Here is a 92,513-nt window from a genome sequence, read left to right on the forward strand (position 1 = left end):
TCGACGCCTCGACCGGGCCGAGGCCCATGATCTCGGGGGAGAGGCCGGTGACGCCGGTCGAGACGATGCGGGCCAGCGGGGTCAGGCCGAGCTCGCGGGCCTTGGTGTCGCTCATGATCACGAGGGCGGCGGCGCCGTCGTTGAGCGGGCAGCAGTTGGCGGCGGTGACGCGGCCGTCGGGGCGGAAGACGGGCTTGAGGCCCTGGACGCCTTCGAGGGTGACGCCGGCGCGGGGGCCGTCGTCCTTGCTGACGACGGTGCCGTCAGGGGTGGTGACGGGGGTGATCTCGCGCTCCCAGAAGCCGTTCTTCAGGGCTTCCTCGGCGAGGTTCTGGGACCGGACGCCGAACTCGTCCATGTCCTGACGGGTGACGCCCTTGGCGCGGGCCAGGTTCTCGGCGGTCTGCCCCATCGCGATGTACGCGTCCGGGATCAGGCCGTCCTGGCGGGGGTCGTGCCAGTCCGAGCCCTCGCTCTTGGACACGGCCTCGGTGCGGGCCTCGGCGTCGGCGAAGAGGGGGTTGTGGGTGTCGGGGAGCCCGTCGCTGGAGCCCTTGATGCTGCGGGACACCATCTCGACGCCCGCGGAGATGAAGACGTCGCCCTCGCCCGCCTTGATGGCGTGCAGGGCCATGCGGCTCGTCTGCAGGGAGGAGGAGCAGTAGCGGGTGATGGTGCAGCCCGGCAGGTGGTCCATGCCCATCTGTACGGCGACGATGCGGCCGAGGTTGTGCCCCTGCTCGCCGCCCGGCAGACCACAGCCGAGCATCAGGTCGTCGATGAGCTTCGGGTCGAGCTCGGGGACCTTGGCGAGGGCGGCCTCGATGATCGTGGCGGTCAGGTCGTCGGGGCGCAGATCCTTCAGGGAGCCCTTGAAGGCGCGACCGATCGGGGTGCGGGCGGCGGAGACGATCACGGCTTCGGGCATCACGGGCTCCTGTGACGAGGGGGCAGGACTCCTTGGGAAGTTACCTGCACGTATCGCGATCAGTCATCGGGCGGGGACTGTGATGCGGGCCGCATTTTTCTAAGCGCTTGCTCAGGCTGGCGGGGGCGCCTTGGGGGTGCCTGTGGCGCCGCCGGGGGTCCCACCTGCCGCGGCGGCTCCCATCCCGGGGGCTGTCCCGCCGCTGCGCGGCGAATGCCTCCCGCCCACCCGCCCGATTACCCGGCGGGTCTCACCCGCTCCCGCCTGCCTCGGGGGCTGTCTCTGTCCCGCCGCTTCGCGTCGGATGTCTCCCGCCCGCCCACCCGATTACCCGGCGGTCCTTCTGCCTCGGGGGCTCTCCCTGTCCCGCCGCTTCGCGCCGGATCTTCCCCGCCCACCCGCCCGATTACCCGGCGGGCCTTGCCCGCTCCCGCCTGCCTCGGGGGCTGTCTCTGTCCCGCCGCTTCGCGCTGGATGTCTCCCGGCCACCCGCCCGATTACTCGGCGGGCCTTACCCGCTCCCGCCTGCCTCGGGGGCTCTCCCTGTCCCGCCGCTTCGCGCCGGATCTTCCCCACCCACCCACCCGATTACCCGGCAGGTCTCACCCGCTCCCGCCGCTGCGCGGCGGATCCTCCCCGCCCACCCACCCCCCGCGCGCAGCTGCTCTTGGCGACGATCTCGCTCCGGGGTAAACGGGTGGGTGGGAGGGAGACATCCGCCGCGCAGCGGCGGGCCAGTGTGGGCGACCCGCAGAGACCCACCGGCATGGCAGGCCCCGGGGGGCTGGGGCTGGGCGACCCGCGGCTGTTCAGCCCCGGCGCTGCGCCACGACCCGCAGGCGCGGGCCCGCTGCCCAGCCCCAGCCCCGCGCCACGACCCGCAGGCGCGGGCCCGCTGCCCAGCCCCGGCGTCGCGCCACGACCCGCAGGCGCGCATCGCTACGGCCTGGCCCGCCCCGGCGGCATCGCCGGGCCAGCAATCCCCCCCCCAGCCCCCCGCAGGGCTACTGCGGCAGCGGGGACGGGTCCGGAGCGTGGTGGATGCGCCGCCGGCGGCGGCGTTTGAGCAGGGCCCAGGGGCCCCGGGGCCCCGTGGGCATCGCCGCGGCCACCTCCGTGCCACCCTCCGACGCGGCCTGCGCGGCCGCACGGGCCACCGGCAGGAACCCTTCACGCCGCGACACGTCGGGGCGCTCCTCCTCCGGCCACAGCCCCAGCGCAGCGCACAGCGTCGGCAGCACCGCCATCGCCGCGGTCGCGTACCCCTCCGCGGAGGGGTGGTAGTTGTCGGGACCGAACAGCTCCCGCGGATTCGCCAGGAACTCGGGGCCCAGCAGGTCCCCGAGCGACACCGTCCGCCCGCCCTGCTCGACCACGCCGATCGTCTGCGCGGCGGCCAGCTGCCGCGAAACCCGCCGCGCCATCCACCGCAACGGCTGATAGACGTTCTCGACCGTCCCCAGGTCGGGACAGGTCCCGACCACCACCTCGGCCCCGGCCGTACGCAGCCTGCGCACCGCCGCCGCCAGATGGCGCACGGAACGCGTCGGCGGCATCCGATGTGTCACGTCGTTCGCACCGATCATCACGACGCACACATCAGGAACCCAGGACGAGGAGTCGGACAGGATCAGCCCCACCTGGCGGTCCAAGTCGTCCGACTGGGCACCCGGCAGCGCCACGTTCCGCAGCTCCACCGGCCGCTCGGCCACCGCGGCAAGCCCCGCCGCGAGCAGCGCGGCGGGAGTCTGCCGGGCCCGGTGCACCCCCTGACCCGCGGCGGTCGAATCGCCGAGCATCGCGAACCGCAAGGGCTCCGCGCCCTCGGGTCCATCCGCGAACCCCCAGCCGTAGCGTCCGTCCGCCCGCGGCGGAGCCGGATGCTCCCCGCTGTTGCCGACGGACCGCTTCGCCAGCTGCACCTCGGCGAGGACCACTCCCACGGTCGCCGCCCCGAGCAGCCCGATACCTCCGCCGCCGTAAGCCGCGCCCGCAGCAATCCGCCGCGCCACCCTCGCCCTCGACATGCCCTGCAGCCACCTCCTCGTAGCCATACCGCCCTACATCAACTCATTGCCCCGTAAGGACGGTCGGCCAATCGCGGGTGAAGGTGAACGACTGAACGGGAACTGAACGGGAGCCTTAGGCTGACGGCACCCATTCGTCGCACTACATCGCAGCCCGGAGACAACGGTGCAATTCCACGACTCGATGATCAGTCTCGTCGGCAACACCCCGCTGGTGAGGCTCAACAACGTGACCACGGGCATTCAGGCAACCGTCCTGGCCAAGGTCGAGTACTTCAACCCCGGTGGTTCCGTGAAGGACCGCATCGCGCTGCGCATGATCGAGGCGGCCGAGCAGAGCGGGGAGCTCAAGCCCGGCGGCACGATCGTCGAGCCGACGTCCGGCAACACCGGGGTCGGGCTCGCCATCGTGGCCCAGCAGAAGGGCTACAAGTGCATCTTCGTCTGCCCGGACAAGGTTTCCCTGGACAAGATCAATGTGCTGCGGGCCTACGGCGCCGACGTCGTCGTCTGCCCCACGGCCGTTGATCCCGAGCACCCGGACTCGTACTACAACGTCTCCGACCGCCTCGTGCGCGAGACCCCCGGTGCCTGGAAGCCCGACCAGTACAGCAACCCGAACAACCCCCTCTCCCACTACCACTCCACCGGCCCTGAGCTGTGGGAGCAGACGGAAGGGAAGATCACCCATTTTGTGACCGGTATCGGGACCGGCGGCACCATCTCCGGGACCGGTGGGTATCTCAAGGAGATCTCGAAGGGTGCGGTCACCGTGGTCGGCGCCGACCCCGAGGGGTCCGTGTACTCCGGCGGCTCCGGGCGGCCCTACCTCGTCGAGGGCGTCGGTGAGGACTTCTGGCCGACGGCGTACGACCGGAACGTGACCGACGAGATCATCGCGGTGTCCGACAAGGACTCCTTCCAGATGACGCGGCGGCTCGCGAAGGAGGAAGGGCTGCTCGTCGGCGGGTCCTGCGGGATGGCCGTCGTGGCCGCGCTGCGGGTCGCCGAGCGGCTCGGTCCCGATGATGTTGTCGTCGTGCTCCTGCCCGATTCCGGGCGCGGCTACATGAGCAAGATCTTCAGCGATGAGTGGATGAACGACTACGGGTTCCTGGAGCAGGCAGGCGACGCGCCTCGCGTCGGTGACGTACTGCGCCGCAAGGAGGGTGGCGAGCTGCCCTCACTCGTCCACATGCACCCGGAGGAGACGGTCGGCGAGGCCATCGACGTACTGCGTGAGTACGGTGTCTCGCAGATGCCCATCGTGAAGCCGGGCGCGGGCCACCCGGACGTGATGGCGGCCGAGGTCATCGGCTCCGTCGTCGAACGCGAGCTCCTGGACGCCCTGTTCACGCAGCGCGCCTCGCTCTCCGACCCGCTGGAGAAGCACATGTCGGACCCGCTGCCGCAGGTCGGCTCCGGTGAGCCGGTGGCCGACCTGATGTCGGTGCTCGGCCGGGCCGACGCGGCGATCGTCCTGGTCGAGGGCAAGCCGACCGGTGTGGTGAGCCGTCAGGACCTGCTGGCCTTCCTCGCGGAGCAGCAGGGGCAGTAGCCGCCGGGTTCGCCGGGAGCCGTGTGCCGGGAGCCGTGGGGCGAACTTCGCGGAAGTGGTACGAGCGCGTCACGTCCGCGCAGCACCCGCTTAACACGGCTCCGGCACATTGGTTGTTGTCGGCGTACAGGAACTCCGGAGCGGCTCCCGGACCTCTGAACGCCTGGACGCGAGGCCCGGTCCTGACCCGGCACGCGTCCCTCGCGGGGACCGCCGTCGTCCCGCCCCCTGGGAAACCGGGGGTGCGGCGGTCCCCGCGCATGAACTTCGTATACGTCTGCCGGAATACGTCTGTCGGAATACGTCTGCCGGAACACCTGCGTACGTCCGAGCGCGTGATGCCCCGTCAGTTCAGCTCGGCGCGGGCACTCCGGGTTCCACCACCAGACCCTGCCCCGTCCCCTCGATCAGTTCGACGTACGCGCGGACCACCTCGGCCACCGGCGTCCCCTGCGCCCCGTCGCGCCCCATCTTCTCCAGGGTCTCCGCGACCCATCCCGGGCTGACGGAGTTCAGCCGGATCCCGCGCGGCATCTCGGCCGCCGCGGTCGGCACGAAGTGGCCGAGGCCTCCGTTGACCAGGGCGGCGAAGGAGAGGCCGGGCTCGGAGAACGTCGAGATGCCGTTGGTGAGGGTGAGCGAGCCGCCGTCGGCGAGGCGGTGCGCCGCGCGGCGTGTGAGGTGGATCTGGCCCAGCATCTTGCCTTCGAGGCCCGTGAAGTAGTCGTCGTCGGGCGAGGCGTCGATCCGCGCGATCTGCCCGCTCCCGGCGACCGCGACCACCGCGTCGACGGTCCCGACCGCGTCGAACATCTCGTCGATCGAATCCGGCCGCGCCAGATCCACCACGACCGGACCGCGCCGCGACGCCCGGACGACCTCGTGGCTGCCGCTTGCCTCAAGGGTGTCGGCGAGCGCGGATCCGATGGTGCCGCTTGCACCGATGACGACGATCTTCATGGGGTCCCGTCTCCTGAGCGTTGAGCAGTACTGAGGTGCTGAACTGGCCTTCGTTCAGGTTCGGGGGAGTGCGCGACCGCGTCCAATACCTGTCGTCATAACCACGGGGGATGACCTTCGGTGCGGGCTTCGGCGCGGGCTTTCAGTACCCCTGGATCTTCGCCGCCGCATGGCTCACCGCCACCGTGTGCGTGACCCAGCCGCCCGTGGTCGCCTGGAGGTGGAGCTGGAAGGCCGTCGGCTCGGGTGCGTAGCCCATGGTGTCGTCCGTGCTCAGCGCGAGGGCGCTCTGGAGGTACGTCGACGGGGCGGTCGACAGGGTGGTGCCCGCGTAGCCGCCGGTGATCGGGCGGTGGACGTGGCCCGCGAGGACCCGGACCACGTGGGGGTGGCGGGCCACCACCTCCGCCAGGGCGTCGCCGTCCGTCAGGCGCATGCCGTCCAGGTACGGGATGCCGATGGCCGTCGGCGGGTGGTGCACGCAGACCAGGGCGGGGATCTCGGGGCGGGCCGTCAACTGCTCGTCCAGCCAGGCGAGTTGGGCCTCACCCAGGCGGCCGTGTCCGGCGCCGGGCACGTTCGAGTCCAGGGCGATCAGCGTCAGGTCGTCGTACTCGACCGCGTAGTGAGTGGCGTGTGTTCCGCCGAGGTGTGCCGTGCCGCCGAAGGTCTTGGCCAGGGCCGCCGGGTCGTCGTGGTTGCCGGTCGTCAGGTGCAGGGGCAGCGGGAAGCCCGCGATGAGTTCGCGCAGCTGCTCGTACTCGTCGGGGTGGCCGTGTTCCGTCAGGTCGCCGGTGAGCACCACGCAGGTGGGCCGGGGTTCCAGGGCCAGGACGCGGGCGAGCGCGCGGCGCAGACCGGCCGCCGGTTCGGCGGCCAGCGGGCCGGTGGTGAGGTGCAGGTCACTGAGGTGTGCCACGGAGGTGGTCATGAGGGCACGGTCCGCCTTGGGCGGGTGCTCGCGCCACCGGTCCTGCTGACAGCAGAACCCCGGCCGTCAGGAACTCAGGGGGCAGAACCTCGGTCGTCCCACTCGGATCAGTCGTCCCACTCCGACTTCCGCTCGCGCTCCCTGCGGCCGCGCCCGAAGTTCATGCCCCGCATCGAATGCACCGCGTTCACGCCGACGATGCCGCCCCAGGTGACGAAGAGGCCGGGCAGGTCGGCGTTGACCACGCCGATCGCCGAGAGCGGGATCGCGAGGATCAGCGAGACGATGCCGAAGCCGAAGCGCTCGCCCCAGGAGTCCACGGCGCCGTTCGGTGCGCGGGAGCCGCGGGCGACGACCATCTGCTGCTCGGCCATGTGCCGGCGCATCCGCCGGTCGATGGTGCCGTCCAGGCGCTGCTCGACCTTTCCGAGGAAAGAGTCGACCAGCGCGGACTCATACTCTTCGCCTAGCTCTCTGCGGGCGTGCAGAGTGGCGTCGAGTTCTTTTTTGAGTTCGGCGTCACGGGCTTCCATAGTCTTTTACGTTACGCAGCCGACGTGGGCGTGACAGTGGGGCTATCCCCCCATTTTCGCCGGGGCCAGGCCCCCTGCCGTGCCCGTCCCCGTGTCCGTCCCCGCCCCCGTCACCGTCTCCGCCGGGATGTGCGACGTGTCGCGGCGGGCGAGGAGCCAGTACAGGGCCGCGGGGACCACCAGACCCACGATCCACGAGATGTCGGCGCCGCCGAGCGGCTCCACCAGCGGGCCGGTGTAGAAGTGCGTCACCAGGAAGGGGAGCTGGGCGAGCAGCCCCACTCCGTAGACCGTCAGCGCGTCCCAGCGCCAGGCTCCGTAGCGGCCGTGAGGGTCGGAGAGCGCCGGGATGTCGTAGCGCTCCTTGGAGATCAGGTAGTAGTCGACCAAGTTGATCGCCGACCACGGCGTGAAGAACGTCAGCAGGAACAGCAGGAAGTCCTTGAAGGACGTCAGGAAGCTGTCCTTGCCGAGCAGTGCCACCACCGTGCCCGCCACCATGATCAGCGCGATGTACGCCGCCCTGCCGCGCGGCGAGAGCGTCTTCTGGCCGCGGAATCCGCTGATGCTGGTCACCATCGACATGAAGCCGCCGTAGGTGTTGAGCACGTTGATCGTCAGCTTGCCCAGCGCGATCACGAAGTAGAGGAAGGACGCGATGAGGCCCGCGCCGCCCAGGCCGACCACGTATCCGACCTGGTTGGCGAGGAACGCGTCGCCCGCGCTCGCCGCCACGAGTACGCCGAACGTCATCGACCACTGCGAGCCGAGCGCCGAACCCGACAGGGTCCACCAGAACGTGGCCCGCCCCGATGTCGTACGCGGCAGATAGCGCGAGTAGTCCGCGACGTACGGCCCGAAGGCGAGCTGCCAGGACGCCGAGAGGGAGACCGCGAGCAGGAACATCGGCAGGTCGAAGTGCGCGTCGCCGAGCAGTGCCGACAGGTCCACGCGGTCCAGGAGGCGGATGCCCAGGTAGATGAAGGCGAGCGCGCAGATCACGCTCGCCACCCGGCCAAGGACGTGGATCACGCGGTAGCCGACCGCCGCCACCACCGCGGTGATCACCGCGAAGATGATGATGCCGGTGGTGTCGTTCGTGTGCGTGAGCTGGGCCGTGGCCTGTCCGGCGAGGACGCTGCCGCTGGCGAAGAAGCCGACGTACATGAGGATGACGAGCAGGAGCGGTACGACCGCGCCGCGCACCCCGAACTGGGCGCGGGACTGGATCATCTGGGGCAGCCCCAGCTTCGGTCCCTGGGCCGAGTGCAGGGCCATGACCGCGCCGCCGAGCAGATTGCCGAGCAGCAGGCCGATCACCGACCACACCACGTCGCCCCCGAAGACGACGGCGAGCGCGCCGGTGACGACCGCGGTGATCTGGAGGTTGGCGCCGAGCCAGAGGGTGAACTGGCTGAACGCCGTGCCGTGCCGTTCGTCGTCGGGGACGACGTCGATGGAGCGCCGCTCCACGAGAGTGTCTGCCATGATCCGGTGAACTCCCTGCTGCTGTACGAACTGCCTTTGGTCGGCTGCTTGTTGCTGTCGGCTACTTCTTGGTGATCCCGTGCCGCGCCGCCCAGTCGTTCGCGACGTCCTCCGGGTCCTTCTTGTCCTTGTCCACCAGGCGGTTGAGCTCGGTGAGGTCCTTGGTCGTCAGCGCGTTGCCGAGGCGGCCGAGCGCCGCACGGACCGTCGAGTCGGCCTTGCGGTCGGCGATGAGCGGGACGACGTGCTGGCCGGGGATCAGGTTCTTGGGGTCGGTGAGCACGACCCACTTCTCGGCGATGATGTCGGTGTCGGTGGTGAAGAGGTTCGCGACGTCGACGTCGCCCTTCTTCAGGGCGCCCTTCACCAGCGGGCCCGAGGAGTCGAGTGACTTGAACTCCTTGAACTCGACCCCGTAGACGTCCTTGAGGCCCACGGAGCCGACCGTGCGCTTCTTGACCTCGGGCGCGGCGCCGATGACGAGCTTGCCGTTGTGCTTGGCCAGGTCCGCGAGGGACTTGAGGCCGTACTCCTCGGCGGTCTCGCGGGTGACGACGAAGGCGTCGGAGTCCTCGGCCTTGCCGTAGGGGAGGATCTGCAGGCCGCGCGGCAGGGCCATGGCGAGGGCGTTCTGCATCTCGCCCTCCTCGGTGGCCTTCGCCTTGGCGTCGAGGTAGTGCAGGAGGGCGCCCTGGTACTCGGGCAGGAGGTCGATGTCGCCGCCCTTGAGGGCGGGGATGAGGATCTCGCGGGTGCCGAGGTTGGGGCGGACCGTGGTCTTCACGCCCTCCGCCTCGAGCGCGGCGGCGTAGAGGTAGCCGAGTACCTGGTTCTCGGTGAAGTTGGCGGTGCCGATGGTGACGCCGTTCTTGCTGGAGCCACCGCCTGTGCCGCCGGAGCCCCCTCCGTCGAGGGAGGTGATGCCGCCGCTGCAGGCGGCGAGTGCGGGGACGGACGCGGCGGCGAAGAGTCCGCCGAGGAGTGTCCTGCGGTTCATGGGGGCCATCTGGTGTGCTCCTAGGCCGACTTGGCGGGGCGGTGGCGGAAGAGGGCGCGCTGCAGTCCGGAGAGCGCGAGATCGAGTACGACGGCGACGAGCGCCACGAGGACCGCGCCGCCGAGCACCTGCACGAGGTCGCGCTGGGCGAGCCCGTCGAAGACGTACCTGCCGAGCCCGCCGAAGGAGACGTACGCGGCGATGGTGGCGGTCGCGACGACCTGGATGAGCGCGAGCCTCAGGCCGGTCATGATCAGGGGGAGCGCGAGGGGCAGTTCGACCTGGAAGAGGACCTGGTGCCAGCGCATGCCCTGGCCGCGCGCGGCGTCCCGCACCTCCGGGTCGACAGCGGTCATCCCGGCGTACGTGTTGGTCACGATGGACGGCACGGCGAGGGCGACGAGCGCGATGTAGACGGGCCACATCGAGAGCCCGCTCGCGAGGAAGACCAGCACGACGAGGCCGACCGTGGGCAGCGCGCGCCCGAAGCTGGAGAGGTTGATGGCGAGGAAGGCGCCGCGCCCGGTGTGCCCGATGAGCAGGCCGACCGGAAGGGCGATGGCGGCGGCGATGAGGGTCGCGAGCAGCGAGTACTGGAGGTGCTCGGCGAGGCGGTGCCCGATGCCGTCGGACCCGGCCCACTGCTCGCCGCTGACCAGCCAGGCGCCGAGGTCCTTGAAGAGTTCGTACATGTCACGCGCTCCTCTTGCGGCGGGTCCAGGGCGTCAGGACGTACTGGAGGGTGACGAGCAGCGCGTCCGCGACGAGCGCGAGGAGCAGGGTCAGGACGACGCCGACGATGACGGGGGTGGGGAAGTTGCGCTGGAACCCGTCCGTGAAGAGCTGGCCGAGGCCGCCGTCGCCGATGTAGGTCGCGACGGAGACGAGGGAGATCGCCATGACCGTCGCGATGCGCACGCCCGCCATGATCACGGGGAGTGCGAGCGGCAGCTCGACGGTGAGGAGGGTGCGCAGGGGCCGGGTGCCCATGGCCTTCGCGGCTTCCTTGGTCTTGGCGGGGACGGAGTCCAGGCCCTCGACGGTGTTCCGCAGGAGCACGACGAGCGTGTAGATCGTCAGGCCGATGACGGTGGTGGTGCGGGTGAGCCCGCTGACCGGCAGGAGCAGCACGAAGACGGCGATGGACGGGATGGTGAAGAGGATGTTCGACAGGCCGAGGAGCAGTCCGCGCAGGGGGCGCACGCGGTGGGCGACGACGGCCAGGGGGAGCGAGATGAGCAGGCCGAGGAGTACGGCGGTGAGGGCGGCCTGGAGGTGGGAGAGGGTGAGGGTGGTGAGATCGCCGGTGTGGTCGGATATCCACGACCAGTCGACGGTCACGCGTCCACCGTGCTTTCGTCCGCCGTGCCCGGGTTCACGGAGTTCTCCGCGCTCGCCGCGGTGTGCACGTGCCCCGCGTGGTCGTGGATGTCGTCGCGGGACGTGACGCCGGTCAGGGTGCCCTCGGCGTCGACCCGGGCGATCAGGCCGCTGGGGGCGGCTATGGACTCGTTCAGGGCCGAGAGCAGCGAGTCCGTGTCGCGCAGGGGGCGTACGGGGACGTCCGCCGCGGTGCCGTCCTTGTGCCGCCACGAGACCGGAGCCCCCGCCGTGTCCAGGCGCAGCGTCCAGGCGCCGCCCTCGGGGGCCGGGGCCTTGGGGACGTCGGCGAGCGTCGTCAGGGAGAGCAGCTTGAGGCCGCGCTCGGCGCCCAGGAAGTCGGCGACGAAGTCGTCGGCCGGGCGGGCGAGGAGCTCGGCGGGGCTCGCGCACTGGACGAGGTGGCCGCCGGTGCGGAAGACGGCTATGCGGTCGCCGAGCCTGACCGCCTCGTCGATGTCGTGCGTGACGAAGACGATGGTCTTGTTCAACTCCCGCTGAAGGCGCAGGAGTTCGTCCTGGAGCTGGGTGCGGACCACGGGGTCGACCGCGCCGAACGGCTCGTCCATCAGGAGCACCGGCGGGTCGGCGGCCAGCGCGCGGGCCACGCCGACGCGCTGCTGCTGGCCGCCGGAGAGCTGGTGCGGGTAGCGCTTCCCGGCGTCGGCGGCGAGGCCGACCGTGTCCAGGAGCTCCGCCGCCCGCGCCCGCGCCTTCTTGCGGCCCCAGCCGAGCAGCAGCGGCACGGTGGCGATGTTGTCCAGGACCGTGCGGTGCGGGAAGAGCCCGGACTGCTGGATCACGTACCCGATGGAGCGGCGCAGCTCGGCGGCGTCCTGCTCCAGGACGTCCTTGCCGCCCACCCTGATCGTCCCGGAGGTCGGATCGACCATCCGGTTGATCATGCGGAGCGTCGTCGTCTTGCCGCAACCGGAAGATCCGACGAGGACGGTCACGCCCCCTTCCGGCATCTCAAGTGTGAGGTCGTCGACCGCGGTTGTGCCGTTCGGGAAGCGCTTGTGGACCGTATCGAATTGGATCATGAGGAGTCCCTTGCCCGGCTGTATATCGTCATGCAGAGTTCTCGTTGACTGAATAGATTGTCAATAGCTTGTCCACGCCCCGGCGTAAATCACTGGTTACGAGTGGTCGCAGGGCAAGACGGAGCGTCCGGGTTGAGGAGGAATTACGAGTGATGTCGTCTCGTATCGCGGACAGGGCGACCGGCAGGGCACCTGACGACAGCGGCTCGGTCGTCGTCCTGGACGGCCGCGGACTGATGGTCGCAGATGTCGTACGCATGGCCGAATCCACCGCAAAGCCCGTTCCTGGGACGGACGGCATGAAGCGTGTGGAGGCTTCCTGGGACGCGGCGCGGGAGATCGCTTCCTGGGGTCGCGTCTACGGCCGCTCCACCGGCGTGGGCGCCAACCGGAATGAGTCCGTGCCGACCGAGGCGGCCTCCGACCACGGCCTGCGCCTGCTGCGCAGCCACGCCGGAGCCATCGGCGAGGAGCTGCCCGCGCGCCAGGTGCGCGCGATGCTCGCGGTCCGCGCCAACCAGCTCCTCGCGGGCGGCGCGGGCCTGCGCCCGACCGTCGTCACGGCGCTCTGCGAGGCCCTGGAGACGGGCGCTTACCCGAAGGTCAACGAATTCGGCTCGGTCGGCACGGGCGACATCGCCGCGCTCGCGCAGATGGGCCTCGCCCTCGCGGGCGAGCACCCCTGGCAGGGCGCGGGCGCGGCCCCCGCCCCGCAGCCCCTCGACAACAACGACGCCCTCGCCCTGATCAGCAGCAACGCCCTCACGCTTGGCCAGTCCGCGCTCGCCCTGCACGAGCTGCGCGGGCTCGTCGCGGCCACGCAGGTGGTGGCGGCGCTGACCCTGATGGCGGTCGACGGTTCCTACGAGGCGTACGCGCTGCCCGTGCACGAGGCGCGGCGCCACGCGGGCTCGTACGCGGTCGCCGAACGGATGCGGCAGATCCTGGGCGCCCCCGATCGCCCCACGCCACCGCTCGGCCGGATCCAGGACCCGTACGGCCTGCGCTGCGTGCCGCAGATCCACGGCCCCGCGCACGACGCGGCGGACGCGCTCGAGGACGTCCTGACGGTCGAGATCAACGCGGCCGCCGAGAACCCGCTGATCTCGGCGGAGGATATGGCGGCGTACCACCACGGCGGCTTCTACATGGCTCAACTCGCCCTGTCGCTCGACCACTTCAGGCTCGCGGTGACGCAGGCGGCGCGCCTGTCGACCTCACGCCTCTCGACCCTGAACGAACCGGGCTTCACCCGCCTGCGCCCGTTCCTCGCGGACGGCGAACCGGCGTCGTCCGGCGTGATGATCCTGGAGTACGCGGCCGGCGCGGCCCTCGGCGACCTGCGGGCCTTCTCCGCCCCCGCGTCCCTCGGCCACGCGGTGCTCTCCCGCGGCGTGGAGGAACAGGCCAGCTTCGCCTCGCTCGCGGCGCGGCAGACGCTGCGGGCGTGCGAGGCGTACCGCCTGGTGGTCGGCTGTGAACTGGTCGCGGCAGTAAGGGCGTTGAGGCAGCGGGACATGCGGCTCGACCCGGAGCTGCCCGTCGGGCGGGCCTTCGCGCTCGCGGACTCGGTGCTCGACGCGGAGCTGGCCGACCGGCCGTTGACGGATGATGTGACGGCGGCGGCCGGGCTGCTCGACCGGTTCACCGAGCTGTGGCTGGACCTCGGGTCCGTGGGCGGAACGGCCTTTGAGAGTCAGGGTGTTGTGAGGGGAACGGTATGAGTGACAGTCCTGCGGCACGGCTGCAAGTGCTCTTCGAGGGGCACCGCCTCACGCCCACGCAGCGGCGCATCGCGCACTGCATGGTGCGGCGGGCGGCGGACGTCCCCTTCCTCTCCAGCGTCGAACTGGCGGAGCTCGCCGGGGTGAGCCAGCCATCGGTGACCCGTTTCGCGGTGGCGCTCGGCTTCGACGGCTATCCGGCGCTGCGGCGCCACCTGCGGGAGCTCGCGCCCGCGGAGGCGGCGGGCGAGGCCTCCCTCAACGAGTACCAGCAGGCGGTCGAGGCGGAGATCGCGAACCTCCGGCACCTGGCGGAGGTGCTCGCCGACCCGGCGCCGGTGGAGCGCGCGGGGCGGATCCTCGCCTCCTCGCGCCCGCTGCCCGTCCTCGGCCTGCGGGCCGCCGCGTCCCAGGCGTACGGCTTCTCGTACTTCGCGGCGAAGGTCCACCCCGACGTACGCCTCCTCGACGCGGGCGGCACGATGCTGGCCGACCGGATCGACGCGGCGGTACGGGCCGGGGCCTCGGCCCTCCTCTGCTTCGCGCTGCCCCGCCACCCGCGGGAGGTGGTGGACGCGCTGGCCTACGCGCAGGGGGCGGGCCTCTCGGTGGTGACGGTGGCCGACTCGGCGTTCGCCCCCGTGGCCGCGCACTCCGACCTCCTGCTCCCGGCAGCGGTCGGAACGGGCCTCGCCTTCGACACGGCGTGCGCGCCGATGCTCCTTGGCCGGGTGCTCCTGGAAGCCATGTGCGACGGGCTTCCGGACGCGCAGGCACGCCTTGAGGAGTTCGACGCGGGGGCGGCGGCACGGGGGTTGTTCGTGGAGTGAGGCGGCGGCCCCGGCCACCCTAGGAGTTCCGAGGTACCCCCGGGCCGAGCCGGGCGGCATGGTCGTGTCATGCCGCCAACGAGGCGGCGGACAACGGGGGAGAGAACATGCGAACGATGAAGATGGTGCTGGTCGGCGTCGGTTCGGCGGCGCTGCTCGCCACAGGCGGGACGATGACGGCGGGCGCCGCGTCCGGGGACGTGGAGGCCAAGGCGGCGTGGAGCTGCACCAAGGGGGCCGTCTGCTTCTACACGGGATCGAACGGCAACGGCACGAAGTACGAGCGCCACGCGGACAGCAACAGCACCTTCAAGAACCTCAACTCGGCCCGGAACAACGGCTACACCAGCGAGACCTACGACCACGCCAGGGTCAAGTGGAACTACCCGGGCAGCGCGTCCAAGTGGGGCTGCCTCTCCCCGGGCGAGCGGTGGGAGAACAAGAAGACCTTCACCGTCACCGCCGTCCGCTGGGTGAAGAGCTGCTGAGCCCCGCGTCCAGGTCGTAGCACCAAGTCTCCGGGGCTCGGCGGAACCTGCCGCCGGGCCCCGGAGCCATGCCTCTCACCGTCCCCTCAGATTCCCCCGCTAACCTCCTGCGCCACAGCAGCGGCAGACGGCCAGGGAGAGTGACGTGGGGCGCGGAGGGCAAGGGCTTGGCAGGGTTTCCGTGGTGGTGCGGGCGGGGGCCCTGCCGCTGTGGTGGGCCGGGGTTGTCGCCGCGGGTGTGGGGGTGCTGCCGGGCGGGCTCACCGGGCGGCGTATCGGTGTACTGACCGGGGCCGCCCTGTTCATCCTGGTGGCCGCCGCCGTCACGTACAGCCGCAGGAAGCGCTTGACCGCCCTCACCGGCGAGGCCACCCGCGCCGCCAAGCAGGACATCCTCCAGGACCGCGCCGTCACCGTACGCAACTGGCGCCGCGCCCACCGGTGGTGGCTCGTCGCCGGGTTCCTCGCCGCCCTGGGGAGCTCCTTCGTGATTCCCGCCGCCGGCGGAATGGCCATGGCCGGAGCGGGAGCCGGGCTCTGGGGCAAGGCCGCCTGGCTCGGGCGGCGCGAGCGGGAGCTCGACGCGCTCCTGTGGGTGCGCGTCGACTGGCTCAGCCGTCGTGCCGGAGCTCCCGCGGGCAAGGGCGTGAAGGGGTATCGGTCCACCGGCCTCTTGGCGGGGGACGCCGCCCCGGGCGGCGCCCGTCGCCGCCCGCAGCGCGTGAGCGCCTGATCGGCCCTCCCGAGGCCAGCAGCCCTCCCGTCAGGCCTCGCCCTGCGTCTTCATCACCACCTTGTTGACCACCCACAGGACGATGCCGATGGCCACGAGCACCCCTGCCCGGATGTAGACCTCCGCGGGCCGGTCCGCCAGGGGGCTCGCCAGGACCAGGGCGGTGATCGCGCCGAGCACGGGCAGCACCGTCGGCGTACGGAAGTGCTCGTGGTCCACGCGGTCCTTGCGCAGGACCAGGACCGAGATGTTGACCACCGCGAACACGCACAGGAGCAGGAACGCCGTCGTGTCGCCGAGGCCCTCGATCTCGCCCGTCGACACCAGGCCGATGGCCAGGACCGAGACGAAGACGATGCCCACCACCGGTGTGCGGCGGCTGGGCAGGACCCGGCCCATCGCGCGCGGCAGGATGCGCTCGTTGGCCATGCCGTAGCAGAGCCGCGAGGCCATCATGATGTTGATCAGCGCCGAGTTGGTGACCGCGAACAGGGCGATCAGCGCGAAGAGTTTGTGCGGGAAGTCGATGCCGCCCGCCTTCACGACCTCGAGGAGCGGGCCGCTCGATCCCTCAAGCACCTTGTAGTCCACGAGCAGGGACGACACCAGTGCCACCAGGACGTAGATCGTGCCCGTCACCGCGACCCCGATGAAGATCGCCCGCGGGAACGTGCGCGCCGGGTCCTTCGTCTCCTCGGCCATGTTCACCGAGTCCTCGAAGCCGACGAACGCGAAGAAGCCGAGCGCGGTCGCGCCGAGCACGCCCGTCATCAGGGCGTAGGCCGTGCCGCCGCCCCCGGCCTCGAAGTCCGTCAGGCGGGACGGTTCACCGTCCCCGCTCAGGACCGCGTACGCGCCGATGGCGAGGATGATGGCCAGGCCCGTCAGCTCGACGAGCGTGAGGACCACGTTCGTCTTCACCGACTCGGCCACGCCCCGCAGGTTCAGCGCCGCGAGCGCGAGGATGAACAGGATCGCGACGAGCGTCGGCGGGAGCGCGTTGCTCGTCAGCTCCCCGAGGTAGTCGCCGCTGAAGGCGCGGGCCGCGGCGCTCGCCGACGACAGGCCCGAGCACATCACCATGAAGGCGATGATGAAGGTGAGGAACGGGACCTTGAAGGCCTTCTGCGTGTAGAGGGCGGCGCCCGCCGCCTTCGGATACTTCCCGACCAGCTCGACGTACGACGCCGCCGTCAGGATCGCCACGACGAAGCCGATCGCGAACGGCAGCCACAGCGCGCCGCCGACCTTGCCCGCGACCTTGCCGGTGGTGGCGTAGATGCCGGTGCCGAGGATGTCGCCGATGACGAAGAGGATCAGGAGCTTGGGGCCGATCGCTCGCTTCAGACCGGGTTCTTCCGCGGGTGGTGGGGTGGTGGTGGGCGTGTCGGACGTCGTCACAGGATCATCTCCCCCGAGGGTGTGCCTGGAGGGATCATCTGCCCCGGAAGGGCAGTGGCAATGCGGGAGTTGAGGAACCTCAGAGGAACTTCAGGGCCAGGCCCGGAGCGCACTCAGAGCTCGCGCAGTGCGTCCCGCCGCTCGCCCCCCGACTCGGCGACGATCTCCTCCAGGGTCTGCGGCTCCCGCACGGTGGCGAAGGTGACCGGCTCGGACGTGCCCGCCGCGAAGCCGTAGATCCCCGGCCTGGCAAGGCTGTTGTACGAGTAGTGGTGCGCGAAGTAGTACGCGCCCGTGTCGAGGACCGCCGCGTAGTCGCCCTGTTCGAGCAGCGGCAGCGGGCGGTTCTCGGCGAGCAGGTCGCCCGCGAAACAGGCCGGGCCCGCGATGTCCTGGCCGACGGGCGGTCCGCTCTTGGGGCGGCCCTTCGCGTCGAAGGCGGCGATCCGCAGCGGCCAGGACGCGGGCGCGTACACCGTGCGCGCCGCCACCTGGACGCCCGCGTGGGTCACCGCGATGGGCCGGGTGCCCGCCGACTTGGCGTACTCGACGCGGGCCAGGATCGTGCCGTGCTTGGCGAGCAGCGAGCGGCCGAACTCGGTGACCAGGCCGTACCGCCCGTCGAGCAGGCCGGGGACGCGGGACTTCAGGCGGCGCGCGTACTGCGCGTGCGTCGGGCTCTCCTCGTCCGAGCCGAAGTTGACGGGCAGGCCGCCGCCGATGTCGATGGTGTCGATCTGCTGCCGGCCGGCCCGTTCGTTGATCTCCTCGGCCAGTTCGTACGTCGCCGACACACCCCGCACCATCAGCTCCAGCGGCATGCCCTGCGACCCGGAGTGGGCGTGCAGGCGCGTCAGCCAGGGGCGGTCCAGGTAAGCCTGGACGATCCACTCGCGGGCGCCCTCGTCGCGCAGCGCGACGCCGAACTTGGAGGTCGCCGTCGCGGTGGACAGGGCGCCGATGGAGCCGCCGCCGATCTGCGGGTTCACGCGCAGGCCGATGGGGGAGCGGGTGGGCGCCGAGCGGGTCATCGCGTCGATGCGGGCGAGCTCCTGCGGGTTGTCCGCGTTCACGGCGATGCCGAGCGCGAGGGCCTCGCGCAGCTCGGCCGGGGTCTTCGCGGGCGAGTCGAGGACGGTGTGCGTGGGCGGCACACCGGCGGCCCGCGCGAGGGCGAGCTCTCCGGGGCTCGCCACCTCGGCGCCGATGCCCGCGTCGCGCAGCAGCCGCAGGACCGGGACCAGGGGCGAGGCCTTCACCGCGAAGGCGTGCAGGACGGGCGTGCCGGGGGGTGTGACCGCCTCGAAGGCGGCGCGCAGGGCCGCGGCGGACGCGCGGATGCCGGTGACGTCCAGGAGGCCGACGATGGGGGACGCGGGGTCCAGGAGGCCCTGCTCGACGGCGGCGCGGACGGCCTGGTCGCGCCGGGCCGCGGGTTCCGCCGCCGACGCGGCGGCTGCGTCTGCCGGGGGAGCCTCCGGTGGATCCACCGCCGTAAGGCGTCGTGTGGCGGCTTCCGGGTCCGTGCCCGCCTGGGATGCCGCCTCGGATGCGTGTGCGGTCTCCGCGCCCTGATCGCTCATACGTTCCAGCCAATCATCCGTGACGCGCTCCCGCTGCCCCGTCAACGTATTGACTAGCTCTATTCAACGTCGCAGGATGTGAATAACAAGGTCACAGCAGAGCAGCGCAACTGATCTTCACCAGCAGAGCGTCACGCTAGGAGGCATCGCCATGTCAGGACCCCGCCCCGTACGGGCACCGCGCGGTACGGAACTGAGCGCCCTGGGATGGCAGCAGGAAGCCGCCCTGCGCATGCTCCAGAACAACCTCGACCCCGAGGTCGCCGAGCACCCCGACAAGCTCGTCGTCTACGGCGGCACGGGCAAGGCGGCCCGCGACTGGCGCTCCTTCGACGCGATGGTGCGCACGCTCAAGACCCTCAAGCAGGACGAGACGATGCTCGTCCAGTCCGGCCGTCCCGTCGGCGTGATGCAGACCCACGAGTGGGCCCCGCGCGTCCTGATCGCCAACTCGAACCTCGTGGGCGACTGGGCGAACTGGGAGGAGTTCCGGCGCCTGGAGCAGCTCGGCCTCACCATGTACGGCCAGATGACCGCCGGTTCGTGGATCTACATCGGCACGCAGGGCATCCTCCAGGGCACGTACGAGACGTTCGCCGCCGTCGCCGCGAAGAAGTTCAACGGGACCCTGGCGGGCACGATCACCCTCACCGCCGGGCTCGGCGGCATGGGCGGCGCCCAGCCGCTGGCCGTCACGATGAACGACGGCGTCGCCATCTGTATCGACGTCGACCCGCGCGCCATCGAGCGCCGCATCGAGCACAAGTACCTGGACGTGAAGGCCGATTCCCTGGAGCACGCGCTCCAGCTGGCCGTCGAGGCGCGCGACGCCCGCCGTCCGCTCTCCATCGGCCTGCTCGGCAACGCGGCGGAGCTGCTTCCGCGGATGCTGGCCGAGGGCGCTCCGATCGACATCGTCACGGACCAGACCTCGGCCCACGACCCGCTGGCGTACCTCCCCGTCGGCGTCGACTTCGACGACATGGCGGCGTCCGCGGCGAAGGACCCGGCGGGCTTCACCACCCGCGCGCGCGAGTCGATGGCCCAGCACGTCGAGGCCATGGTCGGCTTCATGGACGCGGGCGCCGAGGTCTTCGACTACGGCAACTCGATCCGCGGCGAGGCTCAACTCGCGGGCTACGACCGTGCGTTCGCCTTCCCCGGCTTCGTCCCCGCCTACATTCGCCCCCTGTTCTGCGAGGGCAAGGGCCCGTTCCGCTGGGCCGCGCTCTCCGGCGAGGCGTCGGACATCCACAAGACGGACAAGGCGCTCCTGGACCTCTTCCCGGAGGCTGAGTCCATTCAAAACGCGTCCCTGCACCGCTGGATCAAGATGGCGGGGGAGCGGGTCCACTTCCAGGGCCTCCCGGCGCGCATCTGCTGGCTCGGCCAGGGCGAGCGCGACAAGGCGGGCGACATGTTCAACGACATGGTCGGCAACGGCACCCTCGCCGCCCCGCTCGCGATCGGCCGCGACCACCTCGACTGCGGCTCGGTGGCCTCCCCGTACCGCGAGACCGAGGCCATGCTCGACGGCTCCGACGCGATCGCCGACTGGCCGCTCCTGAACGCCATGGTGAACGTGGCGTCCGGCGCCTCCTGGGTCTCCATCCACCACGGCGGCGGCGTCGGCATGGGCCGCTCCATCCACGCGGGCCAGGTCTCGGTCGCCGACGGCACGAAGCTCGCGGGCGAGAAGATCCGCCGCGTGCTCACCAACGACCCCGGGATGGGCGTCATCCGGCACGTGGACGCGGGCTACGACATCGCGGAGTCGGTGGCGGACGAGAAGGGCGTACGGATCCCGATGCGCGAGGACGGCACCGCGTGAGCGACACGTTCCACGCCATGTGGCGCTCGCTGCGGCCCATCGGCCGCAGCGACGCCTCCGGCGGCTACCGCCGCTCCGCATGGACCGGCGCCGACGCCGAATGCCGCCTGTGGTTCCAGGCGCAGGCCGAGGCGCGCGGCCTCGACCACGAGGTCGACCGCAACGGCAACCAGTGGGCCTGGCTCGGCGACCCGTCCCGGGGCGACGCGGTCGTCACCGGCTCCCACCTGGACTCCGTCCCGGACGGCGGCGCCTTCGACGGTCCGCTCGGGGTGGTCTCCGCCTTCGCGGCGCTCGACGAACTCCGCGCACGGAAGGTGGCATTCCGCCGTCCCCTCGCCATCACCAACTTCGGCGACGAGGAGGGTGCCCGCTTCGGTCTTGCCTGCGTGGGCTCGCGCCTGACCGCGGGCAAGCTCACGCGCGAGAAGGCGTACGAGCTGACCGACGCGGACGGGATCACGCTGCCGCAGGCGATGGAGGCGGCGGGGTACGACCCCGCGGCCATCGGCCCCGACCCCGAACGCCTCGCCCGCATCGGCGCGTTCGTCGAGCTCCACGTGGAACAGGGCCGGGCCCTGGACCTCTCCGGCGACCCCGTGGGCATCGCGTCCGCGATCTGGCCGCACGGCCGCTGGCGCTTCGACTTCAGGGGCGAGGCCAACCACGCGGGCACCACCCGCCTGGTGGACCGCCGCGACCCGATGCTGACGTACGCGGAGACGGTCCTCGCGGCCCGCAGGGAGGCCGAACTGGCGGGCGCGGTGGCGACCTTCGGCAAGATCTCCGTCGAGCCGAACGGCGTCAACGCCATCCCGTCCCTGGTCAGGGGCTGGCTGGATTCGCGGGCTGCCGACCAGTCCACCCTCGACACGGTCGTGACGGGGATCGAGAAGGCGGCCCGCGAGTACGCGGACCGGCACGGCATCGACCTGGATGTCGTACGCGAGTCCTTCACGCCGGTGGTCGAGTTCGAGCACGCCCTGCGCGACGAGCTCGGCGCGATCCTGGGAGGGGAGCGGGCGATCCCCGTCCTCGGCACGGGCGCCGGACACGACGCGGGCATTTTGTCCGAATCGATCCCCACCGCCATGCTGTTCGTACGGAACCCCACGGGCATCTCGCACTCCCCGGCCGAGTTCGCCGCCGAGGACGACTGCCTGACCGGGGTGACCGCACTGGCCGACGTACTGGAAGGGCTGGCGTGCAGGTGACGACTCAGACGTACTGGCTGGAGCAGGCCTGGCTCGACCCGACGGTGGAGCCGGGCGTGGCGGTGGAGGTCACGGGCGACCGGATCACGGCGGTCCGCAGGGGCGTCGACGCGCCGCCGCCCGGCGCGACGGTCTTGCGCGGCCTGACGCTCCCTGGCCTCGCGAACGCCCATTCGCACGCCTTCCACCGGGCGCTGCGCGGCACGGTCCAGGTGGGCTCCGGCACGTTCTGGACGTGGCGCGAGGTCATGTACTCGGTGGCGGACCGCCTGACGCCGGAGACATACCACGCGCTGGCCAGGGCGGTGTACGCGGAGATGGCCCTGGCGGGCATCACCACGGTCGGCGAGTTCCACTACCTGCACCACGGGCCGGGCGGCGTCGCCTACTCCGACCCGAACGCGATGGGCGAGGCGCTGATCCAGGCGGCGGCGGACGCGGGCATCCGCATCACGCTCCTGGACACCGCGTACGTGGCGTCCGGGCTCCTGACGGAATCACGGGGCGAACCCCCGAACCGCCACCAGCTGCGCTTCTCCGACGGCACGACGGAGGCGTGGGCGCAGCGCGCGTCGGCGCTCAAGGACCGTGCCCACGCACGCATCGGTGCGGCGATCCACTCCGTACGGGCAGTACCGGCACGGCAGTTGGGAGTGGTGGCGGAATGGGCCTCGGCCCGCCTGGCCCCCCTCCACGTGCACCTCTCCGAACAGACGGCGGAGAACGAGGCGTGCCAGGCGGTCCACGGCCGCACCCCCACCCGCCTCCTGGCGGACCACGGGGTGCTCGGCCCCCGCACGACGGGCGTGCACAACACGCACCTCACGGACGAGGACATCGCGCTCCTCGGCCGCACGACGACGGGCACGTGCATGTGCCCCACGACGGAGCGCGACCTGGCGGACGGCATCGGCCCCGCGGTACGCCTGCAACGCGCGGGCAGCCCGCTCTCCCTGGGCAGTGACAGCCACGCGGTGATCGACATCCTCGAAGAGGCGCGGGCCATGGAGCTGAACGAGCGCCTGCGCTCGCACACGCGGGGCCACTGGACGGCGGCGGCGCTCCTGCGGGCGGCGACGGCCGAGGGGCATGCGGCGCTCGGCTGGTCGGATGCGGGCGTGATCGAGACGGGCGCGCTCGCCGACTTCGCCACGATCGCGCTCGACTCGGTCCGCACGGCGGGCCCGCTGCCGCGCCTGGCGGCGGAGACGGCGGTGTTCGCCGCGTCCGCCGCGGATGTGCGCCATACCGTGGCCGGGGGCCGTCATGTCGTACGGGACGGTGTCCACACCCTGGTCGACGACGTGCCGGGGGCGCTGGCGGAGGCGGTGTCGGCGCTGCGAGATTGATCCTTTCCCCAACCCCGCCCCTTCCCGAAAACTCGCTGGGCGCGAGGGCCTTGCTTGCCGCCATCACCGGCTTCGCCGAGTTCGTCCTCAAACGCCGGACGGGCTGGAAATCCAGCCCGTCCGGCGTTTGAGGACATCTTGTACGGGGTCTGGGGCGGAGCCCCAGGTAGGCCCGGGGCGCAGGCACGGTTTTCGGGAAGGGGCGGGGTTGGGGAAAAAACCCGTCCAAACCTCACCCCCCCCGGGAGCCAGCCATGCCCACCACCCTCATCACCAACATCGCCAGCCTCGTGACGAACGACCCCTCGCAGGGGGACGGCACCCCCCTCGGCCTCCTCACGGACGCAGCCGTCGTCCTGGACGGCGAAACTATCGCCTGGGTAGGCCCCGCCGCCAAGGCCCCCGCGGCGGACACCACCCACGACGCCCAGAACCGCGCCGCCATCCCCGGCTTCGTCGACTCCCACTCCCACCTCGTCTTCGCGGGCGACCGCACCCAGGAGTTCAACGCCCGCATGTCGGGCCGCGCGTACTCCGCCGGAGGCATCCGCACGACGGTGGCGGCGACCCGAGCAGCCACGGACGCCGAGCTGGAGGCGAACCTCACGCACTACCTGGCGGAGGCCCTACGCCAGGGCACGACGACGTTCGAGACGAAGTCGGGCTACGGCCTCAACACGCAGGACGAGGCCCGCGCACTGAAGATCGCGGCCCGCCACACGGACGAAGTCACGTTCATGGGCGCCCACATCGTCTCCCCGGACTACGCGGAGGACCCGGCCGCGTACGTCGAACTCGTCACCGGCGAGATGCTGGAGGCCTGCGCCCCGCACGCCCGCTGGATCGACGTCTTCTGCGAGAAGGGCGCCTTCGACGGCGACCAGGCCCGCGCGATCCTGACCGCCGGCAAGGCGAAGGGCCTGCACCCCCGCATCCACGCCAACCAGCTCTCCTACGGCCCCGGCGTCCAGCTCGCCGTGGAACTGGACGCGGCAAGCGCAGACCACTGCACGCACCTCACGGACGCGGACGTGGACGCCCTGGCGAACAGCGACACGGTGGCGACGCTCCTCCCGGGCGCCGAGTTCTCCACCCGGGCCGAGTGGCCGGACGCCCGCCGCATCCTGGACGCGGGCGCGACGGTGGCCCTGTCCACGGACTGCAACCCGGGCTCGTCCTTCACGTCCTCGGTCCCCTTCTGCATCGCCCTCGCGGTACGGGACATGGGCATGACCCCGGACGAGGCGATCTGGTCCGCCACGGCGGGCGGCGCGGCGGCCCTGCGCCGCACGGACATCGGAGTCGTACGCGAAGGCGCCCGCGCCGACCTCGCACTCCTCGACGCCCCGAGCCATGTCCACCTGGCCTACCGGCCGGGCGTTCCGCTGGTCGGCGAGGTGTGGCAGCGGGGCACCCGCACCAGCTGACGTGCAGGGCTCACAGGCCGGTGGGCCCTTCGAGGGCCTGCAACGTCCCCGCGGGCAGCCGGTCGTTGCCCCAGCTGCGCTCGATGTAGCCGATGATCCGCGCGACGTCCTCGGCGGGCACCCGCTCCGGTTCGCCGTGCTCAAGAGGGTCGGCGTGGAAGATGTAGAGCCGCGAGGCGAACTGGTCGAACGGCAGGGAGGCCTCGCCGAACCGCTCGCCGTTGCCCGCGGTGGAGACGACGACGCCGTCGCCCCAGTCCTGGCCGCTGTCGTTGTTCGGGTTGAAGAAATACACCCGCATGACGTCCTGCGGATCCGGCGCGGTCCGCAGGATCGTGATCGCGTGCCAGCCGACGTAGCGGGCCGCGCTGTCGGTGACGGCGACGCCGGCCGGCTGCGGATGGATCAGCGGCTGCTCGCCGTTGTAGAACGGGTGGTAGCTGGTGTGGAACTGCCGCAGGAACTCGTCGAGGCCGACCAGGTTGCCGGTCGCGACATCGACGTTGATGTGGAACCCACGGGCCGCCCACCAGCCGTGGAACTCGGGGTTGATCCACCGGTGCGGGTCCCCCGGCCGCGCGGCGCAGCGCCGCCCCATCTCGGCGTAGATCCGGTCCAGGTGGGGCACCACGAGCAGCGACACGGGGTCCAGGTCCATCGGCAGCGTGCTCGCGACTCCGGTCGCGCTGTCCTTCGACGAGATCGGCTGACCCTCGAAGTGCATGAGGATCTCGTCGTCGCGGGCCGCCCAGACCACCATTTGCAGCAGGTAGTCCGGGTCGTTGTACGACCACATCGAAAGGGCGCGGGCCGACTGGCAGGTGGGGTTGTCGCCCTGGCCGACGCCAAGCGGCTGGCCCAGCACCGAGAGCACCCCCGCGACCAGCCGCGCCCGTGGCCCCGGCACTTCGCCGAAGACCGCCGTCAGCCGCTCCCGCGCGACCGGGGAGAGCTCGAGCGACAGCTGGCGCCACAGAGCGGGCACCACCGGCGGCTCGTAGAGGATGCCGCGGTCGAGCAGCAGCGCGAGGCCGTAGATGCTCTGCGCGGTCTGCGGGTGCACGGCCACCTCGATCAGCCGGTGCACCAGTTGGCTGTAGCGCAGCAGGCAGTTCCGGCCGGTGTCGGAGAGACCGAGCGCCTCACCGACGAGGTAGTCGCTCTCGCGCAGCAGGAACCGGAGCAGTTCCGCGTGGTACGGCGACACCAGGCCGGTGTCGTGCATCGCCCGCGCGAACCCCGTCGCCTCGTACTGCAGGCCGCCGGTGTCCATCGCCTCGAGCCGGGAGCGGAAGACGTCGATGCCCGGGTCGTCCCGGCACGCCTCGGTGGTCCCGAACAGGCTCGTGATGAGCCGGTCTATGCCCTGTCCCGACGACACGCCGAGAGCGACGTCCGGGTCGTCGCGGTAGACCGCGATCCGGGTGATCAGGGACTGCACCGTCTCGACCTGGATCGGACGCTGGCGCAGGATCCGCCAGATCTCGTCGACCAGGTTGTCCAGGACGCTGTCGTAACCGATCTCGTCGGCGAGGTGGCGGAACAGGTCCCGGACGAGCTGTGCGGTGCGGCCCTGCTGGATGCGTTCGGCCTCGCTGGGCGCGCCGAACAGCAGCTCCAGGTTGGTTGCCAGTACCTGGGAGAGGAACTGGCGGGCGTCCTCAGAGGTCAGTGTCGGGTGCGCGAAGTCGCCGCGGGCGACAGCGAGCATCCGCAGCTCGCTGGCCGCCTCCATGACGACGGTGTCCGCGTTCGTGCTGTGCAGGCTCGGGCCGACCAGCGCCGGGACGAGGATCTCCGGTGACGCCCAGTCCGTCTCGTGGAAGAGCCCGGCTTCCTCAAGGGCCTGTGCCCTGGCCTGGACCGCTGCGGCGCCGCCCGGCTGCATGAGCACCCGCCGCAGTGCTTCCAGGACCCGCCGCAGCTTCGTGTGCTTGCCGAACTCGCGGGTTTCGGCCATGGCCTGGATGGCGTCGTCGAGCGAGGCCACGCGCTTGTCCAGCGTCGTGGCCCCACTGTTGACGTCGACGGTCGGTTTCAAAGCGTTTCCCTCGGGTTGGCCTCCTGCGTCCACAAGGCCGTCAGACGTAGAAGTCGAGCTCTTCCTGCTTCTTCAACAGGTCGCGCATCCGGTAAGGGTCATCACCGAAGAAGTACACCAGACCCCAGTGGGTGCCGAACGCGGTCCTCTTGGTGACAGTCTCCTCGAGTGGGGTCGAAAGGTCGTGCGACTCGTAGTAGTCGTCGTCCTCGGTCTCCTCCGGGATCTCCAGGTCGCTGACGACGCGGCGGCGCGGATACACACCGAAGCAGCCTGCGATCCCGGACGCGTCGACGACCTCGCGCGGGAAGAAGGCGTCTATCTCCTCCTCGGTCGTCTTCGGGTCGAAGGCCAGCACAAGACCCTGGTACGCATTGAACCCGTATGCCCGTTCCAGCAGCTCGAACACCTTGAAGCCCGGCGGCCGGTAGGCGACCTCGCCGAAGTACATCTCGCCGTCACTGGTGACGAAATACTCCGGGTGCACGAAGCCGAATTCGATGTCGAACGTCTTGATGAGCTTCTCGATCTGCGCAGTGATCTGCGGGCGGTACCGCTCCAGTTCGGGGGTCGCCGGCACGAACACCGAATATCCCAGCGTGACGTATTCGGAGATGTTGAGGAACTTGATCTTCCCGTTGTGCACCCACGCCTCGACCGCGAACTCCCAGCCGTCGAGATGGGATTCCATGAGAAACGGGAACTCCTCGTCCGGAATCGTGTCGACCTCGTCCGGGGTGCGGATGACGCGGTGCCCGAGACATCCCGCCTTGTCGAACGCCTTGAGATGGATCGGGTCGTTCGGGTCGCCGTCCAGCTTGAGCAGGGTCTGATTGACGCGCTTGAGGAAGCGGGTCACGTCGTCCCGGTCGTGGGCCTCCTCGAAGATTCCGACCCGGATGCCGCCGAGTTGCGCGCGGCGCTTCATCAGCGCCTTGTCCCGCAGCAGCATGGCCTGACCGTACAGACGCGGGTTGTCGAGCAGAACGGAGTTGATCGCCCCGGCCCATTCGACGGTTTCCTCGTACAGCGGGATCGCGACGTCGACACCCTCGCTCTGAAGGGTTTCGGCGATCTCCATGGAGCGGTCGTTGAGCCGTTCGAAATTCCACGGCACGAAGGGGATGTCGTGCTCGACGCAGTACTCCTCTGCCCACTCCGGCGCCACGACGACGTATCTCCGGTCGAACCGGTCGAGGGCTTCCACCGCGTTGAGACTCCAGCCGAGAAGCGCTACATAGCCTTTGTCAGGGTTCTTGGTGGCCGGTTCGCCCTTTGTCATAGACCGTTTCTCCTTCGGCGCTCGCGCGCATCGACGGCGTGGCTGGTACGACCACCGCTGCCCGGCGAACTGCCGCGCAAACAAAGCCCGGTGCGATCCTGGCCCCATGAAGACCATCGGCCTCATCGGCGGCATGAGCTGGGAGTCCAGCGCCGAGTACTACCGGCTGCTCAACGAACTCGTACGCGAGCGCCTGGGCGGCCTGCACTCCGCCCGCTGCGTGCTGTACTCCGTCGACTTCGCCGAGATCGAGCAGCTCCAGGTCGCGGGGGAGTGGGAGCAGGCGGGCGAGGTGCTCGCGCGGGCGGCCAAGGGGGTGGAGGCTGCGGGCGCCGATCTCGTGCTCATCTGCACCAACACCATGCACAAGGTCGCTGAACAGGTCCAGGAGGCTCTCTCCGTGCCTCTCCTGCACCTCGCGGACGCGACAGCCGACGCGGTGCTGCGCGGCGGCCTGCGGCGCGTGGGGCTGCTCGGCACCGCGTTCACCATGGAGCAGGACTTCTACCGGGAGCGGCTCGCCGCGCGGGGCCTCGAGGTGCTGGTGCCGGACGCGGAAGGGCGCGCGCTCGTGCACCGCGTGATCTACGAGGAGTTGTGCCTCGGGGAGGTGCATGCGCGGTCCCGTGTCGGGTACCAGAACGTCATCGCCGATCTCGTACGTGAAGGAGCCGAGGGCGTGATCCTCGGGTGCACCGAGATCGAGCTCCTGATCGGGCAGGAGCACAGCCCGGTGCCGGTCTTCCCGACGACAAGGCTGCACGCGGAGGCGGCGGTGGCGGCGGCGCTGTAGAGGACCTTGAGAACAGAACCAGAACCAGAACGAGAGCCCCCGGGGCCACCAACAAAACAACCCACCCGTCTACCCCAGGACGCGGGGCAAACGGGTGGGTGGGTGGGAGTGATCCGTCGCGAAGCGGCGGTCCAGGAACCCGTAAAAACGCCGAGCGGCGAGAACCCTCACTCGTCGACAGTCAATCCCTTGCGCAACTTGACCAGAGTCCGCGACAGCAGTCGCGACACATGCATCTGCGAGATGCCGAGCTCATCGCCTATCTCCGACTGCGTCATGTTGGCGACGAAGCGGAGCGAGAGGATCTTCCGGTCACGCGACGGGAGTTCGGCGATCAGCGGCTTCAACGACTCGACGTACTCGATGCCTTCGAGTCCGTGGTCCTCGTAGCCGATCCGGTCCGCGAGCGCACCCTCGGAGTCGTCCTCCTCGGGCTGGGCGTCCAGCGAGCTCGCCGTGTAGGCGTTGGACGCCGCCATGCCTTCGACGACCTCGTCGTTGGAGATGCCCAGGCGCTCGGCGAGCTCGCCCACCGTGGGGGCGCGATCGAATTGCTGGGCGAGTTCGTCGCCCGCCTTGGCGAGGTCCAGTCGGAGTTCCTGAAGGCGGCGCGGGACGCGCACCGACCAACTCGTGTCGCGGAAGAAGCGCTTGATCTCGCCGACGATGGTCGGCATCGCGAAGGTGGGGAACTCGACGCCGCGGCTGAGCTCGAAGCGGTCGATCGCCTTGATCAGGCCGATGGTGCCGACCTGGATGATGTCCTCCATCGGCTCGCTGCGGGAGCGGAACCGGGAGGCGGCGAACTTGACCAGGGCGAGGTTGAGTTCGACGAGGGTGTTGCGCACGTACGCGTACTCGTGCGTGCCTTCCTCGAGCGACTCGAGGCGTTCGAAGAGGGTCTTGGAAAGAGCCCTCGCATCCAGCGGTCCCACCTCGTCGAACGGCGGGATCTCAGGCAGGTCGGCGAGCCCCTCAAGGGCTTCCGCCTCCGGTACGGCCGTCAGGGCCGGGACGTTGTCCGGCGTGGCTTCCGTGCGGGGACCCGGGATCTCGGTCTCGATACGGTTCGGTGAGAGTGTCGACGTCGCTCGGTCAGTGCGCGATTCGTCGAGCCGGGGTGACATGGTGTCCTCCATCGTTCTCGGCATATGGCTGCCGATGCCAATACGTGCACTGCGGTGTGCGGCGCCTCCAAAGCCGTCCGTGTTGATTGCTGTCTCTTCTACCCCTACCCGTTTCCACAGCCCGGTCGCAAGTGCGTTCTGAGACGAAATGTCCGATTCCGGGGGGATGTTCGGGTACCCGAGCGCGTGTGGAAGGCGTAATGTTCAGGGGCGTCATCAACAGCCACGACGGTCGGAAGTGAGTGACGGAATGGACCGCGGGACAGTCGGTAGCGCGCAGGGTGGCCGGCTTCTGGTCGAAGTCCGGGCCGAGGGCCCGAGCGTCGTCGTGACCCCGGCAGGTGAGTTGGATCACCACACGGCCGATGTGTTGCGTGAACCACTCGAGGCCTGCCTCGACGACGGCTTCTCGCGGCTCGTCGTCGACTGTTCGCGCCTGGAGTTCATGGATTCCACCGGACTCAATGTCCTGCTGGGGGCTCGGCTCAAGGCCGAGGCCGCGGGGGGCGGAGTGCATCTGGCCGCGATGCAGCCGGTGGTGGCCCGAGTCTTCGAGATCACTGGAGCCGAGGCGGTCTTCACTGTCCACGACACGCTCGAAGCGGCGCTGACCGACTGATCGGGCGGCCCGCTGACGGAGCGTACTCAAGAGTTACGCGCCAGTTGTCTCTATGTGATCACCGCGTTACCAGCGTCACATGGGTTGCGTCGAATAAGTGGGTGTTCTCACGGTTCGGCCGGGCAGGAGACACCCTGGATACGTCGACAGCGGTCCACGCATCAATCGTTGCCAAATCAACAGCAGGAACGGCCGAGCAGCCGATGATCCTCTTGGAGTCCCGCTACTTGTCCAGTTCCTTGTCCAGAGTCCTCTTGTCGGTGAGGTGAAGCGCTGATGAGCACCACCCGGCCTTGCTCGCCGGGCGACCGCGGTCCGGAGTACGAGACCGTCGTCGCGGACGCTCCCGTGGACCAGGCCGCTCCGGCGGCCACGGGTCGTCAGGGGCGCCAGGTCCGCAGGCTGAGCCTGAACGGAGCGAGCGGCATCGTGCCGCTCGCCCGTGACTTCGCCCGCCAGGCGCTGCAGGCGTGGGGCTGGCTGCCCGCGGCGGGCGCCGATCAGCGGGCGGCCGCGGAGGACGTCCTCCTTGTCGTGTCCGAGCTGGTGACCAACGCGTGCCTGCACGCCGAGGGCCCCGACGAGCTCTGGCTCTCCTCCGACAGCAAGGTGCTGCGGATAGAGGTCTCCGACCGTGGCGCAGGCCAGCCCGCCCCCCGCACCCCGCACCGTGCCGGCCGGCCCGGCGGACACGGGATGTTCATCGTCCAGCGGCTCTGCCTGGACTGGGGAGTCGTCCGTACCCCGGGGGTCTCGGGCAAGACGGTGTGGGCAGAGCTGAGCGCGCCCGTGTAGGGCCCGCTCAGTTCCCCCTTGGGTTACCCACGGTTCGTATGCGCGCCGGATCACTGAGATCCGGCGCGTTCTTTGTCTTCCCTCGGCAAGGCCCCGGGCGTACCTTGAGCGCCCAATCTGATGTGCCGTCAGTAAATCCGCACCGCGGCACGCCACGACCGGCATGAGGGGAACTCGAGGTGTCGTACCAGAAACGAACGGCTGTGCTCGCGCTCGCCACGGCCTTGGCCGGCTCGGCGGTGCTGATGGCCGCCCCCGCCGCGCAGGCCGAGGTCCAGGACGTCAACTACCAGTGCAAGACGCCCATCGGGAACAAGGGCGCGGTCTCGCCGATCGATATCAAGAGCGTCAAGAGCGGCAGCGGCTACAAACTCACCATGTCCTTCCAGAAGGGCGTCTCCTCCAGCCCCGTGGAGCTGGGCAAGGGCGCGATGAAGCCGAGCGCGCTCATCAAGCTGGGCGGCGCGGAGAGCGGCACGGTGCCGGTCTCCGGAGCGCCCAACGACAAGGCGATCCCCGCCAACACCCCCATCAAGATCAGTGACCTGTCGGGGACGTACACGCCGAAGAAGAGCGGCAAGGTCACCTTCACCGCCGGTGTCCTGACGATCAAGGCGCTCGGCACGACGACGACGTGCACGCCGTCCAACAGCCCCAAGCCCTCGCTCTCGCTCGACGTGAAGGGCTCGGGCGGCGGCGGAACCACGGGAGGCTCCGGCGGATCGAGCGACGACAGCGGCTCCGGCGACTCGGCCAGCGCGCCCTCCGGCGGCGACGAGCTCCCGCAGACCGGACCCGCGGACTCCGCGATCGCGCTCGGCACCCTCGGCGGCACGGTGCTGCTCGCGGGCGCGGCGGGCGCGCTCTGGCTGACCCGCAGGAACCAGGCGGCACGGTCGCGCTAGTCGCGGTGCGCGGCGTCGCAGGGACGCGGTGACCGCGCGCGTCCCTGCCCGACCTCCGCGTACGACGCGTACAAAGCGTACGAAGATCCAGGAGCCGCCGATGCCGTCGCTGCTGTCCGTTGCACGTGCCCTCACCGTGGCCGTGGCCTTACTGGTGACGGGCGCGGCGCCGGCGACCTCGGCGTGCGCCGACGACTCGGGAGCGTGGTCCGTCGCGCCCTCCGCGGGAGGAGGGACGCGGCCCGCGAAGGACGGGCGGCCCTACTTCTACGTGGAGGGCACGCCCGGCTCCGTCCTCGAGGACACGGTGACGGTCACCAATCCGGGGTCGAAGCCGCGCACGGTGGAGCTGAGCGGCGCGGACGCGGACAACACCCGGGGCGGCGCGTACTCCCTCAAGCGCAGCAAACCGAAGGACACCGGCTCCTGGATCACCTTCGCCGAGCGCAAGGTGAAGGTGCCGCCGCGCACCCGCGCCGAGGTGCCGTTCAGCGTGGGCATCCCCGAGGGCGCCGTGCCGGGCGACCACCCAGGGGCGATCGTCGCGCGGGAGGGCGGCCGTGACGCGGGGGTCCGCGTACATCTGCGGGTGAGCGGGCCCACGCTGTCCGCGCTGACGGTCGAGCGCGTCAAGGCCGAGGGCGAGCGCATCTCGTACGACGTCGTCAACCGCGGCAACACGGTCCTGACCCCCCGGCTCACGGTCCACGCGGAGGGCGTCTTCGGCCCGCTGCTGGACCGGGGCTCCCGCACGCTTCCGGTGGAGCTGCTCCCCGGCCGCAGGGTGACCCTGACGGAACCGTGGACCGACGCCCCCGCCCTTGACTCCGTCGAGGTCACCCTCACGGTGAAGGCATCGGGCGGAGCCCACGACAAGGCGACCGCATCGGCCCGCTTCGTGCCGTGGGGTGCGGTGGCGGGGGTGGGGGCCGGGGTGCTGGGGCTCGCGGCGGCGGGGGTGTGGTTCGTGCGCAGACGCGGGGGCTCCGGGGACCCACCACGGGACGAACCTGAACAGGGCGGTACGGAGCTGGAGTTGGCGGGAGCGGGCACGGGAAGGGGCGAGCAACTGTGAACGGCACCCGACGAGGCGGAAAGACATCCATGGCCGCGGCCGCCGTGCTGGCGGTGCTTGCCTTCCTGCTGCTCCCGGCGGGTCAGGCCACCGCCGCCGAGAAGCCGACCGTCACCCTCTCCAAGGCCGAGGCCGGCAAGGGGGGCGACATCACCGTCAAGGGCAAGGGCTGGCGGCCTAACGCCCTCCTGATGATGCTCGTCTGCGGCCAGGCCACCCCGGCCGGGGGCGTACCCGGCGGCACGAACTCCTGCGCCAACGACACCGGCCGCGCCGTCACCACGGACGGCAAGGGCGCCTTCAGCAAGAAGCTCCCCGTGGCGGAGCCGCCCAAGCCCTGCCCCTGCGTGGTCCACGTGGCGACGGTCACGGGGGACAAGGCCCAGGCGGACGCCTCCTTCAAGGTCGCGGGCCACCCCGTGGAGCCCCTGCCGAAGCAGGAGGGCGGCGGAAGGCTCTCTGTCCTCACCGACACCGAGCTCGAGGGTTCGAGCGGCGTACTGACCTGGTTCGGCGCCCCGCCGTCCCGCAAGTTCGTCTTCACCGTGGGCAACGTCGGCTCGTCCCCCGTGAAGGACCCCGTCTTCCAAGTGGGCACCTCCCACGGCGTGTTCGCCCCGCAGTTCGAGGAACAGCAGTGGCGCGGCACCATCGCGCCCGGCAAGAAGGCCCAGATCAAGCTCCCGGTCGAGCTCTCGGCCGGAGCGCACGGCAACTACCTCGTCTCCCTGAAGTTCGGCGGCAAGGTGCTCGCCGAGCAGCCCTGGGGCGTCGGCCGCCCCTGGGGCGTCACCGTCTTCTGGGTCCTGCTCTGCGTCGTCGTGCCGGCCGCCGTCTTCCGCATCGGCATGGCGGTGGTGGACAAGCTCCGCCCGAACCGCCGCCGAGGGGGACGAGGCTCGCGCCCCGCGGGACGTCACCGCACCGGCAGGATCGCCGAACTCACCGACCGGCTGCCGAAGTTGAGGCTGCCCCAGGGGGCGGTCGCGGCGGACGACGCGGCCCGTACGCCACGTACGAGTCCGCCTCGTGCGTCCGCCAAAGACGCAGCCACGAACACGGGCACCCTCCCGTGGTTCACCCCTGACACAGACCCCGGCGCAGGGACCCCACCGGCCGGACAGCTCTCCGCACCGTCAGAGAACAGCCCGACGACGAAGGGAAACACGTGATCAGCACACGACGGAGAGCGGGCGCGGCCTCGGTCTCGCTCCTGCTGGGCGGGGCGGGCATCCTGCTGGGCGCGGGCCCCGCGCAGGCGGCCGGTGTGGCGTACAAGACGGAGTGCATACCGCCGTCGATCTCGGGGCTTCCGCCCGTGCAGGGCACCACGAAGGTGGAGATCACCGCGCCGGCGACCGCGAAGGTGGGCGACGAGGTCGAGGTCGTATGGAAGACGACGGAGGCCGCGTCCAAGAACCCGGACGTGCTCGACCTGGACAAGGACACGGTGAAGCCGAGCGGCACCATCAAGCTGGGCGGCGGCCAGACCGGTGACCTGGCGATGGCGGGCGAGCGGGTCAATCCGCCCATCAAGAAGAACAGCCCCATGATCCTGTCCGACATGAAGGGCAAGCTGAAGCTGACCAAGGCGGGCGACGTCACGCTCACCCCGGGCGCGTACAACATCAACGTCAGCAAGCCGATCTCGACCGACACCAAGTGCACGCCGAAGGAAGAGGTCAAGGCGGGCGCGACCATCAAGGTGACGGACGGCGGCGGCAGTTCGGGCGGCTCCACGTCGGGTGGCAGTACGTCGGGTGGCAGCACCTCGGGCGGTTCCACGTCCGGCGGCTCCACATCCGGCGGCAGCACCGGCGGAGACACCGGAGGCGGCTCCACCGGTGGCGGTGGCGACGACGGCGGCAAGACCGACTTCCCCGGCAAGGAAGTCCAGACCCCCTACAAGTGCAAGACGCCCATCGGTGACAAGGACGCCACGTCCCCCGTCCAGATCAACGCCAAGAAGGACGGCGGGAACTACGGCCTCACCGTCGAGTTCAAGAAGTCGGTCATGGACAGCCCCGCCGACATCCCCGCGGACTCGGTGAAGCCGTCGATGGAGGTCAAGCTGGGCGGCGCGGACAAGGGCACGGTGCACGTCGAGGGCCCCACCAACAAGGAGCCCATCAAGTCCGGCGACCCGATGACCATCCCTGACCTGACCGGCACCTACAAGCCGGGCGCCGACGGCAAGTCGACGCTCTCGCCGGGCGTCCTGACGGTCAAGGCACTGGGTACGACGACGACCTGCACCCCGTCCAAGGCCGAGGTCTCGCTGGAGATCGACACGGCGGCACAGCCGGGCGGCGCCGCCGGTGGCTCCGGCGACGGCTCTGCGGGCGGATCCGCAACCGGCGGTGGCTCCGCCGCGGGCGGTGGTGGCGACCTCGCCGAGACCGGCGCCGACGACAACGGCGCGTTGCGCGCGCTCGGGCTCGTCGCGGGCACGGTGATCCTGCTGGGCGGCGCGGTCTTCACGTTCCTCCCGCGGCGGAGGAACGGTCTGCGCTGAAGCCACCGCAAGGGGCGCGGGGCTGTGACATGTGTGGCTTGTTCTTGGTCGCTCGCGCAGTTCCCCGCGCCCCTGAAGGGGCGTCCCCGTGGACGCCCCGTCAAGCGTGCTGCCGCAGCCAGCGGAGTACCGCCTGGGCGAGGGCGGGGCGCTTGAGGAGCTCGCCTCCGTGCGCGGTGCCCTGCTCGATGCGCACGGTGACATCCCGCAGGCCCGCCACCGTCTGCGCGTGCGCGAGGTCCGTGGAGTGGGCGACCGGGACGAAGTCCGCCGCCGAGTGCGTGAGGAACAGGGGCGCGTCGTCCTTGCCCGAGGCGCGCGACTTGGCCACCAGGTCGACCCACTTCTTCCAGCACCGCCCGGATGCCCGGTCCGGCACGCACCCCGCGAGCAGCTCCGCCGTCCCCCGCAGCTTGCGCTGGGCCGGTGACGCGGCGCGCATCCCGCCGTCCTGCCAGGCGCGGTAGGGGGAGGCCACGGGGGAGAGGGCCACCACGCCGCGCACCCGCTTGCGTCCGGCGCCGTAGGCCCCCGCGCTGACCGCGAGATGCCCGCCCGCGGACGAGCCGAGCACCAGGGGCGTGGAGCCCCCGCGCCGCTTCACCCATCGCAGGGCCGCGAGCACGTCGTCGCGCTGCGCGGGCCAGGCGGCGTCGGTGGCGAGGCGGTAGTCGGTGTCGTACACGGTGAACCCGCGTGCCGCGAACCACCGTGCACGGGCGCTCCAGTCGGTGTCCCGCACCCAGGAGCCGCCGTGCAGGATCATCAGGGCGGGGCGCCCGGACCGGTCGCCGTACACGGTGATGTTCTGCCGTGCGTGCCCCCCGTACGAGAAGGTCCTGCCCGGCAACGGATCGGGTGCGGCCTCGACGGCGGCACTGGACGACAGCAACGCCACACACAGGGCGAGGACCGGCAATGTACGACGCATGGCCAGATGCTCCACCGGCGGGCCCCGCCACCGGCACAGAAACGTTCCGCGTCACCACCACGGGTTAGCGAACGATCCTCTGTTCGCGCGAGGGGAGCCCGGGTGGACGAACGGAAAGGGCCGCCGCACCTGTGGGGTGCGGCGGCCCTTTCGTACGTCTACCGGCCCGCTGGGGGCGTTGCGGACGTCAGTTGACGGAACCCATGAGTTCCTTGACCTTCTTGCGGTTCATCCAGATGCCGAAGCCCGCGATGACCGCGATGACCGCCTCGACGGCGACCGCACCCGAGTTGTTCAGGTCGATGCCGAGCTGCGGGGAGGTCAGCAGGCCGGTGACGGAGTCGCCCGCGGTGACCGCGAGGAACCAGACACCCATCATCTGGGCGGTGTACTTCGCCGGGGCCATCTTCGTGGTGACCGAGAGGCCGACCGGGGAGAGGCAGAGCTCGCCGACGGTCTGGATGAAGTAGATCGCGACCAGCCACATCGGGCTGACCTTGCCGCCGTTGTTGGCGGTGTCGATCAGAGGGATGAGGAAGACGAGGAAGGAGATGCCGATCAGCGTGAGGCTGGAGGCGAACTTGACCGCCGTGCTCGGCTCCTTGCCCCGCTTGTTCAGCCACAGCCAGGCCGACGCGACCACGGGGGCGAGCGCCATGATGAAGATCGGGTTCAGCGACTGGTACCAGGAGGTCGGGAAGTCGAACCCGAGCAGGTTGTTCGTCGTCGAGTGCTCGCCGAAGATCGACAGGGTCGAGCCGTTCTGGTCGTAGATCATCCAGAAGACGGCGGCGACGATGAAGAACCAGACGTAGCCCGAGAGCTTGGACTGCTCCAGGTTCGTCAGCTCCTTGTCGCGCTTCATGCGGACCAGGACGGTGACCGGGATGACCAGACCGGCGATGGTGAGGGGCATCAGGGCCCAGTCGGCGAAGTTGCCGGTCACACCGAGGAACGTGTAGAGCGCGACCGCGACGATCAGCCAGATCAGGCCGTTGCGCAGGGCGGACGCGCGCTGCTGCGGCGTCGCGGGCTGCGAGACGACACTGCTCTCGGCGCTGAGGTGGCGCGAGCCGAGCATGAACTGGCCGAGGCCGAGCGCCATGCCGATCGCGGCGAGCGCGAAGCCGAAGTGCCAGTTGACGTTCTCGCCCACGGTGCCGATGGTCAGCGGGGCGAGGAAGGCGCCCACGTTGATGCCGATGTAGAACAGCGTGAAGCCACCGTCACGGCGCGGGTCCTCCGGGCCGTCGTAGAGGTGGCCGACCATCGCGGAGATGTTGGCCTTCAGCAGGCCGGAACCGAGCGCGACGAGACCGAGACCCGCGAAGAACGTGGCCGAGCTCGGCAGGGCGAGCGTGATGTGGCCGAGGATGACGACGATGGCGCCGATGGCGACCGTCTTGCGCGGTCCCCAGAACCGGTCGGCCATCCAGCCGCCGGGCATGGCGAGCAGGTAGACCATCGACATGTAGACGGAGTAGATCGCCGTCGCCGTCGTGGCGCTCATGTTCATGCCGCCGGGGGCGATCAGATAGAGCGGGAGCAGTGCTTTCATGCCGTAGAAGCTGTAGCGCTCCCACATCTCGGTCATGAAGAGTGTGGCCAGTCCGCGGGGGTGGCCGAAGAAGGTCTTCTCAGAGCCAGGGGTACCGGCGGAGTCCTTCGTCAGGCTGGACGCCATGGGTCGATCCTCGTGGGTTCGGGACGCGCGGCAGGAGCGTGTGCGCGCCCGGTGGGGGGCGGTCGGCACCGGGGTCGTACCGTCCACACCCCCACGCCCGGGGGGAGTTTCGCGCTCCGTGTCGAGGAGGGCGCTGGTACGGCGACTCCGGGATCCACGCCCTGGCGCATCCTCACGCTCAGGGCCCGACCACAGGTCATTCCTTTCAAGGCTGGCAGAAGCCGGCCCGCACATAAAAGAGACCTAAGGCCGCACAGTGGGCCAAAGGTCCTTGCATAGTGCATCAGGCGTTGGGTCACCATACGCCACGACAGCGCGGCATATGGAAGGACTTGAGAGATGGATCACAGGTTGCGATGGAACCAACAGCCCACTTTTAAAGGTGATCCTCAGGATCGCACCCCATAGCCGCAGGCGTCGACCATCAGCTGGCGATCACCCCACGGCGGTCGTCCGGCGCGGACTACCATCACCCCATGACCCGTGTACTGCTCGCCGAGGACGACGCGTCCATCTCGGAGCCGCTGGCCCGTGCCCTGCGCAGGGAGGGCTACGAGGTAGAAGTGCGTGAGGACGGCCCGACCGCCCTCGACGCCGGGCTGCAGGGCAGCGTCGACCTTGTCGTACTCGACCTGGGGCTGCCCGGCATGGACGGCCTGGAGGTGGCCCGGCGCCTGCGTGCCGAGGGGCACACGGCGCCGATCCTCATCCTGACCGCCCGCGCCGACGAGGTGGACACGGTCGTCGGCCTGGACGCGGGCGCCGACGACTACGTCACCAAGCCCTTCCGCCTCGCCGAACTGCTCGCCCGGGTCCGGGCCCTGCTCCGGCGCGGCGCGGCCGAGCCGCAGCAGGCACCGGCCACGCACGGCGTGCGCATCGACGTCGAGTCGCACCGCGCCTGGATGGGCGAGGAGGAGCTCCAGCTCACGGCCAAGGAGTTCGACCTGCTCCGGGTCCTGGTCCGCGACGCGGGCCGTGTGGTCACCCGCGACCAGCTGATGCGGGAGGTCTGGGACACCACGTGGTGGTCGTCCACCAAGACCCTGGACATGCACATCTCCTGGCTGCGCAAGAAGCTGGGCGACGACGCGGCGAATCCTCGGTACATCGCCACGGTGCGGGGCGTCGGCTTCCGCTTCGAGAAGAGTTGATCTCGCCCCTGGGCGCCGGGCAGATGCCCCGTCAGGGGCGCGGGGAACTGCGCGACCAGCCGTCGGCGGCCCGCAGAGGCGTACGGTCCGGACCACGCAGACGCGTCTGCCACCAGCGGTCTTCGGGCGGGTGCGGGACACGCCCTGGCCGCTCGCGCAGTTCCCCGCGCCCCTAAGGTCGCCCCGCAGGCGGGACACTGGGGGAATGCGCCGCCGATTGATCAACAGCACCCTCGCCGTCGTCCTCGTGGTCATCGCGGTCTTCGGGGTGAGCCTCGTCATCGTCGAGACGAGGACCATCAGCAGCAGCGCCCAGGAGCGCGTCACCTCCGAGGCGCTCCGCCTGGCCAGCATCGTCGACAGCCGGCTCATCAGCGACGAGAAGATCAACTCCGAGATCCTGCGCGACGTGGCCGCGGTCGACACCGACCGCTACGCCCTCATCGAGATCCCGGGCCGCCCCGCCATCGAGATCGGCAGCCGCCCCACCGGTGACGTCATCCACGACACGGCCAAGGGCGAGGAGGGCGAGAAGGTCACCGTCGAGGAGCCGCGCACCGCGGTCACCCAGGAGGTCGGCCGCACCCTGCTGATCATCGGCGCCGTGGCCCTGCTCGCGATCGTCGCCGCCGTGCTCCTCGCCGTACGCCAGGCCAACCGCCTGGCCTCGCCGCTCACCGACCTCGCGGAGACCGCGGAGCGCCTCGGCTCGGGCGACCCGAGGCCCCGCCACAAGCGGTACGGGGTGCCGGAGCTCGACCGTGTCGCGGACGTCCTGGACGGCAGCGCCGAGCGGATCGCCCGGATGCTGACCGCCGAGCGCCGGCTGGCAGCCGATGCCTCGCACCAGCTGCGTACGCCCCTGACGGCCCTCTCCATGCGCCTTGAGGAGATCACCGTCACCGAGGACCTGGACACGGTGAAGGAGGAGGCCACGATCGCGCTCGCGCAGGTCGAGCGGCTCACCGACGTCGTACAGCGGCTGCTCACGAATTCGCGCGACCCGCGCACCGGCTCCGCGGTCTCCTTCGACCTGGACGAGGTCATCAAGCAGCAGCTGGAGGAGTGGCGCCCCGCCTACCGCAGCGCGGGCCGCGCCATCGTCAGCTCGGGCAAGCGGCATCTAAGGGCCGTGGGCACGCCGGGCGCGGTCGCGCAGGTCCTCGCGGCGCTCATCGAGAACTCGCTCATGCACGGCGGCGGCACCGTGGCCCTGCGGACCCGCGTCACGGGAAACCAGACGGTGATCGAGGTCACCGACGACGGCCCGGGTGTCCCCGCCGATCTCGGCGCGCGGATCTTCGAGCGGACCATCAGCGGCCGCAACTCGACCGGCATCGGCCTCGCGGTCGCCCGGGACCTGGCCGAGGCCGACGGGGGCCGCCTGGAGATGCTGCAGACGAAGCCGCCGGTGTTCGGGCTCTTCCTGTCGCGTACGCCGCCGCAGAAGCAGGCCCAGGAGCCCGAGGACACGGTGCGCTAGGCCGCCGGGGCCCGGCAGTCAGGGCTAGCGGGTGCCCCGTACCGCGGGGCGCTTCTCGTCGGCGTCCACGGCCTTGGTCCCGTCCTCCAGGAACGATTCCGCACGGGCGACGGCCTCCCGCGCGGGCAGCGTCTTGAAGACCCAGGTGCGGTAGGACCAGAAGCGGAAGCAGGTCGCGATGCCGATGCCCACGAACTTGAAGATGTTGCGCTGGAGCGGGCTGTCCCAGTCGAAGCCGTAGATCGCCGCGTACAGGACGCCGTTCTCGATCACCAGGCCGACCGCGCTGAACATCAGGAACAGCGTGAGCTCCTTGGTGCGGGAGCTCTTGTCACGGTCCTTGTACGTGAAGTAACGGAAACCCACGTAGTTGAAGGCGATGGCCACGACCGTGGCGATCACGTTCGCGCGCACGGCCTGGAGGTCCGTCGTGTGCCACAGCAGGTTGGAGACGCCGAAATTGACCAGCGTGCCCAGCGCCCCCACGGCTCCGAACTTGGCCACTTCGCGCGCGATCTGCTCCAGTCGCACCCGTAGTGCGCCACGTTCCGTCATGGTGGTCGCCCCAACCCCCGTCGTCGATTCGTTCGGTCTCTTCGCCTCGTCGACGTATTGGTGATTCGGTCGCGTCAACCCAGCCATGCTAACCAGCGACCCCCACCGGTCGCGCGTGGACGCCTCCACACTGTGGCGGCTCTGTGACGACAGAGCCCGTGCGGTGCACGGAAACCGGCCGTTCCCACGTGGCTGATACAGGCCGATACCCTGGGGGTGTGACGTTCCCGGTAGTCGGCATGGTCGGCGGCGGTCAGCTCGCCCGCATGACCCACGAGGCGGGCATCCCCCTCGGCCTCAGATTCAAGCTCCTCAGTGACACCCCTCAGGATTCCGCGGCGCAGGTCGTCAGCGATGTCGTCATCGGCGACTATCGCGACCTCGACACGCTGCGCGAGTTCGCGAGGGGCTGCGACGTGATCACTTTTGATCACGAACACGTACCCACCGAGCATCTACGGGCCCTGGAGGCGGACGGCATCCCCGTGCGTCCGGGGCCCGACGCGCTGGTGCACGCCCAGGACAAGGGCGTGATGCGCGAGAAGCTCACGGAGATCGGTGTGCCCTGTCCACGCCACCGGATCGTGCGCGATCCGGCCGACGTGGCGGCCTTCGCGGCCGAAGGCGACGGCTTCCCCGTGATCCTCAAGACGGTGCGTGGCGGCTATGACGGAAAGGGGGTGTGGTTCGTACGTTCCGTCGAGGACGCCGAAGACCCCTTCCGGGCCGGTGTCCCCGTCCTGGCCGAGGAGAAGGTCGACTTCGTACGCGAGCTCGCGGCGAACGTCGTGCGCTCGCCGCACGGCCAGGCAGTGGCCTACCCCGTCGTCGAGTCGCAGCAGGTCGACGGCGTCTGCGACACGGTGATCGCGCCCGCCCCCGGCCTCTCGGAGGCCCTCGCGGGCGAGGCGCAGGAGCTGGCGCTGCGCATCGCCAAGGAGCTCGGGGTGGTCGGCCACCTGGCGGTCGAGCTCTTCGAGACGCGCGACGGCCGCATCCTGGTGAACGAGCTGGCGATGCGCCCGCACAACTCCGGCCACTGGACGCAGGACGGGGCGATCACGTCCCAGTTCGCCAACCACGTGCGCGCGGTGCTCGACCTCCCCCTCGGCGACCCGCGCCCGCGGGCGAAGTGGACGGTCATGGCCAATGTCCTGGGCGGCGACTTCCCGGACATGTACCAGGCGTACCTGCACTGCATGGCGCGCGACCCGCAGTTGAAGATCCACATGTACGGCAAGGACGTGAAGCCGGGACGCAAGGTCGGCCACGTCAACACCTACGGCGATGACCTGGACGACGTGCTCGAGCGCGCGCGTCACGCGGCCGGCTATCTCAGAGGAACGATCACCGAATGACCGCACCTGTAGTTGGCATTGTCATGGGCTCGGACTCCGACTGGCCGGTCATGGAGGCCGCGGCCAAGGCCCTGGACGAGTTCGAGATCCCCTATGAGGTCGACGTCGTCTCGGCGCACCGCATGCCGCGCGAGATGGTCGCGTACGGCGAGGAAGCGGCGGACCGCGGCCTCAAGGCGATCATCGCGGGGGCCGGCGGCGCCGCGCACCTGCCCGGCATGCTCGCGTCGGTGACACCGCTGCCGGTGATCGGCGTGCCCGTCCCGCTCAAGTACCTGGACGGCATGGACTCCCTCCTGTCCATCGTGCAGATGCCCGCGGGCGTGCCGGTGGCGACGGTCTCGGTGGGCGGCGCGCGCAACGCCGGTCTGCTCGCGGCGCGCATCCTGGCCACGCACGACGCCGAACTCCTCGGCCGTATGCGGGAGTTCCAGCAGGAGCTGAACGAGCAGGCCACGGAGAAGGGGAAGCGGCTTCGGGCCAAGGTCGAAGGCGCGGGTTCCGGTTTCGGCTTCGGTTCGGGAAAGTGAGCGGCATGACTTCCCCGGACAGCGCCTCCCTGGACGACGCACGCGCCCTTCTCGCCGACTTCCCGGTGGTCGACGGCCACAACGACCTGCCCTGGGCGCTGCGCGAGAAGGCGGGGTACGAACTCGACCGCCTCGACATCGCCGCCGACCAGACGGGCAACCTCCACACGGACATCGCGCGCCTGCGGGCGGGCGGCGTCGGTGCGCAGTTCTGGTCGGTGTACGTCCGCACGGACCTGGCGGGCGACGCGGCGGTGAGCGCGACGCTCGAACAGATCGACTGCGTCGACCAGTTGCTCACGCGCTACCCCGCGGACCTGCGGCGCGCGCTGACGGCCGCGGACATGGAGGCGGCGCGCGGTGAGGGCCGCATCGCGTCCCTGATGGGTGCCGAGGGCGGCCACTCCATCAACAACTCCCTCGCCACGCTGCGGGCGTTGCACGCGCTCGGCGTCCGCTACATGACGCTGACGCACAACGACAACATCGCGTGGGCGGACTCGGCGACGGACGAGCCGGGGGTCGGCGGCCTCTCCGCGTTCGGCCACGAGGTCGTACGCGAGATGAACCGCAGCGGCATGCTCGTGGACCTCTCCCACGTGGCGGCGACGACGATGCGGGCGGCCCTGGACACCTCGGTGGCGCCGGTGATCTTCTCGCACTCCTCGGCGCGTGCGGTGTGCGACCACCCGCGCAACATCCCGGACGACGTCCTGGAGCGCCTGCCCGCGAACGGCGGCGTCGCGATGGTCACCTTCGTGCCGAAGTTCGTGCTCCAGGCGGCGGTCGACTGGACGGCGGCGGCCGACGAGAACATGCGGGCGCACGGCTTCCACCACCTGGACACGACGCCGGAGGCGATGAAGGTCCACGCGGCCTTCGAGCAGTCGACCCCGCGTCCCGTCGCCACGGTGGCGACGGTCGCCGACCACCTCGACCACATGCGCGAGGTCGCCGGCATCGACCACATCGGCATCGGCGGCGACTACGACGGCACGGCGTTCACGCCGGACGGCCTGAACGACGTGGCGGGCTACCCGAACCTGATCGCGGAGCTCCTGACCCGCGGCTGGGCGAAGGAGGACCTGGCCAAGCTGACGTGGCGGAACGCGGTCCGCGTACTGGGTGCGGCGGAGGACGTGGCACGTGACGTGCAGTCCCGGCGCGGTCCTTCGAACGCGACGCTTCAGCAACTGGACGGCTGAGGGCGCCACTTGAGGCGAAGGGCGGGGGCGGCCGATCGGCCGCCCCCGCCCTTTTCCTGTTACCTGTCGTCAGTCCACCAGCTCCCGCGCGAACCGCAGCGAGCGGGCGAACACGTCCTCCACGTCGGCATCGGGCAGGCCGTGCCAGCCGTGGTCGGCGCCCGGCACCGTACGCAGCTCGACGCGTGCGGCCCCGGCGTCCCGCAGCCCGGTGGCGAGCGCCTCGCTGTGCGTGGCCGGGACCATCGTGTCCCGCTCGCCGTGGACCAGGAGGAAGGGCGGGGCGGCGCGGTGGACGTGCGTGACGGGGCTGGCCGCGCGGGCCCGCTCGGGCACGGTGGCGGGGGCGGCGCCGAGCAGCAGGGCCTCCGGGGTCGTGGCGCTGTGCGGGTCGAAGGGGCCGCGGGGGACGGTCAGGTCGCTCGGGGCGTACCAGATCACGGCGCCGGTGGCCTGGACCGCGGGCTCCAGCGCGAGGAGCGAGGCCAGGTGCCCGCCCGCGGACTCGCCCCACACCACCGTCCTCGCGGGGGCGACGCCGAGCTCCGGCGCACGCAGCTCCAGCCAGCGCAGGGCGGCGCGCAGGTCGTCCAGCGGGGCGGGGAAGGGAGCCTCGCCGCTGAGCCGGTAGTCGGCGCAGGCCACCGCGAAGCCCGCTGCCGCGATGCGTGCCAGAGGGCCCGGATTCCAGTGCCGGGTCGCCATCCCCATGTCGTCACGGCGCCCTCGCCGCCAGGCACCGCCGTGCACGAACAGGACCAGGGGGAGGGGTGCGCCTGCGCTGTCCGGCAGCCACAGGTCGAGCTCCAGCGGGCGGCCGCCGTCGACCTCGCCGTACGGGACACCGCGCAGCAGCCGCAGGTCCGGTGCCGGGCGCGCGGCGTGCGGCAGGGGTGCCACGTCCGGGTGGGGCGCGGCGATCAGGGCCCGCAGGGCCGCGCCTGTGGGGCTCACCGGGTGCGCCACTGGTGCTCGGGCAGGAAGCGCACGTCGTACTGCTCGGGGACGGTCGCGAACTTGTCGGGCGTAGGCACGACGGGCTCACGCGGCAGGCCGAGCCCTTCGGCGGGTGCCCCGAGGGTCTCGAAGAACCGCTCGAAGGTGCCGCCCGGCCCGGCGGCGACGCCGACGACCTGGCTGTGGTGGCGCTCCATGCGGTAGGCGTGCGGGCAGTTCTTCGGTACGAAGCCGAAGTCGCCGGGGGTGAGGAGCTTCTCCAGCTGCTCGCCCTCCAGGTCCTCGACGAAGAGGCGGACGGCGCCCTGGGTGACGTAGAAGACCTCGTACGTGTCCGGGTGCAGGTGGGCCGGGATGACGTTGCCCCGGGGGCCCTCGACGGTGAAGAAGTTGAAGGCGTTCTCGGTCTGCTCGCCGCCCGCGTAGATGGTGATCAGGTCGCCGAACAGATGGGCGCGGTCGCCCTCGCCCTTCTCGATGACGTAGGGCTTGCCCGGTTCGGCGGGGATGCGCGAGGAGCGCCGGTGGCGGGTCGCGTACTCGATCGTCATGGGCTCTCCCGGGGATGGCTGAGGAAGGGAACGGAGAATGTCAGGCAGCCTGACATAAAGAGTCCACGGCGGGCAAGCCGTCGCCCGTGAACAGGCCCGCGACCCCATAGGCTCGGCGGATGCACGTCACCGGCCGCAACCTCCCGCAACTGCTCGGCGACGCCCGGCGCTGGTTCGAGGACGCGCTCCTCGCGGCCCTGGAGGCGGCGGGGGAGGTCCATGTGTCCCCGACCCAGGCGGGTCTCTTCGCCGTCCTGGACGAGCAGGGCACGACGGTCTCCGAGCTGGCGCGCCGGATGGGCGTCACGCGGCAGACCGCCCATCAGGCGGTGCACGGCCTGGTCGCGGCGGGCCTCCTGGAGCAGGTCCCCGACCCCTCGTCGGGGCGGCAGCGGCTCATCCGGCGCACCGCCGAGGGCGAGCGCACGCACCGCGAGGCGGAGCTGGTCCTGCACCGCCTGGAGGAGGTGCTCGCCGAGCGGATCGGCCCGGAGGTGACACGGGCGCTGCGGGCGGCCCTCGAAGCGCCCTGGGGGAATCCGCCGGTCCTCGGCCCGCCCCAGGGGTGAAACGCCGGTCGCCCTCCCCTCGGAGCGAGGGAAGGGCGACCGGACTGGGCTGGCCTTGGCCTGGCCTGGCGTCAACGCGCCGTGGGTTACGGCAGGTTGCGGGCCATCACGATGCGCTGGACCTGGTTCGTGCCCTCGTAGATCTGCGTGATCTTCGCGTCGCGCATCATGCGCTCGACGGGGTAGTCACGGGTGTAGCCGTAGCCGCCGAGCAGCTGGACGGCGTCCGTGGTGACCTCCATCGCGACGTCCGAGGCGAAGCACTTGGCGGCGGCACCCTGGAAGGTGAGGTCCGCGTCGCCACGCTCCGACTTGGCCGCGGCCGCGTACGTCAGCTGACGCGCGGCCTCGATCTTCATCGCCATGTCCGCGAGCATGAACTGCACGCCCTGGAAGTCGCCGATCGGCTTCCCGAACTGCTTGCGCTCCTGGACGTACCCCTTGGCGTAGTCCAGCGCGCCCTGGGCGATGCCGAGCGCCTGGGCCGCGATCGTGATGCGGGTGTGGTCCAGGGTCTTCATCGCCGTGGCGAAGCCCGTGCCCTCCTCGCCGATCATGCGGTCGGCGGGGATGCGGACGTTGTCGAAGTAGACCTCGCGGGTCGGCGAGCCCTTGATGCCGAGCTTGCGCTCCGGGGCGCCGAAGGAGACGCCCTCGTCCGACTTCTCGACGACGAAGGCGGAGATGCCCTTCGAGCGCTTGGTCGGGTCGGTCACGGCCATCACCGTGTAGTACTCGGAGACGCCCGCGTTCGTGATCCAGCGCTTCACGCCGTTGAGGACCCAGGAGTCCCCGTCACGGACGGCCTTCGTCTTCATGCCGGCCGCGTCGGAACCCGCGTCCGGCTCGGAGAGGCAGTACGAGAACATGCCCTCGCCCTTGGCGAGCGGCGTCATGTACTTCTTCTTCAGCTCCTCGGACCCGGAGAGGATCACGGGGAGCGAGCCCAGCTTGTTCACGGCGGGGATGAGCGAGGACGAGGCACAGACGCGCGCCACCTCCTCGATCACGATGACCGTGGCGAGCGCGTCGGCGCCCGTGCCTCCGAAGCTCTCCGGTACGTGCACGGCGTGCAGGTCGGAGGCGACGAGGGCGTCGAGCGCCTCCTGCGGGAAGCGGGCCTCCTCGTCCACCGCCGCGGCGAACGGTGCGATCTTCGCCTCGGAGAGCGAACGGATCGCGTCGCGGAGCATGTCGTGCTCCTCGGACGGGCGGTACAGGTCGAAATCAGCCGATCCGGCCAAGGTCTCTCACGCTCCAAGGATGCTAATTACCGTTAAGTAACCCAAATTTTAGAGGGCGGCTCACGCGAGGGATACGTGAGCTTGCCGACAGCGGGCAGCCGACGGGTGGCAATGCCGGAAACGTGCCCTGTCAGAGGCCCGACTATGCTCGGGCACCGCACTGACGCCGTAGACCTCTGGAGCACCGCATGGCCCTCAAGATCACCGTGATCGGCACCGGCTATCTCGGCGCTACGCACGCAGCGGCCATGGCCGAGCTCGGCTTCGAGGTGCTCGGGCTCGACGTCGTGCCCGAGAAGATCGAGATGCTGCAGCGGGGCGAGGTCCCGATGTACGAGCCCGGCCTCGAGGAGCTGCTGCGCAAGCACGTCGCCGGGATCGAGGGCTCCAGCGGGCGGCTGCGCTTCACCATGGACTTCGCGGAGGTCGCGGCCTTCGGTGACGTCCACTTCGTCTGCGTGAACACCCCGCAGAAGCACGGCGAGTACGCCTGCGACATGAGCTACGTCGACAGCGCCTTCGCGCAGCTCGCCCCGCACCTGACCAAGCCCGCGCTCGTCGTCGGCAAGTCGACCGTGCCGGTCGGCTCTGCGGACCGGCTCGCGCGTGAGCTGGCCGCCGCGGCGCCCGTGGGCGCCGAGGCCGAGCTGGCCTGGAACCCGGAGTTCCTGCGGGAGGGCTTCGCCGTGCAGGACACGCTGCACCCGGACCGCATCGTCGTCGGTGTACGCAGCGCGCACGCCGAGAAGCTCCTTCGCGAGGTGTACGCGGGTCCGGTGGGCGAGGGCTCGCCCTTCGTCGTGACGGACTTCCCGACCTCCGAGCTGGTGAAGACCGCGGCCAACTCCTTCCTCGCCACGAAGATCTCGTTCATCAACGCCATGGCCGAGGTGTGCGAGGCCGCGGGCGGTGACGTCGTGAAGCTGGCGGAGGCGCTCGGCTACGACGACCGGATCGGCAAGAAGTTCCTGCGGGCCGGGATCGGCTTCGGGGGCGGCTGTCTGCCCAAGGACATCCGGGCGTTCATGGCGCGGGCCGGGGAGCTGGGTGCCGACCAGGCGCTGACCTTCCTGCGGGAGATCGACTCGATCAACATGCGGCGGCGCGGGCAGATGGTGGAGATGGCGCGCGAGGCGCTCGGCGGCGGGTCCTTCCTGGGCAAGCGGGTCGCGGTCCTCGGCGCCACGTTCAAGCCGGACTCGGACGACGTCCGTGACTCGCCCGCGCTGAACGTCGCCGGGCAGATCCACCTCCAGGGCGGTCAGGTCACGGTGTACGACCCCAAGGGCATGGCGAACGCGGGGCGGCTGTTCCCGACTCTGGCGTACGCGGAGAGTGCCGTGGACGCGGTGCGGGGCGCGGACGCGGTGCTGCACCTGACGGAGTGGCGCGAGTTCCGCGAGCTGGACCCGGAGGCGCTGGGCACGGTGGCCTCGGAGCGGCTCATCCTGGACGGGCGCAACGCGCTGGATCCGGCGGTGTGGCGGGCGGCCGGGTGGACCTACCGGGCGATGGGGCGGCCCTCGGCCTGAGGCCTTGCGCATGGCCTGACCTGGTTCGCACGCGTGTTGGGTGCGGGTGCGTGGGGGGCCGCTGCGGGGCTGGTTCGTCTGTGGGTGCGGGGCCGTGCCGGTATGTCCGTCCTCGCTGTCGTCCGGTGGCCGCCTTGGTGCTTCGGAGGGGGAGTGACGGGAACCGTGCTCCGGGCGGACATACCGGCACGTCCCCTCGCGAGCGCTGCCGGCTGCGGGTGTGTGGGGCTTCTGTCAGGGCTGTACTGGGGGTGGTGTTTTGCGCGCCCGATAGGCCCGCATCTTTGCTCGGGCGCCGCATACCCCCATGTCGCACCATCTGCTGCGGCTCGCCGGGCTTCGGTCGTAGTACGCCCAGTGGCAGTCCGAGGCCTCGCATGCCTTGAGCCGGGACCAGGTGCCCGCGGTCACCGCCTCCGCGATGGCCGCCGCCACCCGCGAGGCGAGCGTGGACGGCTCCGCGGGGGTCAGTTCCGCCGAGCCGTCCTCCTCTGAGATCTTCACCAACAGTGGTGCTCTCGTGAGGAGTTGAGAGAGCGGGGACACCGGTGCGTGCGGGGCGTGGCCCGCGTGGGCCAGGCATGTCGCCCGTAGCGACTCCCGCAGTTCGCGCGCGGCCGTCAGCTCGGCGCCCGGCGCGATGCCGAACGGCGCGCGGCCCTCCGACGTGTCGAGCGCGTCCGCGCCCGACTCCAGGTCCAGGGTGTTCACCAGCGCCTGGACCAGCGCGAGAGCTCCTGGAGCAGATGCTCTGTCATTCATGCTTGCGACGTTACCTCCAGTGGGGGAGTATGTAGTAACCGTTACCTGTAGCGGGCTGCTACAGGTAACCCATCCGCGAACGAGGAGAAGTCATGCCGCTCGCCAAACTCGGCTACGTCGTACTCGACTGCCCCGACCCCCTCGCGCTCGCCACCTTCTACGCGGCCGTCATCGGCGGCACCCCCCAGGACGACGGCGACGGCTGGGCCCATCTCGAAGGCCAGGACGGCCCGCCGCTCGCGTTCCAGGCCGCGCCCGGCCACGTACCGCCGCAGTGGCCGGCGGCGACGCACTCGCAGCAGTTCCACCTGGACCTGCATCTGCCGCAGGAGGAGCTGGACGCCGTCGAGAAGGAGGTGCTCGCGCTCGGCGCCACCGTGCTGGACGCGGAGGATCGCGAGCGGAGCTTCCGGGTGTACGCCGACCCGGCCGGGCACCCGTTCTGTCTCTGCGCCTGCTGAATCCATCAGGAGGGAACACACACATGGCACCCGTCGCGCGCATGCGCAGTGTCGTCCTGGACTGTCCCGATCCCCGTCAACTGGCCGAGTTCTACGCGCACTTGCTGGGCGGCACCGTCGAGGGCGACGAGGGCGAGGACTGGGTCACCCTCCACGCCCCCGGCGGCCTGCGCCTCTGCTTCCAGGAAGCCCCGGGGCACCGCCCGCCCGACTGGCCGCGGGCGGGCGCCGGTTCGCAGCAGATCCACCTCGACCTCGACGTGGGTCCGGCCGTCCAGGACATCGAGCGCGCCCAGGAGCGCGTACTCGCCCTGGGCGCCAAACCGCTCGACGTCGACGACGACAACGGCAGCCGCGACTTCCGCGTGTACGCCGATCCGGCAGGGCATCCCTTCTGCCTCTGCCGGATCGACGAAGGCTAACCGGCGGCCTGCTGCCGCCGCCTCTCCCGCGCCGCCCGTGCCGTGAAGTCGGCCCCGCGCAGCACCCGTTGGGCATTGCCCCACGTCAGGCGCGCGAGGTCGGCCTCAGGCCAGTCGCGGTCGATGAGCTCGGCGACGAGGTGCGGATAGCGCGATGCGTCGGCCAGGCCGTCGGGGTGCGCGGCCGAGGTGTCGTACATCCCCGAGAGGCCCACGCTCTCCGGGCCCGCGAGGCGGCGTACGTGGTCGAGGTGGTCAGCCACCTCATGGATCGAGGAACCCGTCTGCTCGGCGGCCAGGGGCACCAGGCACAGGCCCTTGGCGGCGCCGAGCGCGGTCAGCAGGTCGTCCGGGAGGTTCGCCGGGGCGTCCCGCAGCGCGCGGGCCCCCGACCTGGCGAAGAGGACCGGTGCCTTGGAGACGGCGAGCACCCGGTGCGCGGTGGCCTCGGTGGCGCCGGACAGCTCGGCGAGCACCCCGAGCCGGTTCAGCTCGCGCACCACCTCCTCGCCGAACGGGGTCAGCCCCTCGGGGCCCGTCCATGACGTACCGGAGAGCGTGAGCGAGCAGAGACCGAGGGCGTGCAGGGCGCGCAGGGTGGCGAGCGAGTCGCCGATCGCCTCGGCGCGCGCCGGACCGATCAGGGTGGCGATGCGGCCGCAGTGGCGGGCGTCGGCCACCTCGGACGCCGTGCGGGCCAGGCGCAGGCCGTCGGAGTGGCCGCCGACGACGCGCTTGACGAGGTCGAGCTGTTCGAGGGTCGCGCCGAGCACGCGGTCACCGGTGATGCTCTCCGGGACGTGCACGGACCAGAACTGCGCCCCCACACCCCCCTCACGCAGCCGCGGCACATCGGCGTCCACGGCGCTGTCGCCGAGCTCCAGGTCGTACCAGGGCAGCCCGCGCAGCGTCCAGGGCAGTCCGCTGTAGCCGTCGGCGACGGGATGCGCGGCGAGCAGCGCGCGGGCTCGCCCGAGGGGGTCCTGCGCGCGTGCTGGTCCGGGCGCGGGTTCGTGCGCCGGTCCAGGCTCGGATATGGGCGGTGGCTCGGGGGGCCGTACGGAGGGCTGGTCCAGCTCTCCGGCTTCGGCGGTGGCGTTGAGTTCGACCTGCAGGTCTGCCATGGCAGTGCTCCGGACTTCAGGGTGGCAGTCCGGTCAACCGTGACACGCGGGAGCCGCGGCTTCACGGCGGGCGAAGCGTTCGGGGTACGAGGCCGTGACCGCGGCACGCGCAGGGGCCCCGCCGATTGACCGGCGGGGCCCCTGCGACAGGTTCAGGAGACGGTTCAGCCGCCCGAGACGGTCACCTTCTCGTCGTTGTTCAGCTGGTTCACCATCTGCTTGACCTTGGCCTTGTCCCACAGGAGGTTGCCGCCGGTCGAGCCCGCGAGCGGCATGTTCATGGACTTGCCGTCGCCGCCCGTGACGCCCTTCATCGCCCAGAACATGGACGCCACGTCGAACAGGCCCATGTCCTTGTCGACGACCAGCGTGTCCAGGCCCGCGCCCATCGTGGGGTAGAGCTTGAAGGGGTTCATGACCGTGCCCGGCGTCGCCGCCTGGTTGGCCAGGGCCGCGAGGAACTTCTGCTGGTTCTTCGTGCGGTCCAGGTCGCTGCCCGGCAGGGCGTAGCGCGTACGGACGAAGGCCAGGGCCTGCTTGCCGTCGAGGGTCTGCTTGCCCGCCTCGAAGTCGGCGCCGGACTTCTCGTCCTTGAAGCCCTTGGGGATGTCCATCTCGACGCCGCCGACCGCGTCCACGATCTTGGCGAAGCCGCCGAAGCCGATCTCGGCGTAGTGGTCGATCTTCAGGCCGGTGTTGTACTCGACGGTGCGGACGAGCAGCTCGGGGCCGTCCTCCGCGTACGCCGCGTTGAGCTTCGTCTGGCGGCCCTGGTTCGGGTAGAGCTTGCCGGACTCGGCGCCCTTGAAGGAGGGGATCGTCACGTTCGAGTCGCGGGGCAGCGAGATCATCGTGTTCCCGCCGTCGTCCGCGACGTGCAGGATCATCATCGAGTCCGTGCGCTTGCCATCGGCGGAGCCCGTGTGGAGGTCCTTCTTGTCCTGGTCGGACATGCCCTCGCGGCTGTCGGAGCCGACGATCAGGTAGTTCGTGCCCGCGCCGCCCTCGGGGCGCTCGATGACCTTGGAGAGGTCGACCTCGCGCTTGAGCTTGGAGTCGGCCCAGAAATACGTGCCGATGGAGACCGCGAGCAGCACCACGACCAGGGTGATCGAGCCGATCTTGATGCGGCGGCGCCAGTTCGGTGCGGGGCGGGGCGCGCGGGTGCCGTACCCGTCGTCGCCGCCCTGGCCCGCGCCGTTGCCCTGGCCGTTCGGGGAGCCGTAGACCTGGCCGGTGTTGTAGCCGCTGTCGTAGCCGTCCTGGCGGGGGCTGCGGGGCTCGAACATGTCGTCGCGCGCGTCGCCGTACCGCTGGCCCTGCCCGTCGTCGTACGACGGCTGCTGCGGGACTCCTCCCGCCTGCTGCTGGCCCGGTCGGCCGGACGGGCCGCCGCGCTGGACATGCCGCATCCTGCGGGCGCCCTCAGGCTGCGCGCTCCCGCTGCCACGGCCGTATCCTCGGCCGTTGCCCTGGTCGTCAGGCCAATCGCTCATGTGGCCCAGTGTGCCGTCTCTGCCTATGCGCCTCACAGGGCAGGCGGGATTTCGGTTCAGGGCTGTTGCAGAGCTGATGCAAAGCCGCCGGGCGCGGCCGGGACATTCCTCCGACTTAAGGTAGAGCCCATGACAGACCTGGCCCCTGGCGCGGAATCGGAGATTCCGGGCAAGCCGACCTCGGCATCCCGCACGACTCTCAGCCACATCATGACCCACGGCGACACCAACCTCCTTGGAACGGTGCACGGCGGCGTGATCATGAAACTGGTGGACGACGCCGCGGGGGCTGTCGCGGGACGGCACTCGGGCGGGCCCGCGGTCACCGCGTCCATGGACGAGATGGCCTTCCTCGAGCCGGTGCGGGTCGGCGACCTCGTCCATGTGAAGGCGCAGGTCAACTGGACCGGGCGCAGCTCCATGGAGGTCGGCGTCCGGGTCCTCGCCGAGCGCTGGAACGAGTCGACGCCCGCGCAGCAGGTGGGGTCGGCGTACCTCGTCTTCGCCGCCGTCGACGCGGACGGCAAGCCGCGGAGCGTGCCGCCGGTGCTTCCGGAGACCGAGCGGGACCGGCGCCGGTATCAGGAGGCGCAGATCCGACGCACGCACCGCCTCGCGCGCCGCCGGGCCATCAAGGAGCTGCGCCAGGCGCGTGCCGCCGAGGGCCTCGACGACTGAGCGCCCGTCCTACGACTGGCACACCACCTGGTCGCCCGTCAGCGCCCCGAACTCGCCTTGGTAGGCGTCCTCCGCCCGCACCGGCCTGACCTGCTTGAAGTCCTGGCCCGCGAACACCTTCAGGGTGGCGCCCTGACCCTTCACCGCCCGCAGCTGGCTGCCGGGCAGCGCCGTCGCCAGGGACTTCGCCGAGCGGTCCCAGCGCGGGTCGTACGCGACGACCGTGCGCGGCAGCGGCTTGCCCACGAAGTTGCCCGGGGCCCGCGTCGTCCTGAAGCCGGTGGACCGCAGCGCCGTGTCGACCCGCTTGCCCAGGCCCGGAGTGCCCGCGGCGTTGTCGACCTGCACCCGGATCTGCTGCGGCGACACGTCGACGATCGCCTTGCGCCGTGCGCCGTGCGCGGCGAGCGGACGGTCCTCGCGCAGCGCCTTGAAGAGCTTCGCGGACCTCTGCGGGTCCCACTTCAGCGTCGACCCGATGCCCGGCACAAGGACGCCCTTGCTGCGCAGCGGCACCGTCGTGAACTCCGACGACGACGGCGAGAAGCCGCGCATCGCCCGCCCCAGGGCGAGCATCTCGTTCGTGCCGAAGCCCTTGTCGGCCCGGACCGAGCCGAGCAGCGTCCTGGACACGTCGCGGAACTTCAGCGGGTTGAGCAGCACCCCGCTGCCGGTGGCCTTCGAGATGAGCGCCGCGAGGAACCGCTGCTGGCGCTGCATCCGCCCCAGGTCCGACGTGCCGTCGACGTGCCGTGTGCGGACGTACTGCAGCGCGGCGCCGCCGTTCAGCTTGTGCGTGCCGACGGGGAGATCGAGCCCTGTGTACGAGTCCTTCAGCGGGCGGGCCGTGCAGATCTCGACGCCGCCGAGCACGTCCACGGTCTTCATGAAGCTGGTGAAGTCGACCTCCATGTAGTGGTCGATCTTGACCTTCGTCATGTTCTCGACGGTCCGCACGGTCAGGTTGGGTCCGCCCTCCGCGTACGCCGCGTTCATCTTGACCGGGTGCGGCTTGTGCTTGTCGCCGGAGTTCCGGTCGACGTGCTCGGGCATCTCGGCGTAGCTGTCGCGGGGCAGGCTCACGACGCTGGCGCGGTCCCGGTCCTCCGAGAGGTGCACGATCATGATCGTGTCCGTGCAGTGGCAGGGCGCCCCGCCGAGCCGGTACTTCTGCTTCTCCGCCTTGGTGATCTTCTCGCGGCCGTCGGTGCCGACGAGCAGCACGTTCATGCCGTTGCCGCCCTTGGGCCGGTTCTTCATGTCCTTGAAGGCGTCGACCCGGCTGATCTCGGTGTCGAGGCTGGTGACCACACCGTGCCCGATCCCGGCCGCCGCGAGCACGGTCACCGAGAACCCGGTCGCCACCCGCATGGCCCAGCGTGGCCGCCTGCGCTGCTTGACCGGCCGCCCCGCGGGCTGCTGCACAGGCTGCCTCGCTCGTGGCGGGCGCAGGCCACGCGGCGGCGGGGTGGGGGAGCGGCGGGGCGGTGTGGGCACGTGAAGGGACACCTCCGCGGTGACGGGCCTGTCCGGGACGGGGTAGGGGGACCCGCGATGGGCCGGGGAACGCGAGAACCGTAGGCCCATACGATCTGCGACCCGGGGCAGCAGGCCGGGCGGCGCGCGCCGGTGTCCCCCATTCGCGGTAACGTGGCGCCGATGAACGCGACGCCCGACGTGCAGCTTCCTGCCGTATCCGTGATCATGCCGGTGCTCAACGAGGAACGGCACCTGCGTGCTGCCGTCTCAGCGATCCTTGAGCAGGAGTACGACGGTGAGATGGAGGTCGTCGTCGCGCTCGGTCCCTCCACGGACCGGACGAACGAGATCGCCGCCGAACTGGTCGCCGAGACCGCGGGCAACCGCGCGAAGGTGCAGACCGTCCCGAACCCCACGGGGCGCACGCCCGCGGCCCTGAACGCCGCCATCAAGGCGTCGAGTCACCCGATCGTGGTGCGCGTGGACGGCCACGGCATCCTCTCGCCCGGCTATATCGCGACGGCCGTACGCCTCCTGGAGGAGACCGGCGCGCAGAACGTCGGCGGCATCATGCACGCCGAGGGCGAGAACGACTGGGAGCACGCGGTCGCCGCCGCCATGACGTCGAAGATCGGCGTGGGCAACGCGGCCTTCCACACCGGTGGCGCCGCCCAGCAGGCGGAGACCGTCTACCTCGGCGTCTTCCGCCGCGAGGCCCTCGAACAGCAGGGCGGCTACAACGAAGAGTTCATCCGCGCCCAGGACTGGGAGCTGAACTTCCGCATCCGTGAGGCCGGCGGGCTCATCTGGTTCTCGCCCGAGCTGAAGGTGCAGTACCGCCCGCGGCCGAGCGTGAAGGCGCTCGCCAAGCAGTACAAGGACTACGGCCGCTGGCGGCACGTCGTCGCCCGGTACCACGAGGGCTCCATCAACCTGCGCTACCTCGCGCCCCCGACCGCGGTCTGCGCGATCGCGGCAGGCGTCGTCGTGGGCGCGCTTGTGACCCCCTGGGGCTTCGTCGTCCCCGCCGGCTATGTCGCGGCGATCGCTGCGGGCTCGCTGCCCGCGGGCAAGGGGCTTCCGCTGAAGGCGCGCCTGCAGATCCCGGTGGCCCTCGCGACCATGCACATGTCGTGGGGCTGGGGCTTCCTGACCAGCCCGCGCTCGCTCGCCAAGAGGGTCATCGCCTCCCGGCGCCCGGCCGTCCTCAGTGAGGCCTGAGCACAGCCGGACGAGCCCCGGCCCACTTGCCGTGGGCCGGGCTCATCTCCCGTGGGCCGGGCTCACTTCCAGGTGAAGTTCGGATCCACGTGCATGCACGCCTTCTTGTCCGAGCCGTTGAGCGCCTCGGCCGAATCCGGCGTCTTGTCGTCCTGCTTCGACTTGGGAGGGGCGTTCCCCTCCCGCCAGTCGGCGCCGACGACCAGGGTGACCCCCGAGACGTCCGTCGACTTCTTCACCGAACTCAGCTTCATGCCTAGGGACTTGGCGACCCGCTGGGCGTCGCCCTCCAGGTCGGCGCTGGGGAACTTGATGACGGTCTTCTCCTGCGCGAGGACGGTCGTCGTGTCGGCCGCCGCCTTGGTGAAGCCCTTCCCCGCGAGGAGCTGCGTGACCGTGCTCGCGCGCCCGCTGACCGGGGGCTCGACGTCCGTGCGGGTGCCGTTCTGCACCTGCACCGCGATCTCGCCGTCGTCGGCCGCCGGATCGTCCGAGACCTTCTCCTTGGCGGGCTTCTTCTTGCCCTTGCCGTCCAGTGAGATGTCGTCGCGTACGAGGCGGAAGAGCTGCTCGGCGTCGCCCGGCTTGGGGATCACGCGCGCGCCCACGTACTCGAAGGGCATGGTCGTCATCGTGGTCCGCTCCGGCGAGACCTTCTTGAGCTCGTTGCTCAGGTCGAAGAGCGCTTTGACGCTGCCCAGGCCGTCGTCGACCTTGAGTGCGCTGGTGGCCGTCTCGGCGAGCTTGCGCAGCTTGTTGGGGCTGCCCAAGTTGGCGTTCTCGCGCAGCTCGCGCACGAGTGCGTTCATGTACATGTGCTGGGCCTTGGCCCGGCTGATGTCGGTGCCGCCGTCGAAGCCGTAGCGGGTGCGCAGCCACTGCAGGGCCTGCTCGCCCTTGACGTACGTGGTGCCCTTCTCGAGCTTCAGGCCGGAGCCGTGGCCCTCGCTGTCGCGCGAGTGGATGTTGGCGTCCACGCAGACCGGTACGCCGCCGATGGCGTCGGCCATGGAGACCACACCCGAGAAGTCCACCTCCATGAAGTGGTTGATGCGGATGTTGGTGAGCTTCTCCCAGGTGGCGACCGTGCAGCCGGGGCCGCCGCGGCCGAGCGACTGGTTCGTCATCGTCCGCTGCGTCGACGCCTCGTAGACCTTGCCGTCGTCCGGGTCGGTGCACTTGGGAATGGAGAGCAGCGTGTCGCGCGGCATGCTGATGACCGACATGTTCGTGCGGTCGGCCGACAGGTGCAGGAGCATCTGGACGTCGGCGAGCGGTGTGCCCCCGAAGGTCTCCTTGGCGCCGCCGAGCTTCTGGTTCTCCTTGGAGTCCCGCGCGTCCGAACCGATCAGAAGGATGTTCAGCGGGGTCTGGCCCGCCGCGTTCGGCGTGGGCTCGGGGGCCCGGTGGTCGCCGAGGTTCAGGTCGTCGGTCTCCAGGTTGTTGTTCAAGTGCTGGTAGTAGAGATATCCGGCGCCGGCCGTGCCGAGTATCAGCACCGAGAGAATCGTCGCCGACCAGCGGAGTATCCGGCGTCTTGGACGCGGAGCCCGTCCGCCGCCACCCCCATGCCGACGCCTGTGGTGCCCGCTGTCCGCCGAGGGCTCCCCTCCCTCGTGCGGCGGGCCTTCTTCCAAGCCGTGATCACTGGCGTGCGGGGCGCGTTGTCGCGCCCCCTCCCCACGCACGCTGCTTTTCCCCATCCCCTGCCCCTCCCCGCGCTCCCCGCGCTACCCCGAATTACGGCCATCCTGCGCCTAGTCAGACGCAGAATGGCCGCTTCAGGTCACTTGGCGCACACAGTCTTGTCCGCTTCGACCTTCTGGATGCCCTCCGGCGCCTTCGACGGGGTACTGATGGGCACCCCGGCCCCCTTGAAGTCGCTGCCGAGCGTCAGCTTGATGGCGGGCAGACCCTGCGAGTTCTTCTCGCTCTTGCCGGGCTTCATCGCGGAGCCGGAGAGCCCCATGACGTCGGCGAGCCGCCGGGCCTGATCGGCCTGGTCGGGGGCGTACTCCAGCGTCGTCTTCTTGAGGTCGGACGGCGCGTTGCCGAGCTGGCTTGCCTTGGACATGCCCTCAGTGTTCTGCAAGTACGTGAGAGTTGCCTGAGCGGCGCCGGTCTTCCCGCTGCCGTTGTAGATGTTGACCCGCACCTCGGAAGCCTCGGACTTGCTGCCCTTGAGGCGGGCGGCGACCGCCGCCTTCTCCTTCTTCTCCTTCTTCTTCACCGCGGTCAGCGACTCGTCGGCGCGCATCATGGAGAACAGCGGGTCGGCCTTGGCCTCGTCCACGACGACGGTCGTGTGGACCTTCTCCGCCGGGTTGTCGACGACAGGCACGGTCGCGAAGCTCAGGTTCTTCATGTCGAGCTTGCCGAGCTCCATGCCCAGGTCACGGAGTTTCATGATGTCCGCGATCTTGGAGTCGACCGTGAGCGCCTCGGTGCCCGCTTCGGCCAGCTTTATCATCTTCGACGGGCTGGTCAGCGTGTCGTTCGACTTGAGCTTGCGCATCAGCGAGCTGAGGAACTGCTGTTGCAGCTCGATGCGGCTCAAGTCCCCGCCGGTGCCCACGGAGTGGCGCGTGCGGACGAACGCCAGCGCCTCCTCGCCCTCGATGGTGTGCTTGCCCGCGGGCAGGTCCAGGTGCGAGTCCGGGTCGTCGATGTCCTTGGCCAGACAGACGTCGACGCCGCCGACCGCGCTGGAGAGCGTCTTGACCGCGTTGAAGTCGGCCACCATGAAGTGGTCGGGGACTATCCCGGTGATCTCCGTGACCGTACGCATGGTGCAGCTGGGCGTGCGCTCGCTCTGCCCGAGGCTCTCGTTGAAGCGGGCGCCCTTCGTGCCGGTGATCGTCTTCTTGCTGCCGTCCTTCATCGTGGTCGGGCAGTCCGGAATGTCCGTGATCATGTCGCGCGGGATGCTCAACGCGGTCGCGTTGGTGCGGTCCTTGGAGACGTGCAGCAGGATCGTCGTGTCGGCGTGCCCGACGCTTCCCTTGTCGCCGTACTTCTCGTTGCCCTCGCCGCTGCGCTTGTCCGTGCCCATCACCAGGATGTTGATGGCGCGGTCCTTGCTGAAGCCGCCGGTGCTCGCGCCGTCGTCGGCGATCGAGTTGATGTTGTCGTTGAGGTGTTGGTAGTAGACGTACCCGCCCACACCGACCGCGACCAGGACGAGGGCGAGCGAGCCGCCCGTCCACATCAGGACCTTCTTGCCCTTGGACTTCCTCGGCTTCTGCTTGCGCCGCCCGCCCGCTGCCTCCGGCTGCGGATTGCGGCGTCTGCGCTGAGGCGGAACCTCGCGCTGTTCGTCACGGGGCTCATCGCGTCGGCCATCGCGGCCGCGCGATCCCTGGCGGGTCGAGGACCGCGGTGATCTGCGCGGTCCAGGCACTGCCGACTGCCCTGCGGAAGGGCTCAGTCGCAGTTCGTAATCGCCGGTGTTCGGGTTGAGCACCCACTGGTCTGCGGGGTCGATGTTCTCCGCCCGCCCACGGCCTTGCGCGTCCACGGTTAGCTGCGTCCTCCGTCGGGGCCACGCGGCGCCTTTCCCCCCTCAAGAAAGGCGCTCGGTCAGTCATCCAGCGGTGCGCAGCCCGGAAGGGCCCGGCGCACCGGATCGCTCACACTATCCGGCCAGTTCGGCGGTGAACGACGCCGGTGACAAATTCCACTCCCCTACAACTGGGCAATACGCCCTATTTCTTTGTGCAGGCGGTCTTGCGCTTGGGGATGGCTTTACTCGCAGGTCGTTCCCGCAGCCGTGTTGCCCCGGAATGTGGGAGCGGGGCTCGGCGTATGAGAAGGGTCGTCCGGCTTCTCGTCGCTCTCGGAGTCGTCGTGGTCCGCGGAGTCGTCGTACTCCTCCGCCTGCTCGTCGACGGGCGCGGTTTCGGGCTCCTTGCGCGTCACTTGGAGGGGTGCGTCCGTTCGGAGCCGCGTGAAGAGTTCCTCCGCCGCGGGCTCGACGAGTTCATCCCGATTGGCGTCGTAGACATACGACCGCCGGGGCACGGTGAGGAACTGCACCTGTTCTGTGGGGATGTTGCGCATGCCGCGCACCAGTTCGTACAAACCACGCAAACTCGCCAGCGCGGGGTCCGTGGTCAGCGAAGAAGTGGCCGCGTCGAGAACGGGATAGAGCTTCGCCGGATTGAGCAGGACGTCATTGCTCTGCACCTTGTTGACGAGTGCCGCGAGGAACTGCTGCTGGCGGTCCATCCGGTCGGTGTCGCTGCCGTTGCCGATGCTCTTGCGGGCGCGCACGTAGCCGAGCGCCTGCTCGCCGTTGAGGGTGTGCCTGCCCGCGGGGAGCTTCAGATGCGCGTCGGAGTCGTTGATCGGGGCCTTGAGGCAGACCTGTACGCCGTCGACGGCGTTGACCATGTCCTTGAACCCGGCGAAGTCCACGACCATGTGGTGGTCGACGCGGATCTTCGTCATCTTCTCGACCGTACGAATCGTGCAGGCCGTCCCGCCGAACTGGAACGCCCAGTTGAACTGCGCGAACTGGGCCCGCGTCCGCGAACCGTCGGACTTGCGGCAGCTGGGGATGTCCACCATCACGTCCCGCGGGATCGACACCGCGGTCGCGCTCTGCCGGTCGGCCGCGAGGTGCAGCAGGATCGTGGTGTCCGAGCGCTCGGTGCCCTTGTCGCGGCCGTACTTCTTGTTGCCCCGGCCCGAGCGGGTGTCGGAGCCGATCAGGAGGATGTTCTGCGCGTCGTGCACCAGCGGTGTGGGGCGCTCCTTCTCGTAGCGCGCCAGCTCCGCCGCGGCGTCGGTGTCCTCGGTGATGTTGCCGTCGAGCTTGTTGTAGACCGCCCAGCCCGCGCCCCCGGCGACCAGCACGAGCCCGGCCGCCCCCATGGCCGTCCAGCGCAGCCAGCGCCGCCTGCGCCGGGCGATGCCCGCGCCCGTGGGGCTGGAGCCCGCGCCGGGTCCGTACGTCGCCGGCGGCTCAGGCGGGGTGCCGTCCGGGTCCGGTCGGTCCGGTCCGGCGGGCATGCCTGCGGTGTCGGACACGTGTACGGCCACCCCTCATAGCGACGTCGGTGCATGGTGCGCTCTTACGACCATGGACCGACGTGACGCCGGGGGCCTGCGGGCCAGGGGCTCGTGTGGGCCGAACGGGGGACGGGTTACTTGGCGGTGGCGGTGACCCGCTCGTCCTCGACGCGCTTGGCGAGGCCGTCGTCGGCGAGCTGGTCCAGGTGGCGGCAGAGCACCACGGAGCCGCCCGCCGCCAGCGGGGCGTACAGACCGGAGCTCAGGCCCTCCCAGGTGTCGTACGAAAGACCCGAGAGCAGCCGGGAGCCGGGCGCGAGCCCCAGTGCCCCGGCGTCGGCGCGGGCCCGCTCCACCAGCTCCGCACCCGTCAGCTCACCGGCGCCGCCGACGGCGAGGGCGGGCTCGTCCGGGTCCACGGGGGCGTACGGAGCGAAACGGTCGCCCTGGCTCGGCACCTCGACCGCGTAGTCCGCGAAGCCCTCGGGGGCCTGCGGGAAGCGTCCGCCGAGCGGCCGGAGCGCGAGCGCGACCCGCTCTCCGGAGCAGGCCCGCGCCGCGTCGAGCGAGTCGGGCCCGCTGATGACGAGGTCGGCACCGGCCGGGTCGCCGCCCACGTCCGCGACGACACCGACGGACGAACAGGCGAGCAGCCAGACCGCCGTCTGCCAGTGCGCGGGAAGCAGCAGCGCGAGCCGGTCGCCGGGCTGGGCGGCGAGATCGTCCTGGAGCAGGTTGGCGGTCTTGGCCACCCAATTGGCGAAGGTGGCCACGGACAATTCGACGCGCTCGCCCGTGGCGTCGTCGTAGAAGGTGATCAGCGGGCGGCCCGGGTCCGCGGCGAGCGCGGATCGCAGCAGGTCGGCAGGGGTGCGGTCGGTGGCGTTCACGGGCGCAAGGGTACGCGGGTGCCCTTGCGCCCCCGGGCGTGGCGGGGGAGTGCGGGCCACCGGTTCGGCGGACACGAACCGACGGTCCGTCAATTCCCCAATGGACAGAATTGTCCACCTATGCCAACTATCAATCGTATGCGTGGATTTCTAGCTTCCTCGATCGGCGTCACGTGCGCGGCCGCCCTGGCGCTCCCCCTCACCCTGCCGTCGTCCGGCGCCCGCGCCGCGACCCCGGACGCTCAGCCGCCGGCCGGGCGTTCCGCGGAATCGGTTCCGGGCAGCACACAGTCACTCCCGCTCACCCCACTCGGCTCCGACCGCTCCATCGGCGGCGGCGCGTCCCGCGAACAGGGCCTGCTCCAGCGCGATGTCCGGCCCTTCTCCCTCGTCGGCGTCGTCTGGGACGACCCGGACGACGAACTGCACGGCAGCGTCCAGGTCCGCACGCGCGCCAGCGGCACCGGCAGCTGGTCCGGCTGGCAGCCCGTGGAGACCCACAACCACGAGCACGCCGCCGACCCGGACGACCCGGAGCGCGCCACGGGCAGGGTCCGCGGCTCCACGGCGCCGCTGTGGGTCGGCGACTCGGACGGCGTCGAGATCCGCGTACGAGGAGAGGCGCCGCAGCACCGCGCGAGCGCGGGATCTCCCGCGGAACAGGCCCTTCCGGCGGGCCTGCGTCTCGAACTCGTCGACCCCGGCGCCGAGCCGCCCCCGCAGGGCTCCGTGCCCGAAGGCCCCCGCACCACGGCCCTGACCGCCGAGACTGCGGCCTCCTCCGCGGTCAACGCCGACCTCGCCCCGATGGGCGCGTCCGCCATCCCCGCGCTCAGCAAGAAGGAGACGCAGGACGACCTGATCGCGGCCCGCGGCGGCCCGGAGGACTCCGTGGGGAAGGCGAGGCCCTACGTGGGCCCCCGGCCGCGCATCATCACGCGCAAGGGCTGGGGCGCGGACGAGAAGCTCCGCGAGAAGGACTTCGCGTACACGAAGTCCGTGAAGGCCGCCTTCGTGCACCACAGCGCGTCCGGCAACAACTACCGCTGCTCACAGGCGGGCTCCGTGCTGCGCAGCATCTACCGCTACCACGTCAAGAGCAGCGGCTGGCGTGACTTCGGCTACAACTTCGCGGTCGACAAGTGCGGAAACATCTACGAAGGACGTGCCGGAGGTGTGGCCAAGCCCGTCCTCGGGGCCCACACTCTCGGTTTCAACACCAACAGCATGGGCATCGCCGTCCTCGGCAGCTTCGGCTACTCCAACCCGCCCGCGGCCGCCGTGAACGCCGTCGCCCGGCTGACCGCCTGGAAGCTCGGCCTGTACGGCGCGAACCCGCGAGGAATGACATATCTGAAGTCCGGGGGTGGCAATCTGTACAAGAAGGGCAAGAACGTCCGGCTCCATGTGATCTCCGGGCACCGTGACGGCTTCGCCACGGAATGCCCCGGTAGCCGCCTGTACAAGAAGCTGGGCAAGGCCCGGTCCTCCTCGGCCCGCTTCCAGGGCCGCTGAGGCGGGGCCGAACCGCACGACCCCTATCACACGGCACACCGCACGACCCGCAAAGCGCACTGCACGATCTGCAAAGCCATCTGCATACACTGGCCGGCCGCGACTCAAGTTCGGCCGGCCCCAGCAGGAAGCAGAGACGACAGGTGACAGAAGCGATCCTCCTGGTCGGCGGCAAGGGAACCCGGCTGCGTCCGCTCACGGTGCACACCCCCAAACCGATGGTTCCGGCGGCGGGCGTCCCGTTCCTCACCCACCAGCTGGCGCGGGCCCGCGCGGCAGGCGTGGAGCACATCGTCCTGGCGACCTCGTACCTCGCCGAGGTCTTCGAGCCGTACTTCGGGGACGGCTCGGCGCTCGGCCTCCACATCGAGTACGTCACGGAGACCGAGCCCCTCGGCACGGGCGGCGCGATCCGCAACGTGGCGTCGCGCCTGCGCTCGGGCCCCGACGAACCGGTCCTGATCTTCAACGGCGACATCCTCACGGGCCTGGACATCCGCGCCCTGGTCACGACGCACGAGGAGTCGGGAGCGGACGTCTCCCTGCACCTCACGAAGGTCGACGACCCCCGCGCGTACGGCCTCGTGCCGACCGACGGTACGGGCAGGGTGCAGGCCTTCCTGGAGAAGCCGCAGACCCCCGAGGAGATCGTCACCGACCAGATCAACGCGGGCGCGTACGTGTTCCGGCGCTCGGTCATCGACACGATCCCGGCAGGACGCCCGGTCTCGGTGGAACGCGAGACGTTCCCCGACCTCCTGGCCTCGGGAGCCCACCTCCAGGGCATGGTCGACTCGACGTACTGGCTGGACCTGGGCACACCCCAGGCCTTCGTACGCGGCTCCGCCGACCTCGTCCTCGGCCGCGCCCCGTCCCCCGCGATCCCCGGCCGCTGCGGCGACCGCCTGGTCCTGCCGACGGCCACGGTCGCCCCAGACGCGAAGCTCACCGGCGGCACGGTGGTCGGCGACGACGCGGTGGTCGGCGAGGGCGCACGGGTGGACGGCAGCACGGTCCTCGCGGGCGCGGTGATCGAACCGAACGCGGTGATCACGGACTCGCTGATCGGCGCGGGCGCGAGGGTGGGCGCACGCACGGTCCTTGCGGGCGCGGTGATCGGCGACGGCGCGGACATCGGCCCCGACAACGAACTGCGCGACGGAGTACGCGTGTGGTGCGGGGCGAGGCTGCCGGCGGGGGCGGTGCGGTTCTCGTCGGACCAATAGGCCTCGCGCAGGCCTGTCCAGCCCGCCCGGCGGCTTCGGCTCTCTCAGCCCGTCCGGCGTTTGAGGACGGGCTCGGCGGAGCCGGTGATGGCGGTGCGCAAGGCTCCGCGTCGGCGGGTTTTCGGGAGGGCGGGCTGGATTCTCAGCCCGTCCGGCGTGTGAGGACGAGCTCGGCGGAGCCGGTGACCGACGGCACGCAAGGCCCCCGCGCCAGATGGAGCGGGTTTTCGGGAAGGGGCGGGGTAGGGGACAAAAAAGCCCCTACCCTCGTACAGATGTCATCCCGTTTCGCCCCCCGCCCCACCCGCACCACAGTGCGCGGCGGCGAAACGGCGATCCCCCAGGGCATGCCCCGCCAACCCACAGCGGCGCGCACCCGCACCTGGACCCCGCCCCACCCCCTGAACCTGGGCCTGACCCTGGGCCCCCTCCGAAGGGGCCCCGCAGACCCCACGTTCCGCGCGACCCCGGACGGCTCGGCCTGGCGGGCCAGCCGCACCCCGGAAGGCCCCGGCACGCTCAGGGTCGCCCTCCGCGCGGAGACAAAGACGGTGGAGGCAGAAGCCTGGGGTCCAGGAGCCACCTGGCTCCTGGACCAACTCCCGCAACTGCTCGGCGATTCGGACACCCCGGAGGACTTCACCCCCCGCCACCGCCTGCTCGCAGCAACAGCGCACCGCCGCCCCGGCCTCCGCCTGCTCCGCACGGGCCTGGTCCTGGAGTCCCTGATCCCGTCGATCCTGGAACAGAAGGTCACGACGGACGAGGCGTACCGCGCCTGGCGCCTCCTGGTCCGCAAGTACGGCGAACCGGCGCCGGGCAAGCCCCCTGCCCAGCTCCGCCTGCACGTCATGCCGGACCCCAGGACCTGGACCCTGATCCCGTCCTGGGAGTGGCACAAGGCGGGCGTGGACAACAAACGCGCGTCGGCGATCCTGCGCGCGGCACGCGTGGCCGCACGCATGGAGGAGGCGGCGACGATGTCCCCGCCCGAAGCCCAGGCCCGCCTGGAGCTGATCCCGGGCATCGGCCCCTGGACGTCGGCGGAGACGATCCAGCGCAGCAACGGCGCCCCGGACGCGGTCACGGTGGGCGACCTCCACCTGCCGGGAATCATCGGCCACGCCCTGGCAGGCGACCGCACGGCGGACGACGAGGAGATGCTGCGCCTCCTGGAGCCCTACGCGGGCCAGCGCCACCGAGCGGCCCGCCTGATCCTCCTGAGCGGCCGCACCCCGGCCCGCAGACAGCCGAAAATGCCGAAGACAGACATCGCCGCGCTGTAAGAGCCGCCCGGCACGGGCGCCCCGTCAGGGGCGCGGGGAACTGCGCGACCAGCCCCCACAGACCCGTGGCCGAAGAACAACGCGATGCCCGCCCAACGCCTCCGGGGGCGACTCACCGCACCTGGACGAAGTCCCCGGGGTCCCGCACGGCCCGAGCGCCAGGTGCAACGGCCCCGTGCCCCACGGCCACCGCCCCCATCGGATCCCACGACCCCGGAAGCCCGAGCACGTCCCGTACGACATCCCGGCAGAACATCGTCGACGAGACCCACGCGGAGCCGAGCCGCTCCCCGGCAAGGGCGACAAGGAAGTTCTGCACCCCGGCCCCGGCCGCGACCACGAACATCTCCCGCTCGGCAGCGTCCCGCCGAGCATCCCCGTACGTGTGCGAGCCGTCCATCACCAGACAAGGCACCACCAGATAAGGCGCCTTGCGCAGCACATCCCCCCGCCGCACCCGCTTGGCGACGGACTCCGCGGACTTCCCGTCCCGCTCCAGGTCGGCGATCCACGCCTCCCGCATCGCGTCGAGCAGCCGCACCCGCGACTCCTCGGACTCGAGCAGGACGAACCGCCACGGCGTCGTGTGATGCGGCGCGGGCGCCGTCACCGCCGCCGCCACGGCACGCCGTACGGCCCCGGGATCCACCGGCTCGTCCGTGAACTCCCGCACGGTCCGCCGCTGCGTCACGGCCTCCCGGACGGCCTCGGACGTCCCGAGCCGGAACATGTCGTCACGGGAGCTCCGCACCATGACCCGGGCCCCCTCGTCGGGCTCCCCGGCCTCACCGGATTCCCCGACGACGTGCGGCAGCCCGCGGACCACCGCGACCGGCAGCCCGCCGGCCTTCCCCTTGACGAGGTCGCCCGCGGCGGCCAGCTCGTCCGCGGTGGCGACGACCGTCGCGCTCAGCGGATTGCCGTACGCGTCGGTCCCGCCCCGCAGATCGTCGAGCACCCGCACGCCCGCCGCCCCGATGGCGACGTCCGTCAGGCCGTTGCGCCAGGGCCGCCCGAAGGTGTCCGTGACCACGACCCCCACGTCCACACCGAGCGCGTCCCGCAGCCCGTCCCGCACCGCACGCGCCGACGCGTCGGCGTCCTCGGGCAGCAACAGCACGGTCCCGGCAGGAGTGTTGGAGGCATCGACACCGGCGGCGGCCATCACAAGGCCCTGCCGGTTCTCGACGATGCGCAGGGTCCCGCGCCGCGCCACGACCCGCACGGTCTCCGCGTCGATGGCCGCCTCGCGGTCGCTCGCCTGGACGATCCGCCCCTCGGCCTTGCTGACGATCTTCGAGGTGACGAGCAGTACGTCACCGTCGGCGAGCCCCGGCTCCGTGGCGGCGATCAGCTTGGCGAGGTCGTCCCCCTGCCGCACCTCGGGCAGCCCGGGAACGGCCCACACCCGGTACGACGGCGAAGCCCCGGCACCGGAAGCCCCGGCCACGGAAGTCGCCGTATCGGAAGAGCTCACGCCCGCACCTCCTCCGCGAGGGCGAGCGCCGCACGTGCCATCTCGGCGGTCGCGTCGATGTCGCTCATCATCAGCGGAATGGCCCGGCACTGGATCCCGGCCGACTCGACCCGCTCCACGACGCCCGCGTCCACGGTGTCGACGAGCCAGCCGTCGAGCAGCCCGCTTCCGTAGTGCTCGGCGACCGCGGCGGCCGTCGTCTCCACGCCCACCGCGGCGAGCACCTTGTCGGCCATGCCCCGCACGGGAGCGTCCCCGACGATGGGGGAGAGCCCGACGACGGGCACGCCCGCGTCGGCGATGGCCTCGCGGATGCCCGGCACGGCGAGGATCGTCCCGACGCTCACCACGGGGTTGGACGGCGGGAAGAGCACGACGTCCGCTTCGGCGATCGCCTCCAGGACACCGGGCGCGGGCTTGGCCTGGTCGGCGCCGACCGGCACGATGGCGTGCGCGTCCACGGAGGCCCGCAGCCGCACCCAGTACTCCTGGAAGTGCACGGCCTTCTGCTCGCCGTCGACCGTGACGGCGACATGTGTCTCGACGCGGTCGTCCGACATCGGGATGAGCCGCACACCCGGCTGCCAGCGCTCGCAGAGCGCTTCCGTCACCGCGCTGAGCGGGAATCCGGCGGCCAGCATCTGCGTCCGCACGATGTGCGTGGCGAAGTCCCGGTCGCCGAGCCCGAACCACTCGGGACCGACTCCGTACGCCGCGAGTTCTTCCTTGACCTTGAACGTCTCGTCCGTACGTCCCCAGCCCTGCTCTTCGTTGATGCCGCCGCCGAGGGTGTACATCACGGTGTCGAGGTCGGGGCAGACCTTCAGGCCGAACAGGTGAATGTCGTCACCGGTGTTGCCGATGACCGTGATGTCCGCGTCAGGCGCGGCTTTCTTGAGCCCGCGGAGGAAACGGGCGCCGCCGATACCGCCGGCCAGGACCACAATGCGCATGGGCCCAAGCATGTCAGGCAGGTACGACAGCGCGTCAGGCGGTTACGACATCTCCGGCAGCCTGGGCGGTGGCCCGCACCCCGCACTGCGCCGCGTGCATCGGCATGTCGGTCAGGCCGGGGTAGTAGATGTGCAGGCTGACGGCCGGTTCCAGGGAGTCGTTGACCACGTCGTGGACGTACCCGGGCGCGAAGACGCGCTGGGCCCCGGCGCCGAGCGCGCGCTGGCCGCGGTCCGTGCGCTCGGTCAACTCACCGTCCAGGACGGTGAGTACGCCGGAGGAGCGGCCGTGGTCATGCGGGCCGCTGCCCTGTCCGGGCACCCAGGAGAGCAGCCAGACCTCGTATCCCGGTCCCGTGCGCAGGCGGTGGTACCAGCGGCTCGTCGCGTCGTACTCGACGAGGTGGGACCACTGCGCGCGGTCGGCCGCGATGGTGCGGGCCAGGCCGACGAACTCGGCCACGGTGGCCGGGTGCTCGCGGGCGGGCTGCAGGAGGTGGGTGACTTCGAGGATGTCGCCGGCGATCTGGAGGTCGCTGTCGCTGTTCATGGTGCGGTGGTTCCTCAACGTGAGAGTGCTGGGGTGTCGCGCGGAAGGTGGAGCGGGGAGGTGCTCGACAACAAGCCGGAAGGCTTCAGACGATTGCTCGGGCGATGAAGGGCCGGAGCGGGCTCAACAGCTGGAAGCGGGAAGGCTCAACAGCTGGAACAGGAACAGCGACAGCGCGCGTGGACAGCACCGAGGAGCCCGCTGGTGCGGGTCGTCGAGAGTGCCAAGTTTGCGAGCATGCCCACTAGGACAGCGGCTCACACCTTCCCTGTCAACTCTATGTCCGGTATGTGGGATATGTTTCACCTCATCCGGTTGTTCTGCCAGGGGAAAGGTTTGTGCAGCGGGCACACGGGACACATCGCGCTTCAACCGGCGCGTAAACCCCGGCGTGAACCCGTGACCCGAATGTGATCCCCTTCGCTTCGGAGGACCGGCCGCAACGGGATGGATCTCCGTGACGTCCTTCCCTGATGAGGGTGGCCACGGGGCGCCTCGGGATGGGCCGCTGGCGGGTGTCAGGGTTTATGCCGATTTGAACACTTTCCGCATTACCTTGGTTCCGCAGGGTGAATAAGGGACCCAATAGCAGATCTCGGCTTGACTGGCCCGGATCGGCACACTTGTAATTTCACTCGTGTCGTTCAGCCGAAATCGGTAACGGCAAGCACCACGGGGACGCACAGACAGACGAGGGGCGCACATGACCGAGCTGGTTCAGGAACTGCTGGTCGAGGACGCGGACGAGGAACTCGGCTGGCAGGAGCGCGCGCTGTGCGCCCAGACCGACCCCGAGTCCTTCTTCCCCGAGAAGGGCGGCTCCACGCGAGAGGCCAAGAAGGTCTGCCTCGCCTGTGAGGTTCGCTCGGAATGCCTTGAGTACGCACTGGCGAACGACGAGCGGTTCGGTATCTGGGGCGGCCTTTCGGAGCGCGAACGCCGCCGCCTGAAGAAGGCCGCCGTCTGAACACCAGCTGGTTCCGCCCGACCATCCGCCCGACCAAACGGCACACACCCCTACGTAAGGAACAGCCCGTCGCCCGTGGGTTATCCACAGGCGGCGGGCTGTTGTGATGCCAGCCGTTAGTGTGGGGCCCCGTCCGAGACGCCCCGGCGCCCCCATGAAGCGCAGGCGTCCACCGCAGTCCATCGAACCGGGGCCCGTACCTCGATGTCCGTGCACAGCCATTCGGCAGCCGCTCACCACGACGCTGCCGCCCCTGAGTTCCCGCGGCACGTCGTCACCGCCGTGATCGTCTCCCACGACGGCGCCCGCTGGCTGCCCGACGCCCTCGCCGGCCTGCTCGGCCAGGAGCGCCCGGTGCAGAACGCCGTGGCCGCGGACACCGGCAGCGCGGACGACTCCGCCCGCCTGGTCACCGAGGCACTCGGCCCCGACCGCGTCCTGCACCTGGCCCGGCGCTCCGGCTTCGGCACCGCCGTCGACGAGGCGAACCGCACCGCCGGCGTGCTGACCCCGGAAGAGCTGCCCTATCTGAAGCGCCCCAGCGGCTGGGACCCGGTCAGCCGGTCCTGGCGCGACGACGCCTACGACCTCCCCGAACTGCCGCACGGCGAGCCCGAACAGTGGCTGTGGCTGCTGCACGACGACTGCGCGCCCGAGCCGGGCGCCCTCGCCGAACTGCTGCGCGTCGTGGAGAACGAACGCGAGGTCGGCAAGGACGTCGCGATCGTCGGCCCCAAGCTGCGCGGTTGGTACGACCGCCGCCAGCTCCTCGAGGTCGGCGTCTCCATCGCCAACAGCGGCCGCCGCTGGACCGGCATCGACCGCCGCGAACAGGACCAGGGCCAGCACGACCACGTACGGCCCGTCCTCTCGGTCTCCACCGCGGGCATGCTGATCCGGCGTGACGTCTTCGCCGAACTGGGCGGGTTCGACCGGCGCCTGCCGCTCATGCGGGACGACGTCGACCTGTGCTGGCGCGCGCAGAACGCGGGCCACCGCGTCCTCGTCGCCCCCGAAGCCGTCGTGCGGCACGCCGAGGCCTCCTCGCGCGAGCGCCGCACCGTCGACTGCGTCGGGCGTACGTCGACGTCGCCGCACCGCGTGGACAAGGCGGGCGCCGCCTACACCCTGCTCGTCAACGCCCGTACGGCCGTGCTGCCCTGGGTGCTCTTCCGGCTCGTGGTGGGCACCCTGCTGCGCACCGTCGCGTATCTGGTCGGCAAGGTTCCCGGCCAGGCCGTCGACGAGGTCGCCGGTCTCCTGGGGACGCTGCTGCGGCCCGGACGGATCGCCGGCGCCCGCAAGCAACGCGGCAAGTCGGCGCTCGAACCGGCCGAGATGCGGCCGCTGTTCCCGCCGCCGGGCGCCACCGTGCGCGCGACCGTCGAACAGGTCGCCGGCAATGTCGTCGGCCGCTCCGACCCCGAGGCCGTCACCGGCGCGGGGCGGCACGGAGCCGTCGAGTCCGGCCCCGGCGGTGACGACGCCGACTTCCTCCAGGTCGAGCAGTTCGCACGGCTGAAGCGCATGGCCCGCAAGCCGGGACCGATGCTCTTCGTGGTGCTCCTGTTCGTCTCGCTCATCGCCTGCCGCGAACTCCTCGGCGGCGGCGCCCTCGCGGGCGGCGCGCTGCTTCCCGCACCCGGCGACTCCTCCGGCCTCTGGTCGCGCTATCTGGATGCCTGGCACCCCGTGGGGACCGGCGGCACGCAGTCGGCGCCGCCCTATCTCGCACTCGTCGCGGGGCTCAGCTCCCTGCTGTTCGGGTCCACCGGGCTCGCTGTCACGGTGCTCCTCGTCGGCTCGGTGCCGCTGGCGGGATTCGCCGCCTACTTCGCGTCCCGGCCGCTGGTCGAGTCGCGCCTGCTGCGCGCCTGGGCCTCGGTCGCGTACGCCTTCCTGCCGGCCGCCACGGGCGCGCTCGCGGGCGGGCGCATCGGCACCGCCGTCCTGGCGATCCTGCTGCCGCTGATGGCGCGCGCGGGCATCGCCGCGAGCGGACTGACCTCTTCGGAGGGCTCGCGCGGGAGCTGGCGCGCCACTTGGGCGTTCGCCCTGCTCCTGACGCTCACCACCGCCTTCACGCCGATCATGTGGCCGATCGCCCTGGTGCTCGGCCTCGCGCTCCTCGTGGTGCGCAGGGGCGACATCACGGCGTACGGCCTTCGCTTCCTCGCCGCGTTCGGCACCCCGCTCCTGATGCTCGCGCCCTGGTCGCTCTCGCTGCTGCCCTTCGGCTTCTTCGGAGAGGCGGGCCTGGAGTTCGCCGCCGGCTCCGCGACCGGCCTCGACCTGCTCGGGGGCAGCCCCGGCGGTCCCGGGACGGTGGACGGGCTGCTGCTCATCGGCATCGTGCTCGCCGCCCTGGCCGCGCTGCTGCGCACCGAGCGGCAGCTGGCGGTCCGTACGGCCTGGGTCGTCGCGCTGGTCTCGCTGGTCTTCGCGGCGCTCTCGAACAGCTCGGCGTGGGCAGGCCCCGCGACCCTCGGGTACGGCATCGCGCTCCTGGCGGCCGCCGCGCTCGGTGCCGACGGCGCACGCACGCGTGTCGCCGAGCAGAGCTTCGGCTGGCGTCAGCCGGTCGCCGTCCTCATCGCGTTCGCGGCCGCCGCCGGACCGCTGCTCGTCGCCGCGGGGTGGATGATCCGCGGCGCCGACGGCCCGCTGGAGCGGCGCGACCCGGTGCAGGTGCCGGCGTTCGTCGCCGAGGAGAGCGGTACGCAGGACCAGGCCCGCACGCTCGTCCTGGACAGCGACTCGGCCGCCCAGGTCGCGTACACGCTCGTGCGCGGCTCCGGCGCCCGGCTCGGTGACGCCGAACTCGCCGACGCGGGCGGCTCGAACCAGCACCTCGACAAGATCGTCGCCAGGCTCCTCGCGGGCTCCGGCGCCGACCAGGCCGACCAGCTCGGCGGCTTCGCCGTGCGCTACGTCCTCGTACGCGACGGCGCGCCCCGCCAGATGAGCCGCACCCTGGACGCCACGCCCGGCCTCACCCGGCTCAGCCAGGAGGACGGCAGCGCCCTGTGGCGCGTGGACCGCCAGGTCTCGCGCGCCGCGATCGTGCCCGAGTCCGGCGACCCGCTGCCCGTCGCCGCGGGCCCCGTCGAGCTGCACACGAACATCCCGGCCGGTGACGAGGGCCGCACCCTGCGGCTCGCCGACGCGGCCGACGAAGGCTGGACGGCGACCCTGGACGGCACCCCGCTGACCAGGACCACGCTGGACGGCTGGGCGCAGGGCTTCGACCTGCCCGCGACGGGCGGCCGCCTGGACGTCGCCTACGAATCGCCCGCGAGCCACACGGGATGGCTGTGGGCGCAGGGCGCGCTCGCCGTGGTCCTGGTGGTCCTCGCCCTTCCGGGCCGGCGCCGCGACGTGGACGACGACCTCCCGGACGAGCCCGTCATCCCGGCGCAGCCGGTCGAGGGCGAGGGGCGCAGGGCACGCAGGCTGCGGGCCGCGCAGGCCGAGCAGGAGGCCGCGCAGGCAGCCGCAGGGCAGGACGACGCGGCTGGTGCGGTGCCCCCTCCTCCGGAGGAGGAGGCCTTCGCCGCGGTGCCCCAGCAGCAGTCGTACGACGAGTGGGAGGCCCCCGCCCACGCGGGCGCCGATTACGGCACGTACCAAGGCGAGCAGCAGTACCAGGACGCGCAGTACCCGGCGGGTGGCTACGACCAGGCCGACCAGTTGGCGTACCAGGACCCCTACCAGGGCGGCCAGTACGACCCGTACGCCTACGGAGGCGCGCAGCAGGGCGGCGAGCAGTACGGGCAGTCGTTCGACGCCACGTACGGGCAGCAGCCCCCGATGCCGCCACAGCCCCCGCAGCCGCCGCACGGCACCGACAGTGAGCGCCCCGACGGGAGCCAGCAGTGAACCGCACGACCCAGTCCCTGATCGCCGTCGCGGCCGCGCTCGCCGCCGTCACCGGATTCGCCGCGGTCAACGCGCCCGACGGCAGCGGTGACGACGGCGCGAAGGCGGCCGCGCGGCTGCCCGTCGAGCGCACCAGCCTGCTCTGCCCGGTGCCCAGTTCGTCCGACCTCGCCGAGACCTCGTACACGGCGTTCACGCCCAAGGGCACGGACTCCGCAGACGCGGGCAAGGCCGAGCTGCTGCCTGCCACACAGGAGTTGACGGACGCTCCGAAGCACGGCGGCAAGGACAAGAAGAAGGCCGTCAAGCCCTTCCTGACCCCCAAGACACCGGGCAAGCCCGTCACCGGTGAGGAGTCGGGCGGCGAGTCGCCCGCGCTCCTCGGCACCGCCGACGGCCGCCTGGCCCCCGGCTGGACCGTCCAGCAGACCACCAAGTACGCGGTGGGCAGCGGCCGCGGCCTCCAGGGCGCCAACTGCACGGCACCGGACACGGACTTCTGGTTCCCGGGCGCGAGCACCGACAAGGACCGCAGCGACTACGTCCACCTGACCAACCCGGACGACTCGGCGGCCGTCGTCGACATCGAGCTGTACGGCAAGGACGGCGCCCTCAAGACCGAGGTGGGGGAGGCGATCCAGGTCCAGCCGCACTCCAGCGTCCCGGTCCTGCTGTCCACCCTCTCGCCCAAGGAACAGACCAACATCACGATGCACGTGACCGCGCGCAGCGGCCGGGTCGCGGCCGCCGTGCAGTCGTCGGACGACAAGCTCGGCGGCGACTGGCTGCCCGCGTCCGCCGACCCGGCGAGCCGTCTGGTCCTGCCCGGCATCCCCAAGGACGCCACGTCCGTACGGCTCGTGGCCTTCGCGCCCGGCGCCGACGACGCCGACCTGAAGGTCCAACTGGCCTCGCCCACCGGCTCGATCAGCCCGGCCGGGCACGCGAACCTGCACGTGAAGTCCGGCATGACGACCGCCGTCGACCTCGGCGACGTCACGAAGGGCGAGGCGGGCTCACTGATCCTGACGCCGACCGAGGACGCGGCGCCGGTGGTGGCCGCCCTGCGCGTCACCCGGGGCAAGGGCGCCGACCAGGAGACGGCGTTCATCCCCGCCACGAACGCGATCGGCACGCGCGCGACGGCGGCCGACAACCGCGCCAAGGGCTCCACGCTGTCCCTTGTCGCCCCCGGCAAGACCGGCAAGGTCAAGGTCACGGCGTCGGAGGGCAGCGAGGGCGGCTCGTCGACGAGCAAGACGTACACGGTCAAGGGCGGCACGACGATGGGGATCAAGCCCCCCGTCCCGAGCGGCCTCAAGGGCACGTACGCCCTCACGGTGGAGCCGGTGTCGGGGGCCGAGGTCTATGCCTCCCGCATGCTGGAGGACCCGGACGGCGGTGTCCCGATGTTCACCGTCCAGACCCTGCCGGACGACAGGGGCACTGTGTCGGTGCCGAAGGCGGAACAGGACCTGAAGGTGCTGCAGAAGTAGGCCGGGCGGGGGAGAGCCGGTCTTCCCGGGAGAGGCGGGGGAGAGACGGTCTTCCCGGCACAGGCGGGGGAGAGCCGGTCTTCCCGGGGAGGGTCAGTCCTCCCCGTACCGCGGGTCCACCGACTCGGGCGAGAGTCCGAGGAGCTCGGCGACCTGCTCGACCACCACTTCGTGGACGAGCGCGGCCCGCTCGTCCCGCCCCTTGGTCCGGATCTCCACCGGGCGCCGGTAGATGACCACCCGGGCGGGCCGTCCCTCGGAGGCCTCGATCGTGCCCCCCAGGGGCACGACGTCATCGCTCCAGTCGTCCTCGTCGGAACCCCCGCCCCGCCCGAGCGCGGGAACCTCGAGCACCAGGAACTCGATCTCGCTCAGCTGCGGCCACCGCCGCTCGATGCGCTCCACGGAGTCCTGCACCAGGTCGGTGAAGACCTCGGCGCGGCTGGCGGACAGCGGCACCTGGGGCGGCGCGACGGGGCCGCGCATGCCCCGGCCGTGGCGGTCGCGGCGGCGGGGCCTCGGGTCTGCGGTGCGGGGCTGTACGGGGTCGTCCATCACTGACGAAGAGTAGTCCTCGAGATCGGCGTTTCCGCACAGCTTCGGCCTGCCTTCCGTACGGCTTCCGTACCGATTCCGCGTGGCGCGCGGCATGTCGCCCGATGACCATTCCGGCCAGGCTCGGGCCCGATTTCGTATCTCTCCAGGACCGTCGATCTCGCGATGAATGACGGGATTTGCGCCAAGTGGTGACCGGATTCAACACCACTGGTCACCCAGGCCCCTTGTGTCACCGCAGGTCAGCGAGGCGTCGCGCGAACACGCCGTGGCGGGGATCACAGCACGACACGGTGGGGTGACCTCCCGGAGAGTCGTCGCGGCCCGCTCAAGAGTGCGGTACCGTCCAACATCGTGAGCCCTGTACGTCGCTGTTCGCGCACCGCTTGCGGCCGTCCCGCCGTCGCGACGCTGACGTACGTCTACGCCGACTCGACCGCGGTCCTCGGCCCCCTCGCCACGTACGCCGAACCCCACTGTTACGACCTGTGCGCCGAGCACTCCGAGCGCCTCACCGCGCCCCGCGGCTGGGAGGTCGTCCGCCTCGCTGACGCCTCCGGTCCTGCCCGCCCCAGCGGCGACGACCTCGAAGCGCTCGCCAACGCGGTGCGCGAGGCGGCCCGCCCGCAGGAGCGTGCGGCGGAGGCGGGCGGTGGCGCGCGCAGGGCGGACCCGATGGAGGTCGCGCGCCGCGGCCATCTCCGGGTGCTGCGCTCGCCGGATTCCTGATCCTGATCCTGGTCCGGATTCCTGGTCCGGATTCCTGGTCCTGAGCGGTCAGTTCCCTCCGTAGTGCCCTGTCGTTGACTTCTGAACAACTTCTCGCGCACGACCCATTGACGTGCCCATGCCGTCGACACGACCATTCCCCCACTCGTGAGAGATCACTTTCCGCATCACGGAAACCGGGGAGCCGTCCGTGTACGTGCAGCAGCTGGAACCCGTGGCCGATTCGCTCGGCTTGTCCGCCCTCATCGCGACCCTGCCCCTCCTCACCGTCCTCGTCCTGCTCGGCGTCGTCCGCATGAAGGCCCACCACGCGGGCCTCATCGGCCTCGGCGTCGCCGCCCTGGTCGCCTGGGCCGCGTACGGGATGCCGCTCGGCCAGACCGCGTCCGGCGCCGCGCAAGGCGCACTCTTCGGGCTCTTCCCCATCCTGTGGATCGTCGTCAACGCCCTGTGGGTGTACCGGATGACGGTCCGCACCCGGCACTTCGACATCCTGCGCCGCTCCTTCGGGCGGCTCTCGGACGATCCGCGCATCCAGGCACTCGTCGTGGCCTTCTGCTTCGGGGCGCTCCTGGAGGCGCTCGCCGGCTTCGGGGCGCCCGTCGCGATCTCCGCCGTGATGCTGGTGGCGCTCGGCTTCGACCCCGTGAAGGCCGCGGTCGTCGCCCTCGTGGCCAACACCGCGCCCGTCGCCTTCGGCGCCATGGGCACCCCCGTGGTGACGCTCGCGCAGGTCACCGGGCTTCCGCTGGACACCGTCGCCTCCGTCGTCGGCCGCCAGACGCCGCTGCTCGCCCTGGTCGTGCCGCTGCTCCTGGTCTTCCTGGTGGACGGGCGGCGCGGTCTGCGCGAGACCTGGGTGCCCGCCCTGGTGTGCGGATTCGCCTTCGCCGCCGCGCAGTTCGCCGCGTCCAACTACGTCTCCGCCCAGCTGGCCGACATCGGGGCGGCGTTGGCGGGCGCGGGCGCACTGATGGCGGTGCCCAGCGCGCGCAAACCCGCCACGGAGCCCGTACGCGTCGCGGTCCTCACCGGCGTACGCAGCGAAGACCTGGACCAGGACGACCCGCGCCCCGAGATCCTGCGCGCCTACGCCCCCTACGCGCTCATCGTGGCCATCTTCTCGGTCGCCCAGATCCCGCCGGTGAAGGACTTCTTGGCCAAGGCGACGCAGACTTTCGACTGGCCCTTCCTGAACGTCGCGGACCCGGACGGCGACCCGGTCGGCGGCAATCTCTTCTCGCTGCCGCTCGTGGCGACGGGCGGGACGCTCGTGCTGCTCGCCGGTGTGGGCACGGCGGCCGTCATCGGCGTGCACGCGCGCGTGGCGGTGAAGGAATGGCTCGCGACCGTGCACGAACTGCGGTTCGCGATCCTCACCGTGACCTCCGTGCTCGCTCTCGCGTACGTGATGAACCTGTCCGGGCAGGCCGCCACCATCGGCCACTTCGTGGCGGCGGCGGGCGCGGGGCTCGCCTTCCTCTCGCCGGTGCTCGGCTGGTTCGGCGTCGCGGTCTCCGGCTCCGACACCTCGGCCAACGCGCTCTTCGGCGCGCTCCAGGTGACGGCGGCTCAGCAGTCGGGCCTCTCGCCCGAACTGCTCGCGGCCGCCAACAGTTCGGGCGGTGTGCTCGGCAAGATGATCTCCCCGCAGAACCTGACGATCGCGTGCGCGGCGGTCGGCCTCGCGGGCAAGGAGGGCGATCTGCTCCGCAAGGTGCTGCCCTGGAGCCTCGGCCTGTTGCTGGTGATGTGTCTGATCGTGGTGGGACAGAGCACGGTGGTGCTCGGCTGGATGCTGCCGTGATCGGCCGGTCGCTTGCGGGGAGGGAAGCATGACGGTGGCTTGACGGCGCTCACAGCTGGTTGTCAGTTGTTGCGGGTAGTTTGGGGTCACCGACGAGCACTTGACCCGTGCTCTCCGAAATCCGCTGAACCCGCAGAACCTGTAGAGAGGGTTGGCTGTGACTGCTGATCTGTCCCAGATCGTGAAGGCGTACGACGTGCGCGGGGTGGTCCCGGACCAGTGGGACGAGTCGCTCGCCGAGCTGTTCGGTGCCGCCTTCGCGAAGGTGACGGGCGCGGACGCGATCGTGACCGGGCACGACATGCGGCCCTCGTCGCCCGGCCTCTCCCGTGCCTTCGCGCGCGGGGCGGCGGCGCTCGGCGTCGACGTGACGGAGATCGGCCTCTGCTCGACGGACCAGCTCTACTACGCGTCGGGTGCGCTGAACCTGCCGGGCGCGATGTTCACGGCCTCGCACAACCCCGCGCAGTACAACGGCATCAAGATGTGCCGCGCGGGCGCCGCCCCGGTCGGCCAGGACACCGGCCTCGCCGAGATCCGCGAACTGGTGGAGGGCTGGTCGCGGACCGGCGCCCCGGAGCCGGCGGCCACGCCCGGCACGCTCACCGAGCGGGACACCCTCAAGGACTACGCGGCGCACCTGCGCGGCCTGGTGGACCTGACGTCCATCCGCCCCCTGAAGGTCGTCGTCGACGCGGGCAACGGCATGGGCGGGCACACCGTCCCGACGGTCTTCGACGGCCTGCCGCTCACGCTCGTACCGATGTACTTCGAGCTGGACGGCACGTTCCCGAACCACGAGGCCAACCCCCTGGACCCGAAGAACATCGTGGACCTGCAGAAGCGGGTGCGCGAGGAGGGCGCCGACCTCGGCATCGCCTTCGACGGCGACGCGGACCGCTGCTTCGTCGTCGACCAGAGCGGCGACCCGGTCTCCCCGTCGGCGATCACCGCCCTGGTCGCCTCGCGCGAGCTCGCACGCAACGGCGGCAAGGGCACGGTCATCCACAACCTCATCACCTCGTGGTCGGTCCCCGAGGTCGTCCGGGAGAACGGCGGCACGCCGGTCCGCACCCGGGTGGGCCACTCCTTCATCAAGGAGGAGATGGCCAAGACGGGCGCCATCTTCGGCGGCGAGCACTCGGCGCACTACTACTTCCGCGACTTCTGGAACGCGGACACGGGCATGCTGGCCGCGCTCCACGTCCTCGCGGCGCTCGGCGGCCAGGACGGCCCGCTGTCCGAGCTCGTCGCGCAGTACGACCGCTATGCGGCCTCCGGCGAGATCAACTCCACGGTCGACGACCAGACGGCCCGCCTCGCGGCGATCAAGACGAAGTACGAGGCCGAGGAGGGCGTCACGATCGACACCCTGGACGGCCTCACGGTGACGGCCACGGACTGGTGGTTCAACGTCCGGGCCTCGAACACGGAGCCCCTGCTGCGCCTGAACGTGGAGGCAAGGGACGAAGCCACCATGACCAAGGCCCGGGACGAGGCCCTGGCGATCATCAGGGGCTGAGCCTTCGGGCGTCCGCCTGGGTGGACGGCAGCAGTTCCGCTGCTGCGTTCGTGGGCAGGCGTTCCGCACGGCGATTGGGGTCTCCCCTGCTCGAGCGGAGCCGAGAGCTTGGGGAAGGGTGGGCACAAACGCCCCACCGGCCCGCAGACGAAGAACGACCGCACGCCCCACCCCGGGGGCCCGGGGCGAAGCCCCGGCCAGTACACCCGCCCAAGGCCCCGGGGCCAGCGGTAGGCTGACCAGGCGACATTCCGCACCCCACCCGCTCGAAGGGACCCACCCCATGCCGCTCGAAGCCGGCCTCCTGGAGATCCTCGCCTGCCCGGCCTGCCACGCCCCCCTCAAGGAGGCGGACACGGAGCTGGTCTGCACGGCGGACGGCAAGGACTGCGGCCTCGCCTACCCCGTCCGCGACGGCATCCCCGTCCTCCTCGTCGACGAGGCCCGCCGCCCCGCGTAAGGGCCCTCGCAAGGCCGGCGCCAGGCCCGGCGCAAGCCTGCGCGGGGCCCGCAAGGCCCGGCGCAACGACAAGAAGCGCGACCCACGGCGCATGCGCCCGCTCCCGCACAGGTCGCCCGGCGAATCGGAGGCCCCACCCCATGCTCGACGAATCGCTGCTCGACGCCCCCGAGGCCCTCGCCGTGGCCGACCGCCGAGGCCTCCTCCGCGGCGCCGCGGAGGCAGGCGCCCGCGTCCGCACAGCGGTGCGGCACGCCACGGAGGCCGGGCTCACGCAGCTCAAGCCGGACGGCCGCCCCCGCGCCATCCTGATCGCGGGCCCCGGCACCGCCGCCACCTGCGTGGCCGACCTGCTCGGCACCCTCGCCGGAACAGGCTGCCCCGTGATCCGCCTCGCCCCCACGGGCGTGGCCCCCGCGGCAGGCGCCCTGCGCTGGGCGCTCCCCGGCTGGGCGGGCCCCCTGGACCTGCTGCTCATCGCCACCCCGGACGGCACGGAACCGGGTCTCGAACTCCTCGCGGAGCAGGCGTACCGCCGCGGCTGCACGGTCGTGGCCGTCGCCCCCGCCCGCTCGCCGCTGGCCGAGGGCGTCGAGGGCTCGCACGGCCTCACGGTCGCGATGGCCACCTCTCCGTACGGGGAGTACGAAGCCCCGCACGACGGAGAGCGGGCCTCCGGGACGTACGAGGCGCGCCGCGTGGACGACGAGGCCGCCTCGTCCGCCCCCGCCACCCTCTGGGCCCTGCTCACCCCCCTGCTCATCCTCCTGGACCGCACCGGCCTGATCACCGCACCGGCCGAGACCCTGGAGAAGATCGCCGACCGCCTCGACCACGTCGCCGAACGCTGCGGCCCGGTCGTCGCGACGTACAGCAACCCCGCCAAGACGCTCGCAGCCGAGCTCGCCGAAGCCCTCCCGGTGATCTGGACCGAGGGGCAGCTGGCGGGCCCCGTGGGCCGCCGTTTCGCCGCCACGCTCGCCGAGCTCGCCGGGCACCCTGCCGTCGCGGGTGAGCTTCCGGAGTCGCTGCCCGCGCACGGCGCCCTGCTCGCGGGCAACCTCGCCCCGAGCGGCGGCGACGGCGACGACTTCTTCCGCGACCGCGTCGAGGACGCACAGCAGCTGCGCGCCCGCGTCGTCCTGCTCCGCGACCGCCCGGTGGACGCCGGTGGACTCAGCGCCGCACCCGCGGCCCGCGAGCTCGCCCACGGCCACGACATCGCGATCAGCGAGCTGGAGCCGGAGGACGGCGACGAGCTCGAGACCCTCGCGGAGCTGATCGCCGTCACGGATTTCGCCGCCGTTTACCTGGCGCTCGCCCCGAGGGACGGATCATGACCACGGCCCGGTCATGACACATGACCCCAGCCCGGTCATGACAGCAGGCCCCGCCTCGCATCACGTACGTACGTAAGGGAGAACCCCTCCGTGGACCGCCTCACCAACACCATCCGCCCCTACGCCTGGGGTTCCACCACTGCCATCGCGGAGCTCATCGGCGTCGAGCCGACCGGTGAACCGCAGGCCGAGATGTGGATGGGCGCCCACCCCGGCGCACCCTCGCGCACCGAGCGCGGCCCGCTCGACGAGGTGATCGACGAGGACCCGGGGCACGAGCTCGGCCGGGCCGCGGTCGCCAGGTTCGGCCCGCGCCTGCCCTTCCTCCTCAAGCTCCTCGCCGCGGGCGCCCCGCTCTCCCTCCAGGTCCACCCCGACCTGGAGCAGGCGAGGGAGGGCTACGAGGACGAGGAGCGCGCCGGCGTCCCGGTCGACGCCCCGAACCGCAACTACAAGGACGCCAACCACAAGCCCGAACTGATCTGCGCCCTCACGGAGTTCGACGGCCTCTGCGGCTTCCGCGACCCCGTCGAAGCCGCTGACCTGCTGGCCGGTCTGGGCGTCGACTCCTTGAAGCCGTACGTCGATCTGCTGCACGCCAAGCCCCAGGAGGCCGCGCTGCGCGAGGTCCTGACGGCCGTCCTGACCGCGGACCCCGAGGAGATGGCCGCGACCGTCACCGAGGTGACCGAGGCCGCCGGACGCCTGGGCGGCGCCTACGCCCCGTACGCGGGCATCGCGCACCACTACCCCGGCGACCCCGGCGTCATCGCCGCGATGCTCCTCAACCACGTCCGGCTCCAGCCCGGCGAGGCCCTGTTCCTCGGCGCCGGAGTCCCGCACGCCTACCTCGACGGTCTCGGCGTCGAGATCATGGCGAACTCGGACAACGTGCTGCGCTGCGGCCTGACCCCCAAGCACGTCGACGTGCCCGAACTCCTGCGCATCGTCCGCTTCGAGGCGACCGACCCCGGCGTCCTGCGCCCCGAGGCGTCGCCCGACGGCGAAGAGGTCTACGACACCCCGATCGACGAGTTCCGCCTCTCCCGCTTCGTCCTCGCCGACGGGGCGGCACCGCACGACCTCACCGCTGCCACGCCGCAGATCCTGCTCTGTGTGGCGGGCTCGGTCCGTGTCGGCGACGCAGGGGAACTCACGCCCGGACAGTCCGTGTTCGTCCCCGCGGACGAAAAGGCCGAAGTGTCCGGAGTCGGCACGCTCTTCCGTGCCACTGTGGTGGCCTGACTCACCACCAGAGCCTCGTGCTGCAACAATGACCCACCGCAAAGGACGGGCAAAGCACCGTCCGGTCGGCAGTGAGGCCGGCGGTGGGTCATGAACGTACGCAGGCGAAGGGACAACGGGCACACATGAGCGCGTCAGGCGGAACAAAGGCGATTGTCGCGGCACTCGCCGCGAATCTCGCGATCGCGGTGGCGAAGTTCGTCGCGTTCATCTTCAGTGGCTCGTCGTCGATGCTCGCCGAGAGCGTGCACTCGCTCGCGGACTCGGGCAACCAGGGGCTGCTGCTCCTCGGCGGCAAGAAGGCGCAGCGCGAGGCGACCCCGCAACACCCCTTCGGGTACGGGCGCGAGCGCTACATCTACGCCTTCCTGGTATCCATCGTGCTCTTCTCGGTCGGCGGCATGTTCGCGATCTACGAGGGCTACGAGAAGATCAAGCACCCGCACGAGATCGAGGCCTGGTACTGGCCGGTCGGCGTCCTGGTGTTCGCGATCATCGCCGAGAGCTTCTCCTTCCGCACGGCCATCAAGGAGTCGAACCACACCCGCGGCAACCTCACGTGGACGCAGTTCGTCCGCCGCGCGAAGGCCCCCGAGCTGCCCGTCGTGCTCCTGGAGGACCTGGGCGCGCTTGTCGGTCTGATCCTGGCCCTCGTCGGCGTCAGCCTCGCGCTCGCGACGGGCGACGGCGTCTGGGACGGCATCGGCACGCTCTGCATCGGCATCCTGCTCATCCTGATCGCGATCATCCTCGCCGCGGAGACCAAGTCCCTGCTCCTGGGCGAGGCCGCGGGCACGGAAGAGGTCGAGAAGATCGAGAAGGCCCTGGTCGACGGCGAGACGGTCACCCGCGTCATCCACATGCGCACGCTGCACCTCGGCCCCGAGGAGCTCCTCGTCGCCGCCAAGATCGCCGTGCGGCACGACGAGACGGCCGCCGAGGTGGCCGCCGCCATAAACACCGCCGAGGAGCGCATCCGCGCGGCGGTCCCGATCGCCCGCGTGATCTACCTGGAGCCGGACATCTACGACGAGACGGCGGCCGCGGAGGGCACCAACCCGGCGAAGTCGCCCGGCGGTCACTGACCTTCTGAGGATGACCTTCTGAGTACGTACGCAGATGGGGCCCCGCACCTTTTCGGTGCGGGGCCCCATCTCGTACGCGTAGCAACTGACGGGCTACTGAACCTCGCGCAGCACCTCAAGAACCGCCGCCTCGTCGGGCGCCGCCTCCAGCCGCTCCCGGAAGCCGGTGTCCATCAGCTTCCGCGAGAGGAGCGCGAGAATCCGCAGGTGCTCGTCGCCCGCGGCCGCCTCCGGCACGGAGATCATGAAGATGAGCTTGGCCTTCGTACCGTCGAGCGCACCCCATTCGATGCCCTCGGCCGACCGCGCGAACCCGACGACCGGCGAGGTCACCGCATCGGTCTTGGCGTGAGGGATGGCGATCTCCTCGCCGAGCCCCGTGGTGCCCTGGGCCTCGCGGCGCAGAGCGGTCTGCACGAGCTCCTCGACGTCGCTCACCTTGCCCGTGGAGGCAAGGAGGTTCGCCATCTCGCGGATCGCCGAGTCCTTGTCCGCGGAGTCCAGCTGGACCTTCACGGTCTGCTCGGTGAGATAGCCGGAGAGGACTTCGTCCTCGGCCTTCTCGGCCGCGGGGGCGGCCGTCGGCGCGGGGGCGGGCGCCTTCTGCAGGGTGTCGGCCCCGCCTGCGGCGACGGCTCCGGCGCCCACTCCGGCGAGCACCGGCTCGGGACCGCCCGGCACGTCGACGACGGGCGCCCCGCGCCGCTTGCGCTCGCTGATGTCGACCAGAGTGACGGTGGTCAGCGCCGTGACGGCGGCACCGATGGCGATCGCGATGAAGAACATCGGTACGCCGCCCACGGCACCCAGGACCGCCACGATCGGACCGCCGTGCGGCACCGCGTCCTCGACGCCCGCCTGACCGGCGATCGCACCGGCGACGGCGCCACCGAGCATGTTCGCGGGGATGACTTGCGCGGGCCGCGCGGCCGCGAAGGGGATCGCACCCTCCGAGATGCCGAAGAAGCCCATGAACAAGGCGGCCAGACCGGTCTCGCGTTCCTGCTCGCTGTAGAGGCGCTTGCGGATCAGCGTCGCGAGACCCTGCCCGAGCGGCATGACGGGGATGGCGGCGGCGCACATGCCCATGACGGTCTGGTTGCCGGTCGCGATGAGTCCCGCGCCGAAGAGGAACGCCGTCTTGTTGACCGGACCGCCCATGTCGAACGCGATCATGAGTCCGAGGATCGCGCCGAGCAGGATCGCGCTGGTCCCGGTCATGCCGCTGAGCCAGTCGGTCAGATGCTCGAAGACCCACGAGATCGGCTTGCCGATGACGTAGATGAAGAAGAGCCCGAGTGCCGTCGTCGCGACGATGGGGATCACGATGATCGGCATGATCGGCTGGGCGAACTTCGGGACCTTGACCTTCTTGATCCAGAGCACCAGATAACCGGCGAGGAAGCCGGTCACGATGGCCCCGATGAAGCCCGCGCCCGCCTTGGAGTCGTACAGCTCACCGGTGTTGGCGATCCAGCCGCCGATCATGCCCGGCACGAGCGCCGGCCGGTCGCCGATCGCGTAGGCGATATAGCCGGAGAGGATCGGCACCATCAGCGTGAAGCCGATGACACCGATGTCGTTGACGTGCTTCCAGAAGGTGTCGTCGGGGATGACGAGACCGCCCTGGGGGTCCGTGTGCCCGCCGAGCGACAGCGAGATCGCGATCAGCAGACCACCGACCACGACGAACGGGATCATGTACGAGACGCCGTTCATCAGCGCCTTGTAAGCGAGGCTGCGCTCCTTGCCGCCCCCGCCACCGCTGGAGAGCGGCTCGGCGGCTCCGCCGCCACCGCCTCCGCCGTGCACCGGCGCGCTCTGCACCTGCTCGATCAGCCGCTCGGGGTGGCTGATGCCCTCGGACACCCCGACGGACAGCACGCGCTTGCCCACGAAACGGCCGCGGTCGACGTCCTTGTCGGCGGCGATGATGATGCCGTCAGCATCCCTGACATCGTTGTCAGTCAGTACGTTCTCGGCACCGATGGAGCCCTGCGTCTCCACCTTCATGTCGATGCCGAGGCTCTCCGCCGCCTGCGAGAGCTTCTCCGCCGCCATGTACGTGTGGGCGATACCGGTCGGACAGGCGGTCACCGCGAGCAGCTTGAGCTTCTTCTGCTCGCCCTCGCTCCCGCCTATGGGGGGATCGGCCGGATGGGTCACGTGGATCTCCTAACACCTTCGTCAAACAAGATCGCGCAAATGTTCCCGATCTCAAGGCATCCTGCAACACCTGAGCACAGGTTCAAAAGCGCAAAGGTCCCAAATGGGCAGGTCTGTGGCCCTCTCCACAGCTCCTCCGCGACTGCCCCGCCCGCGCAGGCGCCCGGGGAGGCGGGCTGGGGCTCGCTGGGCCAATCGGTGTAGCTTTGTGACCGAGCCAGACGTCGCTGCTGATGGCGGTCGGGCGGTGCCTGCACGGACCGGCCGAGGGAGAGAGGGCCTCCGACGGACTGCGCTGCTGCGCGCCGGTGCTCTTCTGTGCCGTTGTCGCAGGTCAGCCATGTCCACCCACCCTCGATCAACCCCCACGAGGAGCAGCTCACCAATGTCGACTCTCACCAACGGCCAGGACTTCAAGGTCGCCGATCTCTCCCTGGCCGACTTCGGCCGCAAGGAGATCACCCTCGCCGAGCACGAGATGCCCGGCCTGATGTCGATCCGCAAGGAGTTCGCCGCCAGCCAGCCGCTGGCCGGCGCCCGCATCATGGGCTCGCTGCACATGACCGTGCAGACCGCCGTCCTCATCGAGACCCTGGTCGCCCTGGGCGCCGAGGTCCGCTGGGTCTCCTGCAACATCTTCTCGACCCAGGACCACGCGGCCGCGGCCATCGCCGTCGGCCCGAACGGCACCCCGGACAACCCCCAGGGCATCCCGGTCTTCGCCTGGAAGGGCGAGACCCTGGAGGAGTACTGGTGGTGCACGGAGCAGGCGCTGACCTGGCCGAACACCCCCACCGGCGGCCCGAACATGATCCTGGACGACGGTGGCGACGCCACGATGCTCGTCCACAAGGGCGTCGAGTACGAGAAGGCCGGCAAGGTCCCGTCCGAGGACACCGCCGAGTCCGACGAGCACCGCGTCGTCCTGCAGGTCCTCAACCGCACCATCACCGAGGGCTCGCAGAAGTGGACCCAGCTCGCCTCGGAGATCCGCGGCGTGACCGAGGAGACCACGACGGGCGTGCACCGTCTGTACGAGATGCACCGTGACGGCAGCCTGCTGTTCCCGGCGATCAATGTGAACGATGCCGTGACGAAGTCGAAGTTCGACAACAAGTACGGCTGCCGCCACTCCCTGATCGACGGCATCAACCGCGCCACGGACGTCCTCATCGGCGGCAAGACCGCCCTCGTCTGCGGTTACGGCGATGTGGGCAAGGGCTGTGCCGAGTCGCTGCGCGGCCAGGGCGCGCGCGTGATCGTCACCGAGGTCGACCCGATCTGCGCACTGCAGGCGGCGATGGACGGTTACCAGGTCGCTACGTTGGACGAGGTTGTCGACAAGGTCGACATCTTCGTCACGACGACCGGCAACAAGGACATCATCATGGCCTCGGACATGGCCAGGATGAAGCACCAGGCGATCGTGGGCAACATCGGTCACTTCGACAACGAGATCGACATGGCCGGTCTCGCGAAGATCCCCGGGATCGTCAAGGACGAGGTCAAGCCGCAGGTCCACACGTGGACGTTCCCCGACGGCAAGGTCCTGATCGTCCTTTCCGAGGGCCGTCTGCTGAACCTGGGCAACGCGACGGGCCACCCGTCGTTCGTGATGTCCAACTCCTTCGCGGACCAGACGCTGGCCCAGATCGAGCTGTTCACCAAGCAGGAGGAGTACCCGACGGACGTCTATGTGCTGCCCAAGCACCTGGACGAGAAGGTCGCCCGTCTCCACCTGGACGCGCTCGGCGTGAAGCTCACGACGCTGCGCCCCGAGCAGGCCTCGTACATCGGCGTCGAGGTGGAGGGCCCCTACAAGCCCGACCACTACCGCTACTGACCGAGCCGCACGGGGCACCGCCCCGGCACCACGCTCACCGCAGGCCCTCGCCCACCAGGGCGGGGGCCTGCGCCCATGCGGACGCAGACGCGGCAGACGGGTACGCGGCAGACGCGGGCGCGGGAGGCAGCCCTCATGACGACCTGCTGCGGGGCGGGGGCGGACCATGCGCACAAGCGGCGGCCGGGAGACATCGCACCAGTGGCACACGCCCACCGCGACGACGCGCACCCGACGACGCCCGACGAAGCTCACGCGACCGTGCCCGCCCGACGAAGCTCACCCGACTACGCAGCCCGCCGCCAGAATTACCCCACCTGACCCCACCTGACCCCAGCTGGGCCCACCCGCAGCCCGACGCCCGGAACCCGCCCCCGACAAGGACCGAGCCCCATGCCCCGCGGCCACTATTCGCTTCACGACACGCACGACCACACCCCCCTGGGTGAAGAACACTTCCACTGCGCCCCCGGCCCCTCCGGCTGGCGCTACGTCTCCCAGCGGACCGCCCCCTCGGGCGAGCCCACCGGCTCTGTAGACCTCGCCCTCGACGAACTCGGCCGCCCCATCCGCCTCGAACTTCACGCGGGGGACTGGCAGATCCGCGCCGCCGCGATCGACGGCGTCACCTGGGTACGCACCGACCCCACCGGCACCCACGCCACCGAGAACAACGCCCCCGCCCACGCCTTCACCGGCACGTCCCCCGCTTTCCTCATCGCGACCACACGCCTGTTGCGCCTCACCCCCGCTTCCCCCGCGACCCGCGTCCGCCTCGTCGCCTTCACCGACCCGGTCCTCGCCCCCCGCACCCTCGACCAGTCCTGGGCCCTGCTGAAAAGCGAAGCACACACCACTGACAACGGCCCGCTCGTCGTGGACGAATACCAGGTCACAGCCCTGGACACCGGCGAACAGCACGCCATCCACATCACCGGCGACGTGGTCCTCTCGGCCCCCGGCATCGAACTCGAGAACCTCGAATCCCCGCCCTCGGCGTTCGCCTGACCCAGCCCTACGCGGGCGGCACGAACCCGGTGCCGGGAGGCGCAGCTTCCGTACCCTCCTGCCCGATCCCCGGGCCGGACGGTTGGGCCGGGTAAGCCGGAGCAGCCGGTTGAGAAGCGGGCCCCGGCGGCACAACACCGCCCGGATACCCCATGGGCGCAGGGGCCCCGGGCACGGCGTACCCCGCAGGTGCCGCGTACTCAGACCCAGGCCCGCCAGGCCACCCGCCGCTCCCACTCCCGCCGAACGCCCGCCGAGCGTCCCGCGCCTGCCGCTCCTGCACGACCGCGGCCAGGTACGCGGCGGGCGGAACCCCCTGCGGCGCCGGTGCCCCCGTACGTTCCGCGAGATCCCCCGCAAGCCGCTCCGCCATCGCCCAGCCCACCTGCGGATCCAACTGCCCCATCCGCGTCAGGTACTGCCTGATCGCCAGCCACAACCCCTCGGGCACACCGGACAGATCGAGCTCGGCGAACCTCCCCGCCAGCCACGGCGGCGGCGGAGGAATGAAAGCCGCATGCGCGGCGGGCACCCGCTCCCGCACGACAAGAGTCCCCGCGAACACATCGCCCAGCCGCCGCCCCCGCGCGGACACCAGCGAAGCAATGCACGCGACGACCCCGAACGTCAGCAGAATCTCGACGACACCCACCGCACCCCGCACCAACGCGTGCCGAAAACGAATCGGCCCCCCGTCGTCCCGCACCACCCGCAGCCCGCACGCCATCTTGCCCAGCGACCGCCCATGGCTGAGCGTCTCCACCGCGATCGGCCCACCGACCAGGATCAGTACGAAGCTGGCGACGGCGACAGCAGCGGCCGCCGCGTCGTCCAACGAGGACGTAGAGGCCACGATCCCCACGGTCACCCCCAGGTAGACAGCCCAGGCCACTACCAAGTCGATCAGTACGGCGAGCCCACGGCTCGGCAGCTTCGCCGGCCGCAGCTCAAGCGCCACCGCCTCGCCCGTCACAAGCTCACTCACGCCAGCCGCCCTTCCCTGCCCTGCCCTCGGAACGGCCAGTCTGCCAAGCTGAGGCAGCATCGCGCCGCAGTACGAGGAGCAGCCACCTGATGGACCTCGACGTCTTCGTGTCCGCCCACCGAGCCGAGTGGGACCGACTCGACGCCCTGCTGCGCCGCCAGCGCCGCCTCAACGGAGCCGAGACCGACGAACTCGTCGCCCTCTACCAACGCACGGCCACACACCTGTCGCTGATCCAGTCCAGCGCCCCGGACCCGCAGCTCACCGGACGCCTCACCCACCTCGTGGCACGCGCGCGTAGTGCGGTGACAGGCACCCGCCGCGCTTCCTGGCGCGACGCCACGCACTTCCTGACCCACGGTTTCCCGGCAGCGGTCTACCGCTCCCGTCACTGGTGGGTCCCCACGGCCCTCTTGTCGACGGTCCTCGCGGCCGTCATCGGCTGGTGGATCGCCACACACCCCGAGGTCCAGTCGTCCATCGCGGCCCCCAGCGAACTGCGCGAGCTCACCCGCCCGGGCGGCGAGTACGAGACGTACTACTCGAGCCACCCAGCGGCATCGTTCGCCGCCCAGGTGTGGACGAACAACGCCCAAGCAGCGGCCATGTGCCTGGTCCTGGGCGCCTTCCTCTGCTTCCCCGTCATCTGGATCCTCTTCCAGAACATGCTGAACCTGGGGGTGGGCATCGGCCTGATGTCCTCCGCCGGCCGCCTCGACACCTTCCTCGGCCTGGTCCTCCCACACGGCCTCTTGGAACTGACCGCGGTCTTCGTGGCCGCGGGCACAGGCCTGCGCCTCGGCTGGACCGTGATCGATCCCGGGCCCCGCTCACGCCGGACAGCCCTCGCCGAGGAGGGCAGAGCGGCCCTCGGCATGGCAGTGGGCCTGGCCCTGGTCCTGTTCATCTCCGGAGCCATCGAAGGCTTCGTCACCCCGTCCGGCCTGCCGACCTGGGCCCGCATCAGCATCGGCATCGCCGCTGAACTGGCCTTCCTGGCATACGTCTACGTCCTGGGCGGCAGGGCGGCACGAGCCGGCGCCACAGGCGACGTGGACCCCACAGAACGCAGCGCCACGGTCCCGACCGCAGCGTGATGTGCATCGGCCCCTGCTGACCTGCTAGTGTCCTCGACGCCCCAGAAAAACCGTTGACACGGAAGGACTGGGGAGGTAGATTCGAACAGTTGCCTAGAGCTGGACAAGTCCAGCGGCGGCAGTTAATATCTGCCTGCTTCTTGAATCTCATAAGCCAAGAAGCCGCATCCCGATAAATCGGAAAGTCCAGCCGGTAAGACCGGCCGAAAACTTCTGATAAAGTCGGAACCGCCGGAAAGGGAAACGCGAAAGCCGAAAGGCCGGAGCGGAAACCTGAAAGGCACCGAGGAAAATCGGACACGAAAGAGTCTGATAGAGTCGGAAACGCAAGAACGAAGAACAAAAAGAAACACCGAAGGGAAGCGCCCGGAGGAAAGCCCGAGAGGGTGAGTACAAAGGAAGCGTCCGTTCCTTGAGAACTCAACAGCGTGCCAAAAGTCAACGCC

General features: G+C 70.7%; 78 protein-coding genes (1 of these 78 running past the window's edge). 43 read left to right on the forward strand and 35 right to left on the reverse strand.

What is annotated here, in order from left to right:
* Together ABZ833_RS23135 and ABZ833_RS23140 are read right to left on the reverse strand one after the other, a co-directional pair.
* Positions 1 to 928, reverse strand: the 5' portion of a protein-coding gene (locus ABZ833_RS23135) for an acetyl-CoA C-acetyltransferase (protein ID WP_361049503.1). It extends 293 nt beyond the left edge of the window; 928 of the gene's 1,221 nt are visible here — the first part of the coding sequence; the start codon lies at positions 926 to 928; the stop codon falls past the left edge of the window.
* Between the two features lie 1,004 nt (positions 929 to 1,932).
* Entirely contained in the window at positions 1,933 to 2,955 is a 1,023-nt protein-coding gene (locus tag ABZ833_RS23140) for an SGNH/GDSL hydrolase family protein (RefSeq protein ID WP_361049505.1), read from the reverse strand.
* Between the two features lie 166 nt (positions 2,956 to 3,121).
* On the opposite strand from ABZ833_RS23140, the gene ABZ833_RS23145 reads away from it, so the two are divergent.
* On the forward strand, positions 3,122 to 4,513 hold the full coding sequence (locus ABZ833_RS23145; protein ID WP_361049507.1) for a cystathionine beta-synthase: 1,392 nt from the start codon (positions 3,122 to 3,124) through the stop codon (positions 4,511 to 4,513).
* A gap of 351 nt (positions 4,514 to 4,864) precedes the next feature.
* Here the strand turns inward: ABZ833_RS23145 and ABZ833_RS23150 are convergent, their stop codons facing one another.
* From ABZ833_RS23150 to ABZ833_RS23185, 8 genes are all read right to left on the reverse strand, one after another.
* Positions 4,865 to 5,473 (reverse strand): short chain dehydrogenase, encoded by a 609-nt coding sequence (locus tag ABZ833_RS23150; RefSeq protein ID WP_361049509.1) that lies wholly within the window; start codon positions 5,471 to 5,473, stop codon positions 4,865 to 4,867.
* Positions 5,474 to 5,615: 142 nt separating this feature from the next.
* A complete protein-coding gene (locus ABZ833_RS23155) occupies positions 5,616 to 6,404 on the reverse strand; it encodes a phosphodiesterase (protein ID WP_361049511.1) in 789 nt (262 codons plus the stop codon).
* Between the two features lie 107 nt (positions 6,405 to 6,511).
* Complete coding sequence (locus tag ABZ833_RS23160; protein WP_249589494.1) at positions 6,512 to 6,937, reverse strand: hypothetical protein; 426 nt, start codon at positions 6,935 to 6,937, stop codon at positions 6,512 to 6,514.
* Between the two features lie 42 nt (positions 6,938 to 6,979).
* Positions 6,980 to 8,425: a cytosine permease gene (locus ABZ833_RS23165; RefSeq protein ID WP_361049513.1), complete on the reverse strand. Its 1,446-nt coding sequence runs from the start codon at positions 8,423 to 8,425 to the stop codon at positions 6,980 to 6,982.
* A gap of 61 nt (positions 8,426 to 8,486) precedes the next feature.
* On the reverse strand, positions 8,487 to 9,422 hold the full coding sequence (locus ABZ833_RS23170) for an ABC transporter substrate-binding protein (protein WP_361049686.1): 936 nt from the start codon (positions 9,420 to 9,422) through the stop codon (positions 8,487 to 8,489).
* A gap of 20 nt (positions 9,423 to 9,442) precedes the next feature.
* The gene (locus ABZ833_RS23175; protein ID WP_361049515.1) at positions 9,443 to 10,114 is read right to left on the reverse strand and encodes an ABC transporter permease; all 672 of its coding nucleotides are present in this window, start codon (positions 10,112 to 10,114) and stop codon (positions 9,443 to 9,445) included.
* 1 nt (position 10,115) lies between these two features.
* Positions 10,116 to 10,763 (reverse strand): ABC transporter permease, encoded by a 648-nt coding sequence (locus tag ABZ833_RS23180; protein ID WP_361049517.1) that lies wholly within the window; start codon positions 10,761 to 10,763, stop codon positions 10,116 to 10,118.
* On the reverse strand, positions 10,760 to 11,845 hold the full coding sequence (locus tag ABZ833_RS23185; RefSeq protein WP_361049519.1) for an ABC transporter ATP-binding protein: 1,086 nt from the start codon (positions 11,843 to 11,845) through the stop codon (positions 10,760 to 10,762). Before ABZ833_RS23185 ends, ABZ833_RS23180 begins: the two co-directional genes overlap by 4 nt.
* A gap of 152 nt (positions 11,846 to 11,997) precedes the next feature.
* On the opposite strand from ABZ833_RS23185, the gene ABZ833_RS23190 reads away from it, so the two are divergent.
* From ABZ833_RS23190 to ABZ833_RS23205, 4 genes are all read left to right on the forward strand, one after another.
* Positions 11,998 to 13,569, forward strand: coding sequence for an aromatic amino acid ammonia-lyase (locus tag ABZ833_RS23190; RefSeq protein WP_361049521.1), 1,572 nt, complete (start codon positions 11,998 to 12,000; stop codon positions 13,567 to 13,569).
* Positions 13,566 to 14,399: a MurR/RpiR family transcriptional regulator gene (locus ABZ833_RS23195; protein ID WP_361049523.1), complete on the forward strand. Its 834-nt coding sequence runs from the start codon at positions 13,566 to 13,568 to the stop codon at positions 14,397 to 14,399. Before ABZ833_RS23190 ends, ABZ833_RS23195 begins: the two co-directional genes overlap by 4 nt.
* 107 nt (positions 14,400 to 14,506) lie before the next feature.
* Positions 14,507 to 14,887, forward strand: coding sequence for a peptidase inhibitor family I36 protein (locus tag ABZ833_RS23200; protein ID WP_361049525.1), 381 nt, complete (start codon positions 14,507 to 14,509; stop codon positions 14,885 to 14,887).
* A gap of 145 nt (positions 14,888 to 15,032) precedes the next feature.
* Positions 15,033 to 15,620, forward strand: coding sequence for a hypothetical protein (locus ABZ833_RS23205; RefSeq protein WP_361049527.1), 588 nt, complete (start codon positions 15,033 to 15,035; stop codon positions 15,618 to 15,620).
* Between the two features lie 30 nt (positions 15,621 to 15,650).
* On the opposite strand, the gene ABZ833_RS23210 is transcribed toward ABZ833_RS23205, so the two are convergent.
* Both ABZ833_RS23210 and ABZ833_RS23215 read right to left on the reverse strand, forming a co-directional pair.
* Positions 15,651 to 17,021, reverse strand: coding sequence for an APC family permease (locus ABZ833_RS23210; protein ID WP_361049529.1), 1,371 nt, complete (start codon positions 17,019 to 17,021; stop codon positions 15,651 to 15,653).
* 113 nt (positions 17,022 to 17,134) lie between these two features.
* Entirely contained in the window at positions 17,135 to 18,604 is a 1,470-nt protein-coding gene (locus ABZ833_RS23215) for a diaminopimelate decarboxylase (protein WP_361049531.1), read from the reverse strand.
* A gap of 151 nt (positions 18,605 to 18,755) precedes the next feature.
* Between ABZ833_RS23215 and hutU the strand changes: the two genes are divergently transcribed.
* The 4 genes from hutU to hutI all read left to right on the forward strand — a co-directional run bounded on the left by hutU (position 18,756) and on the right by hutI (position 24,425).
* Positions 18,756 to 20,435: a urocanate hydratase gene (hutU, locus tag ABZ833_RS23220; protein WP_361049533.1), complete on the forward strand. Its 1,680-nt coding sequence runs from the start codon at positions 18,756 to 18,758 to the stop codon at positions 20,433 to 20,435.
* 17 nt (positions 20,436 to 20,452) lie between these two features.
* Positions 20,453 to 21,649 (forward strand): allantoate amidohydrolase, encoded by a 1,197-nt coding sequence (locus tag ABZ833_RS23225; protein ID WP_361049688.1) that lies wholly within the window; start codon positions 20,453 to 20,455, stop codon positions 21,647 to 21,649.
* The gene (locus ABZ833_RS23230; RefSeq protein WP_361049535.1) at positions 21,646 to 22,998 is read left to right on the forward strand and encodes a formimidoylglutamate deiminase; all 1,353 of its coding nucleotides are present in this window, start codon (positions 21,646 to 21,648) and stop codon (positions 22,996 to 22,998) included. Before ABZ833_RS23225 ends, ABZ833_RS23230 begins: the two co-directional genes overlap by 4 nt.
* 254 nt (positions 22,999 to 23,252) lie before the next feature.
* Positions 23,253 to 24,425, forward strand: a complete 1,173-nt coding sequence (hutI, locus tag ABZ833_RS23235; protein ID WP_361049537.1) for an imidazolonepropionase — start codon at positions 23,253 to 23,255, stop codon at positions 24,423 to 24,425.
* Positions 24,426 to 24,435: 10 nt separating this feature from the next.
* Here hutI and ABZ833_RS23240 read toward each other — a convergent pair whose 3' ends face one another.
* Positions 24,436 to 26,466 carry a hypothetical protein gene (locus ABZ833_RS23240; RefSeq protein ID WP_361049539.1) on the reverse strand — a complete coding sequence of 677 codons (2,031 nt, stop codon included), beginning with the start codon at positions 26,464 to 26,466 and terminating at the stop codon, positions 24,436 to 24,438.
* Between the two features lie 40 nt (positions 26,467 to 26,506).
* Positions 26,507 to 27,748, reverse strand: a complete 1,242-nt coding sequence (locus tag ABZ833_RS23245) for a carboxylate--amine ligase (RefSeq protein ID WP_361049541.1) — start codon at positions 27,746 to 27,748, stop codon at positions 26,507 to 26,509.
* 106 nt (positions 27,749 to 27,854) lie between these two features.
* On the opposite strand from ABZ833_RS23245, the gene ABZ833_RS23250 reads away from it, so the two are divergent.
* Positions 27,855 to 28,541 (forward strand): aspartate/glutamate racemase family protein, encoded by a 687-nt coding sequence (locus ABZ833_RS23250; RefSeq protein ID WP_249589510.1) that lies wholly within the window; start codon positions 27,855 to 27,857, stop codon positions 28,539 to 28,541.
* Positions 28,542 to 28,708: 167 nt separating this feature from the next.
* On the opposite strand, the gene ABZ833_RS23255 is transcribed toward ABZ833_RS23250, so the two are convergent.
* Positions 28,709 to 29,680, reverse strand: coding sequence for an RNA polymerase sigma factor SigF (locus ABZ833_RS23255; RefSeq protein ID WP_361049544.1), 972 nt, complete (start codon positions 29,678 to 29,680; stop codon positions 28,709 to 28,711).
* A 238-nt stretch (positions 29,681 to 29,918) separates the two neighbouring features.
* Between ABZ833_RS23255 and ABZ833_RS23260 the strand changes: the two genes are divergently transcribed.
* The 6 genes from ABZ833_RS23260 (at position 29,919) to ABZ833_RS23285 (ending at position 35,577) form a co-directional block, all read left to right on the forward strand.
* Complete coding sequence (locus ABZ833_RS23260) at positions 29,919 to 30,287, forward strand: STAS domain-containing protein (protein WP_361049546.1); 369 nt, start codon at positions 29,919 to 29,921, stop codon at positions 30,285 to 30,287.
* Positions 30,288 to 30,563: 276 nt separating this feature from the next.
* Positions 30,564 to 31,082: an ATP-binding protein gene (locus ABZ833_RS23265; protein WP_361049548.1), complete on the forward strand. Its 519-nt coding sequence runs from the start codon at positions 30,564 to 30,566 to the stop codon at positions 31,080 to 31,082.
* Positions 31,083 to 31,261: 179 nt separating this feature from the next.
* Positions 31,262 to 31,987, forward strand: coding sequence for an LPXTG cell wall anchor domain-containing protein (locus tag ABZ833_RS23270; RefSeq protein WP_361049550.1), 726 nt, complete (start codon positions 31,262 to 31,264; stop codon positions 31,985 to 31,987).
* Positions 31,988 to 32,087: 100 nt separating this feature from the next.
* The gene (locus ABZ833_RS23275; RefSeq protein WP_361049552.1) at positions 32,088 to 33,062 is read left to right on the forward strand and encodes a DUF916 domain-containing protein; all 975 of its coding nucleotides are present in this window, start codon (positions 32,088 to 32,090) and stop codon (positions 33,060 to 33,062) included.
* 29 nt (positions 33,063 to 33,091) lie between these two features.
* A complete protein-coding gene (locus tag ABZ833_RS23280) occupies positions 33,092 to 34,234 on the forward strand; it encodes a hypothetical protein (RefSeq protein WP_361049554.1) in 1,143 nt (380 codons plus the stop codon).
* Positions 34,234 to 35,577, forward strand: coding sequence for a hypothetical protein (locus ABZ833_RS23285; RefSeq protein ID WP_361049690.1), 1,344 nt, complete (start codon positions 34,234 to 34,236; stop codon positions 35,575 to 35,577). Before ABZ833_RS23280 ends, ABZ833_RS23285 begins: the two co-directional genes overlap by 1 nt.
* A gap of 100 nt (positions 35,578 to 35,677) precedes the next feature.
* Here ABZ833_RS23285 and ABZ833_RS23290 read toward each other — a convergent pair whose 3' ends face one another.
* The gene (locus ABZ833_RS23290; protein ID WP_361049556.1) at positions 35,678 to 36,508 is read right to left on the reverse strand and encodes an alpha/beta hydrolase; all 831 of its coding nucleotides are present in this window, start codon (positions 36,506 to 36,508) and stop codon (positions 35,678 to 35,680) included.
* A gap of 187 nt (positions 36,509 to 36,695) precedes the next feature.
* Positions 36,696 to 38,192 carry an oligopeptide:H+ symporter gene (locus ABZ833_RS23295; protein ID WP_361049558.1) on the reverse strand — a complete coding sequence of 499 codons (1,497 nt, stop codon included), beginning with the start codon at positions 38,190 to 38,192 and terminating at the stop codon, positions 36,696 to 36,698.
* 476 nt (positions 38,193 to 38,668) lie between these two features.
* Here ABZ833_RS23295 and ABZ833_RS23300 point away from each other — a divergent pair, with 476 nt between their 5' ends.
* Together ABZ833_RS23300 and ABZ833_RS23305 are read left to right on the forward strand one after the other, a co-directional pair.
* Positions 38,669 to 39,346 (forward strand): response regulator transcription factor, encoded by a 678-nt coding sequence (locus tag ABZ833_RS23300; RefSeq protein ID WP_190083462.1) that lies wholly within the window; start codon positions 38,669 to 38,671, stop codon positions 39,344 to 39,346.
* A 205-nt stretch (positions 39,347 to 39,551) separates the two neighbouring features.
* On the forward strand, positions 39,552 to 40,829 hold the full coding sequence (locus tag ABZ833_RS23305) for an ATP-binding protein (protein WP_361049560.1): 1,278 nt from the start codon (positions 39,552 to 39,554) through the stop codon (positions 40,827 to 40,829).
* 24 nt (positions 40,830 to 40,853) lie between these two features.
* Here the strand turns inward: ABZ833_RS23305 and ABZ833_RS23310 are convergent, their stop codons facing one another.
* Entirely contained in the window at positions 40,854 to 41,384 is a 531-nt protein-coding gene (locus tag ABZ833_RS23310) for a GtrA family protein (protein WP_361049562.1), read from the reverse strand.
* Between the two features lie 158 nt (positions 41,385 to 41,542).
* On the opposite strand from ABZ833_RS23310, the gene ABZ833_RS23315 reads away from it, so the two are divergent.
* The 3 genes from ABZ833_RS23315 to ABZ833_RS23325 are packed head-to-tail and all read left to right on the forward strand — an operon-like array spanning position 41,543 to position 44,477.
* Positions 41,543 to 42,742 carry a 5-(carboxyamino)imidazole ribonucleotide synthase gene (locus ABZ833_RS23315; protein ID WP_361049692.1) on the forward strand — a complete coding sequence of 400 codons (1,200 nt, stop codon included), beginning with the start codon at positions 41,543 to 41,545 and terminating at the stop codon, positions 42,740 to 42,742.
* Complete coding sequence (gene purE, locus ABZ833_RS23320) at positions 42,739 to 43,272, forward strand: 5-(carboxyamino)imidazole ribonucleotide mutase (RefSeq protein ID WP_361049563.1); 534 nt, start codon at positions 42,739 to 42,741, stop codon at positions 43,270 to 43,272. Before ABZ833_RS23315 ends, purE begins: the two co-directional genes overlap by 4 nt.
* A 5-nt stretch (positions 43,273 to 43,277) precedes the next feature.
* A complete protein-coding gene (locus ABZ833_RS23325) occupies positions 43,278 to 44,477 on the forward strand; it encodes a dipeptidase (RefSeq protein WP_361049565.1) in 1,200 nt (399 codons plus the stop codon).
* A gap of 69 nt (positions 44,478 to 44,546) precedes the next feature.
* Here the strand turns inward: ABZ833_RS23325 and ABZ833_RS23330 are convergent, their stop codons facing one another.
* The gene (locus ABZ833_RS23330; RefSeq protein WP_361049567.1) at positions 44,547 to 45,431 is read right to left on the reverse strand and encodes an alpha/beta hydrolase; all 885 of its coding nucleotides are present in this window, start codon (positions 45,429 to 45,431) and stop codon (positions 44,547 to 44,549) included.
* Positions 45,428 to 45,985: a quercetin 2,3-dioxygenase gene (locus ABZ833_RS23335; protein WP_361049569.1), complete on the reverse strand. Its 558-nt coding sequence runs from the start codon at positions 45,983 to 45,985 to the stop codon at positions 45,428 to 45,430. Before ABZ833_RS23335 ends, ABZ833_RS23330 begins: the two co-directional genes overlap by 4 nt.
* 119 nt (positions 45,986 to 46,104) lie before the next feature.
* Between ABZ833_RS23335 and ABZ833_RS23340 the strand changes: the two genes are divergently transcribed.
* A complete protein-coding gene (locus ABZ833_RS23340) occupies positions 46,105 to 46,554 on the forward strand; it encodes a MarR family winged helix-turn-helix transcriptional regulator (protein ID WP_361049571.1) in 450 nt (149 codons plus the stop codon).
* 86 nt (positions 46,555 to 46,640) lie between these two features.
* Here ABZ833_RS23340 and ABZ833_RS23345 read toward each other — a convergent pair whose 3' ends face one another.
* A complete protein-coding gene (locus tag ABZ833_RS23345; protein WP_249589530.1) occupies positions 46,641 to 47,798 on the reverse strand; it encodes an acyl-CoA dehydrogenase in 1,158 nt (385 codons plus the stop codon).
* A gap of 188 nt (positions 47,799 to 47,986) precedes the next feature.
* Here ABZ833_RS23345 and ABZ833_RS23350 point away from each other — a divergent pair, with 188 nt between their 5' ends.
* A complete protein-coding gene (locus ABZ833_RS23350; RefSeq protein ID WP_361049573.1) occupies positions 47,987 to 49,330 on the forward strand; it encodes a UDP-glucose/GDP-mannose dehydrogenase family protein in 1,344 nt (447 codons plus the stop codon).
* Positions 49,331 to 49,564: 234 nt separating this feature from the next.
* On the opposite strand, the gene ABZ833_RS23355 is transcribed toward ABZ833_RS23350, so the two are convergent.
* Positions 49,565 to 50,092, reverse strand: a complete 528-nt coding sequence (locus tag ABZ833_RS23355; RefSeq protein WP_361049575.1) for a CGNR zinc finger domain-containing protein — start codon at positions 50,090 to 50,092, stop codon at positions 49,565 to 49,567.
* Between the two features lie 92 nt (positions 50,093 to 50,184).
* On the opposite strand from ABZ833_RS23355, the gene ABZ833_RS23360 reads away from it, so the two are divergent.
* Both ABZ833_RS23360 and ABZ833_RS23365 read left to right on the forward strand, forming a co-directional pair.
* Complete coding sequence (locus ABZ833_RS23360) at positions 50,185 to 50,553, forward strand: VOC family protein (RefSeq protein WP_361049577.1); 369 nt, start codon at positions 50,185 to 50,187, stop codon at positions 50,551 to 50,553.
* Positions 50,554 to 50,576: 23 nt separating this feature from the next.
* Positions 50,577 to 50,975 (forward strand): VOC family protein, encoded by a 399-nt coding sequence (locus tag ABZ833_RS23365; RefSeq protein WP_361049579.1) that lies wholly within the window; start codon positions 50,577 to 50,579, stop codon positions 50,973 to 50,975.
* On the opposite strand, the gene ABZ833_RS23370 is transcribed toward ABZ833_RS23365, so the two are convergent.
* The gene (locus tag ABZ833_RS23370; protein ID WP_361049581.1) at positions 50,972 to 52,099 is read right to left on the reverse strand and encodes a dipeptidase; all 1,128 of its coding nucleotides are present in this window, start codon (positions 52,097 to 52,099) and stop codon (positions 50,972 to 50,974) included. The genes ABZ833_RS23365 and ABZ833_RS23370 overlap by 4 nt on opposite strands.
* 164 nt (positions 52,100 to 52,263) lie before the next feature.
* Positions 52,264 to 53,595 carry an LCP family protein gene (locus ABZ833_RS23375; RefSeq protein WP_361049583.1) on the reverse strand — a complete coding sequence of 444 codons (1,332 nt, stop codon included), beginning with the start codon at positions 53,593 to 53,595 and terminating at the stop codon, positions 52,264 to 52,266.
* 129 nt (positions 53,596 to 53,724) lie between these two features.
* On the opposite strand from ABZ833_RS23375, the gene ABZ833_RS23380 reads away from it, so the two are divergent.
* Positions 53,725 to 54,273: an acyl-CoA thioesterase gene (locus tag ABZ833_RS23380; protein ID WP_361049585.1), complete on the forward strand. Its 549-nt coding sequence runs from the start codon at positions 53,725 to 53,727 to the stop codon at positions 54,271 to 54,273.
* Between the two features lie 9 nt (positions 54,274 to 54,282).
* Here ABZ833_RS23380 and ABZ833_RS23385 read toward each other — a convergent pair whose 3' ends face one another.
* Positions 54,283 to 55,644, reverse strand: a complete 1,362-nt coding sequence (locus tag ABZ833_RS23385; protein ID WP_361049694.1) for an LCP family protein — start codon at positions 55,642 to 55,644, stop codon at positions 54,283 to 54,285.
* Between the two features lie 288 nt (positions 55,645 to 55,932).
* Between ABZ833_RS23385 and ABZ833_RS23390 the strand changes: the two genes are divergently transcribed.
* The gene (locus ABZ833_RS23390) at positions 55,933 to 56,973 is read left to right on the forward strand and encodes a glycosyltransferase family 2 protein (protein ID WP_361049587.1); all 1,041 of its coding nucleotides are present in this window, start codon (positions 55,933 to 55,935) and stop codon (positions 56,971 to 56,973) included.
* A 62-nt stretch (positions 56,974 to 57,035) separates the two neighbouring features.
* Here the strand turns inward: ABZ833_RS23390 and ABZ833_RS23395 are convergent, their stop codons facing one another.
* From ABZ833_RS23395 to ABZ833_RS23410, 4 genes are all read right to left on the reverse strand, one after another.
* Entirely contained in the window at positions 57,036 to 58,676 is a 1,641-nt protein-coding gene (locus ABZ833_RS23395; protein WP_361049589.1) for an LCP family protein, read from the reverse strand.
* Positions 58,677 to 58,759: 83 nt separating this feature from the next.
* Positions 58,760 to 60,490, reverse strand: coding sequence for an LCP family protein (locus ABZ833_RS23400; RefSeq protein WP_361049591.1), 1,731 nt, complete (start codon positions 60,488 to 60,490; stop codon positions 58,760 to 58,762).
* 227 nt (positions 60,491 to 60,717) lie between these two features.
* Positions 60,718 to 62,004 carry an LCP family protein gene (locus tag ABZ833_RS23405; RefSeq protein WP_361049593.1) on the reverse strand — a complete coding sequence of 429 codons (1,287 nt, stop codon included), beginning with the start codon at positions 62,002 to 62,004 and terminating at the stop codon, positions 60,718 to 60,720.
* A gap of 116 nt (positions 62,005 to 62,120) precedes the next feature.
* Entirely contained in the window at positions 62,121 to 62,876 is a 756-nt protein-coding gene (locus tag ABZ833_RS23410) for a TIGR03089 family protein (RefSeq protein WP_361049595.1), read from the reverse strand.
* A gap of 138 nt (positions 62,877 to 63,014) precedes the next feature.
* Here ABZ833_RS23410 and ABZ833_RS23415 point away from each other — a divergent pair, with 138 nt between their 5' ends.
* The 3 genes from ABZ833_RS23415 (at position 63,015) to ABZ833_RS23425 (ending at position 66,903) form a co-directional block, all read left to right on the forward strand.
* On the forward strand, positions 63,015 to 64,391 hold the full coding sequence (locus ABZ833_RS23415) for an N-acetylmuramoyl-L-alanine amidase (RefSeq protein WP_361049597.1): 1,377 nt from the start codon (positions 63,015 to 63,017) through the stop codon (positions 64,389 to 64,391).
* Positions 64,392 to 64,534: 143 nt separating this feature from the next.
* Positions 64,535 to 65,617, forward strand: a complete 1,083-nt coding sequence (locus ABZ833_RS23420; protein ID WP_361049599.1) for an NDP-sugar synthase — start codon at positions 64,535 to 64,537, stop codon at positions 65,615 to 65,617.
* A gap of 275 nt (positions 65,618 to 65,892) precedes the next feature.
* Complete coding sequence (locus tag ABZ833_RS23425) at positions 65,893 to 66,903, forward strand: DNA-3-methyladenine glycosylase 2 family protein (RefSeq protein ID WP_361049601.1); 1,011 nt, start codon at positions 65,893 to 65,895, stop codon at positions 66,901 to 66,903.
* A 112-nt stretch (positions 66,904 to 67,015) separates the two neighbouring features.
* Here the strand turns inward: ABZ833_RS23425 and ABZ833_RS23430 are convergent, their stop codons facing one another.
* The 3 genes from ABZ833_RS23430 to ABZ833_RS23440 are packed head-to-tail and all read right to left on the reverse strand — an operon-like array spanning position 67,016 to position 69,883.
* Positions 67,016 to 68,353, reverse strand: a complete 1,338-nt coding sequence (locus ABZ833_RS23430) for a coenzyme F420-0:L-glutamate ligase (RefSeq protein WP_361049696.1) — start codon at positions 68,351 to 68,353, stop codon at positions 67,016 to 67,018.
* Positions 68,354 to 68,376: 23 nt separating this feature from the next.
* Entirely contained in the window at positions 68,377 to 69,333 is a 957-nt protein-coding gene (cofD, locus tag ABZ833_RS23435) for a 2-phospho-L-lactate transferase (protein WP_361049603.1), read from the reverse strand.
* A gap of 34 nt (positions 69,334 to 69,367) precedes the next feature.
* Entirely contained in the window at positions 69,368 to 69,883 is a 516-nt protein-coding gene (locus tag ABZ833_RS23440) for a cysteine dioxygenase family protein (RefSeq protein WP_361049605.1), read from the reverse strand.
* 703 nt (positions 69,884 to 70,586) lie between these two features.
* On the opposite strand from ABZ833_RS23440, the gene ABZ833_RS23445 reads away from it, so the two are divergent.
* From ABZ833_RS23445 to ABZ833_RS23455, 3 genes are all read left to right on the forward strand, one after another.
* Entirely contained in the window at positions 70,587 to 70,850 is a 264-nt protein-coding gene (locus ABZ833_RS23445; RefSeq protein ID WP_016642094.1) for a WhiB family transcriptional regulator, read from the forward strand.
* Positions 70,851 to 71,054: 204 nt separating this feature from the next.
* Positions 71,055 to 74,729 carry a glycosyltransferase family 2 protein gene (locus tag ABZ833_RS23450; protein WP_361049607.1) on the forward strand — a complete coding sequence of 1,225 codons (3,675 nt, stop codon included), beginning with the start codon at positions 71,055 to 71,057 and terminating at the stop codon, positions 74,727 to 74,729.
* Complete coding sequence (locus tag ABZ833_RS23455) at positions 74,726 to 76,225, forward strand: DUF5719 family protein (RefSeq protein WP_361049609.1); 1,500 nt, start codon at positions 74,726 to 74,728, stop codon at positions 76,223 to 76,225. The genes ABZ833_RS23450 and ABZ833_RS23455 overlap by 4 nt, the downstream gene beginning before the upstream one ends.
* Positions 76,226 to 76,318: 93 nt before the next feature.
* Here ABZ833_RS23455 and ABZ833_RS23460 read toward each other — a convergent pair whose 3' ends face one another.
* A complete protein-coding gene (locus ABZ833_RS23460; RefSeq protein ID WP_361049611.1) occupies positions 76,319 to 76,780 on the reverse strand; it encodes a metallopeptidase family protein in 462 nt (153 codons plus the stop codon).
* Between the two features lie 354 nt (positions 76,781 to 77,134).
* Between ABZ833_RS23460 and ABZ833_RS23465 the strand changes: the two genes are divergently transcribed.
* From ABZ833_RS23465 to ABZ833_RS23495, 7 genes are all read left to right on the forward strand, one after another.
* Positions 77,135 to 77,509, forward strand: a complete 375-nt coding sequence (locus ABZ833_RS23465; protein WP_030793262.1) for a DUF3499 domain-containing protein — start codon at positions 77,135 to 77,137, stop codon at positions 77,507 to 77,509.
* Positions 77,510 to 77,699: 190 nt separating this feature from the next.
* Positions 77,700 to 79,316: an L-lactate permease gene (locus tag ABZ833_RS23470; RefSeq protein ID WP_361049613.1), complete on the forward strand. Its 1,617-nt coding sequence runs from the start codon at positions 77,700 to 77,702 to the stop codon at positions 79,314 to 79,316.
* A 157-nt stretch (positions 79,317 to 79,473) separates the two neighbouring features.
* On the forward strand, positions 79,474 to 80,838 hold the full coding sequence (locus tag ABZ833_RS23475) for a phosphomannomutase/phosphoglucomutase (protein WP_361049615.1): 1,365 nt from the start codon (positions 79,474 to 79,476) through the stop codon (positions 80,836 to 80,838).
* A 283-nt stretch (positions 80,839 to 81,121) separates the two neighbouring features.
* Complete coding sequence (locus ABZ833_RS23480) at positions 81,122 to 81,298, forward strand: Trm112 family protein (protein ID WP_249589554.1); 177 nt, start codon at positions 81,122 to 81,124, stop codon at positions 81,296 to 81,298.
* A gap of 140 nt (positions 81,299 to 81,438) precedes the next feature.
* The gene (locus tag ABZ833_RS23485; RefSeq protein ID WP_361049618.1) at positions 81,439 to 82,638 is read left to right on the forward strand and encodes an SIS domain-containing protein; all 1,200 of its coding nucleotides are present in this window, start codon (positions 81,439 to 81,441) and stop codon (positions 82,636 to 82,638) included.
* Between the two features lie 90 nt (positions 82,639 to 82,728).
* Entirely contained in the window at positions 82,729 to 83,883 is a 1,155-nt protein-coding gene (gene manA / locus ABZ833_RS23490; RefSeq protein WP_361049620.1) for a mannose-6-phosphate isomerase, class I, read from the forward strand.
* A 125-nt stretch (positions 83,884 to 84,008) separates the two neighbouring features.
* A complete protein-coding gene (locus ABZ833_RS23495; protein ID WP_361049622.1) occupies positions 84,009 to 84,968 on the forward strand; it encodes a cation diffusion facilitator family transporter in 960 nt (319 codons plus the stop codon).
* A 93-nt stretch (positions 84,969 to 85,061) separates the two neighbouring features.
* Here the strand turns inward: ABZ833_RS23495 and ABZ833_RS23500 are convergent, their stop codons facing one another.
* The gene (locus ABZ833_RS23500) at positions 85,062 to 87,134 is read right to left on the reverse strand and encodes a fructose-specific PTS transporter subunit EIIC (protein WP_361049624.1); all 2,073 of its coding nucleotides are present in this window, start codon (positions 87,132 to 87,134) and stop codon (positions 85,062 to 85,064) included.
* 385 nt (positions 87,135 to 87,519) lie between these two features.
* Between ABZ833_RS23500 and ahcY the strand changes: the two genes are divergently transcribed.
* Positions 87,520 to 88,977, forward strand: a complete 1,458-nt coding sequence (ahcY, locus tag ABZ833_RS23505; protein ID WP_361049626.1) for an adenosylhomocysteinase — start codon at positions 87,520 to 87,522, stop codon at positions 88,975 to 88,977.
* Positions 88,978 to 89,370: 393 nt separating this feature from the next.
* Positions 89,371 to 89,985, forward strand: coding sequence for a hypothetical protein (locus tag ABZ833_RS23510; RefSeq protein ID WP_361049628.1), 615 nt, complete (start codon positions 89,371 to 89,373; stop codon positions 89,983 to 89,985).
* Between the two features lie 7 nt (positions 89,986 to 89,992).
* On the opposite strand, the gene ABZ833_RS23515 is transcribed toward ABZ833_RS23510, so the two are convergent.
* Positions 89,993 to 90,970, reverse strand: a complete 978-nt coding sequence (locus tag ABZ833_RS23515) for an RDD family protein (protein WP_361049630.1) — start codon at positions 90,968 to 90,970, stop codon at positions 89,993 to 89,995.
* 89 nt (positions 90,971 to 91,059) lie between these two features.
* Here ABZ833_RS23515 and ABZ833_RS23520 point away from each other — a divergent pair, with 89 nt between their 5' ends.
* Positions 91,060 to 92,067: a stage II sporulation protein M gene (locus ABZ833_RS23520; RefSeq protein ID WP_361049632.1), complete on the forward strand. Its 1,008-nt coding sequence runs from the start codon at positions 91,060 to 91,062 to the stop codon at positions 92,065 to 92,067.
* Positions 92,068 to 92,513 lie beyond the last annotated feature (446 nt).

This window comes from Streptomyces sp. NPDC047525 (assembly GCF_040643025.1).
Classification (GTDB): Bacteria; Actinomycetota; Actinomycetes; order Streptomycetales; family Streptomycetaceae; genus Streptomyces; species Streptomyces durmitorensis.

Coding starts and splice junctions, on each gene's coding strand:
- ABZ833_RS23140 (WP_361049505.1), bottom strand. CDS start 2,955: ATGTCGAGGGCGAGGGTGGCGCGGCGGATTGCTGCGGGCGCGGCTTAC.
- ABZ833_RS23150 (WP_361049509.1), bottom strand. CDS start 5,473: ATGAAGATCGTCGTCATCGGTGCAAGCGGCACCATCGGATCCGCGCTC.
- ABZ833_RS23155 (WP_361049511.1), bottom strand. CDS start 6,404: ATGACCACCTCCGTGGCACACCTCAGTGACCTGCACCTCACCACCGGC.
- ABZ833_RS23160 (WP_249589494.1), bottom strand. CDS start 6,937: ATGGAAGCCCGTGACGCCGAACTCAAAAAAGAACTCGACGCCACTCTG.
- ABZ833_RS23165 (WP_361049513.1), bottom strand. CDS start 8,425: ATGGCAGACACTCTCGTGGAGCGGCGCTCCATCGACGTCGTCCCCGAC.
- ABZ833_RS23170 (WP_361049686.1), bottom strand. CDS start 9,422: ATGAACCGCAGGACACTCCTCGGCGGACTCTTCGCCGCCGCGTCCGTC.
- ABZ833_RS23175 (WP_361049515.1), bottom strand. CDS start 10,114: ATGTACGAACTCTTCAAGGACCTCGGCGCCTGGCTGGTCAGCGGCGAG.
- ABZ833_RS23185 (WP_361049519.1), bottom strand. CDS start 11,845: ATGATCCAATTCGATACGGTCCACAAGCGCTTCCCGAACGGCACAACC.
- ABZ833_RS23190 (WP_361049521.1), top strand. CDS start 11,998: ATGTCGTCTCGTATCGCGGACAGGGCGACCGGCAGGGCACCTGACGAC.
- ABZ833_RS23195 (WP_361049523.1), top strand. CDS start 13,566: ATGAGTGACAGTCCTGCGGCACGGCTGCAAGTGCTCTTCGAGGGGCAC.
- ABZ833_RS23200 (WP_361049525.1), top strand. CDS start 14,507: ATGCGAACGATGAAGATGGTGCTGGTCGGCGTCGGTTCGGCGGCGCTG.
- ABZ833_RS23215 (WP_361049531.1), bottom strand. CDS start 18,604: ATGAGCGATCAGGGCGCGGAGACCGCACACGCATCCGAGGCGGCATCC.
- hutU (WP_361049533.1), top strand. CDS start 18,756: ATGTCAGGACCCCGCCCCGTACGGGCACCGCGCGGTACGGAACTGAGC.
- ABZ833_RS23225 (WP_361049688.1), top strand. CDS start 20,453: ATGTGGCGCTCGCTGCGGCCCATCGGCCGCAGCGACGCCTCCGGCGGC.
- hutI (WP_361049537.1), top strand. CDS start 23,253: ATGCCCACCACCCTCATCACCAACATCGCCAGCCTCGTGACGAACGAC.
- ABZ833_RS23245 (WP_361049541.1), bottom strand. CDS start 27,748: ATGACAAAGGGCGAACCGGCCACCAAGAACCCTGACAAAGGCTATGTA.
- ABZ833_RS23250 (WP_249589510.1), top strand. CDS start 27,855: ATGAAGACCATCGGCCTCATCGGCGGCATGAGCTGGGAGTCCAGCGCC.
- ABZ833_RS23255 (WP_361049544.1), bottom strand. CDS start 29,680: ATGGAGGACACCATGTCACCCCGGCTCGACGAATCGCGCACTGACCGA.
- ABZ833_RS23260 (WP_361049546.1), top strand. CDS start 29,919: ATGGACCGCGGGACAGTCGGTAGCGCGCAGGGTGGCCGGCTTCTGGTC.
- ABZ833_RS23265 (WP_361049548.1), top strand. CDS start 30,564: ATGAGCACCACCCGGCCTTGCTCGCCGGGCGACCGCGGTCCGGAGTAC.
- ABZ833_RS23275 (WP_361049552.1), top strand. CDS start 32,088: ATGCCGTCGCTGCTGTCCGTTGCACGTGCCCTCACCGTGGCCGTGGCC.
- ABZ833_RS23280 (WP_361049554.1), top strand. CDS start 33,092: ATGGCCGCGGCCGCCGTGCTGGCGGTGCTTGCCTTCCTGCTGCTCCCG.
- ABZ833_RS23290 (WP_361049556.1), bottom strand. CDS start 36,508: ATGCGTCGTACATTGCCGGTCCTCGCCCTGTGTGTGGCGTTGCTGTCG.
- ABZ833_RS23295 (WP_361049558.1), bottom strand. CDS start 38,192: ATGGCGTCCAGCCTGACGAAGGACTCCGCCGGTACCCCTGGCTCTGAG.
- ABZ833_RS23300 (WP_190083462.1), top strand. CDS start 38,669: ATGACCCGTGTACTGCTCGCCGAGGACGACGCGTCCATCTCGGAGCCG.
- ABZ833_RS23305 (WP_361049560.1), top strand. CDS start 39,552: ATGCGCCGCCGATTGATCAACAGCACCCTCGCCGTCGTCCTCGTGGTC.
- ABZ833_RS23310 (WP_361049562.1), bottom strand. CDS start 41,384: ATGACGGAACGTGGCGCACTACGGGTGCGACTGGAGCAGATCGCGCGC.
- purE (WP_361049563.1), top strand. CDS start 42,739: ATGACCGCACCTGTAGTTGGCATTGTCATGGGCTCGGACTCCGACTGG.
- ABZ833_RS23325 (WP_361049565.1), top strand. CDS start 43,278: ATGACTTCCCCGGACAGCGCCTCCCTGGACGACGCACGCGCCCTTCTC.
- ABZ833_RS23335 (WP_361049569.1), bottom strand. CDS start 45,985: ATGACGATCGAGTACGCGACCCGCCACCGGCGCTCCTCGCGCATCCCC.
- ABZ833_RS23340 (WP_361049571.1), top strand. CDS start 46,105: ATGCACGTCACCGGCCGCAACCTCCCGCAACTGCTCGGCGACGCCCGG.
- ABZ833_RS23350 (WP_361049573.1), top strand. CDS start 47,987: ATGGCCCTCAAGATCACCGTGATCGGCACCGGCTATCTCGGCGCTACG.
- ABZ833_RS23355 (WP_361049575.1), bottom strand. CDS start 50,092: ATGAATGACAGAGCATCTGCTCCAGGAGCTCTCGCGCTGGTCCAGGCG.
- ABZ833_RS23360 (WP_361049577.1), top strand. CDS start 50,185: ATGCCGCTCGCCAAACTCGGCTACGTCGTACTCGACTGCCCCGACCCC.
- ABZ833_RS23365 (WP_361049579.1), top strand. CDS start 50,577: ATGGCACCCGTCGCGCGCATGCGCAGTGTCGTCCTGGACTGTCCCGAT.
- ABZ833_RS23370 (WP_361049581.1), bottom strand. CDS start 52,099: ATGGCAGACCTGCAGGTCGAACTCAACGCCACCGCCGAAGCCGGAGAG.
- ABZ833_RS23375 (WP_361049583.1), bottom strand. CDS start 53,595: ATGAGCGATTGGCCTGACGACCAGGGCAACGGCCGAGGATACGGCCGT.
- ABZ833_RS23380 (WP_361049585.1), top strand. CDS start 53,725: ATGACAGACCTGGCCCCTGGCGCGGAATCGGAGATTCCGGGCAAGCCG.
- ABZ833_RS23385 (WP_361049694.1), bottom strand. CDS start 55,644: ATGCGGGTGGCGACCGGGTTCTCGGTGACCGTGCTCGCGGCGGCCGGG.
- ABZ833_RS23390 (WP_361049587.1), top strand. CDS start 55,933: ATGAACGCGACGCCCGACGTGCAGCTTCCTGCCGTATCCGTGATCATG.
- ABZ833_RS23395 (WP_361049589.1), bottom strand. CDS start 58,676: ATGGGGAAAAGCAGCGTGCGTGGGGAGGGGGCGCGACAACGCGCCCCG.
- ABZ833_RS23415 (WP_361049597.1), top strand. CDS start 63,015: ATGCGTGGATTTCTAGCTTCCTCGATCGGCGTCACGTGCGCGGCCGCC.
- ABZ833_RS23425 (WP_361049601.1), top strand. CDS start 65,893: ATGTCATCCCGTTTCGCCCCCCGCCCCACCCGCACCACAGTGCGCGGC.
- cofD (WP_361049603.1), bottom strand. CDS start 69,333: ATGCGCATTGTGGTCCTGGCCGGCGGTATCGGCGGCGCCCGTTTCCTC.
- ABZ833_RS23440 (WP_361049605.1), bottom strand. CDS start 69,883: ATGAACAGCGACAGCGACCTCCAGATCGCCGGCGACATCCTCGAAGTC.
- ABZ833_RS23445 (WP_016642094.1), top strand. CDS start 70,587: ATGACCGAGCTGGTTCAGGAACTGCTGGTCGAGGACGCGGACGAGGAA.
- ABZ833_RS23450 (WP_361049607.1), top strand. CDS start 71,055: ATGTCCGTGCACAGCCATTCGGCAGCCGCTCACCACGACGCTGCCGCC.
- ABZ833_RS23460 (WP_361049611.1), bottom strand. CDS start 76,780: ATGGACGACCCCGTACAGCCCCGCACCGCAGACCCGAGGCCCCGCCGC.
- ABZ833_RS23480 (WP_249589554.1), top strand. CDS start 81,122: ATGCCGCTCGAAGCCGGCCTCCTGGAGATCCTCGCCTGCCCGGCCTGC.
- ABZ833_RS23485 (WP_361049618.1), top strand. CDS start 81,439: ATGCTCGACGAATCGCTGCTCGACGCCCCCGAGGCCCTCGCCGTGGCC.
- ABZ833_RS23495 (WP_361049622.1), top strand. CDS start 84,009: ATGAGCGCGTCAGGCGGAACAAAGGCGATTGTCGCGGCACTCGCCGCG.
- ahcY (WP_361049626.1), top strand. CDS start 87,520: ATGTCGACTCTCACCAACGGCCAGGACTTCAAGGTCGCCGATCTCTCC.
- ABZ833_RS23510 (WP_361049628.1), top strand. CDS start 89,371: ATGCCCCGCGGCCACTATTCGCTTCACGACACGCACGACCACACCCCC.
- ABZ833_RS23520 (WP_361049632.1), top strand. CDS start 91,060: ATGGACCTCGACGTCTTCGTGTCCGCCCACCGAGCCGAGTGGGACCGA.